83 protein-coding genes and 1 tRNA gene (1 of these 84 cut by a window edge) are annotated in these 92,658 nt (G+C 73.9%); 48 read left to right on the top strand and 36 right to left on the bottom strand.

The window, feature by feature from the left end; genetic code table 11:
- Window positions 1-440: 440 nt before the first annotated feature.
- Complete coding sequence (locus tag G339_RS33075; protein WP_019630711.1) at window positions 441-1,304, bottom strand: DUF1707 SHOCT-like domain-containing protein; 864 nt, start codon at window positions 1,302-1,304, stop codon at window positions 441-443.
- Window positions 1,305-1,584: 280 nt separating this feature from the next.
- Complete coding sequence (ileS, locus tag G339_RS0108840; protein ID WP_019630710.1) at window positions 1,585-4,770, bottom strand: isoleucine--tRNA ligase; 3,186 nt, start codon at window positions 4,768-4,770, stop codon at window positions 1,585-1,587.
- 782 nt (window positions 4,771-5,552) lie between these two features.
- On the opposite strand from ileS, the gene G339_RS40310 reads away from it, so the two are divergent.
- The 3 genes from G339_RS40310 to G339_RS0108825 are packed head-to-tail and all read left to right on the top strand — an operon-like array spanning window position 5,553 to window position 7,467.
- Window positions 5,553-5,933 carry a TraR/DksA family transcriptional regulator gene (locus tag G339_RS40310; protein WP_240489779.1) on the top strand — a complete coding sequence of 127 codons (381 nt, stop codon included), beginning with the start codon at window positions 5,553-5,555 and terminating at the stop codon, window positions 5,931-5,933.
- Entirely contained in the window at window positions 5,906-6,541 is a 636-nt protein-coding gene (locus G339_RS0108830) for a signal peptidase II (protein ID WP_084693179.1), read from the top strand. The genes G339_RS40310 and G339_RS0108830 overlap by 28 nt, the downstream gene beginning before the upstream one ends.
- Complete coding sequence (locus G339_RS0108825) at window positions 6,538-7,467, top strand: RluA family pseudouridine synthase (protein WP_026341276.1); 930 nt, start codon at window positions 6,538-6,540, stop codon at window positions 7,465-7,467. Before G339_RS0108830 ends, G339_RS0108825 begins: the two co-directional genes overlap by 4 nt.
- A gap of 12 nt (window positions 7,468-7,479) precedes the next feature.
- Here G339_RS0108825 and G339_RS0108820 read toward each other — a convergent pair whose 3' ends face one another.
- The 5 genes from G339_RS0108820 to G339_RS0108800 all read right to left on the bottom strand — a co-directional run bounded on the left by G339_RS0108820 (window position 7,480) and on the right by G339_RS0108800 (window position 10,714).
- A complete protein-coding gene (locus G339_RS0108820) occupies window positions 7,480-7,785 on the bottom strand; it encodes an AzlD domain-containing protein (protein ID WP_019630706.1) in 306 nt (101 codons plus the stop codon).
- Complete coding sequence (locus tag G339_RS33070; protein WP_051107798.1) at window positions 7,782-8,525, bottom strand: AzlC family ABC transporter permease; 744 nt, start codon at window positions 8,523-8,525, stop codon at window positions 7,782-7,784. Before G339_RS33070 ends, G339_RS0108820 begins: the two co-directional genes overlap by 4 nt.
- A 456-nt stretch (window positions 8,526-8,981) precedes the next feature.
- Window positions 8,982-9,329, bottom strand: coding sequence for a chorismate mutase (locus G339_RS0108810; protein WP_019630704.1), 348 nt, complete (start codon window positions 9,327-9,329; stop codon window positions 8,982-8,984).
- 222 nt (window positions 9,330-9,551) lie between these two features.
- Window positions 9,552-9,992, bottom strand: a complete 441-nt coding sequence (locus G339_RS0108805) for a GNAT family N-acetyltransferase (RefSeq protein ID WP_019630703.1) — start codon at window positions 9,990-9,992, stop codon at window positions 9,552-9,554.
- A gap of 23 nt (window positions 9,993-10,015) precedes the next feature.
- The gene (locus G339_RS0108800; RefSeq protein ID WP_019630702.1) at window positions 10,016-10,714 is read right to left on the bottom strand and encodes a DUF6882 domain-containing protein; all 699 of its coding nucleotides are present in this window, start codon (window positions 10,712-10,714) and stop codon (window positions 10,016-10,018) included.
- A gap of 146 nt (window positions 10,715-10,860) precedes the next feature.
- Here G339_RS0108800 and G339_RS38660 point away from each other — a divergent pair, with 146 nt between their 5' ends.
- Complete coding sequence (locus G339_RS38660) at window positions 10,861-11,448, top strand: hypothetical protein (RefSeq protein WP_240489768.1); 588 nt, start codon at window positions 10,861-10,863, stop codon at window positions 11,446-11,448.
- Here G339_RS38660 and ybaK read toward each other — a convergent pair.
- Together ybaK and G339_RS0108785 are read right to left on the bottom strand one after the other, a co-directional pair.
- A complete protein-coding gene (ybaK, locus tag G339_RS0108790) occupies window positions 11,332-11,826 on the bottom strand; it encodes a Cys-tRNA(Pro) deacylase (protein ID WP_019630700.1) in 495 nt (164 codons plus the stop codon). The two genes, G339_RS38660 and ybaK, sit on opposite strands and share 117 nt — an antisense overlap.
- A 24-nt stretch (window positions 11,827-11,850) precedes the next feature.
- The gene (locus G339_RS0108785; RefSeq protein WP_019630699.1) at window positions 11,851-12,519 is read right to left on the bottom strand and encodes an LON peptidase substrate-binding domain-containing protein; all 669 of its coding nucleotides are present in this window, start codon (window positions 12,517-12,519) and stop codon (window positions 11,851-11,853) included.
- A gap of 236 nt (window positions 12,520-12,755) precedes the next feature.
- Here G339_RS0108785 and hisD point away from each other — a divergent pair, with 236 nt between their 5' ends.
- Genes hisD through hisF form a run of 7 tightly spaced genes read left to right on the top strand, consistent with a single transcriptional unit; the run spans window position 12,756 to window position 18,101 of the window.
- Entirely contained in the window at window positions 12,756-14,063 is a 1,308-nt protein-coding gene (hisD, locus tag G339_RS0108780; protein ID WP_019630698.1) for a histidinol dehydrogenase, read from the top strand.
- Complete coding sequence (locus G339_RS0108775) at window positions 14,060-15,148, top strand: histidinol-phosphate transaminase (RefSeq protein ID WP_019630697.1); 1,089 nt, start codon at window positions 14,060-14,062, stop codon at window positions 15,146-15,148. The genes hisD and G339_RS0108775 overlap by 4 nt, the downstream gene beginning before the upstream one ends.
- Window positions 15,149-15,739: an imidazoleglycerol-phosphate dehydratase HisB gene (gene hisB, locus G339_RS0108770; protein ID WP_019630696.1), complete on the top strand. Its 591-nt coding sequence runs from the start codon at window positions 15,149-15,151 to the stop codon at window positions 15,737-15,739.
- Window positions 15,740-15,741: 2 nt separating this feature from the next.
- A complete protein-coding gene (locus G339_RS38655; RefSeq protein WP_019630695.1) occupies window positions 15,742-15,912 on the top strand; it encodes a hypothetical protein in 171 nt (56 codons plus the stop codon).
- A complete protein-coding gene (hisH, locus tag G339_RS0108760) occupies window positions 15,909-16,556 on the top strand; it encodes an imidazole glycerol phosphate synthase subunit HisH (RefSeq protein ID WP_019630694.1) in 648 nt (215 codons plus the stop codon). Before G339_RS38655 ends, hisH begins: the two co-directional genes overlap by 4 nt.
- Window positions 16,557-16,611: 55 nt before the next feature.
- Window positions 16,612-17,331 (top strand): bifunctional 1-(5-phosphoribosyl)-5-((5-phosphoribosylamino)methylideneamino)imidazole-4-carboxamide isomerase/phosphoribosylanthranilate isomerase PriA, encoded by a 720-nt coding sequence (gene priA / locus G339_RS0108755; protein WP_019630693.1) that lies wholly within the window; start codon window positions 16,612-16,614, stop codon window positions 17,329-17,331.
- Window positions 17,331-18,101: an imidazole glycerol phosphate synthase subunit HisF gene (hisF, locus tag G339_RS0108750; RefSeq protein ID WP_019630692.1), complete on the top strand. Its 771-nt coding sequence runs from the start codon at window positions 17,331-17,333 to the stop codon at window positions 18,099-18,101. The genes priA and hisF overlap by 1 nt, the downstream gene beginning before the upstream one ends.
- 37 nt (window positions 18,102-18,138) lie before the next feature.
- On the opposite strand, the gene G339_RS0108745 is transcribed toward hisF, so the two are convergent.
- The 5 genes from G339_RS0108745 to G339_RS0108725 are packed head-to-tail and all read right to left on the bottom strand — an operon-like array spanning window position 18,139 to window position 25,381.
- On the bottom strand, window positions 18,139-19,290 hold the full coding sequence (locus G339_RS0108745; protein ID WP_019630691.1) for an acyl-CoA dehydrogenase family protein: 1,152 nt from the start codon (window positions 19,288-19,290) through the stop codon (window positions 18,139-18,141).
- A gap of 17 nt (window positions 19,291-19,307) precedes the next feature.
- The gene (locus G339_RS0108740; protein WP_026341273.1) at window positions 19,308-20,483 is read right to left on the bottom strand and encodes a winged helix DNA-binding domain-containing protein; all 1,176 of its coding nucleotides are present in this window, start codon (window positions 20,481-20,483) and stop codon (window positions 19,308-19,310) included.
- Window positions 20,484-20,527: 44 nt separating this feature from the next.
- The gene (locus tag G339_RS0108735) at window positions 20,528-21,769 is read right to left on the bottom strand and encodes a hypothetical protein (RefSeq protein WP_240489784.1); all 1,242 of its coding nucleotides are present in this window, start codon (window positions 21,767-21,769) and stop codon (window positions 20,528-20,530) included.
- Window positions 21,770-21,818: 49 nt separating this feature from the next.
- A complete protein-coding gene (locus tag G339_RS0108730; protein ID WP_019630688.1) occupies window positions 21,819-23,615 on the bottom strand; it encodes an ABC transporter ATP-binding protein in 1,797 nt (598 codons plus the stop codon).
- Window positions 23,612-25,381 (bottom strand): ABC transporter ATP-binding protein, encoded by a 1,770-nt coding sequence (locus G339_RS0108725; RefSeq protein WP_051107808.1) that lies wholly within the window; start codon window positions 25,379-25,381, stop codon window positions 23,612-23,614. Before G339_RS0108725 ends, G339_RS0108730 begins: the two co-directional genes overlap by 4 nt.
- A gap of 974 nt (window positions 25,382-26,355) precedes the next feature.
- Here G339_RS0108725 and G339_RS0108720 point away from each other — a divergent pair.
- The 17 genes from G339_RS0108720 (at window position 26,356) to G339_RS0108635 (ending at window position 44,471) form a co-directional block, all read left to right on the top strand.
- Window positions 26,356-26,562, top strand: coding sequence for a cold-shock protein (locus tag G339_RS0108720; protein WP_019630686.1), 207 nt, complete (start codon window positions 26,356-26,358; stop codon window positions 26,560-26,562).
- Between the two features lie 124 nt (window positions 26,563-26,686).
- Window positions 26,687-27,070 carry a phosphoribosyl-AMP cyclohydrolase gene (hisI, locus tag G339_RS0108715; RefSeq protein ID WP_157407436.1) on the top strand — a complete coding sequence of 128 codons (384 nt, stop codon included), beginning with the start codon at window positions 26,687-26,689 and terminating at the stop codon, window positions 27,068-27,070.
- Entirely contained in the window at window positions 27,067-27,705 is a 639-nt protein-coding gene (locus G339_RS0108710) for a Trp biosynthesis-associated membrane protein (RefSeq protein WP_019630684.1), read from the top strand. Before hisI ends, G339_RS0108710 begins: the two co-directional genes overlap by 4 nt.
- Window position 27,706: 1 nt before the next feature.
- Window positions 27,707-28,366: a winged helix-turn-helix transcriptional regulator gene (locus tag G339_RS0108705; protein ID WP_019630683.1), complete on the top strand. Its 660-nt coding sequence runs from the start codon at window positions 27,707-27,709 to the stop codon at window positions 28,364-28,366.
- A 26-nt stretch (window positions 28,367-28,392) separates the two neighbouring features.
- Window positions 28,393-28,827, top strand: coding sequence for a DUF2752 domain-containing protein (locus G339_RS0108700; protein ID WP_019630682.1), 435 nt, complete (start codon window positions 28,393-28,395; stop codon window positions 28,825-28,827).
- Between the two features lie 100 nt (window positions 28,828-28,927).
- On the top strand, window positions 28,928-29,734 hold the full coding sequence (gene trpC, locus G339_RS0108695) for an indole-3-glycerol phosphate synthase TrpC (protein ID WP_019630681.1): 807 nt from the start codon (window positions 28,928-28,930) through the stop codon (window positions 29,732-29,734).
- A 117-nt stretch (window positions 29,735-29,851) separates the two neighbouring features.
- Window positions 29,852-31,105, top strand: a complete 1,254-nt coding sequence (gene trpB, locus G339_RS0108690) for a tryptophan synthase subunit beta (RefSeq protein ID WP_019630680.1) — start codon at window positions 29,852-29,854, stop codon at window positions 31,103-31,105.
- Window positions 31,102-31,923 (top strand): tryptophan synthase subunit alpha, encoded by an 822-nt coding sequence (gene trpA / locus G339_RS0108685; RefSeq protein ID WP_019630679.1) that lies wholly within the window; start codon window positions 31,102-31,104, stop codon window positions 31,921-31,923. Before trpB ends, trpA begins: the two co-directional genes overlap by 4 nt.
- 161 nt (window positions 31,924-32,084) lie before the next feature.
- A complete protein-coding gene (locus G339_RS0108680; protein WP_019630678.1) occupies window positions 32,085-32,582 on the top strand; it encodes a vitamin K epoxide reductase family protein in 498 nt (165 codons plus the stop codon).
- Between the two features lie 76 nt (window positions 32,583-32,658).
- A complete protein-coding gene (locus G339_RS0108675) occupies window positions 32,659-33,429 on the top strand; it encodes a DsbA family protein (protein WP_019630677.1) in 771 nt (256 codons plus the stop codon).
- Window positions 33,430-33,542: 113 nt separating this feature from the next.
- A complete protein-coding gene (locus G339_RS0108670; RefSeq protein WP_019630676.1) occupies window positions 33,543-34,319 on the top strand; it encodes a DsbA family protein in 777 nt (258 codons plus the stop codon).
- 49 nt (window positions 34,320-34,368) lie between these two features.
- Complete coding sequence (gene lgt, locus G339_RS0108665) at window positions 34,369-35,463, top strand: prolipoprotein diacylglyceryl transferase (RefSeq protein ID WP_019630675.1); 1,095 nt, start codon at window positions 34,369-34,371, stop codon at window positions 35,461-35,463.
- A gap of 73 nt (window positions 35,464-35,536) precedes the next feature.
- The gene (locus G339_RS0108660) at window positions 35,537-36,331 is read left to right on the top strand and encodes a hypothetical protein (RefSeq protein ID WP_019630674.1); all 795 of its coding nucleotides are present in this window, start codon (window positions 35,537-35,539) and stop codon (window positions 36,329-36,331) included.
- Window positions 36,332-36,360: 29 nt separating this feature from the next.
- A complete protein-coding gene (locus tag G339_RS0108650; protein ID WP_051107797.1) occupies window positions 36,361-37,380 on the top strand; it encodes a hypothetical protein in 1,020 nt (339 codons plus the stop codon).
- Between the two features lie 341 nt (window positions 37,381-37,721).
- Window positions 37,722-42,278 carry a glutamate synthase large subunit gene (gltB, locus tag G339_RS0108645; RefSeq protein WP_026341271.1) on the top strand — a complete coding sequence of 1,519 codons (4,557 nt, stop codon included), beginning with the start codon at window positions 37,722-37,724 and terminating at the stop codon, window positions 42,276-42,278.
- Window positions 42,279-42,294: 16 nt separating this feature from the next.
- Window positions 42,295-43,758, top strand: coding sequence for a glutamate synthase subunit beta (locus G339_RS0108640; RefSeq protein ID WP_019630672.1), 1,464 nt, complete (start codon window positions 42,295-42,297; stop codon window positions 43,756-43,758).
- A 134-nt stretch (window positions 43,759-43,892) separates the two neighbouring features.
- Window positions 43,893-44,471 carry a GNAT family N-acetyltransferase gene (locus tag G339_RS0108635; protein WP_019630671.1) on the top strand — a complete coding sequence of 193 codons (579 nt, stop codon included), beginning with the start codon at window positions 43,893-43,895 and terminating at the stop codon, window positions 44,469-44,471.
- A gap of 12 nt (window positions 44,472-44,483) precedes the next feature.
- Here the strand turns inward: G339_RS0108635 and G339_RS0108630 are convergent, their stop codons facing one another.
- The gene (locus G339_RS0108630; protein ID WP_019630670.1) at window positions 44,484-45,194 is read right to left on the bottom strand and encodes a helix-turn-helix domain-containing protein; all 711 of its coding nucleotides are present in this window, start codon (window positions 45,192-45,194) and stop codon (window positions 44,484-44,486) included.
- A 72-nt stretch (window positions 45,195-45,266) separates the two neighbouring features.
- On the opposite strand from G339_RS0108630, the gene G339_RS0108625 reads away from it, so the two are divergent.
- Together G339_RS0108625 and pyk are read left to right on the top strand one after the other, a co-directional pair.
- Window positions 45,267-45,824, top strand: coding sequence for a type 1 glutamine amidotransferase domain-containing protein (locus G339_RS0108625; protein ID WP_019630669.1), 558 nt, complete (start codon window positions 45,267-45,269; stop codon window positions 45,822-45,824).
- 124 nt (window positions 45,825-45,948) lie between these two features.
- Window positions 45,949-47,379 carry a pyruvate kinase gene (gene pyk / locus G339_RS0108620; protein WP_019630668.1) on the top strand — a complete coding sequence of 477 codons (1,431 nt, stop codon included), beginning with the start codon at window positions 45,949-45,951 and terminating at the stop codon, window positions 47,377-47,379.
- A gap of 175 nt (window positions 47,380-47,554) precedes the next feature.
- On the opposite strand, the gene G339_RS0108615 is transcribed toward pyk, so the two are convergent.
- Entirely contained in the window at window positions 47,555-48,313 is a 759-nt protein-coding gene (locus G339_RS0108615) for a helix-turn-helix domain-containing protein (protein WP_019630667.1), read from the bottom strand.
- A gap of 65 nt (window positions 48,314-48,378) precedes the next feature.
- Window positions 48,379-48,453: transfer RNA gene (locus G339_RS0108610), tRNA-Leu, on the bottom strand.
- 72 nt (window positions 48,454-48,525) lie between these two features.
- Here G339_RS0108610 and G339_RS0108605 point away from each other — a divergent pair.
- From G339_RS0108605 to G339_RS0108580, 6 genes are all read left to right on the top strand, one after another.
- Complete coding sequence (locus G339_RS0108605) at window positions 48,526-49,182, top strand: ANTAR domain-containing response regulator (protein ID WP_051107796.1); 657 nt, start codon at window positions 48,526-48,528, stop codon at window positions 49,180-49,182.
- A 388-nt stretch (window positions 49,183-49,570) separates the two neighbouring features.
- Window positions 49,571-50,731: a branched-chain amino acid ABC transporter substrate-binding protein gene (locus G339_RS0108600; RefSeq protein WP_026341270.1), complete on the top strand. Its 1,161-nt coding sequence runs from the start codon at window positions 49,571-49,573 to the stop codon at window positions 50,729-50,731.
- A gap of 90 nt (window positions 50,732-50,821) precedes the next feature.
- Complete coding sequence (locus G339_RS0108595) at window positions 50,822-51,793, top strand: branched-chain amino acid ABC transporter permease (RefSeq protein WP_026341269.1); 972 nt, start codon at window positions 50,822-50,824, stop codon at window positions 51,791-51,793.
- A 29-nt stretch (window positions 51,794-51,822) separates the two neighbouring features.
- Window positions 51,823-52,989: an ABC transporter permease subunit gene (locus G339_RS0108590; protein WP_019630663.1), complete on the top strand. Its 1,167-nt coding sequence runs from the start codon at window positions 51,823-51,825 to the stop codon at window positions 52,987-52,989.
- A complete protein-coding gene (locus G339_RS0108585; protein ID WP_019630662.1) occupies window positions 52,986-53,801 on the top strand; it encodes an ABC transporter ATP-binding protein in 816 nt (271 codons plus the stop codon). The genes G339_RS0108590 and G339_RS0108585 overlap by 4 nt, the downstream gene beginning before the upstream one ends.
- Window positions 53,791-54,525 carry an ABC transporter ATP-binding protein gene (locus tag G339_RS0108580; RefSeq protein ID WP_019630661.1) on the top strand — a complete coding sequence of 245 codons (735 nt, stop codon included), beginning with the start codon at window positions 53,791-53,793 and terminating at the stop codon, window positions 54,523-54,525. The genes G339_RS0108585 and G339_RS0108580 overlap by 11 nt, the downstream gene beginning before the upstream one ends.
- Window positions 54,526-54,543: 18 nt before the next feature.
- Here the strand turns inward: G339_RS0108580 and G339_RS0108575 are convergent, their stop codons facing one another.
- Together G339_RS0108575 and G339_RS0108570 are read right to left on the bottom strand one after the other, a co-directional pair.
- The gene (locus G339_RS0108575; protein ID WP_019630660.1) at window positions 54,544-55,098 is read right to left on the bottom strand and encodes a DUF4352 domain-containing protein; all 555 of its coding nucleotides are present in this window, start codon (window positions 55,096-55,098) and stop codon (window positions 54,544-54,546) included.
- Between the two features lie 182 nt (window positions 55,099-55,280).
- On the bottom strand, window positions 55,281-55,697 hold the full coding sequence (locus G339_RS0108570) for a PaaI family thioesterase (protein WP_019630659.1): 417 nt from the start codon (window positions 55,695-55,697) through the stop codon (window positions 55,281-55,283).
- A gap of 44 nt (window positions 55,698-55,741) precedes the next feature.
- On the opposite strand from G339_RS0108570, the gene polA reads away from it, so the two are divergent.
- Complete coding sequence (gene polA / locus G339_RS0108565; protein WP_019630658.1) at window positions 55,742-58,432, top strand: DNA polymerase I; 2,691 nt, start codon at window positions 55,742-55,744, stop codon at window positions 58,430-58,432.
- Between the two features lie 122 nt (window positions 58,433-58,554).
- Here polA and G339_RS0108560 read toward each other — a convergent pair whose 3' ends face one another.
- Together G339_RS0108560 and G339_RS0108555 are read right to left on the bottom strand one after the other, a co-directional pair.
- Window positions 58,555-59,430 (bottom strand): polysaccharide deacetylase family protein, encoded by an 876-nt coding sequence (locus G339_RS0108560; protein WP_019630657.1) that lies wholly within the window; start codon window positions 59,428-59,430, stop codon window positions 58,555-58,557.
- 370 nt (window positions 59,431-59,800) lie between these two features.
- Window positions 59,801-60,805 carry an asparaginase gene (locus G339_RS0108555; protein WP_019630656.1) on the bottom strand — a complete coding sequence of 335 codons (1,005 nt, stop codon included), beginning with the start codon at window positions 60,803-60,805 and terminating at the stop codon, window positions 59,801-59,803.
- A gap of 252 nt (window positions 60,806-61,057) precedes the next feature.
- Between G339_RS0108555 and G339_RS0108550 the strand changes: the two genes are divergently transcribed.
- The 5 genes from G339_RS0108550 (at window position 61,058) to coaE (ending at window position 67,218) form a co-directional block, all read left to right on the top strand.
- Window positions 61,058-62,179 (top strand): polysaccharide deacetylase family protein, encoded by a 1,122-nt coding sequence (locus G339_RS0108550; RefSeq protein ID WP_019630655.1) that lies wholly within the window; start codon window positions 61,058-61,060, stop codon window positions 62,177-62,179.
- 243 nt (window positions 62,180-62,422) lie between these two features.
- Entirely contained in the window at window positions 62,423-63,907 is a 1,485-nt protein-coding gene (rpsA, locus tag G339_RS0108545) for a 30S ribosomal protein S1 (protein WP_019630654.1), read from the top strand.
- Window positions 63,908-64,088: 181 nt separating this feature from the next.
- Window positions 64,089-66,083 (top strand): endonuclease/exonuclease/phosphatase family protein, encoded by a 1,995-nt coding sequence (locus tag G339_RS0108540; protein WP_019630653.1) that lies wholly within the window; start codon window positions 64,089-64,091, stop codon window positions 66,081-66,083.
- Window positions 66,080-66,592, top strand: coding sequence for a GNAT family N-acetyltransferase (locus G339_RS0108535; RefSeq protein WP_033322600.1), 513 nt, complete (start codon window positions 66,080-66,082; stop codon window positions 66,590-66,592). The genes G339_RS0108540 and G339_RS0108535 overlap by 4 nt, the downstream gene beginning before the upstream one ends.
- 14 nt (window positions 66,593-66,606) lie before the next feature.
- Window positions 66,607-67,218, top strand: coding sequence for a dephospho-CoA kinase (gene coaE, locus G339_RS0108530; RefSeq protein ID WP_026341267.1), 612 nt, complete (start codon window positions 66,607-66,609; stop codon window positions 67,216-67,218).
- 16 nt (window positions 67,219-67,234) lie between these two features.
- Here the strand turns inward: coaE and G339_RS0108525 are convergent, their stop codons facing one another.
- The gene (locus G339_RS0108525; RefSeq protein ID WP_019630650.1) at window positions 67,235-73,090 is read right to left on the bottom strand and encodes a WD40 domain-containing protein; all 5,856 of its coding nucleotides are present in this window, start codon (window positions 73,088-73,090) and stop codon (window positions 67,235-67,237) included.
- 68 nt (window positions 73,091-73,158) lie between these two features.
- Between G339_RS0108525 and G339_RS0108520 the strand changes: the two genes are divergently transcribed.
- Complete coding sequence (locus tag G339_RS0108520; protein ID WP_019630649.1) at window positions 73,159-74,409, top strand: ArsB/NhaD family transporter; 1,251 nt, start codon at window positions 73,159-73,161, stop codon at window positions 74,407-74,409.
- 9 nt (window positions 74,410-74,418) lie between these two features.
- On the opposite strand, the gene G339_RS33055 is transcribed toward G339_RS0108520, so the two are convergent.
- The gene (locus tag G339_RS33055) at window positions 74,419-75,039 is read right to left on the bottom strand and encodes a hypothetical protein (RefSeq protein WP_019630648.1); all 621 of its coding nucleotides are present in this window, start codon (window positions 75,037-75,039) and stop codon (window positions 74,419-74,421) included.
- Between the two features lie 65 nt (window positions 75,040-75,104).
- Window positions 75,105-76,124, bottom strand: a complete 1,020-nt coding sequence (locus G339_RS0108510; protein ID WP_019630647.1) for a hypothetical protein — start codon at window positions 76,122-76,124, stop codon at window positions 75,105-75,107.
- A gap of 115 nt (window positions 76,125-76,239) precedes the next feature.
- Here G339_RS0108510 and G339_RS0108505 point away from each other — a divergent pair, with 115 nt between their 5' ends.
- The 3 genes from G339_RS0108505 to G339_RS36550 all read left to right on the top strand — a co-directional run bounded on the left by G339_RS0108505 (window position 76,240) and on the right by G339_RS36550 (window position 80,298).
- A complete protein-coding gene (locus G339_RS0108505) occupies window positions 76,240-77,478 on the top strand; it encodes a sensor histidine kinase (protein WP_019630646.1) in 1,239 nt (412 codons plus the stop codon).
- 127 nt (window positions 77,479-77,605) lie between these two features.
- Window positions 77,606-79,723, top strand: coding sequence for an excinuclease ABC subunit UvrB (uvrB, locus tag G339_RS0108500; RefSeq protein WP_019630645.1), 2,118 nt, complete (start codon window positions 77,606-77,608; stop codon window positions 79,721-79,723).
- Between the two features lie 104 nt (window positions 79,724-79,827).
- Window positions 79,828-80,298, top strand: a complete 471-nt coding sequence (locus G339_RS36550) for a hypothetical protein (RefSeq protein WP_019630644.1) — start codon at window positions 79,828-79,830, stop codon at window positions 80,296-80,298.
- 582 nt (window positions 80,299-80,880) lie between these two features.
- Here the strand turns inward: G339_RS36550 and G339_RS0108490 are convergent.
- From G339_RS0108490 to G339_RS0108475, 4 genes are read right to left on the bottom strand one after another with little or no spacing between them, the layout of a single operon-like run.
- On the bottom strand, window positions 80,881-81,507 hold the full coding sequence (locus G339_RS0108490; RefSeq protein ID WP_019630643.1) for a class I SAM-dependent methyltransferase: 627 nt from the start codon (window positions 81,505-81,507) through the stop codon (window positions 80,881-80,883).
- 16 nt (window positions 81,508-81,523) lie between these two features.
- A complete protein-coding gene (locus G339_RS0108485; RefSeq protein WP_019630642.1) occupies window positions 81,524-82,822 on the bottom strand; it encodes a hypothetical protein in 1,299 nt (432 codons plus the stop codon).
- 42 nt (window positions 82,823-82,864) lie between these two features.
- Window positions 82,865-83,521 carry a LuxR C-terminal-related transcriptional regulator gene (locus tag G339_RS0108480; protein ID WP_019630641.1) on the bottom strand — a complete coding sequence of 219 codons (657 nt, stop codon included), beginning with the start codon at window positions 83,519-83,521 and terminating at the stop codon, window positions 82,865-82,867.
- A complete protein-coding gene (locus G339_RS0108475; protein ID WP_157407434.1) occupies window positions 83,518-85,056 on the bottom strand; it encodes an ATP-binding protein in 1,539 nt (512 codons plus the stop codon). Before G339_RS0108475 ends, G339_RS0108480 begins: the two co-directional genes overlap by 4 nt.
- Window positions 85,057-85,175: 119 nt before the next feature.
- On the opposite strand from G339_RS0108475, the gene G339_RS0108470 reads away from it, so the two are divergent.
- Complete coding sequence (locus G339_RS0108470) at window positions 85,176-85,682, top strand: GNAT family N-acetyltransferase (RefSeq protein WP_019630640.1); 507 nt, start codon at window positions 85,176-85,178, stop codon at window positions 85,680-85,682.
- On the opposite strand, the gene G339_RS0108465 is transcribed toward G339_RS0108470, so the two are convergent.
- Window positions 85,660-85,884, bottom strand: coding sequence for a hypothetical protein (locus G339_RS0108465; RefSeq protein WP_019630639.1), 225 nt, complete (start codon window positions 85,882-85,884; stop codon window positions 85,660-85,662). The genes G339_RS0108470 and G339_RS0108465 overlap by 23 nt on opposite strands.
- Window positions 85,885-86,093: 209 nt before the next feature.
- On the opposite strand from G339_RS0108465, the gene G339_RS0108460 reads away from it, so the two are divergent.
- Window positions 86,094-87,143, top strand: a complete 1,050-nt coding sequence (locus tag G339_RS0108460) for an SGNH/GDSL hydrolase family protein (RefSeq protein WP_019630638.1) — start codon at window positions 86,094-86,096, stop codon at window positions 87,141-87,143.
- Window positions 87,144-87,146: 3 nt separating this feature from the next.
- Here G339_RS0108460 and G339_RS0108455 read toward each other — a convergent pair whose 3' ends face one another.
- The 7 genes from G339_RS0108455 to ehuB form a co-directional block, all read right to left on the bottom strand.
- A complete protein-coding gene (locus G339_RS0108455) occupies window positions 87,147-88,295 on the bottom strand; it encodes an NAD(P)H-dependent flavin oxidoreductase (protein ID WP_019630637.1) in 1,149 nt (382 codons plus the stop codon).
- A gap of 41 nt (window positions 88,296-88,336) precedes the next feature.
- Window positions 88,337-88,759, bottom strand: a complete 423-nt coding sequence (locus G339_RS0108450; RefSeq protein ID WP_019630636.1) for a Zn-ribbon domain-containing OB-fold protein — start codon at window positions 88,757-88,759, stop codon at window positions 88,337-88,339.
- A gap of 5 nt (window positions 88,760-88,764) precedes the next feature.
- A complete protein-coding gene (locus tag G339_RS0108445; RefSeq protein ID WP_019630635.1) occupies window positions 88,765-89,925 on the bottom strand; it encodes a thiolase family protein in 1,161 nt (386 codons plus the stop codon).
- Between the two features lie 85 nt (window positions 89,926-90,010).
- Window positions 90,011-90,859: an ectoine/hydroxyectoine ABC transporter ATP-binding protein EhuA gene (ehuA, locus tag G339_RS0108440; protein WP_084693174.1), complete on the bottom strand. Its 849-nt coding sequence runs from the start codon at window positions 90,857-90,859 to the stop codon at window positions 90,011-90,013.
- Complete coding sequence (gene ehuD, locus G339_RS0108435) at window positions 90,846-91,502, bottom strand: ectoine/hydroxyectoine ABC transporter permease subunit EhuD (protein WP_019630633.1); 657 nt, start codon at window positions 91,500-91,502, stop codon at window positions 90,846-90,848. Before ehuD ends, ehuA begins: the two co-directional genes overlap by 14 nt.
- The gene (gene ehuC / locus G339_RS0108430) at window positions 91,502-92,206 is read right to left on the bottom strand and encodes an ectoine/hydroxyectoine ABC transporter permease subunit EhuC (protein ID WP_019630632.1); all 705 of its coding nucleotides are present in this window, start codon (window positions 92,204-92,206) and stop codon (window positions 91,502-91,504) included. Before ehuC ends, ehuD begins: the two co-directional genes overlap by 1 nt.
- A 6-nt stretch (window positions 92,207-92,212) precedes the next feature.
- A protein-coding gene (gene ehuB / locus G339_RS0108425; protein ID WP_019630631.1) for an ectoine/hydroxyectoine ABC transporter substrate-binding protein EhuB crosses the window boundary here: on the bottom strand, window positions 92,213-92,658 show its 3' end. It continues 448 nt past the right edge of the window; the window shows 446 of its 894 coding nt (coding positions 449-894); the start codon falls outside the window, past its right edge; its stop codon occupies window positions 92,213-92,215.

Below are 92,658 nucleotides of genomic sequence, written 5' to 3'. Positions count from 1 at the left end.
CGCCGCGCGGACGGGACGCCGCGCGGACGGGACGCCGCGCGGACGGGACGCCGCGCGGACGGGACATCGCGCGAACCGGACATCGCGCGGATGAGTACCGCGCTTGTGCCGTTACCCTGCCCGGCCCACGCGGCCGGGCACTGCGCTAGTGCCGGTTTCCCTGCCCGGCACCCTGCGGACTGGCACGGCACATCCCGGCGGGCCCCACGTGGACGGGACACGCGCTGCGCGGAGTGGGCCTTGCCTGGGGCCACGCCGGGCAACGCATGGGTGGGTGCCGCACCCGCGTCCGGATGCCCGCGCCGGGCCGGCCGTCGAGCTGCGCACCGCGCCGGCGGGTGCCACGCAGGCCAGGGCCGCGCAGACCTGGGCCGCGCGGGCCGGGTGCCACGGTTGCCGGGCACCGCGCGGGCTGGGTGCCGCGTGGGTCGGGGCGGGGGTCAGGGAGTGCCGTGGTCGCGGCGGTGGTGGTCGCGGCGGGTGGTGCGTTCGGCTCGGCGTTCCGAGCGTTCCTCCAGGTGGCGGGCGCGGCGGTCGTCGATGCGCTCGCGGTGGCGTTCGGCGCGTTCCTCGGCGCGGCGGCGGTGCTCCTCACGGCGTTCGCGGCGGCGCTCGGCGCGGGACGCGCCGAGTTCGCGGCGCTTGACCGAGACGCCGCCGAACAGCGCCATGCCCGTCAGCCGGATCACCGGGGCGTCCGGGGCGCAGCCCTCGTCGTCCACCGAGTCGACGCCGCCGAAGACGGCCGCGACGGAGCTGACCACCCGCACGCCCGGCGGCACGGTGAGCTCCACGCCGCCGAAGACGGCGACGACCTGGACGGTGACCTCGTGCGCGGTGAGGACCGCGCGGCGGAAGTCCAGCTCCGCGCCGCCGAAGACGCAGGTGACGGACGTGTGCGTCCCGACGAGCCAGCGGCCCTTGCGCTCGGTCCCGCCGAAGATCGCGACCATCGTCGGGCTCTGCGCGACCGGCGGCGGCTCGGCCGGGTCGGGCGCGGCCGGGGGAGCGGCGGCGGGGGCGGGGTCCTTGCGCAGCGACACCCGCGGGTCCAGCTCGGGGCCGCCGGGCAGGTCGTGCAGGACCGGTTCGAGGTCCGCGTACGTCCGCGCCCGGTACACGGCGTCGATCCGCTCGGCGTGCTCCTCCGGGGTGATCCGGCCCTCGGCCAGGGCCTCGCGGAGCCGGTCGGCGACGCGGTCGCGGTCGGCGTCCGAGGCGCGCAGCGGGGCGGGACCGGACGGGGCGGGCACGGGCCGCTCCTCGCCGGACGGGTCCGGTTCGGGGTGCTCTGGAAGGTTCACCCCGCGATTATCGCAAACGCGATGTGTCGCGTTGAAGACCCAACGCCGAACCGGGCGGCCGGATCGGGGAAAAGCCCCCCGATCCGGCCGCCCGGCTCGGCCACGCGCCCAGCGCGGCGCGCGGCTTTCGCCGCCCGGATCGGCCGCGCGCGTCCGGTCCGGCCGGTGACGCTCCGCGCGCCAGGTTCGGCCGACGGCGCTCTGCGCGTCCGGTCCGGGCGGTGGCGCTCCACGCGTCCGATCCGAACGGTGGCGCTCCGCGCGGCCGCGCGCGGTGGTGTCAGTCGGCGCGGCGGAGCCAGAAGCCGAGGCCCAGCTCGTCGTCGCGGCGCTGCGTCAGCTCGGCGTCCGGCCGGCCCTCGCTGATCGACGCGGCGAGCACCTCGGCCGCGACCTCGCCGCCGTGCGCGCGCAGCGCCTCGGCCAGGTCGTCCCCGGCGGCCCGCCACCACAGCTCGATCCGGTCGGTGATCTCCAGGCCCTCGGCCTTGCGGGCGTCCTGGACGAGCCGGACGACCTCGCGGACGAGCCCGGCCCGCCGCAGCTCCGGCGTGACCGTCAGGTCCAGCGCGACCGTCTCGCCCGCCGCGCTCTCCACCGCCCAGCCGCTGCGCGGCCGCTCGGTGACGATCACCTCGCCGGGCGCGAGGGACACCGCGCCGACGCCGGGCGCGTCCACGCTCGCGGCCCCGTCGGCGCGCAGCGCGGCGACGAGCGCGGCCGCGTCCGCCGCCTGCACGGCCTTGGCGACCAGCGGCGTGTCCTTGGCGAACCGGCGGCCCAGCTCCCGGAAGTTCGGCTTGACCTCGTACTCGACCAGGTCCCCGCCGACCGCCGACAGCTCCTCGAACGCCTCGACGTTCAGCTCGTCCGCGATCTGCGCGCGCAGCTCGGCGGGCAGGTCCGCCCAGCCCGCCGCGCCGACGAGCGCGCGGCCGAGCGGCTGCCGGGTGCGGACGCCGCTGGCGGCGCGGGCCGCGCGGCCCAGCTCGACCAGCCGCCGCGCGAGCGCCATCCGGGCCGTGAGGTCGGCGTCGAGCAGCGCCTCGTCGACCTCGGGCCAGCTCGCCAGGTGGACGGACTCGGGCGCGTCGTCGGCGCGGAGCACGTCCCACACGTGGTCGGTGACGAACGGGACCATCGGCGCCATGAGCCGCGTCAGCGTCTCCAGGCACTCGTAGAGGGTCGCGAACGCGGCCGAGCCCTCGGGCGTCGCCGGGCCCGCCCAGAACCGGCGGCGGGACCGGCGGACGTACCAGTTGGACAGGTCGTCCACGAACTCGGACAGGCGGCGGCCCGCGCGGGCGGTGTCGAACCGCTCCAGCGCCTCGGTGACCTCGCGGGTCGTGCGGTGCAGCTCGGCCAGCGCCCAGCGGTCCAGCAGCGGCCGGTCGGCGGGCGCGGGGGCCTCGCCGAGCCGGTCGGGGGTCCACGCGCCGCCCGCGCCGGACCCGGCGGCGTTGGCGTACAGGACGAAGAACGACGCGGTGTTCCAGTACGTCAGGAGCACCTTGCGGACGATCTCCTCCAGCACCCCGTGCCCGACCCGTCGCGACGCCCACGGCAGGCCGCTGGCCAGCATGAACCAGCGCAGGGCGTCCGCGCCGTGCTCGTCCATCAGCGGGATCGGGCGCAGCACGTTGCCGAGGTGCTTGCTCATCTTGCGGCCGTCCTCGGCGAGGATCAGCCCGAGGCAGACGACGTTCTCGTACGACGACCGGTCGAACACCAGCGTGCCGACGGCCATCAGCGAGTAGAACCAGCCGCGCGTCTGGTCCTGCGCCTCGCAGATGTACTGCGCGGGGTAGGACGCCTCGAACACGTCCCGGTTGCGGTGCGGCGCGCCCCACTGCGCGAACGGCATGGACCCCGAGTCGTACCAGGCGTCGATGACGTCGGGCACGCGGCGGGCCTCCGCGCCGCAGTCCGGGCAGGGGAACACGACGTCGTCCACGTAGGGGCGGTGCGGCTCCAGCGCCGCCAGGTCGCGCCCGGCCAGCTCGCCCAGCTCCGCGAGGGAGCCGACGCACGTCACGTGGGACTCGTCCGCGCCGCACACCCACAGCGGCAGCGGCGTGCCCCAGTAGCGGCTGCGCGACAGCGACCAGTCGACGTTGTTGCGCAGCCACTCCCCGTACCGGCCCTCCTTGACCGTCTCGGGGAACCAGTTCGTGCGGGCGTTCTCCTCCAGCAGCCGGTCCTTGACGGCCGTGGTGCGGATGTACCAGGCGGGGAGCGCGTAGTACAGCAGCGGGGTGTGGCAGCGCCAGCAGTGCGGGTAGCTGTGCTCGAAGTGGCCGCCGCGGAACAGCAGGCCGCGGCCGCGCAGGTCCTCGGTCAGGGCGTCGTCGGCGTCCTTGAAGAACACGCCGCCGACGAGCGGGACGTCGGCGGTGAACCGGCCGTCCGGCCCGACCGGGTTGACGACCGGCAGCCCGTACGCCTTGCAGACCGCCATGTCGTCCGCGCCGAACGCGGGGGCCTGGTGGACGAGCCCGGTGCCGTCCTCCACGGTGACGTAGTCGCCCAGCACGACGTAGTGCGCGTCGGGGATCTCGACCAGGTCGAACGGCCGCCGGTAGGGCGTGCGCTCCAGCTCGCGGCCGGTGAACTCCGCGATCCGCTCGGCGTCCGCGCCGAGGACCTGCTCCAGCAGCGGCTCGGCGACGACCAGGACCTCGTCGGACCCGGCGGGCCGCGCCGCGACGTAGGCGACGCCCGGGTGGACGGCGACGGCGGTGTTGGACACCAGCGTCCACGGCGTCGTCGTCCAGATCAGCAGCGAGGCGTTCAGCTCGGCGAGGGGGCCGCCGGTGACGGGCATCCGCACGTACACCGACGGGCTCGACACCGTCTCGTAGCCGCCCGGCTGGCCCAGCTCGTGGTCGGACAGGCCGGTGCCGCAGCGCGGGCAGTACGGCGTGATGCGGAAGTCGCGGAACAGCAGCCCCTTGTCGAAGACGACCTTCAGCGACCACCAGACGGCCTCGACGTACGCCGGGTCCATCGTGCGGTAGGCCTGGGACATGTCGACCCAGTAGCCCATCCGCTCGGTCATCTCCTCGAACGCGTCCACGTGCCGCTGCACCGACTCGCGGCAGCGGTCGTTGAACGCGGCGACGCCGTACTCCTCGATGTCCTTCTTGCCGGTGAGGCCCAGCTCCTTCTCCACGGCGACCTCGACGGGCAGGCCGTGGCAGTCCCAGCCCGCCTTGCGGGGCACGTGGTAGCCCTGCATGGTCCTGAACCGGGGGAAGATGTCCTTGAAGACGCGCGCCTCGACGTGGTGGACGCCCGGCATCCCGTTCGCGGTCGGCGGGCCCTCGTAGAAGACCCAGCGGGGGCCGCCCGCGGTGCGCTCCAGCGAGCGCTCGAAGATCTTGCCGTCCTGCCAGCGGCGCAGCGTGTCCCGCTCCAGCGCGGGAAGATCGACCTGCGTGGGCAGGGGCCGGAACTGACGGCTCACGGGAACGGACCTCCGGATCGACGCGGCCTGCGGTAAACACGTGGACCGGAGGGACGAGGCCGGGGCCCCGCGGTACCACCCTCCTTGCCCGCGCCGATGGGACGCGGACCGCTTCGTTCCAGTCGCGGCCGCCGGTTCTACCGCGGCGCGGGGAGACCGCGCCGTTTCTTCCGGCGGCTCGGGGGTGATCAGACCGCCGCGCTCGCCTCCGGGCTCGCACCCGCCCCGGATCGCTCATGGCCGCTCACGGCGGCAGGTGTCCCCGTCAGGGCCTGCCGCGAGACTGCGTGCGCCAACTCTAACGCACGCGGACCGGACTTCCTTCCCGGCGGCGGGGGCGGTCCCGGGCGGCGCTCTCTCGCCGGAACGCCGGGTTTTCCTTTGCCGACGGGACGGGCATATGCGGCGTGTGATCCAGCCAGGTCGTTGCCCGTCCGGTGAGAGGTAGACCCATGCAGCCCGCACTGCCCGTCGAGAACAGCACCGCGAGTCAGGCCGCGACGTCCGGCCGGGCGAAGCCCGCGGCGTCCCGGTCCGCCGCCAAGCCCGCCGCCAAGCCCGCCAAGGCCCCGGCGAAGGCGCCCGCCAAGAGCCCCGCCAAGCGGTCCGGCCCGAGCCGGGCCAAGGCCGCCGGGAAGACCGGGACCAAGGCCGCCAAGGCGGCCGGCCGGACCGCCACCAAGGGCGCGGCGCCCGCCGAGGGCAAGGCCGCCGCGGGCGGCGACGGGTCCGCGACGGCGACCGTCACCACGGCCCGGCCGGGGACGGCCGCCGCCGGGGCGCTGCCCGTCCGCGCGGGCGAGGGCCGCTGGACCGAGGGCGAGCTGGCCGACGTCCGCGCCGCGCTGCAGGAGGAGATCGACGCGCTGCAGGCGCAGATCGTCATGGCCGAGTCGCAGATCGCCGACGGCGACTCCGCGGACGGGGCCGGGGACGACCAGGCCGACGCGGGCGCCAAGACCTACGAGCGCGAGCACGAGCTGGCCCTGTCCTACAATGCGCGTGACCTGCTCGCCCAGAACGAGCGGGCCGTCCAGCGGATGGACGGCGGCACGTACGGCGTCTGCGAGTCGTGCTCCCTCCCGATCGGGAAGGCGCGCATGCAGGCGTTCCCCCGTGCCACCCTGTGTGTGACATGCAAACAACGCGAGGAACGTCGCTGAGCGACTCAACAGACCCCCAGAAGGGCGAGGCCGGGGAGTCCCCCCGGCCGCGCCGTGTCGGCGTGCTGGTCGCGGTCGGGTGCGCCGCGCTGGCCCTGGACATCGTCTCCAAGATCGCGGTCGTGGCCCTGCTGCAGGACCGCGCCCCCGTGCGGCTGCTCGGCGGGCTGCTGACGCTGCGCGAGACGCGCAACAGCGGCGCCGCGTTCTCGATCGGCACCGGGTACACGATCATCTTCACCGTGATCGCGTGCGGCGTCGTCGTCGCCATCGCGCGCACGGCCCGCAACCTGCGCAGCGTCCCGTGGGCGGTGTGCCTCGGGCTGCTGCTCGGCGGCGCGCTCGGCAACCTGGTCGACCGGGTGCTGCGCGCGCCCGCCCCGTTCCAGGGCCACGTGGTCGACTGGATCGAGCTGCCGGACTGGCCCGTCTTCAACCTCGCGGACTCCGCGATCACCTGCGGGGGCGTCCTCGCGGTGCTGCTCGCGGCGCGCGGCCTCCAGGTCGACGGGACGCGGGTGTCCGACGACGAGGACGACGACGGCAGGGACGGCGACGACGACGGAGACCGCGCGCCCGAGCCCGCCCCCGGGGAGCACGGCCGGTGAGCGACGTGCGGAGCATGCCCGTCCCGGACGGGCTGGAGGGCGAGCGCGCCGACGCGGCGCTGTCGCGGCTGTTCGGGCTGTCGCGCGGCCGCGCCGCCGACATCATCGCGGCGGGCGACGTGCTGCTGGACGGCCGCGAGGTCGCCAAGTCCGACCGGCTGCACGCCGGGGCGTGGCTGGAGGTCGTGCTGCCGCCGCCGCCCGCGCCGCCCGCGCCGGTCGCCGAGCCCGTCGCGGGCCTCGGCGTCCTGTACGAGGACGACGACATCGTCGTGGTGGACAAGCCGATCGGCGTCGCCGCGCACCCCACCACGGGGTGGACGGGGCCGACCGTCCTCGGCGGCCTGATCGGCACCGGCCGCACCGTCGCGACCAGCGGCGCGGCCGAGCGGCAGGGCATCGTCCACCGGCTCGACGCGAACACCACGGGCGCGATGGTGGTGGCCAAGAGCGAGGTGGCGTACTCGCGGCTGAAGCGGGCGTTCAAGGAACGCACCGTGAAGAAGCGCTACCAGGCGCTCGTCCAGGGGCATCCGGACCCGTTCCGGGGCACGGTGGACGCGCCGATCGACCGGCATCCGGCGGGGGACGGGCGGTTCGCGGTGGTGGCGGGCGGGCGTCCGTCGGTCACGCACTACGACACCGTGGAGGCGTTCCGGTCCGCGACGCTGCTGGACGTCGACCTGGAGACGGGCCGGACGCACCAGATCCGCGTCCACATGTCGGCGATCCGGCACCCCATCGCGGGGGACCTCGCCTACGGCGCGGACCCGACGCTCGCGGAGCGGCTCGGGCTGCGGCGGCAGTGGCTGCACGCGGTCCGGCTCGGGTTCGAGCACCCGGGGCACGGCGGCTGGGTGGAGTTCGAGAGCCCGTACCCGGACGACCTGGCGCGCGCGCTGGAGACCGTCGCCGAGGAGTCCTGAGAGCGGGCGCGCTCACAGCAGGCGCAGCCCGGCGGCGACGGCCGCGGCGGTGAGCAGCGCGACCAGGAACGGCGCGCGCAGCGCCAGCGCGACCCCGGCCGCGCAGACCCCGGCGAGGCGCGCGCCGTCCAGGCCGAGGCTCGGCCCGGACGTGAACGTCTGCAGCGCCACCAGCGACGCCAGCAGCGCGACGGGGACGAGTTCGGTGAACCGGCGGACGCGCGGGTCCTCCAGGACCCGCTGCGGGGTGATGAGGCCGCCGAGCTTCAGCAGGTAGCAGCCCGCTCCGGTGGCGAGCACCGCGATCCAGACGCTCACGTGGCGCGCTCCCGGCGGAGGTCGGCGCGGGCGTCCGGGCCGGTGCCCGCGCCGCGCAGCCCGAGCAGGGCGGCCAGCGCCGCGACCATGATCGGCACGCCGGTGGGCATGACGGGCGTGGCGACGACGGCGATGAGCGCGCCGGTGAGCGCGACGCGCACCTCGACGGGCCCGGCGGACAGGCGCGGCCACAGCAGGGCGAGGAACATCGCGGGCCCGAGCAGGTCGAGTCCGTACATCTTGGGGTCGCCGAGCCGGGACGCCCCGAGCGCGCCGAGCAGCGTGGTGATGTTCCACAGGGCGTAGATCGGGATGGCGGTGGCGAGGAAGCCGAGGCGGGCGGTCGCGCGGTCCGGCTGGGCGGTCGCGACGGCCGCGGTCTCGTCCACGATGAAGTGCGCGTAGGTCGCCCGCCGCCACCCCCGGACGCGGAGCAGGTCGGCGAGCCGGAGCCCGTAGAGCGCGTTGCGCCCGGCGAGCAGCACCGCGCCGAGCGTCCCGGTGAGCAGGCCGCCGCCGCCCGCGACGACGCCCGCGACGGCGAACTGGGACGCGCCGGAGAACGCCAGGAAGCTCAGCGCGCACGCCTGCTGGACCGACAGCCCGGCCGGGATCGCCGCAGCACCCCAGGCGAGCCCTGATATTCCGGAGGAGAAACCGATGTTCAACCCGTCCCTTACGGCATTGGCCTCGCGGGTCCGCGTTCCGGTCTCACCTGCCGCATACTCCGCAGCACTCATGACACCGAAGGCTAAAACAAGCACGGCAACCCCGGTATTGAACCGCCGTGCGCTCTCGTCCCACGGATGCCTTCAAGTGGCCGAGCGGACAGGTTCTCCGCTGCAATGCGGTCCCCGGCGTGCTGGAAAAAGGGTGTTTTCCGGGTATCGCCGGGGAGGCTCGGGGTGGCGCGGCGGTGATGTTTTCGCAGCTCAGCATGTTCTCGACAGACAACAGGTGTATATCGGTCGAGGATCGGGTGGGTCGCTCGCACCACGCCGGAAGGGCCAGGCCCACGACTTCGAAACTAGTACCGCGCGGAAATTTCCACACGCCCGCGCGGGCTGCCGGAAAATCTTGGAAGGGCTAGGCGAAACAGCCTAGGAAAGCGGCTGTGAGAACGGTCGCGGCCGGTGGAAAAGGACGCGGCGGCCCGTCCCGGAGAGCCGGGTCGGGCCGCCGGAAAAGGCGACGGGTCACCGGGTCTCGGACAGTTCCAGCCCGGTCTCGATGACGGTGTTCATGATCCGCGCGATGCGCTCGCGGCCGAGCGTCGGCGCGCGCTCGGCCATCGCCGCGACGATCTGCTCCTCGCGGCCGGGATTGCGCCCGGCGAACCCGCCGACCGGCTTGAGCCGCTGCACGACGCCCGCGACGGCCGCGCGGTGCTCCAGCAGCGTCGCCAGGGCCGCGTCGATGGCGTCGATGGCCGCGCGGGCCTGCTCGACGGTCGCCAGCCCGGCCGCGTCGGGCAGCGGGACGTGCAGTCCGCCCGCGACGCACGGGTCGGCGTGGGAACGGGGGTCGATCACGTGGTCGTCCACGAAGGTCCCTCTCTCCGGCGGCCGCCGCGGGGGATCGAGGACGCCCGGGGCCGCGCTGGTCATGGAGGCGCGCGCCCGCGCGGGCGCCGCCGTCGGCCGGCTCCGGGGGTCGTCGCTCAGGTCGCGGCGACCGGCTCGTGCGGAGCCGGCTGCGTAAAGCCGCGATGGTGACGTCCCATGCCGCCCATGATACCGGCGCGCCCGAGGCTCGGGACGGGCGTCTCAGGCGGTGAGACGGCGGCGCATCCAGACGTGCGGGATGCCCGCCTCGACGTCCTGCTCCCCGAACGCCGCGTAGCCCAGCCGCTCGTAGAACCCGCGCGCCGGGACCTGCGCGTGCAGCTCGACCGACGCCAGGCCCGCCGCGCGGGCGTGCTCCTCGACCGCGCGGACCAGGGCCGCGCCGAGGCCGGTCCCGCGCGCCTCCGGCAGCACGGCGAGGCGGCCGAGGACGGCCGCGCCGTCGCGGCGCAGCACGCGGACGGTGCCGACCGCGCGGCCGCCCGCCCGCGCCAGGAAGTGCGCGGCGTCGGCGTCGGCGGCGTCCAGCTCGATCTCGGCGGGCACGCCCTGCTCGTCCACGAAGACGCGGAACCGGACGGCGAAGGCCGCGTCGCGGTCGGCGGCGGACACGGCGGGGGAGATGACGGCGTTCACGCCCACCGGGTCTACCAGACGCGGGCGGGTCAGCGGCCCGCCGCCGCCAGCTCGGCCTCCCAGCCCGAGAACCGGCCGCGCGCGTCGAAGTGGGCGCGGAGCGAGCCGCCGCCCGGCGGCCGCGCCTCCACGGCCGCGTCGGTCTCCCGGTAGGGGACGCGGTGGCGGCTCAGCAGCCGCGCCAGCGTCAGCCGCGGGTCGGCGGGGAACAGGCTGACGGCGCTGGTGAGCAGCCGCGGCACCGGCACCGGGTCCCACGCGGCGGGCGGGGCCTGCGGGTCGTCCACGTGCAGGTAGGCCGAGCCGCCGTCGTACCCGGCCCCGATGTACCCGCCGCCGCCCAGCACGCCGCCGGCCGCCATCGCCACGAGCTCGCCGCCGTGCCCGGCCGGGCCGTCGTACCAGCCGAGGTCGACCTCGGGCGTGGTGAACTCCGGGATCGACAGCCGCTCGCCGAGCGCCCGGATGCCGAGCGTCGGGACGACCGCCGGGTGGTCCTCGCCGAACTGCGGGTTCGCCCAGCCCCACAGCCACGTCCGCTCGCGCGCGGCGTAGCTGCCGAGCAGCGCGACCCGCACCGTGACGCCGCCGCTGGTGTAGGCGCGGGCGGTCAGGTCGGCGCTCCAGTCCTCGCGCGGCAGGAACTCCGCGAGCGTCTCCTGCTGCTGCAGGACGACGGCGGCGAGTGCGGCGCCGAGCCGTTCGAAGGCGGGACTGAATCCGGACATGTCGGGCACATTATCCCAGGGGTCGGGCGGTTCTGGGGTCGGAATCGGGCACCTGCCGGTTGTCGTTCGGGTCACCAGGGCGGGCTAGGCTCTCACTGTCGGGAACGGGTCTTCGATGAGGAGCGTACGAGGTGCGGGCACCCGCCGTGAGGGCCTTGCGCACGTGGATCGTGACCTGTGTCCTCATGGTCATCCTCGGGCCGCCCGCCGGGCTGCTCTGGCACGCGGTCTCGCCGCACGTCCGGTACGTGGTGGTCGGCGGCGCGCCGTACCCGGCCGACCCCGAGGGCCCCGGCCCGATCGGCACCGACATGCGCTTCGCGCTGATCACGGCGGGCGCGGGCCTGCTGTGCGGCGCGGTCGCGTACGTCCTCGGCGGGCGGCGCAACGACGTCGCGCTGCTGCTCGGCCTCGCCGCGGGCGGCGCGGCCGCCGCGTACCTGGCCTGGCGGACCGGGCACCACATCGGGCTGGACTCCTACCGGCGCGCCGTGCGGCACGCGCCCGACGGGCGTGTCGTCACCGGCGTCCCCGACCTGCGCGCCACCGGAATCCTGACGTTCTGGCCGATCGTGGCCGTCGCGCTGTACGGCGTCCTGGAGCTGTTCGTGAAGCGGCTAGTCCCGCGCGACGCGGGCGAGCCGGGCGCCGGTGAGCCGGACGAGGTCGTCCGGGGCGAGCTCGATCTGCAGTCCGCGCCGGCCCGCCGAGACGTAGACGGTCGCGAACCCTGACGCCGACGCGTCCACCACGGTCGGCAGCCGCCGCCGCTGCCCGAGCGGGCTGATCCCGCCGACGACGTACCCGGTGGCCCGCTCGGCGTCGCGCGGGTCGGCCAGCCGCGCCCGCTTCCCGCCGAGCGCCGCCGCGAGCGCCTTGAGGTCCAGCGAGCCCGACACCGGCACGACCCCGACCGACAGCGCGCCGTCCACCTCCGCGAGCAGCGTCTTGAACAGGCGCTCGCGCGGGACGCCGAGCGCGTCGGCCGCCGCCTCCCCGTAGGACGCGGCGTCCGGGTCGACCGCGTACTCGTGCAGGGTGAACGCCACCGACGCGCGGGCCGCCGCGACCGTCGCGGGCGTGCCCTTCCCGCCGCTCTTTCCCGATGCCATGCCGCCCAGTGTGCCGGGCGCGGGTCAGTTCGGGTGGAAGGAGCCGTCCAGGAACGGTCCGGCGGGCAGCGTCGGGAACGCGCGCAGCAGGCGGTTCTCCCGGGCGAGCAGGGCGCGCGCCGCCGCCAGCCGCCGCGCGGCGTCCCCGGCGGCGAGCAGCCGCTGCTTGTCGGGTCCGTCCAGGACGACCGCCGCCGCGACGTCGTACGACACCGCGACCGCGTCGCGGCCGTCGGCGAGCCCCGCGACCTCGGGGACGGGCGCGCCGACCGCCGCCATCCGGTGCCGGTACACGCGGAACGCCGCGAGCGCCCGCTCGGCGGCGGCCGCCGCGTCCGCGCCCGCCTCCTCCGGCAGGTGCTCGACCTCCGCGCGCGGGTACGGGCCGGACGAGTCGACGCCCTTCGTCCGGAACCGGTCGCGGCCGACCGTCACCACGTCGTACCGGCCGTCCGGCCGGGCCCGCGCCTCGCGCAGGTCCGCGACGCAGCCCACCTCGGCCAGCCGCCGCGCCGCGCCCGGCCCGACCTCGTGGCCCAGCTCGATCGCGACGACGCCGAAGCGGCGCGGCGCGGGCCGGTCCAGCAGGTCCCGCAGCAGCGCCAGGTACCGCTCCTCGAACAGCCGCAGCGGCAGCACCATGCCGGGGAACAGCACGGTGCCCAGAGGGAACAGCGGCAGCCGCTCGGTCACGGGACCTCCCATCCTCGCGTCGGGACGCCGCCAGCGTACGGCCGCCCCCGGCCCGGAGAACGCCGGAATTCGCCCCCGATGAAACGGCGTGCGCGCGGTGGTGGATTCGGTCGTCCGTGACCGGATAGCGTCGGTCGGATGGGGTTCGCGGGCGGTTCGGCGCGCCCGTCCCCGGCGGGCGTCTCGGCACGTGAGACGTGGCGCGGCGGCCCGCCGCGGCTCCGTAGACTGGGCGCGTGATCTCCCGTATCGACCTGCGCGGCTCGCTCCCCGGCGACCTGCGCTCCGTGCTGCCCCGCGCCGAACTCGACGTCGAGGCCGCCCTGGACAAGGTGCGGCCCATCTGCGAGGACGTCCGCCATCGCGGCTCGGCCGCGGTGCGGGAGCACACCAGGGCGTTCGACGGCGTCGAGCTGGAGCGCACCCGCGTCCCGGTCGCCGAGGTCCACGCGGCGCTCGCCGCGCTGCCCGCGCCCGTCCGCGACGCGCTGGAGGAGGCGATCCGGCGGGCCCGGCTCGTCCACCGCGACCAGCGCCGCGCCGACGTCACCACGCAGGTCGTCCCCGGCGGGACCGTCACCGAGCGGTGGATCCCGGTGGACCGCGTCGGGCTGTACGTGCCGGGCGGCCGCGCGGTGTACCCGTCCAGCGTCGTGATGAACGTCGTGCCCGCGCAGGAGGCCGGGGTCGGCTCGCTCGCCGTCACCTCGCCCGCGCAGCGGGAGCACGGCGGGCTGCCGCACCCGGCGATCCTCGCGGCGTGCGCGCTGCTCGGCGTCGACGAGGTGTACGCGGCGGGCGGCGCGCAGGCGGTCGCGATGTTCGCCTACGGCACCGACGAGTGCCCGCGCGCCGACCTGGTCACCGGCCCCGGCAACGTCTACGTCGCCGCCGCCAAGCGGCTGCTCAAGGGCGTCATCGGCATCGACTCCGAGGCCGGGCCCACCGAGATCGCGATCCTGGCGGACGACACGGCCGATCCCGTCCACGTCGCCGCCGACCTGATCAGCCAGGCCGAGCACGACACGCTCGCCGCGGCCGTGCTCGTCACCGACTCGCCCGCGCTCGCCTCGGCCGTCGAGGCCGAGCTGAAGGCGCAGGTCGCGCGCACCAGGCACCGCGAGCGGATCACCGAGGCCCTGGCGGGCCGCCAGTCGGGCATCGTCCTGGTGGACGACACCGAGGCCGGGCTCGCCGTCGTCAACGCCTACGCCGCCGAGCACCTGGAGATCCAGACCGCCGACGCCGACGCGGTCGCCGCGCGGGTCCGCAACGCGGGCGCGGTCTTCGTCGGACCGCACGCGCCGGTGTCGCTCGGGGACTACCTCGCCGGGTCCAACCACGTCCTGCCGACCGGCGGCTGCGCCTGCCACTCCTCGGGGCTGTCGGTCCAGTCGTTCCTGCGCGGCGTCCACGTCGTCCGCTACGACGAGGCCGCCCTCGCCGCCGCCACCGCCCGCGTCGCGGTGCTGTCGGAGGCCGAGGACCTGCCCGCCCACGGCGCCGCCCTCAAGGCCCGCTTCGACTGGGAGATCCCCACGTGACGTCACTCGCCGACCTCCCGATCCGCGACGACCTGCGCGGCCGGGAGCCCTACGGTGCGCCCCAGCTCGACGTGCCGTACACGCTGAACACCAACGAGAACCCCTACCCGCCGTCCCCGGCGCTGGCCGCCGCGCTCGGCAAGGCCGTCGAGGACGTCGCCGGGAGCCTCAACCGCTACCCCGACCGCGACGCCGTCGCGCTGCGCGCCGACCTCGCGGACTTCCTCAACGCCGACACCCCCGGCGCGGGCCGCACCGCCGCGGGCGTGTGGGCCGCCAACGGGTCCAACGAGATCCTGCAGCAGATCCTCCAGGCGTTCGGCGGCGCGGGCCGCACCGCGCTCGGCTTCGAGCCGTCGTACTCGATGCACCCGATCATCACGCGGGTGTCCGGCACCGCCTGGACCGACGCGCACCGCGCCGACGACTTCGGCCTCGACGCCGACCGGGCCGTCGCCGCCGTCACCGCGCACCGGCCCGACGTCGTGTTCCTGACGTCGCCGAACAACCCGACCGGTACCGCGCTCGGCCTGGAGACCGTCGAGGCCGTCCTGGACGCCGCGCCCGGCATGGTCGTCGTGGACGAGGCGTACGCCGAGTTCCGCCGCGCGGGCACGCCGTCCGCGCTGAGCCTGCTGCCCGGCCGGCCCCGGCTGATCGTCACCCGGACGATGTCGAAGGCGTTCGCGATGGCCGGCACCCGGCTCGGCTACCTCGCCGCCGACCCCGCCGTCGTGGACGCGCTGCTGCTCGTCCGGCTGCCCTACCACCTGTCGGCCGTCACGCAGGCCGTCGCGCGGACCGCGCTGGCGCACCGCGCCGAGCTGCTCGGCACCGTCGACGCGCTGCGCGCCGAACGCGACGCGCTGGTCGGCTGGCTGCGCGGCCGGGGCCTGGCCGTCGCCGACTCCGACGCCAACTTCGTGCTGTTCGGCGCGTTCCCCGACCGGCGCGCCGTGTGGGAGGCGCTGCTGGAGCGCGGCGTCCTGATCCGCGAGGTCGGCCCGCCCGGCTGGCTGCGGGTCAGCGTCGGCACGCCCGAGGAGATGACGGCGTTCCGCGCCGCCCTGAAGGAGGTCCTGTAAGTGCGCAAGGGACGCGTGGAGCGCGCCACCAAGGAGACGTCCGTCCTGGTCGAGATCGACCTGGACGGCACCGGCGCGGTGGACGTCGCGACCGGCGTCGGGTTCTTCGACCACATGCTCGCCCAGCTCGGCAAGCACGGCTCGTTCGACCTGACCGTCAAGACGCGGGGGGACCTGCACATCGACGCGCACCACACGATCGAGGACACCGCCATCGCGCTCGGCCAGGCGTTCCGGCAGGCGCTCGGCGACAAGGCGGGCATCCGCCGGTTCGCGGACGCCTCGATCCCGCTGGACGAGGCGCTGGCGCAGGTCACCGTGGACGTGTCGGGCCGCCCCTACCTGGTCCACTCCGAGCCGGACGGCCTCGCGCCGATGATCGGCCCCGAGTACGACACGACGATGACCCGGCACGTGCTGGAGTCGTTCGTGTCGAACGCGCAGGTCGCGCTGCACGTCCACGTCCCGTACGGGCGCAACGCCCACCACGTCGTCGAGGCGCAGTTCAAGGCGCTGGCGCGGGCGCTGCGCGACGCCGTCGCGTTCGACCCGAAGGTCCACGGCATCCCCTCCACGAAGGGGGCGCTGTAGCGGTGGACGTGGGGGACCTGCACTTCACCTACGCCAACGTGCTGATGTTCGGGCTGGCGGTGTTCCTGCTGATGGGCGTGGTCAGCTTCGTCCGGCAGGGCCTCAGAACGGCGGCGGTCGTCGTCGGGGTGCTCGCGGCGTGCGCCGCGGCCGGGGGAGTGATGTGGCTGTGAGCGGGCGCGCCTCGATCGTCGTCCTGGACTACGGGTCGGGCAACCTGCGGTCCGCCGAGCGGGCCGTGGCGCGGCACGGCGTGGACGTCACCGTCACCGCCGACTGGGACGCGGCGCTCGCCGCAGACGGGCTGGTCGTGCCGGGCGTCGGCGCGTTCGCGGCCTGCATGGCGGGGCTGCGCGCGATCCGCGGCGAGCAGATCATCGGACGGCGGCTCGCGGGCGGGCGGCCCGTCCTCGGCATCTGCGTCGGCATGCAGATCCTGTTCGGCAAGGGCGTCGAGCACGGCGCCACCACCGAGGGCTGCGCCGAGTGGCCCGGCACCGTCGAACGCCTCGACGCGCCCGTCCTGCCGCACATGGGCTGGAACACCGTGGACGCGCCCGCCGGGTCGCGGCTCTTCGCGGGCCTCGGCGCCGACACCCGGTTCTACTTCGTCCACTCCTACGCGGTGCGCCGCTGGGAACTGGCGCCCGATCCGCTCGGCAACCTCGCGCCGCCGCTGGTCACCTGGGCCGAGCACGGCGACCGGTTCGTCGCCGCCGTGGAGAACGGCGCGCTGTGCGCGACGCAGTTCCACCCGGAGAAGTCCGGCGACGCGGGAGCGCAGCTCCTGGAGAACTGGCTCGCGACCCTGCGCTGACCCGCGCCGACCCGCGCCCCCGCAACCCCGATCCACGTCCGGACAAGGAAGACCCATGACACTGACGCTCCTTCCCGCAGTCGACGTCGCCGACGGCCAGGCCGTCCGGCTGGTCCAGGGCGAGGCGGGCACCGAGACCTCCTACGGCGCGCCGCTGGAGGCCGCGCTGGCCTGGCAGCGCGCGGGCGCGGAGTGGATCCACCTGGTGGACCTCGACGCCGCGTTCGGGCGCGGCTCCAACCGCGACCTGCTCGCCGAGGTCACCGGGAAGCTCGACGTGAAGGTGGAGCTGTCCGGCGGCATCCGCGACGACGCGTCGCTGGAGGCCGCGCTCGCCACCGGCTGCGCGCGCGTCAACATCGGCACCGCCGCGCTGGAGAACCCCGAGTGGTGCCGCAGGATCATCGAGTCGCACGGCGACCGGATCGCGGTCGGCCTCGACGTGCGCGGCACGACGCTGGCCGCGCGCGGCTGGACGCGCGAGGGCGGCGACCTGTGGGAGGTCCTGGACCGGCTGGAGGCCGACGGCTGCCCGCGCTACGTCGTCACCGACGTCACCAAGGACGGCACGCTGCGCGGCCCCAACACCGACCTGCTGCGGCAGGTGTGCGCCCGCACCGACAAGCCGGTCGTCGCGTCCGGCGGCGTGTCCTCGCTGGACGACCTGCGCGCCCTGGCCGCCCTCACCGGCGACGGCGTCGAGGGCGCCATCGTCGGCAAGGCCCTGTACGCCGGGGCGTTCACCCTCGAAGAGGCGCTGGCGGCGGTCAAGTAATGGGCGTCGCGGTACGCGTCATCCCGTGCCTGGACGTGGACGCGGGACGCGTGGTGAAGGGCGTCAACTTCCAGAACCTCCGCGACGCGGGCGACCCGGTCGAGCTGGCGCGCCGCTACGACGCCGAGGGCGCCGACGAGCTGACGTTCCTCGACATCACCGCCTCCAGCGGCGACCGCTCCACCACCTACGACGTGGTGCGCCGCACCGCCGAGCAGGTGTTCATCCCGCTGACGGTCGGCGGCGGCGTCCGCACCGTGGAGGACGTGGACCGGCTGCTGCGCGCGGGCGCCGACAAGGTGTCGATCAACACCGCCGCCATCGCGCGGCCGGAGTTCCTGCGCGAGGCCGCGCACCGGTTCGGGTCGCAGTGCGTCGTGCTGTCGGTGGACGCGCGCCGCGTCACCGGCGACACCGTCACCGAGTCCGGCTACGAGGTCACCACGCACGGCGGGCGGCGCGGCACCGGCATCGACGCGGTCGAGTGGACGCGGCGCGGCGCGGAGCTGGGCGTCGGCGAGATCCTGCTGAACTCGATGGACGCAGACGGCACCAAGCACGGCTTCGACCTGGAGATGCTGGAGAGAGTCCGGGCGGCCACGACCGTCCCTGTGATCGCGTCGGGCGGCGCGGGCGCGGTGGACCACTTCGCCCCGGCCGTCGCGGCGGGCGCGGACGCGGTGCTGGCCGCGAGCGTGTTCCACTTCGGGGAGCTGACGATCGGGGACGTCAAGACGGCGCTGCGGGCGGCGGGGCACCCCGTCCGCTGAACGCGGGCCGGGCCGGGGCGACCGGCCCGGCCGCGCGTCAGCCGCGCGCGGCGCGCGCCAGGTGGCGGCCGATGACCATCCGCTGGATCTGGTTCGTCCCCTCGAAGATCTGCATGACCTTCGCCTCCCGCATGTACCGCTCCACCGGGAAGTCGCGCGTGTAGCCGTACCCGCCGAGGACCTGCACGGCGTCGGTCGTGACCCGCATCGCCGCGTCCGTCGCGACGAGCTTGGCGATGGACGCCTGCCGCGCGAACGGCAGGCCGCGGTCCTTGCGGCGCGCCGCGTCCAGGTACGTCGCGCGCGCCGACTCCACGGCCGCCGCCATGTCGGCCAGCAGGAACGCCAGGCCCTGGTTCTCGATGATCGGGCGGCCGAACTGCTCGCGCTCCGCGGCGTACGCCACCGCGCGGTCCAGCGCGCCCTGCGCCAGGCCGACCGCGCACGCGGCGATGCCGAGGCGGCCCGAGTCCAGTGCGGCGAGCGCGATCGGGAAGCCCTCGCCGTCCGCGCCGATGCGGCGGTCCGCGGGGACGGGCGCGTCGTCGAAGTGGAGCTGCGCCGTCGTGGAGCCGGTCAGGCCCATCTTGCGCTCCGGCGCGCCGAACGTCAGGCCCGGCTGGTCGCCGTCCACCAGGAAGCACGAGATGCCGCGGCCGCCGTCGTCGGACGTGCGGGCGAACAGGACGTAGAAGTCCGCCTCGCCGCCGTGCGTGATCCACATCTTCGTCCCGGTGACGCGGTACACGTCGCCGTCGCGGACCGCGCGGGTCGACAGCGCGGCCGCGTCCGACCCGGCCTGCGCCTCCGACAGCGCGTACCCGCCGAGCAGGTCGCCGCCGAGCATGTCCGGGAGCCGCCCGCGCAGCGCGTCCGCCCCGAACGAGTGCGGCGCGAAGCACGACAGCGTGTGGACGCTCACGCCCACCGCGACCGACGCCCACACCGCGCCGATCTCCTCCAGCACCTGGAGGTACACCTCGTACGGCTGCCCGCCGCCGCCCGCGTCCTCCGGGTACGGCAGGCCGAGCAGGCCCGCCCGGCCGAGGACGCGGAACGCCTCGCGGGGGAACGCCGCGTCGCGCTCGGCGCCGGCGGCGCGGGGCGCGAGCTCCTTCGCGGCGATCTCGCGGGTCAGCGCGATCAGGTCCTCGGCTTCGGGCGTGGGCAGCATGCGTTCGACGGCCATGCGGACATCTTGGCGCGTCAGGCCGTCAGCTCGCGCTGCAGGGGGGTCCGGAAGCGGGGGACCGCCCGCACGCCGCCGTAGAACGCCGCGACGCGCTCGGCCTCGGCGGCGACGGCCTTCCGCGCGTCCGCGCCCGCGTCCTCCAGGAACCGGACGGCGATCTCCCCGTCCGCGCGCTGCGCCCAGCCGCCCACGATCCGGCCGTCCCACCAGACGGTGGGGCCGATGTTGCCGTTGCGGTCGAACAGGGCGGGGGCGTGCGGGCCGAGGAACCAGTCGCGGTCCTTCCAGCCCATCGGCGTCGGGTCGAGGGCGGGCAGCACGGCGGCCCACGGTTCCGGGGCCTCGACCGGGTCGGTGTCGTCGGCCAGCAGGAGGCCGGGGCCGCCGTCCAGCGCGACCTCGACCGTGTCGATCCTGTCGAGCGCCGCGCGGACCTGGGCGGCCGTCCAGCCCGTCCACCACCGCAGGTCCGACTCGGGGGCCGGGCCGAACGCGCGCAGCCACTCCCGCGCCAGCGCCGCGCGCGCCGCCGGGGCGGGCATCACCGGGACGCCGCCCGGAATCCACGCCTCGACCGGGGACCACACGTACCGGCTGCTGATCCACGAGCCGTTCGGGCGGCCCCGCACGACGCGGCCCTGCGCGCCCAGCACGACCAGCACCCACGTCGTGATGCTCGTCGGCTTGGAGTACGCCTTGCCCGGCGCCGGATCGACGAGCGTGCGCAGCACCGGAACCCGCGCGCTGAGCTGCGCGCCCGTCGCCGCGCCGAGCTCCAGCAGCGCCGCGTGGGCCTGCTCGGCGGCGTCCGCCAGGAACGCGGACCCGTCCGCCGCGACGCCCTCCCGCTCGACGAACCGCGCGTACGTGCGCAACTGCCTGGCCGCCAGATCGTCCGAGCACGCCGCCTGGAACACCGGCGCGGTCTCCACCGGCACCACGAACATCGTCCGCCGCATCGCCAGCGTCCGCAGCAGGACCCGGTCGTCGTACAGGGCCGCCTCCACCGCGCCGGGCTCCAGCGTCCGGCCGCGCGCCGCCGCCGACAGGTACACCGTCGCCGGGTCCGTGGCGTGCAGCGCCACCAGCGCCCGCGCGACCTCCGCCGGGTCGTCCGTCCGGTGCTCCGCCGCGAGCCGGTGGCGCACCGCGAGCCTCGCGCGCCGCTCGGCCGTACTGATCGTCCGCATGGCGCGCAGCGTAGCCGCCCGCCCCGACAGGACGGGCCGCGCGCTCACAGCAGGCGGGCCGCCGCGGCGGCGCGCACCTCCGCGTCCTCCGCGCCGTCCGACTGCAACCGCAGCAGCCGGACCTCCGTGTCCTCCGTGCGCGGCACCGCCCGCACCGCGACCTCCCGCACGCCCTCCTCGCAGTCCCACAGGCCCTCGACCGTGAACGCCTCCGCCGTGTGCGGGGCCGTCCGCGTCAACGCCGTCAGCACGCGCGGACGCAGATACGAGTACAGCGACTCCGTCCACGCCGCCTTCAGCAGCGGCACCGCCTCACCCGCCCGCAACCGGCCCAGCCCCTCGATCGGATTCACCGCGCCCGACCAGTCGCCCATGTCCAGCGCGCCCCGCAGCACCTCCATCAGCAGCGGGATGTCCTGCCGCGTCCCGTGCCGCGCGACGATGTCCAGCCCCACGTCCCGGCACTCCCGCGACACCGCCCACGACCGCGCCCGCGGCAGCGTCTCCGGCCCGTACTCCCGCACCACCCGCGCCATCGCGCCCCGCCACCGGCTCGGCCGGCTCGGCAGCAGCTCCTCCGCCAGATCCAGCAGCCCCGGCGCGCGCCGCCGCCCCAACTCGAAGATCGCCGCGACCGACTCGTCCGCGCACGCCCGCGCCAGCTCCAGCAGCTCCGCGTCCGACCGGTCCCCGCACGCCGCCCGCCGCTCCGGCCGCCGCCCCACCCGGTCCCGATTACGGGCCAGCGCCGCCGCCATCCGCGGATGCCGCGCCACCCAGCCCGCCAGCACCGGATTCGCCTGGTCCACCACCAGCCAGCCCAGCGCGCCGTCGTCGCACCGCGCCAGCACCAGCTCGTCCAACCCCACCGTCAACGACGGATCACGCAGCTCCGCCAGCGCCTCCACCGCGTCGAACCAGTGCGTGCCCTCCTCCGCGTACCCGCGCAGCACCCACGCCGCCTCCCGGCGGCTCAACCGCACCAGGTCCGCCAGCACCTCCAGCGCCAGCCGCGCCCGCGAACCGTCCTCGTCCGACACGTCCGCCGCGTCGAACAGATGCTCCGCCAGCGGACCCACCGGCATCTCCAGGTCCACCATCAACCGCGCGTAGTACAGCGAACGACGCTCGCACTGCCGATCCCACCGCGGATCGCGCCGCACGCAGTCGTACACCAGCTCCGCCGCGCCCCGACGCTCCGCCGCCCGCCGCGCGGCACGACCCAGGCCCCGCTGCAACTGACCGTGCAGCGTGCTCGCCGCTTCCTTGATGACATCATCGCTCACCTGGCCAGAATGCGCAGAGGACGACATAAGGGCAAGTCCTTTCTGGCGTTCACCTGCTCCAGGACGCGTACAGGTCCGCGTAGGCGCCCGGCGTCCCGGCCAGGGCCGTGTGGGGGCCGCGCTGGACGATGCGGCCGGCGTCGAAGACGATCACCTCGTCCGCGGACTCGGCCGTGGAGAGGCGGTGGGCGATGGAGATCGCGGTCCTGCCCCGGGTCAGGTTGTCGAGCGCCCGCTGGATTCTCGTCTCCGTCGCCGGGTCCACGGCCGACGTCGCCTCGTCCAGGACCAGAAGGTCCGGGTCGGCCAGGTAGGCGCGGGCCAGGGCCACCAGTTGGCGTTCGCCGGCGGACAGCGACTCGCCGCGCTGGCCCACGGGGGTGTCCAGGCCGCGCGGGAGGCCGTCCAGCCAGTCGGCCAGGCCCAGGTCGGTGAGGGCGCGGCGGACGTCCTCGTCGGACGCGCCGGGGCGGCCGAACCGGATGTTGTCGGCCAGCGGCGCGTCGAACAGGAAACCGTCCTGCGGAACCATGACGATCCGCTCCCGCAGCGACGAGAACCGCACCCGGTCGAGCGGCACGCCGTCCACCAGGACGCGGCCCGACGCCGGGTCCATCAGCCGGGTCAGCAGCTTCGCGAACGTCGTCTTGCCCGAACCGGTCTCGCCGACGACGGCGATCCGCGAGCGCGGCGCGATCACCGCGTCGACGTCGTGCAGCACCGTCGGACCGCCCGGGTACGCGAACGAGACGCCCTCGAACCGCACCTCGATCGGCCCCCGCGCGAGCGACGTCCCGGCCTCGCCCGGGTCCGCGACGTCCGGCGCGGTGTCGAGCACGCCGAGCACCCGCCGCCAGCCCGCGATGGCGTTCTGCGCGTCGTTGAGGACCTCGGTGGCCGTCTGCATCGGGCTGACGAACAGCGTCACCAGGAACAGGAACGCCACCAGCTTCCCGGCGCTGAGGTGCCCGCCGACGCCCAGCAGCGTCCCGGCCACCACGACGCCCGCCGTCGCGGCCGCCGCGACCAGCTCGCTCGTCGGGAACGTCAGCGCCACCATCGCCTGCGCGCGCGTCTGCGCGGCGCGGTGCCCGTCGACGGCCGCGTCCACCCGCCGCGACGTGCGCTCCTGCGCGCCGTACGCGCGGATCACCGCCGCGCCGACCACCGACTCGCTGACGGCCGCGAGCAGGTCGCCCATCCGCTCCCGCACCCTCGTGTACGCGGCCGAGATGAGCCGCTGGAACCGCCGCAGCGCGAACGCCAGCGGCACGAACGCCGCCCAGACCAGCAGCGCCAGCGGCCACGAGTAGACGGCCATCAGGATCGTCGCGATGACGAGCTGCCCCGCGGACATGATCATCATCAGTCCGCCGTACTGCATGAAGTTGCTGATCTGGTCCACGTCGCCGGTCACGCGCGACACCAGCGCGCCGCGCCGCTCACCGCTCTGCGTCAGCATCGACAGATCGTGGACGTGCCGGAACGCCCGCACGCGCAGGCTCGTCAGCCCCGACTCCGACGTCCGGTACAGCCGGACGTTCATCGCGTACGCGCACGCCGCCGTCAGCAGCACCGCCACCGCGCACACGAGCACCATCAGCCGGACGAACCCCAGGTCGGGCTCGCCGCCGGACAGGCCCCGGTCGATGGTCTGCTGCACCGCGACGGGCACGACCACCCGGCCCGCCGTCGCCAGCAGCGCCAGCAGCACCGTCACCGCCAGGCCCGCCCGGAACTCCGGGCTGAGCGCCATGCCGCGCCGCAGGGTGCGCAGCGCGCCCTCGGTCTCCGCCGTGTCGTCCAACCCCGTCGCCGGGGCCGCCTTCTCCACCGCCGTCGTCATCGCACGGCCTCCTCGCCGCTCGCGCCGCGCTCCGCCGCCCGCTCCGCCTCGGCCCGCTCGTAGGCGGTGACGAGGTCGCGGTAGCCGGGGGAGCGTTCCAGCAGGTCCGCGTGCGTCCCGCGCGCGCCGACCCGGCCGCGCTCCAGGAACACGACCTCGTCGGCCAGCGCGATCGTCGCCTTCCGGTAGGCGACCACCAGGACGGTCGCGCCCGCGCCGTCCTCGGCGAGGCCGCGCAGGCCCGCCAGGATGCGCGCCTCGACCTGCGGGTCCACGCTGGACGTCGCGTCGTCCAGCACCAGCAGCCGGGGCCGCCGCACCAGCGCCCGCGCCAGCGCGAGCCGCTGCCGCTGGCCGCCCGACAGCGTCGCGCCGCGCTCGCCGACCCGCGTGTCCAGGCCGTCCGGGAGACCGGCGGTGAACCCGTCCGCCTGCGCGAGCCGCAGCGCCTCCCACACCCGCTCGTCGGGGACGTCGAGGCCGAGCGTGACGTTGCCGCGGACCGTGTCGTCGAACAGGAACGCCTGCTGCGGGACGAGCGCGGCGGCGGCCGGGACCGCGTCCGCGCCCAGTTGCCGCACGTCGGCGCCGTCGAGCAGGACCGTGCCCGCCTCCGGGTCCACCAGCCGCACCACCAGCGACGTCAGCGTGGACTTGCCCGACCCGGTCGTCCCGACGACCGCGACGGTCCGGCCGGGCGCGGCGTCGAACGACACGCCCCGCAGCACCTCGCCGTCGCCGTAGCCGAACCGGACGTCGCGGACCTCCAGCGCGAGCGGGCCGTCGCCGGGCAGGCCCGCCGCGCCGTGCGGCATCGCGGCCCGCTCGTCCAGCACCGCCCGGACCCGCCGCCAGCCGACGACGCTGCGCGGCACGTCCGCCAGCACCCAGCCGAGCGCGCGGATCGGCCACGACAGCAGCGTGAACAGGTACGCGACGCTCACCAGGTCGCCCGCCGACATCGCGTGCGACTCCAGCCGCGCGGACCCGACCAGCAGGACGGCCAGCACGCCGAGGTTCGGCAGCGCCTCCAGCATCGGGTCCAGCAGGCCGCGGACGCGCCCGACCGCGATGTTGGCGTCCCGCAGCTCGCGGGCGCTGCGCGCGAACCGCTCGGTCTCGGCGGCCTCCCGGCCGAGCGTCTTGACGACCAGGCCGCCCTCGAAGCTCTCGTGCGCGACCTCGCTGACCTCGCCGCGCAGCCGCTGCGCGCGCGTCGCGGCCGGGGCGAGCCGCCGCTGGTACAGCAGGTTCAGTAGCGCGACGGCCGGGAACACGCAGAACGCCACGATCGCGACGACGGGGTCCACGAGCACGATCGCCACCGCCGCGATGACGAGCATGACGAGCACGCCCACCGCCATCGGCAGCGGCGCGAGCGGCGCCCACGCCGCCTCCACGTCCGCGTTGGCGTTCGACAGGAGCTGCCCCGCCGGGTGCCGCTGGTGCCACGCCGCCGGGAGCTCCAGGTACCGGCGCGTCACGGCCCGCCGGTACGCGGCCTGCATCCGGTACTGCATGAGCCCGGCGTAGAAGCGGCGGCCCGCCACGCCGATCGCCTTGAAGAACGCCACGGCGACGATCGCCAGCGCGGCGGCGGTCAGCGCGCCCGCCGTCGCACGGCCCTCCGCGAACGCGGGCAGCACGACGCGCCCGGTGACGCGGCCGAGGACCTGCGCGGTCCCGACGGTCGTCGCCGCGTACAGCGCGCTCGCCCCGACGGCGAGCGCGAACACGCGGGGCTCGGCCCGGACGGCGACCGCCATCACCCCCAGCCCCTCGCGGAGCACGCGGGGGTTCACGCGTCTGGGCGCGGTCGTATCAGTGGACGGCACGGCGGACTCCTCGTCGTTCCCTGGGGCACGGCACGGACCCCCGCGAGGCGCTTCGCGGGGGTTCGGCCCGGTATTGCCTACCATCCGTCGATCCCAGGTATTCCCGGAGTCAAGGACGGGCCGCCGCGCCGGGCCGCCGCGCGGCCCGCAGCCGGGGGACGGGCGGCGGCGCGGCGGGCGCGCGGGGGGATTCGCCGGAGGGCCTCCCGCGACCGCGCCGGAGGGGCTTCCGGACGGACACGAAATCGCCGTCGCGGTCGACTTCTTTGTTCATCACGGGCAGATCCCGGCCGCCACGTCGTGCGCGCGGCGGAGCATCGCGCCACCGGCCGCGGAGGAAACGTTGTGAGCCGGTATAAAAATTGACCGTTTTGTCCTAAAGAAAGTGAGCAGGCGCGGCGACTCCCGACCGTCCCGCCGCGTCCCGCCGCCGCCGCGCCGGCGCGTCCGGGGCGCCCGAACGCCCCTGACCGGCGCGGGTCGGCGGCCCGTCGCGGCGTGTCGGGACGGGCCGCGTCCCGCCTGCGCGCCCGCCGCGCGTCCGCCGCACCTGTCCCGTGGTCAGGGCCTCGCCGTCAGGTTCGCGACAGGCCGTCCAGCGCGCTGATCACCGGCTCGACCGGCCCCGTCAACGGCCCTGACGGAGAGCGGTTGGGGATTTTGACCGGCCGGTTCGCCGAGGGAAGAATCACGGACCTTGCCGCCCCTCCGTTTTACGCGGAACCGGTGATACGGTGGGGTCGTCGGTTGCAGTCGTGGTTCTCGATCGTTTGTCCAGACGCCCGCGGACTGATGACAGCGGGCGTTTTGGCTTTTCCGGGACCGTACCGGAGGCGAGAGCGTTCCGCGGCGACCGCGCCGGGCCCGCGAGGTGTGGGCCCATGTTTTGCCGCAAGGAGAAAGACATGCCCCAGCAGGGCACCGTGAAGTGGTTCAACGCCGAAAAGGGCTTCGGCTTCATCGCCGTCGACGGCGGCGGACCGGATGTCTTCGTGCACTACTCGGCGATCCAGTCCTCCGGGTACCGGACGCTGGACGAGAACCAGCGCGTCCAGTTCGAGGTGACGCAGGGTAACCGCGGCCCGCAGGCCGACCAGGTGACCCCCCTGTAGCACCACACAGTCGTCAGTTCGAGGCCCGCGCGCCCTTCGGGGAGCGCGGGCCTCGTGCTGTCCCGGGGCGGCCTCCCGCGCGGGATGGACCGCGCAGCCGCCGCCGCGGGGCACAATGGAGGGCATGTCCGTTCGCCCGTCCAATCTGGACCCCACGATCGCCGATCGCCTCAAGCGCGACCCGAACGGCCTGGTCGCGGCCATCGCCCAGCAGTACGACACCGGTGAGGTGCTCATGCTCGGCTGGATGGACGACGAGGCGCTCCACCGCACCCTCACCACCGGCCGCTGCACCTTCTGGTCGCGCAGCCGCCAGGAGTACTGGGTGAAGGGCGAGACCTCCGGCCACCAGCAGTGGGTGAAGTCCGTCGCCCTCGACTGCGACGGCGACGCCCTGCTCGTCAAGGTCGACCAGGTCGGCGGCGCGTGCCACACCGGGGACCGCACCTGCTGGGACGCCGACGTGCTCGACGCCGTGGTGGGGGAGCGTCCCGCCGCGTCCGCATGACCGCGCCCGACGCGCCCGCCGCCCCGCGCACGCCGCCCGCCCGCGAGCGCGGCCTGACCGCGCTGCTGTGCGCGGCGGGCGCGGGGCTGACGCTGCTCGCGGCGGGCCGCCCGTGGGCGACCGTCCACGCGCGCGGCACGATCACCCCGGTCACCCAGCACCTCACCGGCGGCGACCTCGGCGGCGCGGCGGGCGCGCTCGGCTGGGCCGGGCTCGCCGGGCTCGCGGCGCTGTTCGCGGTGCGCGGCCGGGTCCGGTCGGGCGTCGGCGCGCTGCTGGCGGTGTTCGGCGTCGCGATCGTCTACGCGGCGGTCACGGCGGCCGGGCACGGCCACGTCATCGACGTCGCCGCCGACAAGAGCGCGCTGCTGCGGCTCGGCGGCCGCCTCCAGGTGCAGACGACGCGGTGGTGGCTGGTGTCGGCGTCCGGCGGGGTGCTGATGGCGGCCGCGGGGCTCGTCACGCTGGTGCGCGGGGCGCGCTGGCCGGGCCTGTCGGCGCGCTACGAGCGCACCGCCGCCGCGCCCGAGCGCCCGGCGGCGGAGGACGCGCCCGCCGCCGCGCCCGAGGACGCCGCCGCGCTGTGGAAGTCGCTCGACCGCGGCGAGGACCCCACCGCCGCCCGCCGTCCGTGACGTGACGCCGTCCCCTTCCGCGGGGCAGGGCGGGCTCGTCCTGCTCGCCGAGCACGACGCGGGCGTCGCCGAACTCGAGCGCCGCTACCTGGCCCGCGAGGGCTTCGAGGTCGAGATCGAGCGCGACCCCGGGCGCGCGCCCGAGCGGGCCGCCCGCGCCCGCCCCGCCGCCGTCGTCCTGGACGTGTCGACGGCCGCCGACCCCGCCGACCTGTACCGGCGCACCGCCGCCGCCGGGCCGCCGGTGGTGTGCGCCGCCGACCCGGGAACCGCCGCCGACCTCGGCCCGCACCGGCTGACCCGCCCGTTCGGGCCGCGCGCGCTCGTCGCCGCCGTCACCGCCGCGCTGCGCGCCGCCGACGGCCCCGCCCCCGCGCCGCTGCGTGCGGGCGCGCTCGTCTTGGACCCGGCCGCGCGCACCGCCGGGGTGGGGGAGCGGCCGGTTCCGCTCACCGCCACCGAGTTCGACCTGCTGCGGTTCCTGGTCGGGAACCCCGGCCGCGTCTTCACCCGCGACCAGTTGCTCGCGGCCGTGTGGGGCCCGGCGTCGGCGTCGGGCAGCCGGACGGTGGACGTCCACGTCGCGCAGTTGCGCGCCAAGCTCGGCGCGGACGGGCGCATCCGCACGGTGCGCGGCGTCGGGTACGTGCTCGACGCCTGACCGCGGTCCCGTCCTACCCTGGTGGGGTGACCGAAGCGCCGAGCGTCCGCCGTCCCGCCGCGCCGCGCGCCCGCGCGCTGGCCCGCCCCGTCGCCGTCGCCGCCGGCACGGCCGCCGCCGCGACGCTGATCGGCCTGGTCGACCCGCACCAGCCCGGCCACTACCCGGGCTGCCCGTTCCTGGCGCTGACGGGGTTCTACTGCCCCGGCTGCGGCGGGCTGCGGATGGTGAACTCGCTCGTCCACGGCCACGTGGGGACGGCGTTCGGCTCGAACCCGCTGGCGCTGCTGGCCCTGCCGGTCGCGCTGTACCTGTGGGGGCGGTGGACGTGGCTGGCCGCGCGCGGCGAGCGGATGCGGTCGGCGCTGTACCGGCCCGCGGTGGGCTGGGCGGCGGTCGGGCTCGCGCTCGTGTACTGGATCGTCCGCAATCTCCCGTTTGCGCACTTCCTCGCGCCCTAGGCGTTTTCCTGGGTGTTCGAGCGGCGGCCCCGAGGTTCGGGAGCGTCCGACCCTGCGGATACGATCGGGGCACCGATCGACCGGACTTGGGGGACACAGCGTGAGCGTGCTCGACGAGATCATCGAGGGCGTGCGTGCCGATCTCGCCGAAAGGCAGCGGGAGACGTCGCTCGACGACCTCAAGGCCAGGGCCGCCGCGGCCCCCGCCCCCCGCGACGCGCTCGCCGCGCTGCGCGGCCAGGGCGTCGGGGTGATCGCGGAGGTCAAGCGCAGCAGCCCGTCCAAGGGCGCGCTCGCCGCCATCGCCGACCCCGCCGCGCTCGCCCGCGACTACGAGGCCGGCGGCGCCAAGGTCATCAGCGTCCTCACCGAGGGCCGCCGGTTCGGCGGCAGCCTCCAAGACCTCGCCGACGTCCGCGCCAACGTGGACGTCGCGGTCCTGCGCAAGGACTTCATCGTCACCTCCTACCAGCTCTGGGAGGCGCGCGCGTACGGCGCGGACGTCGCCCTGCTCATCGTTGCCGCCCTCGACCAGCAGGCCCTGGTGTCGCTCGTGGAGCGCGCCGAGTCGATCGGGCTGCTGCCGCTCGTCGAGGCGCACACCGAGGAGGAGGTCGCCCGCGCGGTGGACGCGGGCGCGAAGGTCGTCGGGATCAACGCCCGCGACCTGAAGACCCTCCGCGTCGACCGCGAGGTGTTCGCCCGGCTCGCCCCGCTCGTCCCCAAGGACGTCGTGAAGATCGCCGAGTCCGGCGTGCGCGGCCCGCACGACCTGCTCGCCTACGCCTCGGCCGGGGCCGACGCCGTCCTGGTGGGGGAGAGCCTGGTGCGCGGCCGCGATCCGCGCGCCGCCGTCGCGGACCTCGTCGCCGCCGGGGCGCACCCCGCGCTGCGGCAGGGAAGCTGACCGGGAACCGGTAGGGTACGGGGCATGCTGATGGAGCCGCTGCGCGAGCGATGGCGGGCCGTCCCGACGTCGCACTGACCGGACCGCCTTCCATCGCCTGACAGGACGCATTCTCTGATGACCATCCACTCCGAGCGCGGCTCCGCCGTGCCCGCCGACGACGCCGCGGCCGTCCCCGACGCCGCCGGGCGGTTCGGGATCTTCGGCGGGCGCTTCGCCCCCGAGGCCCTGATGGCCGCCCTCGACGAGCTGACGACCGAGTTCCAGGCCGCCCTGCGCGACCCGGTGTTCACCGCCGAGCTGAACGAGCTGCTCGCCACCTACGCCGGCCGCCCCAGCCTGGTCACCGAGGCGCGCCGCTTCGGCGCCGAGGCGGGCGGGGCGCGGGTGCTGCTCAAGCGCGAGGACCTCAACCACACCGGCTCCCACAAGATCAACAACGTGCTCGGGCAGGCGCTGCTCGCCCGCCGCATGGGCAAGACCCGGCTCATCGCCGAGACCGGCGCGGGCCAGCACGGCGTCGCCACCGCGACCGCAGCCGCGCTGCTCGGCCTGCGCTGCACGGTGTTCATGGGCGAGGTCGACACCGAGCGGCAGGCCCTGAACGTCGCGCGGATGCGGATGCTCGGCGCCGAGGTCGTCCCGGTCAAGACCGGGAGCCGCACGCTGAAGGACGCCGTGAACGAGGCGTTCCGCGACTGGGTCGCCACCGTCGAGGACACCCACTACTGCGTGGGCTCCACGATGGGCCCGCACCCCTTCCCGCTGATGGTCCGCGAGTTCCACCGCGTCATCGGCGTCGAGGCCCGCGCGCAGGTCCTGGAGCTGACCGGGCGGCTGCCCGACGCCGTCCTGGCGTGCGTCGGCGGCGGGTCCAACTCCATCGGGGCGTTCCACGCGTTCATCCCCGACGAGTCCGTCCGGCTCATCGGCTTCGAGGCCGCCGGGGACGGCGTCGAGACCGGCCGCCACGCCGCGACCGTGACCGGCGGGTCCGTCGGCGTCATCCACGGGATGCGCACCTACCTCCTCCAGGACGAGGAGGGCCAGACGATCGAGTCCCACTCGATCTCCGCCGGGCTCGACTACCCCGGCGTCGGCCCCGAGCACTCCTGGCTGCACGACACCGGCCGCGCCGAGTACCGGCCGATCACCGACGCGCAGGCGATGGAGGCGTTCGCGCTCCTGTGCCGCACCGAGGGCATCATCCCGGCGATCGAGTCCGCGCACGCGCTGGCCGGGGCGCTCCAGGTCGGCCGCGAGCTCGGCCCGGACGCGGTGCTGCTGGTCTGCCTGTCGGGCCGCGGCGACAAGGACATGCACACGGCCGCCGCGTACTTCGGCCTGATGCCGGAGGACGACGCGCGATGACCGCCACCGTGAAGGCCGCCTACGACCGGGCGCGCGACGAGGGCCGGGCCGCGCTCGTCGGCTACTTGCCCGCCGGGTTCCCCAGCGTGGACGGCGCGATCGACGCCGCCAAGGCGATGGTGGACGCGGGCTGCGACGTCATCGAGGTCGGCCTGCCCTACAGCGACCCGCTGATGGACGGCCCCACCATCCAGGACGCCGTCCACCGCGCCCTGACCGGCGGCGCGCGCGTCGCCGACGTGTTCCGCACGGTCGAGGCCGTCGCGGCGACCGGCGCGGCGACGCTCGTCATGACGTACTGGAACCCCGTCGACCGCTACGGCGTGGACGCGTTCGCCCGCGACCTGGCGTCGGCGGGCGGCGCCGGGCTGATCACGCCGGACCTCACGCCGGAGGAGGCCGGGCCGTGGCTGGCGGCGTCCGACGCCCACGGCCTGGACCGGGTGTTCCTCGTCGCGCTCAGCTCCACCGACGAGCGCATCGACGCGATCACGCAGGTCTCGCGGGGCTTCGTGTACGCCGCGTCGCTGATGGGCGTCACCGGGGCCCGGTCCGCCGTGGACACCGGCGCGCCCCGGCTCGTCGAGCGCACCCGCGCGATCATCGACAAGAACGGCCGCGACCTGCCGGTCGGCCTCGGGCTCGGGGTGAGCGACGGGGCGCAGGCCGCCGAGGTCGCCGGGTTCGCCGACGGCGTCATCGTCGGGTCGGCGTTCATCCGCCGCCTGCTGGACGCGCCCGACGCCCGCGCCGGGGTCGAGGGCGTCCGGGCGCTGGCCGCCGAGCTCGCCGCGGGGGTCCGCGCGGGCCGCGCCTGACCGCTGCTCCGCCGCGCCGCCCGCGGCCCCGGAACCGGGGCCGCGGGCGGCGCGGCGTTCGTACGCGGACCTTATGCGAGGTCCCTTAAGGTGTGTCCGGGCCGCGTCGGCGGTCCCGGCATCGTCCACGTGCGGTCGTGCAGGAACGCGGAGGAGACGGCATGGTGCAGCGCGTCGAGGCGCAGGAGGACGGGACGTCCGGTCGGTCCCGGCCGCCCGCCGCGCCCGGATGGTTCGTGTGGCCCGCGTGGCTGCTCACCCTCGTCGGGCTCGGCATCTCGATCTACCTGACCGTGTCGCACTACCGGCCGGGCGCGCTGGTGTGCTCGGCGACGGGCGCGCTCGACTGCGGCCTGGTCACGACCAGCAAGTACTCCAAGCTGCTCGGCATCCCGATGCCGCTGCTCGGCCTGGCGTTCTTCGTCGGCTTCGCGGTGCTGCTGACCCCGCCGCTGCTGCGGTCGGCGAACCCGCTGTTCCGCTGGGCGCGGCTCGGCGCGGTGTGCGTCGGCGTGCTGTTCGTGGTGTACCTGATCACGGCCGAGGTGATCCTGCGGCATCTGTGCCCGTGGTGTACCGGAGTCCATACCGTCACTATCCTGCTATTCGTCCTTGTCCTGTCCGACGAGTTCCGGCGGATCGGCCAGATCGACGACTGACCGGCGCGCCGCGGTCCCGCGGCGGCCCCGACCCGTCCACCAGGGCGGCGGCCCTGGAATCCCCGAGGAGAACCCCATGAGCAAGGCCGCACGGGAGCGGTCCGCGCGCGAGCGGCTGGCCGTCGAGCGCCAGAAGCAGGCGGCGCGGCAGAAGCAGATCCGGCTGATCTCGGCCGTCGTCGGCGCGGTCGTCGCCATCGCGGCCGTCGTCGCCGTCGTGGTGGTCGTCCTCGACCAGAAGAGCAAGCGGAACCAGGTCGCCGAGCCGTACACCGGTCCGCAGGCGCCGCTCACCCGCGAGTCGGACGGGTCGATCACGATGGCCAAGCCGGGCGTCGCCAAGCCGGTGCTGGAGATCTTCGAGGACTTCCAGTGCCCGGCCTGCCAGCAGTTCGAGAAGACGCTGGGCGGGGACGTCAAGAAGCTCGCGTCCGAGGGCAAGGTCAAGGTCGTCTACCGGCCGTTCCACCTGTTCGGGGGGCAGCCCGACCCGCTGAAGACCCAGTCGCTGCGGTCCGCGGCGGCGGCGCTGTGCGTCCCGGCGGCGCAGTGGCTCTCGTACCACGACGCGCTCTACAAGTTCCAGCCGGTCGAGGGCACCAAGGGCTTCGCGATCAAGGACCTGGTGTCGTGGGGCGAGGACGTCGGCGTCAAGGACGCCAACTTCGCCAAGTGCGTCACCGACCAGCAGAAGGTCCCCGAGGTCACCACCATGACCGACTACGCGCTGAAGACCCGCAAGGTCGAGAGCACTCCGACGCTGTTCCTTGACGGCAAGGAGATCAACGACCAGCAGAAGGCCGACCTCGCCGGCGCCATCGCCGTCGCGGCCGCCGCCGACAAGTAGGCACCCCCGGACGCCCGGGCCGCCGCATCCCGGCGGCCCGGGCGCTCGCGTCCCCGGATGATCACGCACAGTAATGTCTGTAGGAGATCATCCGGCGGGGGAGCGGGGGAGCGATGGGCGGCAGGGACGGACGGCCGGGGCGCGGCACGGCCCGGGATCGGCTCGCGGCGGACCGCGAGCGGGCGCGGGTGCGGCGGCGCAGACGGCGCGGGCTGACGGTCCTGCTGCTCGCGGTCGTCGTCCTGGCCGTCGCGGCGGTCGTCGTCGCGGTCGTCATCGGGAACCGCGCCGACAAGGAGCCCGAGGCGTACCACGGGCCGGTCGCGCCGGTCGCGCGGCAGGACGACGGGTCCACGGTCATGGCCGAGAAGGGCGTGACCAAGCCGGTGCTGGAGATCTTCGAGGACTTCCAGTGCCCCGTCTGCCGGTCCGTCGAGGAGACCAGCGGCCCGACGATCAAACGGCTCGCCGCCGAACGCCGCGTCCGCGTCGTCTACCGGCCGTTCCAGCTCTTCCAGGGCGCGCGGCTGGAGCCGCTGTCGTCCAACAGCCGGCGCGCGGCGAACGCCGCACTGTGCGCGCCCGCCGACCACTGGCTCGCCTACCACGACGCGCTGTACGCCAACCAGCCGCGCGAGGGAACGGACGGCTTCTCCCCGGACGACCTCGTCAAATGGGGCCGCGAGGCCGGGATCACCGACGCCGCGTTCGAGGGGTGCGTCCGCAACCTGGGGCAGGCGGCGAAGCTGGAGCAGATGACCGCGTACGCGCAGCAGCACGGCGTCGAGGCGACGCCCACCGTCCTGCTCGACGGCGCGCAGGTCGGCGTCGGGACGCTGCGCGACCCCGACGCGCTGGCCAAGGCGATCGGGGAGCGCCCCCGCGCCTGATCGGAGGGACGGCCGTGGCGGTGCCCGGAAAGGGGTAACGTCATCGCTCATGCAGCCGCTCGCGTACATCCCGAGCCCCGAACACAACGTCTGGCACCTCGGGCCGTTCCCGCTCCGCGCCTACGCGCTCATGATCATCCTGGGCATCGTCGCCGCCGTGTGGCTCGGCGAGCGACGGTGGGTCGCCAAGGGCGGCCGCCCCGGCGTGATCATCGACGTCGCGGTGTGGGCCGTGCCGTTCGGCCTCGTCGGCGGGCGGCTCTACCACGTCATCACCGACTACCAGCGGTACTTCGGGTCCGGTGGGGACCCGCTGCGGGCGCTGGAGATCTGGAAGGGCGGCCTCGGCGTCTGGGGCGCGATCATGCTCGGCGCGGTCGGCGCGGTGATCGGCTGCCGCCGCCAGGGCATCTCCGCGCTCGCGCTCGCCGACGCGGTCGCGCCCGGCATCGCGCTCGCGCAGGCGATCGGGCGGTGGGGCAACTACTGGAACCAGGAGCTGTACGGGCGTCCATTGCACGCCTGGTGGGCCGTCGAGATCGACCCCGACCACCGCGAGCTGCGCTACGCGGACGTCGCCACGTACCACCCGACGTTCCTGTACGAGTCGCTGTGGTGCCTCGGTGTCACCGTCCTGGTCATCTGGGCGGGCCGCCGGTGGAACCTGACGCACGGGCGGTCGTTCGCGCTGTACGTCGCGGCGTACACGGTCGGGCGGGGCTGGGTCGAGGCGCTGCGGGTGGACGACGCGCACCACATCCTCGGGCTGCGGCTGAACGACTGGACGTCGATCGTGATCTTCCTGGGCGCGGTCGCGTACCTGTACCTGGCGCGCAACCGGACGGGCGTGGAGAACGTCGGCGCGGAGCCCGTCGAGGACGGCACCGGGGACGGGCCCGCCGAGGACGGACCGGCGAAGGTCGATCTGGCGAAGGACGAGTCGCCGAACGACGAGCTTGCGAAGGACGAGCCGGACGCGTCCGGCGAAGCCGAGCCGGCGAAGGACGCCGAGCCGGCCGAGCCCGCGACCAAGGACGCCGAGCAGGACGAACCCGAGGCCGGGGCGCGGGACGACGAGCCCGCAGACGAGCCCGTGCGGGCCGCCGACGCGGGCACGTCCGAGCGGGTCAAGGACGCTCCCTGACCATCTGTCCGGAAATCCGGATGAAACGTCCTTTTGTGAGCGCGCGGTGTTCCGGTGCCGCTAGGCTCCCGGTGTGATCGAGGCGCGCGACTCAGGCTCGGCCCGGACCACGTCCGGCGCCGACGGGAAGGACGACCGGCCCGCGGGGAAGGACCCGCGCGGCGGCCCCCGCCCCCTGCTCCTCTACGGCGCGGCGGCCCTGGTGGTCGTCCTCGCGGCCGTCGGCGCCGGGGCGTTCTTCCTCACCCGGGGCGACGACCCCAAGCCGGTGCCCCGGATCAACCCGACGGCCTACACCCCCGAGTACGACGGCGAGGGGATGGGCGCCATCGCCCAGCGCAGCGCCGACCCGCGCGCGGTGACGCTCGACGAGGTCTTCGGCGCCGACACCAAGGCGGTGCGGGGCAACGGCTTCTCGTTCACCCTCGCCGGAACGGACCTGGCGACGGACTGCGCGTCCGCGACGTGGGGCGACCGGCTCCACCAGGAGCTGGCCAAGGCGGGCTGCCGGGCCGTCGTGCGCGGCGCGTACGTGACGGCCGACCACGCGTTCGTCGGCCAGTTCGCGGCGATCGACCTGGCGAGCGAGGACGGCGTCCGGCAGATCCTGCGGGTCCTCGACCCGGCGACCGCGTCGGGGTTCCTGCTGCCGCTGCGGGCGTCCGGCGCGCCGGACTTCGCGCCCGGGTTCAGCGCGGCGTACGCGCAGACCTACGGGCACTACGCGGTCGTGAGCTGGGTGCAGCGCGCGGGCGGCGGCAACCCCAAGTCGCTCAACGAGATGATCAACGCGAGCCTCCCGGTGGAGAAGCCCGCCGACTTCGTGTGGGCGCGGGTGCAGATGGCCGACGGCAAGGACGGCAAGTGACCGTCCGGTCCGGACGGTAGGGCGCCGGCGTGGAGGACGAGGAACGGGTGCGCGGCGCGGCCCGCCGCCGGACCGCGGGCCAGGCCCGGCCGGTGCGCGGCGGCCGCCCCCGCGACCGGCAGGCGCGGTCCGGTCGCCGTCCGGCGCGGCGTACGACGTCCCGGACGGCCGACGCGCGGGCGGACGCCCGCGCCCAGCGGCCCGCCGAGCCGCCGCGCGAACCCCGCGACGACCGCGCCCCGGCCACCCGGAAGCGGCCCCCGGCCCGCCCGCGCGGCGGGATCACGTTCGGTCCGCGCATGTACTTCGCGGTCGCCGGGGCGCTGGCGCTCATCGCGGTCGTCGCCGTGCTGGTCGTCGTGTCCGGCGGCGGCGACGAGGCGCCGCGCCGCGCCGCCGTCCCGCGCGTCACGAACGTGCCGCAGAGCGGCGGATCGCCCGCGTCCTACTCCAGCTCCCCGAGCGGCCCGGCGTACGCGGGCATCACGGCCCGTTCCGAGGACGCGGCCCCGCTGACGGAGGCCGAGGCGTTCCCCGCGTCGGCCGCGCGCCTCGACTCGGCGGACGGACCGCGGCTGACCCTCCGCGCGAAACGCCTGGACGCCGACTGCTCGGCGGCGGTGTGGGGGACGGGCCTGGCGACCGAGCTGGCCCGGTCCGGTTGCACGCAGGCGGCCCGGACCCTGTACTCGGCGGCGTCCCCGAAACCCGGCTACGCGCTGGCGGTGACGGTGTTCAACCTGGCGGCCTCCGCCGACGCGGACCGCCTGGTCGCGGGCCTGGACGCGGGTCGCGGCGGCGGTTTCGTCCGGCCGCTGGACGGCTCGGGCGGCTCGGGCGGCAGGGACCGCGCGACCGCCGCGGCGGCGGGGGCGTTCGGCGGCGCGTTCAGCATGGCGCGCGGCCTGGCCGTGGGCCACTACGCGGTGGTGGCGTGGTCGGCGCGGCTGGACGGTTCGGGCGACGAGTCCGACACGGCGCTGCTCGGCCTGCTGATCGAGGGCTGCAAGGCCCCGGGCGCGCTGGGCCGCGCGGCGCGCGCCGGATAGCCGTTCCCGGCGCGGCGGGCGGGCAGGCGCGGACCGTCCGCACGACGGCCCCGCCGGAAGCCGTGGATTCCACGGCCCTATCGCGCTTTCCGCGCGTCAAACCTCGGAAGCCGGTGATGATGATCACCCGATCCGTCGCCGGATGCCCGTAATGCGGCTATGTATTCTGGTCTATACCACTGACGGCGCCGATGGATCGGATGCGACGAAGAAGGTTCGCGATCTGGTCCAGTCGGGCATCTTCCCGGCAGTGATGTAAGGTCTTCACACCGCAGCAGGGCCAACGTCGTCCCGGACTGCACTGACCTCGAAGCAGTGACACGACGACGACGGGAGGGTTGATGGCTGCTGCTGCCCTCACACCGGGCCGCCCCCAGGACCAGGGCCTCTACGACCCGGCGAACGAGCACGACGCCTGCGGCGTCGGCATGGTGGCGGATCTGCACGGTCGCAAGAGCCACGACATCGTGCACAACGCCCTGACCGTCCTGAAGAACCTGGACCACCGCGGCGCGGTCGGCGCCGAACCCGACGACGGCGACGGCGTCGGCATCCTCGTCCAGATCCCGGACGCGTTCTTCCGCGAGGTCTGCGACTTCGCGCTCCCGCCGGCGGGCGCCTACGCCGCCGGCATCGCCTTCCTGCCCGCCGACGCGCAGGAGCGCGCCGACGCGGTCGCGCACATCGAGAAGCTGTGCGCCGAGGAGGGCCTGGCCCCCCTCGGCTGGCGCGAGCTGCCGTTCGACCCGAACTTCGCGGGTCCGGCCGCGCGCCGCGTGATGCCGCACTTCGCGCAGTTCTTCGTCACGGCCGCCGCCGACGGCCCGCACGCGGGCAGGACCGGCCTGGAGCTGGACCGCGTCGTGTTCTGCATGCGCGAGCGCGCCGAGCAGGACGTCGCGGTGTACTTCCCGAGCCTGTCGAGCCGCACGATCGTCTACAAGGGGATGCTCACCACCCCGCAGCTCGAACCGTTCTTCCCCGACCTGTCCGACCGGCGCTTCACCAGCGCCATCGCGCTCGTCCACTCGCGGTTCTCCACCAACACGTTCCCGGCGTGGGAGCTGGCGCACCCGTACCGGTTCGTCGCCCACAACGGCGAGATCAACACGGTCAAGGGCAACCGGAACTGGATGCGGGCGCGCGAGGCGCTGCTGAAGTCCGACCTGTTCCCCGGCGACCTGTCCCGCATCAACCCGGTCATCGACATCGAGGCCAGCGACACCGCCTCGTTCGACGAGTGCCTGGAGTTGCTGCACCTCGGCGGCCGGTCCCTCCCGCACGCCGTGCTGATGATGATCCCCGAGGCGTGGGAGAACCACACCGAGATGGACCCGGCGCGCCGGGCCTTCTACGAGTTCCACTCCACCCTCATGGAGGCGTGGGACGGCCCCGCCAGCGTCACCTTCACCGACGGCACCGTCGTCGGCGCGGTCCTGGACCGCAACGGCCTGCGCCCCGGCCGCTACTGGGTGACCGACGAGGGGTTCGTCGTCCTGGCCAGCGAGGCCGGCGTCCTGGACATCCCCGCCGAGAACGTCGTCCGCAAGGGCCGCCTCCAGCCCGGCAAGATCTTCCTCGTCGACACCGCCGCCGGGCGCATCGTCGAGGACGACGAGGTCAAGGCCGAGCTCGCCGCCGAGCACCCCTACGGCGAATGGCTGCACGACGGGCTCGTCCGGTTCGAGGAGCTGCCGCGCCGCGAGCGCGAGATCCCCACCCACGAGACCCTCGTCAAGCGCCAGCAGACGTTCGGGTACACCCTCGAAGAGCAGCGGATCATCCTGTCGCCGATGGCGCGGACCGGCGCCGAGCCGATCGGGTCGATGGGCACCGACACCCCCATCGCCGTGCTGTCGGAGCGCCCCCGCCTGCTGTTCGACTACTTCAAGCAGCTCTTCGCGCAGGTCACCAACCCGCCGCTGGACGCCATCCGCGAGGAGATGGTCACCAGCCTGCAGTCCACCCTCGGCCCCGAGGGCAACCTGCTCGACCCCGGACCGCACTCCTGCCGCCGCCTCGTGCTGCCCACCCCGATCCTGGACAACGACGAACTGTCCAAGATCATCCACATCGACGACGAGGGCTCCCTCCCGCACCTGCGCGCCCACGTCGTCCACGGCCTCTACGAGGTCGCGGGCGGCGGCGAGGCCCTGCAGGCCCGGCTGGAGGAGATCTGCGCCGAGGTGTCCCGCGAGATCGTCGCGGGCGCGCGGCTCATCGTCCTGTCCGACCGCGGGTCGGACTCGGCGTACGCCGCGATCCCCTCGCTGCTGCTCACCGGCGCCGTCCACCACCACCTGATCCGGGAGAAGACCCGCACGCAGGTCGGCCTGGTCGTCGAGACCGCCGACGCCCGCGAGTGCCACCACATGGCGCTGCTCATCGGGTACGGCGCGTCCGCGATCAACCCCTACCTCGCCATCGAGACCGTCGAGGACCTGGTCGCGACCGGCGCGCTCACCGGCGTCGACGCGCCCACCGCCGTCCGCAACCTCGTCAAGGGGTACGGCAAGGGCGTCCTGAAGGTCATGTCGAAGATCGGCGTCTCGACCGTCGCGTCCTACACCGGCGCGCAGATCTTCGAGTCCATCGGCCTCGGCTCCGAGGTCGTCGACCGCTGCTTCACCGGCACCACCTCCCGGCTCGGCGGCGTCGGCTTCGACGTCATCGCCACCGAGGTCGCCGAGCGGCACCGCAGGGCGTACCCGCCGGGCGGCAACGAGGCGTCGCACCGCACCCTGGAGGTCGGCGGCGAGTACCAGTGGCGGCGCGAGGGCGAACTGCACCTGTTCAACCCGGACACGGTGTTCAAGCTCCAGCACGCCACCCGCACCCGCCGGTACGAGATCTTCAAGGAGTACACCGGCCGCGTCGACGAGCAGTCCGAGAAGCTCATGACGCTGCGCGGCCTGTTCCGGCTCAAGGAGGGCGCGCGCCCGCCGGTGCCGATCGACGAGGTCGAGCCCGTATCGGAGATCGTCAAGCGGTTCTCCACCGGCGCGATGTCCTACGGCTCCATCTCCGCCGAGGCCCACGAGACCCTCGCCATCGCGATGAACCGCCTCGGCGGCAAGTCCAACACCGGCGAGGGCGGCGAGGACCCGCGGCGCTTCACCCCCGACGAGAACGGCGACCTGCGCCGCAGCGCGATCAAGCAGGTCGCGTCCGGCCGGTTCGGCGTCACCTCCGAGTACCTCACCAACGCCGACGACATCCAGATCAAGATGGCGCAGGGCGCCAAGCCCGGCGAGGGCGGCCAGCTCCCCGGCCACAAGGTGTACCCGTGGGTCGCCAAGACGCGGCACTCCACGCCCGGCGTCGGCCTCATCTCGCCGCCGCCGCACCACGACATCTACTCGATCGAGGACCTCGCGCAGCTCATCCACGACCTGAAGAACGCCAACCCGGCGGCGCGGGTCCACGTGAAGCTCGTCGCCGAGGTCGGCGTCGGGACCGTCGCGGCCGGGGTCTCCAAGGCCCACGCCGACGTCGTCCTGATCTCCGGCCACGACGGCGGCACCGGCGCGTCCCCCCTCACCTCCCTCAAGCACGCCGGCGCCCCCTGGGAGCTGGGCCTGGCCGAGACGCAGCAGACGCTGCTGCTCAACGGGCTCCGCGACCGCATCGTCGTGCAGGCCGACGGGCAGATGAAGACCGGCCGCGACGTCGTCGTCGCCGCGCTCCTCGGCGCCGAGGAGTTCGGCTTCGCGACCGCGCCCCTGGTGGTGTCCGGCTGCGTCATGATGCGCGTCTGCCACCTCGACACCTGCCCGGTCGGCGTCGCCACCCAGAACCCCGTCCTGCGGCAGCGGTTCTCCGGCAAGCCCGAGTTCGTCGTCAACTTCTTCGAGTTCATCGCCGAGGAGGTCCGCGAGTACCTGGCGGCCCTCGGGTTCCGGTCCCTGGACGAGGCCATCGGCCGCGTCGAGCTGATCGACACCCGCGACGCGGTGGACCACTGGAAGGCGTCCGGCCTCGACCTGTCGCCGATCCTGCACCGCCCCGAGCTGCCCGCGGGCGCGTCCCTGCGCCAGACCACCGTCCAGGACCACGGCCTGGACAAGGCGCTGGACAACACCCTCATCCAGCTCGCCGAGGGCGCCCTGGCGTTCGGCGACAAGGTCAAGCTCGACCTGCCCATCCGCAACGTCAACCGGACCGTCGGCACCATGCTCGGCCACCGGCTGACCGCCAAGTGGGGCGGCGAGGGCCTGCCCGACGACACCATCGACATCTCCTTCACCGGGTCGGCGGGCAACTCCTTCGGCGCGTTCGTCCCCCGCGGCATCACCCTGCGCCTCACCGGCGACGCCAACGACTACGTCGGCAAGGGGCTGTCCGGCGGGCGCATCACCCTGCGGCCCCCGCAGGACGCGCCGTTCGAGGCCGAGCACCAGATCATCGGCGGCAACGTCCTGCTGTACGGCGCGACGTCCGGCGAACTGTTCGCCCGCGGCGTCGTCGGCGAACGGTTCTGCGTCCGCAACTCCGGCGCGACCGCCGTCGTCGAGGGCGTCGGCGACCACGCCCTGGAGTACATGACCGGCGGCCGCGCCGTCATCCTCGGCCCCACCGGGCGCAACGTCGCGGCGGGCATGTCGGGCGGCATCGCCTACGTGCTCGACCTCGCCGCCGCCCGCGTCAACCCCGAGATGGTCGACCTGGAACCGCTCACCGCCGAGGACGACGCGTTCGTCCGCGGCCTGGTCGAACGGCACGCCGCCGAGACCGGCTCCACCGTCGCCGCCGCGCTCCTCGCCGACTGGGAGAGCGCCGCGGCCCGCCTCACCAAGATCATGCCGCGGGACTACCGGCGCGTCCTGCAGGCGGCCGAGGCCGCCCGCGCCGAGGGCCGCGACGTCGACGAGGCCATCATGGCCGCCGCACAGAGCTGAAAGGGGGGATCTCGCAATGGCCGACCCCAAGGGTTTCCTCACCGTCGGGCGGGAGCTCCCGCAGCGCCGCCCGGTGGACGTCCGCATCAAGAGCTGGACCGAGGTGTACGAGAACTTCGGCACCGACCGGCTCGAGAAGCAGGCGAGCCGCTGCATGGACTGCGGCATCCCGTTCTGCCACCAGGGCTGCCCCCTCGGCAACCTGATCCCCGAGTGGAACGACCTCGTCTACCGGAAGGACTGGCAGGAGGCCATCGAGCGCCTCCACGCCACCAACAACTTCCCCGAGTTCACCGGACGCCTGTGCCCCGCGCCCTGTGAGAGCGCCTGCGTCCTCGGCATCAACCAGGACCCCGTCGCCATCAAGCGCGTCGAGGTCGAGATCATCGACCGCGCCTGGGCCGAGGGCTGGGTCCACCCCCGCCCGCCCGCCGTCAAGACCGGCAAGCGCGTCGCCGTCGTCGGCTCCGGCCCCGCCGGGCTCGCCGCCGCCCAGCAGCTCACCCGCGCCGGGCACGACGTCAAGGTGTACGAGCGCGCCGACCGCGTCGGCGGCCTCCTGCGCTACGGCATCCCCGAGTTCAAGATGGAGAAGCGGCACCTCGACCGGCGCATCGCCCAGATGCGCGCCGAGGGCACCGACTTCAAGACCTCCGTCAACGTCGGCGTCGACATCACCGCCGACGAACTCCGCGCCGGCCACGACGCCGTCGTCCTCGCCGGCGGCGCCACCGTCTGGCGGGACCTGCCCATCCCCGGACGCGAACTGCGCGGCGTCCACCAGGCGATGGAGTACCTCCCCCTCGCCAACAAGGTCCAGGAGGGCGACACCGACACCCCCGCCATCACCGCGGCGGGCAAGCACGTCGTCGTCATCGGCGGCGGCGACACCGGCGCCGACTGCATCGGCACCGCGCTCCGCCAGGGCGCCGCCTCGGTCACCCAGCTCGAGATCATGCCCCGGCCGCCGCAGGCCCGCCCCGACACCCAGCCGTGGCCGACCTACCCCATGCTCTTCAAGATGGAGAGCGCCCACGAGGAACTCGCCGACGCCGGCGGCGACCGGCTCTACGCCGTCAACACCGTCGAGTTCCTCGGCGACGACGACGGCAACGTCCGCGCCCTCAAGATCGTCGAGGTCGGCGGCCCCGAGACCGGCTTCAAGCCCGTCGAGGGCACCGAACGCGAACTGCCCGCGCAGCTCGTCACCCTCGCGATGGGCTTCCTCGGACCCCAGAAGGACGGCCTGCTCGACCAGCTCGGCGTCGAACTCGACCAGCGCGGCAACGTCGTCCGCGACCGCGAGTACCACACCACCGTCCCCGGCGTCTTCGCCGCCGGCGACATGGGACGCGGCCAGTCCCTCATCGTCTGGGCCATCGCCGAGGGCCGCGCCGCCGCGCACGGAGTGGACTCCTACCTCGCCGGGCACAGCGCCCTGCCCTACCCGATCCCGCCGACGGCCCGGCCCATCGCCTGACCGCGCCCGACCCCGCGTCCGCCGCGCCCCGCACCCCGGGGCGCGGCGCACGCCCGCGCGCCCGACCGGGGGACGAACCGGGGGACACTGAGGGGCGCCGGGGGACACCGGGGCACAGCACCGAGGGGGAACCGATGCCGACCCGCCGCGTCGAGGTCACCACCTGGTACCTCGAACAGCTCTCCGCCGCCGACCTGCGGCCCGCCGCCGCCCCGCCCGGCGAACCCGTCACCGTCACCCGCGCCGAGATCCCCAGCCCCGAACTCAACCGCTTCCTCTACACCGCCGTCGGCGGCGACTACCACTGGGTCGACCGCCTCGGCTGGACCTACGAGCAGTGGGACAACTGGCTCCGCCGCCCCGGCGCCGAGACCTGGATCGCCCACGTGTCCGGCACCCCCGCCGGATACCTCGAACTCGACCCCGGACCCGGCGGCGACGTCGAGATCGCCTACTTCGGCCTCCTGCCCGCCTTCACCGGACGCGGCATCGGCGGCCACCTCCTCAGCACCGGCACCGCCCGCGCCTGGGACCTCGCCGACCGCTGGCCCGGCCGCGAACCCACCGCTCGCGTCCGCGTCCACACCTGCTCCACCGACGGGCCCACCGCACTGAAGAACTACCAGGCGCGCGGATTCCGCGTCCACGACGTCCGCGTCACCGCCGAAACCCTCGACCACCGGCCGCCCGGCCCCTGGCCCGGAGCCCGCTGACCGCCCCCGCCGTCACAACAGTGACCGGATCGGAACCCCGCCGAGCTGGCGGACGTCATGCGCCATGTGCGGCTGGTCCGAATACCCCGCCGCCCACGCGACCTCCGCCAGCGGCCGCCCCGCCCGCGCCAGCCGCAGCGCCCGCTGGAACCGCAGCACCCGCTGCACCGTCTTCGGCCCGTACCCGAACGCCGCCACCGCCCGCCGCCGCACCTGCCGCTCGCCCAGCCCCAGCGCCGCCGCCGCGTCCCGCACCGAACCCGCCGCCAGCGCCCGCGCCAGCGGCGCCGCCAGCGGATCGGGCGGGGGAGCGGCCGCCGCCCGCGCCGCGATGCCGGCCGCGAGCGCCGCCGCCGGATCGTCCGCCGCCGCGAGCCGCTCCGCCAGCCGGTCCGCCGCGCCGCCCCACACCTCCGTGAGCGGAACGCGCGCGTCCCGCAGCGCCGCGGGCGGCACGCCCAGCACCGGGCCCGCCGCGCCCGGCCGCAGCCGCACCCCGGCCAGCCGGTCGCCCGGCCGCAGCACCGCCGGAGCCGGGCCCGTGTCCGGCCCCGCCACCAGCAGCCCGCCGCCGCCCGGCCACCAGACCACGTCCACGCACGCGTCCGGCACGACCCGCTGGACGGCCGGTCCCGCCGCCGCCGCCGGCAGCCCCGCCGTCCACGCGCACGCCAGCCCCGCCACCGGCGGCGCGGCCGTTTCGCGGTACTCCGTCTGATCCATCACGTCCCTGCATACCAGCCGCCCGGACGGGCAGGGGCACCCGAACCCGACCAGAACAAGGAGGCCACCGCAATGGCACGCGACCTGAACGGCAAGACCATCGCCTTCCTCGCCGCCCCCGAAGGCGTCGAGCAGGCCGAGCTGACCGGCCCCTGGGACGGCCTCAAGGACGCCGGGGCCGACCTCCGCCTCATCTCCACCGACCCCGGCGAGATCCGCGGGTTCAACCACCTCGACAAGGCCGACGCCTTCCCCGTCGACGCCGTCGTCGACGACGTCCAGGCCGCCGACTTCGCGGGGCTCGTCCTGCCCGGCGGCGTCGCCAACCCCGACTACCTGCGCACCGTCCCCGCCGCCGTCGCGTTCGTCCGCGCGTTCTTCGACGCCGGACTGCCCGTCGCCGCGATCTGCCACGCCCCGTGGCTGCTCGCCGAGGCCGACGTCGCGCGCGGCCGGACCCTGACGTCCTGGCCCAGCCTCCGGACCGACCTCCGCAACGCGGGGGCGACCTGGGTGGACGAGGAGGTCCAGGTCTGCGAGGCGGGCCCCAACACGCTCGTCACGAGCCGCAAGCCCGCCGACATCCCGGCGTTCACCAAGACCGCCGCCGACGTCTTCGCGGCCTCCTGACGGCCGTCCCGGCACCCGCGTTCCGCAGTGGTCTAGACCTTTGGGCTGGACCACTGCGTGAATCGCGGATGGCCACATCCTGCACGAATAGGGGTACCGACTGGTAACTAAGTAGTTTTGTGTCGTGACCCGTCGAGCGAAGATCGTCAGCACCATCGGACCCGCCTGCTCCAGCGCCGAGCAGATCCGCGCCCTCGTCGACGCCGGAGTGGACGTCTGCCGCCTCAACATGAGCCACGGCGACCACGCCGGCCACGAAGAGGTCTACCACCGCATCCGCGCCGCCGCCGAGGCCACCGGACGCGGCGTCGGCATCCTCGCCGACCTCCAAGGACCCAAGATCCGCATCGGGCGCTTCCCCGACGGCCCCGTCCGCCTCACCCTCGGCGACGCCTTCACCATCACCACCGACGACGTCCCCGGCACCCGCAAACAGGTCTCCACCACCTACACCGGACTCCCCGGCGACGTCGGCCCCGGCGACACCGTCCTCATCGACGACGGCCGCGTCGCCCTCCAGGTCACCGAGGTCGACGGACCCCGCGTCCACACCACCGTCACCGTCGGCGGCATGGTCTCCGACAACAAGGGCCTCAACCTCCCCGGCGTCCCCGTCAGCGTCCCCGCCCTCACCGACAAGGACGAAGAGGACCTCCGCTGGGCCCTCCGCCTCGGCGTCGACCTCGTCGCCCTCTCCTTCGTCCGCACCCCCGCCGACGCCGACATCTGCTACAAGATCATGGACGAGGAGGGCGTCCGCGTCCCCCTCATCGGCAAGATCGAGAAACCCCAGGCCGTCGACGCCCTCCCCGAGATCGTCGCCGCCTTCGACGGCATCATGGTCGCCCGCGGCGACCTCGGCGTCGAACTCCCCCTCGAACAGGTCCCCATCGTCCAGAAACGCGCCATCGAACTCTGCCGCGAGAAGGCCCGCCCGGTCATCGTCGCCACCCAGATGCTCGAATCCATGATCTCCTCGCCGCGCCCCACCCGCGCCGAGACCTCCGACGTCGCCGGAGCCGTCTTCGAAGGCGCCGACGCCGTCATGCTCTCCGGCGAGACCAGCGTCGGCCAATACCCCATCCTCGCCGTCGAGACCATGAGCCGCATCGTCTCCACCGCCGAGGAATCCGTCCTCCACGCCACCCACACCCTCGACCGCATCCCCGAGACCGTCGGCGGCGCCATCGCCCGCGCCGCCGCCGAAGTCGGCGCCACCGTCGGCGCCCAGGCCCTCGTCGCCTTCACCATGTCCGGCGAGACCGCGCGGCGCCTCTCCCGCTACCGGTCGCCGATCCCGCTGCTGGCGTTCACCTCCGTGCCCGCCGTCCGCGGCCGCCTCGCCCACGTCTGGGGCGTCGAGACGTTCATCGTCCCCCAGGTCGACCACACCGACGACATGGTCCGCCAGGTCGAGCACGCGCTCCTGGAGATCGGCCGCTACCAGAAGGGCGACCGCGTCGTCATCGTCGCCGGCTCCCCGCCCGGAACGCCCGGCTCCACCAACGCGCTGCGCGTCCACCGCATCGGCGACGCCATCGCCGTCCCCACCTGACCCGCGGCCCCGGACGCACCGCGCCACCGGGGCTCGCCCACCAGGCGGCCGGGGCACGACCCGGCCGCCGGGTTTCGGTCCCATTACGGCATTTCGGTCCCTGCTGTGTCCCCGGTTCCGGCCCCCACCGGGGGACGGGGGAGCGCGCCGCAGCCGCTCGCCGGACACGGCGCGATCAGTACTTCGGCCCGACGAACTCGTCCAGCCGCGCCACCGCCTCCCGCCGCGCCACTGAGACGTTCCACCGGTTCATCTGCCGCCAGGCGATCCCGAGCCGATCCAGCGCGTCGGTGAACATCCGCTGGATGTCCATCGAGCGGTTGGAGAAGCTGTAGCGCGGATACTCGTACCAGCGGTCCTCACCGTTCACGGGACGCTTGACGCGGTTCATGCCCCGGTATCCGTCCGAGTGGATGAGGCCCCGGAGAAAATCACCGGTGAACTCGTCGGTGATCTCCTGCTGCCACGGGACGAGTTCGATCTTCCGTGTGTGTTTCAGTCCGGGACCGTGCTGAGGGAACAGACACGGCCAGTGCTTGGAGTACGCGCCGACGTTGGTGCAGCCCGTGGATTTACGGCGACCGATCGCCTGTCCAGGCATGACCTCGGAGAGCGCGCGGGCGGCCTCCTCGATCAACCCGGGCCAACTGTCGGCGCAGGTGATTTCGAGTCGGTACACCTCGGGTTTGCGGGACCGGACGATGTGCCCGTCCCCGAGGTAGAGGCCGAGGACGTAGGAGTAGGGACGGCCGTCCAAGGTTCGGCTGTGGCAGTGCGGGCACGTCGGTACGACCCGGGCGGCCGCTTTCTCCGGGTCTTTCTTCCAGTAGTACAGGGTTTGGCGCGGTATGCCGGTCTGGCGGTGGATCTCGCGGACCGTGAGCCCGGACGCCAGTAGGCGCAGGGCGAGCTTTCGTGCCTCGGGAGGATGCATGCCTCGATCGTCACAGAGGGGTACGACAAAATCGCCACCCGTAATGGGTGGCGATTTATGTCATGTGCCCCGAGTGGGACTCGAACCCACACTTTATGGCTTTTGAGACCATTGCCTGCTGCCTATTGGGCTATCGGGGCATTTATCCAGATTTTTCGGACATCCTTGCCGGGTCGGGGCCTTACAGGGACAAGCCCCACCTGGCTCCGACCATGCTAGCGGCTCCCGGTAGTCTCAGGGGCGTGACGGAGACCGCTCGGCGAGTTGTGATCGCAGAAGACGAGGCCCTCATCCGGCTGGACCTCAAGGAGATGCTGGAGGAGGACGGGTACGAGGTCGTGGGCGAGGCGGGGGACGGCGAGACCGCCGTCCGGCTGGCCGTCGAGCACCGGCCCGACCTGGTGATCCTCGACGTCAAGATGCCCGTCCTGGACGGGATCTCGGCCGCCGAGCGCATCTCGGCCGACCGCATCGCGCCCGTCGTGATCCTCACCGCGTTCTCGCAACGGGAGCTGGTGCAGCGGGCGACGGAGGCCGGGGCGATGGCCTATCTCGTCAAGCCGTTCAGCAAGACGGACCTGGCCCCGGCGATCGAGGTCGCGGTGAGCCGGTACACGGAGCTGCGGGCGTTGGAGGCGGAGGTCGCGGGCCTCTCGGAGCGGTTGGAGACGCGCAAGGTCGTGGACCGTGCGAAGGGGCTGCTGCAGCAGGCGCACGGCTGGAGCGAGCCGGAGGCGTTCCGGTGGATCCAGAAGACGTCGATGGACCGCCGTCTGACGATGCGGGCGGTGGCGGAGGCGGTCGTGGCGGGCGCGTCCGGCGGGTCGGGCGCGGCGGGCGGCGGGGCCGGGGAGTCGGCGGCGGGCTGAGCCCGGCCGACCGCGCGCGGCGTTCCCCGGTATTCGGCTGACCGGAATGCGGCCGATCCGCGTCACGTGTCCGTCGCGCGCCTGAAACGGCGCGGAAACAAAGCGAATTTCGGTCGGACCGAAATCAGCGTTCGATCCACCCCTTCCAAAGATCGGCGGGATTCACTTTCCGTGAACGGCGCTGGCCGGGCCGGGTGCGAATGGCCACGGTGGCGTAACGAACGAATAACCCTTCGAGTGCCGACCTCTGGCGACGTTGTGCCGCCACGGTGTACGACATAGCTGATCCCGGAGTGACCGTTTTCTGATGGGGCGGCGCCGGGATCTGACTCGTACCCGATCCCCTTCCGGATCCGGAAGAAAGGTTGACACCTTGCGGCGCAACTTCATGCGGGCCACGGGTGCCGTGGCTCTGGGCGCGGTGCTCGCGATCGGCGCTTCCGCCTGCGGAGACTCGGGCGGCGGCTCGGGGGACAAGGATTCGGTCACGATCGGGTTCATGGGCGACCTGACCGGTGAGGCGTCCGGGATCGTCATCCCGCCCAGCAAGGGCGCGCAGATGGCGATCGACGAGTACAACGCGACGAACCCCAAGATCAAGATCAAGTTCAAGACCTACGACAGCCAGGGCAAGGGCGAGCAGGCGGTGCCGCTGGCGAAGACGGCGATCCAGAAGGACAAGATCGTCGGTCTGGTCGGCCCGGCGTTCTCGGGTGAGACCCAGCAGGTGGGGCCCGTCATGGAAGAGGGCAAGGTCCCGATGATCTCGGCGTCCGCGACCAACTCGGCGCTGTCGGCGAACGGCTGGAAGTTCTTCCACCGCATCGTCGGGAACGACGACGTGCAGGGCGCGGGCATCGGGACGTTCATCACCAACGGCCTGGGCGCCAAGAAGGTGTTCGTCATCCACGACAACTCCGAGTACGGCAAGCCGCTCGGGACGACCGTGGAGGGCACGGTGAAGGGCAAGGGCGCGACGACGCAGGTCAGCGCGATCGACCCGGAGGCGTCGGACTACTCGGCGACGGTGAACCAGGCGAAGGCGTTCAAGCCGGACGCGATCTTCTTCGGCGGCTACTACGCGGCGGGCGGCAAGCTGATCAAGCAGCTCCGCGAGGCCGGGGTGACGGCGCGGTTCCTGTCGGGCGACGGTTCGCTGGACAAGGGCCTGGCGAAGGGCGCGGGCGGGAAGAACGCGGACGGCTCGGTGATCGGGTGCCCGTGCCTGATCGACCCGACGGGCAAGGCGAGCCCGGCGTCGAAGAAGTTCTCCGAGGCGTACAAGGCCAAGTACAACTCCGACACGGCGATCTACTCGGCCGAGGGCTATGACGCGGCGACGGCGTTCATCACGGCGATCAAGGCGGGCAAGACCAAGCCCGAGGAGATCAACGACTTCCTGAAGACGATCGACGTGCCGGGCGTCTCGAAGCAGATCAAGTTCACCGACAAGGGTGACCCGGCCAGCAGTGCGATCTACGTGTACCAGGTCACGGGCGACACTCTGCCGCTGATCGGCGACGCCAACACGGCGAAGCTCTCCGACTAGCGACCCGCCCGCTCCGCGCGGGCGGTCTGGTGACGCGCGGGGGCGGGGGCGCGTCGGTGTCCCCGCCCTCTCGACGAAGGCGGCCTCATCGTGTTCAACAGTTTCCTTGACCAATTCTGGCCGTCGACGGTGGACGGCCTGTCCCTCGGCGCGATCTACGCGCTGGTGGCCCTCGGCTACACGATGGTCTACGGCGTGCTGCGGCTGATCAACTTCGCGCATTCCGAGATCTTCATGATCGGTACGTTCGCGGCCGTCGGGGCCGTGGAGGCGATGGGCATCACGACGCCGGTGGGGACGGTGGCGCTGATCGGCGTCGTCGTCGTGCTGGCGGTCGTCGCGGGTGTGGCGTCGGGCGGGGCGGCGGTGCTGCTGGAGCTGCTGGCCTACCGTCCGCTGCGCAAGCGGGGGGCGTCGCGGCTGGCGGCGCTGCTGTCGGCGATCGGCGCGTCGATCGCGCTGCAGCAGTTCTTCGCGCTGGTGGTGATCCCCACCGTGTTCGACCGGCCGAAGGAGGGCGGCTACCTCCCGGTTCAGTCGAACGACTTCGCGAATCCGGTCCATCTGTTCTCGATCGGTCCGGTGGACGTCCGCAGCGACAAGCTGATCATCTTCGTGGGCGCGCTGCTGATGATGGTGGCGTTGGACCAGTTCGTGGCGCGGACCCGGCTGGGCCGGGGCATCCGCGCGACGGCGCAGGACCCGGAGACGGCCGTCCTGATGGGTGTGAACATCGACCGGATCGTGATCGCGACGTTCGCGCTCGGCGGCGCGATGGCCGGGGTGGCGGCGGCGCTCTACATGATGCGCTTCGAGGAGACCCAGTACATGGTCGGTTTCCTGCTGGGGATCAAGGCGTTCACGGCGGCGGTGCTCGGCGGCATCGGGAATCTGCGGGGCGCGCTGGTGGGCGGCCTGGTCCTGGGGCTGCTGGAGATGTACGGGTCGTCGTTCTTCGGGCCGGAGTGGCGTGACGTGGTGGCGTTCACGGTGCTGGTGCTGGTGCTGATGTTCCGTCCGACCGGGATTCTCGGCGAGTCGCTGCAGCGGGCGCGCGCATGAGCGGCGCGCGTGCGGACAAGGGGGGTTCGGTGTCCTGGCTCACGAGGGCGCGCGCGGCGCTGCGCGGGGTTCGCGAGTGGTGGGATTCGGCGTCCGGGCCCGTCCGGTGGTCGGTGTACCTGCTGCTGATCGTCGGGGCGGTGCTGCTGCCCGCGGACGCGGTCGGGAACGTCATGTCGCCGGACAGCAACTGGGCGGACCTGCTGTTCTTCCCGATCGGCGGGTACATCCTGCTGGCGATCGGGTTGAACGTGGTGGTGGGGCAGGCCGGTCTGCTGGACCTGGGGTACGTCGCGTTCTTCGCGATCGGCGGGTACACGATGGCGATCCTGGGGGAGAAGGTCGGCTGGAGCTTCTGGGAGATCCTGCCGGTGGGGATCGTCGTCGCGGCGTTGTCGGGCGTGATCCTGGGTGCGCCGACGCTGCGGTTGCGCGGTGACTATCTGGCGATCGTGACGTTGGGGTTCGGGGAGATCATCCGGATCACGGCGCGGAACACGCCCGCGATCGGCGGGCCGAACGGGATCTCGGGGATTCCGCATCCGCCGACGCTGACGGACTGGTCGATTCCGGACGTCGAACCGTTCACGTCGCTCGGGCTGGGCGGGCTGGCGCCGTTCGAGTACGGGGTGCTGGACGCGCGTCCGTACTACTACCTGATGCTCGCGGCGATCATCGTGGCGATCGTGTTCGTCGTCCGGTTGAACCGCAGCCGGGTGGGCCGGGCGTGGGCGGCGATCCGGGAGGACGAGGACGCGGCCGAGCTGATGGGCGTCCCGACGTTCAAGTTCAAGCTGGCGGCGTTCGCGATCGGCGCGGCGATCGGCGGTTCGGCCGGGGTGCTGTACGGCGCGCAGGTGACGTCGCTGAATCCGGCGCACTTCGAGTTCATGGTGTCGGCGCTGATCCTGGCGGCGGTGGTGCTCGGCGGCGCGGGGAACCTGCCCGGAGTGATCCTGGGCGCGTTCATCGTGGCGTGGCTGCCGGAGCGGTTCCGGGAGTTGAAGGACTACCGGATGCTGTTCTTCGGGCTGGCGCTGGTGCTGATGATGGCGCTGCGGCCGGAGGGGCTGCTGCCGTCGCGGCGGCGCAAGGCCGAGCTGGAGGAGGGCACGGGCGGCATGGGCGGCCTGGGGGCCGGTGTCGCGGGCCCGGACGGCGATCCGCACGAGGTGAAGGCTGAGGTGGCCGGATGAGCGAGACGGACGAGCGTCCGGCGGAGACCCCGACTGCGCCCGAGGCGCTGCTGGAGCTGCGGGACCTCACGATGCGGTTCGGCGGCGTCGTCGCGATCAACGGGCTGAACCTGACGGTCCGCAAGGGCGAGATCTTCGCGCTGATCGGCCCGAACGGCGCCGGGAAGACGACGGTGTTCAACGTCATCACCGGCGTGTACCGGCCCACGGAGGGCCGGGTGCTGTTCGGCGGCACGCGGATCGACGGCCGCAAGCGGTTCGCGGTGACCAAGCTCGGTGTGGCGCGGACGTTCCAGAACGTGCGGCTGTTCCACAACATGACGTCGCTGGAGAACGTGATGGTCGGCGCGGACGCCCACCACCGGACGGGCCTGGCGGGCGCGGCGCTGGGCCTGCCGTGGCACCGGCGGGAGGAGCGCGAGGGCCGGGAGCGGGCGCTGGAGCTGCTGCGGTTCGTCGGGGTGGAGCACCGGGCGGAGGAGGCGGCCAAGAACCTGCCGTACGGCGACCAGCGGCGGCTGGAGATCGCGCGTGCGCTGGCGACGGAGCCGGGCCTGCTGCTGCTGGACGAGCCGGCCGCGGGGATGAACCCGGCGGAGAAGCTGGAGCTGCAGGCGCTGATCCGCAAGATCCGCGACTCGGGCCGGACGGTGCTGCTGATCGAGCACGACATGAGCCTGGTGATGGGCATCAGCGACCGCGTCGCCGTGCTGGACTTCGGGCAGAAGATCGCCGACGGGCTGCCGGCGGAGGTGCAGAACGACCCGCGGGTCGTCGAGGCGTATTTGGGGGCTCCGGCCGATGCTTCTTGAACTGGCGGACGTCCACGTCCACTACGGGAAGATCGCGGCGATCCGCGGGCTGTCGCTGGAGGTCGGCGAGGGCGAGATCGTCACGCTGATCGGCGCGAACGGGGCGGGCAAGACCACGACGCTGAAGACGGTCTCGGGGCTGCGTCCGCTGTCGCGGGGCCGGATCGTGTTCGACGGCCGGGACATCAGCCGGATGCCGGGGCACAAGCGGGTGCTGGCGGGGATCGGGCAGTCGCCGGAGGGCCGCGGCGTGTTCCCGGGGATGACGGTGGCCGACAACCTGGCGATGGGCGCGTACGCGCGGCGCGGCGACACGTCCAAGGAGCTGGCGGAGGTTTACGAGCTGTTCCCGCGGCTGGCCGAGCGCAAGGACCAGTTGGGCGGGACGATGTCGGGCGGCGAGCAGCAGATGCTCGCGATCGGGCGGGCGCTGATGGCGAGGCCGAAGGTGCTGCTGCTGGACGAGCCGTCGATGGGGCTCGCGCCGATGCTGGTCCAGCAGATCTTCTCGATCATCGTGGAGATCAATCGGCGGGGCACGACGGTGCTGCTGGTGGAGCAGAACGCGGCGCAGGCGCTGCAGGTGGCGCACCGCGCGTACGTGCTGGAGACGGGCCGGATCGTGAAGTCGGCGCCGGCCGCGGACCTGCTGGACGATCCGCAGGTCCGCGCGGCGTACCTGGGCGGCGCGGCGGACGCGCCGATCACCGCGGACCCGGAGTAGGACCGGACGGCCCCGTCCTCACGGCAGCTTGATGTCGGCGGGCGGGGCCTTGCCGGTGGGGGCCCCGAGCGGCGCGCCGCCGACGACGCGCAGCGCCGCGGGCCGCGCGCCGACCGGGATGTCGTACCAGAGGTCGAGTTCGACGCGCACGCCCGCGCCGATCTCCAGTTCGCCGTCGGGCTGGCGTTTGACGAGGTCGGCCTCCTGGTCGCGGCCGTGGACCGTCCCGTCGGCGGTGACGAGCCGCTGGTCGCGGGCGTCGAAGGTCTGGCCGGTGCGGCCGGTGTTGGCGACGACGATCCGGACGCGGGCGAAGCGGCCGCGCGGCGCCATCTCGGCGTGGCTGCCCGCGAGTTCGGTGAGGCCCGTCGTGAGGCCGATGACGCGGAAGGAGAGTTCGCCGCTGTCGGCCGTCGCGCCGCGGACGGCGGTCTCGCCGGGCCGGGCGGTGCGCGCGGGCACGTCGTAGGCGGCGGGCGGGTCGGGGCGCTCGGCGCGGGCCGAGCAGGCGGCCGGGGCGCAGGCGAGGGCGAGCAGGAGGCCGGCGGCGCGGCGGCGCGTGGTCCGGGGCATGGCCCGACGGTAGGCCGGGGCGGTGCGCCGGGGAAGGGTTTGGCCCGGGGTCACCTTTGGGGCCGTGCGGACCGTCGCCGGACGCGCGCGTTGTCTACTCGGTGACCCCGGGCCGTTCCCATGCACGGTAGCGAGCCGGGGCCGTCCACCGCAAAGGGGGTGGTCCGGACGGGAGGGGCGGATCAGGCGGGGGCGTCGCGGAGCATGCAGGTCAGCCGGGCCGTGCAGACGCGCCGGTCGCGTTCGTCGGTGATGACGATGTCGTAGGTGGCGAGGGTGCGACCGCCGTGGACGCGGGTGGCGACGCCGGTGACGAACCCCTCGGTCGCGGACCGGTGGTGGGTGGCGTTGATCTCGATGCCGACGGCGATGCGGCCCTCCCCGGCGTGCAGCGCGGAGCCTATGGAGCCGAGGGTCTCGGCGAGGACGCAGGAGGCGCCGCCGTGCAGCAGCCCGTACGGCTGGGTGTTGCCCTTGACGGGCATCCGGCCGACGACGCGTTCGGGCGCGGCCTCCAGGAACTCGATGCCCATCGAGCGCGCGAGATCGCCGGACACCTCGCCCATGCTCTCGGCGAGTCGCCGCAGCTCGTCTGTCATGAAGCCTCCCTCGAACTGTCGTACGCGCAGACTAGAGTCCACGTGTGGCCACGACAGCACCGACCCCTGACAAGCCCAGGCTCCTCCTCCTGGACGGGCACTCCCTCGCGTACCGGGCGTTCTTCGCGCTCCCGCTGGAGAACTTCTCCACGACCGACGGCCAGCCGACCAACGCGGTGTACGGCTTCACCTCGATGCTCATCAACGTGCTGCGCGACGAGCAGCCGACGCACATCGCGGTGGCGTTCGACCGGTCGGAGCCGACGTTCCGGCACGAGGCGTACGACGAGTACAAGGCGGGCCGGGCCAAGACGCCCGACGAGTTCCGCAGCCAGGTCAGCCTGATCTTCGAGGTGCTGGACGCGCTGCGCGTCCCCCGGCTGTCGGTCGCGGGGTTCGAGGCGGACGACATCATCGCGACGCTGTCGGTGCGGGCGACCGAGGCGGGCATGGAGACGCTGATCGTCACCGGCGACCGGGACGCGTTCCAGCTCGTGGACGGGAACGTCACGGTGCTGTACCCGATCCGCGGCGTGTCTGAGCTGGCCCGGATGGACCCGGCGGCGGTGGAGGCCAAGTACGGGGTGCCGCCCCAGCGGTACCGGGAGCTGGCGGCGCTGGTCGGGGAGTCCAGCGACAACCTGCCGGGCGTGCCCGGCGTCGGCCCGAAGACGGCCGCCAAGTGGCTGACCAAGTACGGCGACCTCGACACCCTTGTCGCGAAGGTCGAGGAGATCAAGGGCAAGGCGGGCGACAACCTGCGCGAGCACCTGGGCGACGTGCTGCGCAACCAGCAGATCAACAAGCTGGACTGCGACGTCGCGCTGGACTCGGCCCCCACCGAGCTGAAGATCGGCCAGTGGGACCGCGACGAGATCCACACCCTGTTCGACTCGCTGCAGTTCCGGGTGCTGCGCGAGCGGCTGTACGCGTCGCTGTCGGCGGTGGAGCCCGAGGCCGAGGAAGGCTTTGAGGTCGAGCTGGACGAGCTGGAGCCCGGCGCGCTCGGCACGTGGCTGGCGGAGAACACCGCGTCCGGCCGGACGGGCGTCGCGGTCACCGGGTCGTGGGCGCGCGGCACGGGCGAGTTGACGGCCGTCGCGCTGGCGTCGGCGGGCGGCGCGGCCGTCACCCTGGACCCGGTGCAGCTCGTCGCCGACGACGAGCGGGCGCTGGCGGCGTGGCTGGCGGACCCGTCCCGGCCCAAGGCGATGCACGAGGCGAAGGGCCCGATGCTCGCGCTGTACGCGCGGGGCCTGAAGCTCGACGGCCTCACCAGCGACACCGCGCTCGCCGCCTACCTGGCGCTGCCGGGCCAGCGCACGTTCGACCTCGGCGACCTCGCGCTGCGGTACCTGCACCGCGGGCTGACGAACGAGTCGGAGGACTCCGGGCAGCTCACCCTCGACGGGTCCGGTGAGGAGGAGGCCGCGCGGGACCTGGCGCTGCGCGCCCGCGCGGTCGCGGAGCTGGCCGACGCCCTGGACCGAGACCTGGAGCACCGGGGCGCGACGCGGCTGCTGCACGAGGTGGAGCTGCCGCTGGTGCGGGTGCTGGCGGGCATGGAGCGCGCGGGCATCGCCGTCGACGCCGACCACCTGGCGGGGCTGTCGTCGTCGCTGGGCGGGCAGGTGAAGCAGGAGGAGCAGGACGCGCACGCCGCCGTCGGCCACGAGTTCAACCTCGGGTCGCCCAAGCAGGTGCAGCAGGTGCTGTTCGACGAGCTGGGCCTGCCGAAGACCAAGCGCACCAAGACCGGCTACACCACCGACTCCGAGGCGCTGACGAACCTGCTCGCCAAGGACGGGCATCCCGTCCTGGAGCACATCCTGCGCTGGCGCGAGGTCGCCAAGCTCAAGAGCATCGTGGACTCGCTGATCCCGATGGCCGACGACTCGGGCCGCATCCACACGACGTTCAACCAGATGGTCGCGGCGACGGGCCGGCTGTCGTCCACCGACCCGAACCTGCAGAACATCCCGATCCGCACGGCCGAGGGCCGGCAGATCCGGGAGGCGTTCGTCGTCGGCGAGGGCTACGAGTCGCTGATGACGGCCGACTACAGCCAGATCGAGCTGCGGATCATGGCGCACCTGTCGGGCGACGAGGCGCTGCTGGAGGCGTTCGGGTCCGGCGCGGACTTCCACACGATCACCGCCTCGCGGGTGTTCGGGCTGCCACCCGAGCAGATCGACTCCGAGCTGCGCGCGCGGATCAAGGCGATGAACTACGGGCTGGCGTACGGGCTGTCGGCGTACGGGCTGTCGCAGCAGCTCCGGATCTCGCCGGAGGAGGCGCGCGGGCTGATGGAGGAGTACTTCCAGCAGTTCGGCGGCGTCCGCGACTACCTCCAGGACGTCGTCGCGCAGGCCCGCCGCGACGGGTACACCGAGACGATCCTGGGCCGCCGCCGCTACCTGCCGGACCTGACGTCCGACAACCGGCAGCGCCGGGAGATGGCCGAGCGGATGGCGCTGAACGCGCCGATCCAGGGCTCGGCGGCCGACATCGTGAAGGTCGCGAGCCTCAACGTGGACCGGGCGCTGCGCGAGCGCGCGCTGCGGTCGCGCATCCTGCTGCAGGTCCACGACGAACTCGTGCTGGAGGTCGCGCCCGGCGAGGCGAACGCGCTGCGCGAGCTGGTGCGCGGCGAGATGGCGAGCGCGTACGCGCTGCGCGCCCCGCTGGAGGTGTCGATGGGCACCGGCCGCACCTGGCAGGAGGCCGCGCACTGACGCGCCGCTGACCCGCGTGCTCGACCCGCGTGCTCGCGTGCTTGACCCGAGTGCCGGGTCCGCGCGCTTGACCACGCGCCGGGCCCGCGCGCCGGGCCGGGGCCGCACGGCCCCGGCCCGGTTCAGCGCGGGTTGCGGCGCTGGAAGTCGCGGGCGATCTCGTCGAACGTCGCCCAGCGGACGCCGTCGTGGCCGCCGATGTGGTCGATGAGCCGCTCGTGCATGAGCAGCGCGCCCGGCCGCCCCGAAACGTCCGGGTGGACGGTCATGACGAACACCGCGTAGTCGTGCTCGCGGTACGTCCAGTCGAACTGGTCGCGCCACTGCTGTTCGAGGTCGCGCGGGTTGACGTAGCCGTGGCTGTTCGGGTTGGCCTTGACGTACATCATCGGCGGCAGGTCGTCCAGGTCCCAGGACGCGGGGATCTCCACCAGGTCGGTCTCCTCCCCGCGCTGCAGCGGCTTCATCCACGTCTCGGCCGGGCTGTCATAGTCGATCTTCGTCCAGGTGTCGCCCTTGCGGACGTAGTACGGCCGGACGTCGTGGTGCATCAGCGAGTGGTCGTAGCGGAAGCCGCGGTCCAGCAGCAGTTCGTTGGTGATCCGGGAGAACTCCCACCACGGCGCGACGTAGCCGGACGGGCGGCGGCCCGCGCGTGACTCGATCAGCTCGATGGCGCGGTCCAGGACGTCGATCTCCTGCTCGCGGCTCATGTCGATCGGGTTCTCGTGGCTGTAGCCGTGCGCGCCGATCTCGTGCCCGGCCCCCACGCACGCGTCGAACCCGTCCGGGAACGTCTCGATCGAGTGCCCCGGCCAGAACCACGTCACGGTGAGCCCGGCGCGGCGGAACAACTCCAGCATCCGCGGGACGCCGACCTCGCCCGCGAACATGCCGCGCGAGATGTCGCCGGGCGAATCCTCGCCCCCGTACGAGCCGAGCCACCCCCCGACCGCGTCCACGTCGACGCCGTACCCGACCAGAATCTCCTTGCCCATCGTTCCCCCCGCTGATCGTTGCCGTACTGCCGACGCGCGGCCCGTGCCGCCCTCGACATGCCCGTCCGTGTCGCGCACCGCATGCCGCCGGTGTCGCGTTCTCGGCACGCCGCCCGTGCCGCGCCCGGCACGCCGCCTGTGCCGCGTCCGGCCCGCCGCGCGGCCCGCGCCGCGTCCGGAACTCCGTCCGCGCCGTGTCCGGCACGCGGTCCGTGCCGTGTCTGTGCTCGTACCCGCATCGCTTCCTTCCCGTGCTCAGCCCGCGCTGAGTCCGTGCCCGTGCCGTGGTGCGCCCGGCACGCCGCCTGTGCCGTCCCCGGCGCGTGGTTCGTGCCGCGTCCGGCGTCGTCTGCGTCGGGTCTGTGTCGGGTCAGGGTCGGGCGGTCGCTCCCGCCTCGGCGAGCCAGTCGCGGCACTGGGCGGCGACGCCGCGCGCGTCTCCGCCCGCGGCGAGCGCGGTGGCGAGCAGCAGCCGGGTCTGCCAGGGCGACAGGTCGCCCGCGAAGACGGCCCCGGCGCGGGCGAGGTCGGCGCCCGCGCCCGCATAGGCGCCGACGACGGCCCCGGCGCCGGTGCGGCTCGCCACGGCGACGGGCACGCCGTCGGCCAGCAGCGCGCGGGCGGCTTCGACCACGGCGGGCGGCGCGTTCCCCGCACCGGTCCCGGCCAGGACCAGCCCGCGCGCTCCGGCAGCGCGGGCGGCGTCGAGCGCGGCGGCGTCGCAGCCGAGGTAGATGGCCGCGACGTCCACGCGCGGCAGGTCGGCGGGCGGCGAGGGGAGCAGCGGCGCGGGCCGCCGCACGGCGGCGATGTGGGTGCGGACGCCGGTCTCGTCGATGGTCGCGAGCGGCCCGCGGCCGGGGGCAGCGAACGCGGCGAGGCCGAGCGCGTCGACCTTGCGGACGCCGATCGCGGGCCAGGCGCGGCCGTCGAACACGACGCTCGCGCCGGTGTCGCGGGCCTGCGGAGCGGCCGCCCAGGCCAGCGCCGCCGCCAGGTTGCGGCCGCCGTCGCGGCCGGGCGCGTCGGCGGGCCGCTGCGCGCCGGTGACGACGATCGGGGCGGGGCCGTCGTGGAAGAGCGCGAGGAGGAACGCCAGCTCCTCCGTCGTGTCGGTGCCGTAGGTGACGACGACGCCGTCCGAGTCGCGGGCGGCGTCGGTCGCGGCGCGGACGATGTCCAGCGCGCCCGGCACGTCGAGCGCGAAGCTGCTCGCCGCCGGGAGGTCGCGCGCGTCCACCCGGACGGCCGGATCGAGGCCGACCTCGGCGGCGTCGCGCAGCAGGTCGGCGGCGCGCAGCGCCACGGCGCGGCCGCGCGGCGTGGCGCGGGACGCGATCGTTCCGCCGGTCGCGAGCAGGGTGAGCCGCCGCACGCGTCGTCCTCCCAGTTCCGGTCCTGCCGAAAAGTGCGTTCAGTGCAGTGCTACCCAGCGGGCGGCGGAACGACGCGGACCGGGCGCGCCGGTCGCGGGCCGTTTCCTGCGGGCCCGCGCCTCATGGGCGGGTCCGAGTCGTGACATGCGGCGGGAAAGGGGGCGCGGCGCGCCGCGCGATGGCCTGTCGCGGCGGGGCGCCGCGCCGTACCCTGTCCTTGATCATTAACGTTCGGCCCCGACGGGAGGCCCGTGCCGCTCCTCCACAAGCTCGCCGCCGTCCTGGTCGTCGCCGCGGTCGTGCTGGGCCTGACGCTGCCGGGCGACCGGCACCGGTCCGGTCCCGCGCGCACGGCGGCCCGCGCCGGGTCCGACACCGCCGCCGCGCCGCCGTCCGCGGCCGCGCCGTCCGCGACGCCGCGCGCGGCCGTCCCGCCCGCGTCGCGGACACCGACGCCCGATCCGAGCGCCCCGATCCGCGCCGCGTCCGCGCAGGCCGTCGCCGTGAAGGCGAACGAACTGGGCGAAGTCCCGGTGATCATGTACCACCGGATCATGAAGAAGCCGCAGCTCTCGCTGGACCGGTCGGTCGCGGAGTTCCGGACGGAGCTGACGCGGCTGGCCGACGAGGGCTACTCGCCGATCACGGCCGCTGAGTTCGTCTCAGGGCGGATCGACGTCCCGGCGGGCCGCCACCCGGTCGTGCTGACCTTCGACGACAGCAGCCCCGGCCACTTCGGGCTGGACGCGAACGGCGCGCCGCTGCCCGACACGGCCGTCGCGATCATCGAGGAGGTCGCGCGCGCCCACCCGGGGTTCCGGCCGACCGCGACGTTCTACCTCAACGACGACCTGTTCAACATGGGCGACCGCGCCGCCGAGGGCCTGAAGTGGCTCACCTCGCACGGCTTCGAGATCGGCAACCACACGGTGACGCACGCCGACCTGTCGCGACTGCCGGAGAAGGGCGTCCGCAAGGAGATCGGCGGGATGGAGGACCGCATCGTGTCGCTCACCGGGGCGCACACGACGACGTTCGCGTACCCGTTCGGCGCGGTGCCGCGCAAGCGGGCGTGGGCGCAGCGGGACGGGTCGCGGTACGCGTTCCAAGGGGTCTTCCTGGCCGGGTGGAAGCCGTCGGAGTCGCCGTTCAGCACCGGGTTCGACCGGTGGGCGATCACGCGCGTCCGCTCCGAGGGCAAGATCAAGGAGAACGACTGCAAGCGCTTCTGTTCGACGGCGTGGCTGGACTACCTGGACAAGCACCCCGGAGAGCGCTATACATCGGACGGTGATCCCGCGACGGTGACGTTCCCCGCCGCGGCGGTCGAGCACCTCGCGCCCGCGTTCCGTTCCTACGCACGCGACTACTGAAGACCCGCGCCCCCCGGCGCGCCCCCCGATTGACCGGGCGACGTCCCTGTCATATGCTGATCGCTGCGCTGTGGGCTTGCGTGCGCTTCGGACGGAGCAGGCTCGCGCTCGGTCAGGTCGTTGACATCGGTTCGGTGTACGACGCGGTCACCTCCGCGTCCCCTCCGGTCCTCGGCAGGGCGGAAAAAGGCCCTCCGCGCATCGAAGACACCGACTATGTCCGTATCCGGAGCCAGCCGACACATGACGAGCAGCACCGAGGCCACCTCGACCACCCCGCAGGTAGCGGTCAACGACATCGGGTCCGAGGAAGCCTTCCTCGCGGCGATCGACGAGACCATCAAGTACTTCAATGACGGCGACATCGTCGAAGGCACCGTCGTCAAGGTCGATCGAGACGAGGTCCTCCTCGACATCGGCTACAAGACGGAAGGTGTCATCCCCTCCCGTGAGCTCTCCATCAAGCACGACGTCGACCCCAACGAGGTCGTCGCCGTCGGAGACCACGTCGAGGCCCTTGTCCTCCAGAAGGAGGACAAGGAAGGCCGACTGATCCTGTCCAAGAAGCGCGCCCAGTACGAGCGCGCCTGGGGCACGATCGAGAAGATCAAGGACGAGGACGGCATCGTCACCGGCACGGTCATCGAGGTCGTCAAGGGCGGCCTCATCCTCGACATCGGCCTGCGGGGCTTCCTGCCCGCGTCGCTGGTCGAGATGCGCCGCGTCCGCGACCTGCAGCCCTACGTCGGCCGCGAGCTCGAAGCCAAGATCATCGAGCTGGACAAGAACCGCAACAACGTGGTCCTGTCCCGCCGCGCCTGGCTGGAGCAGACGCAGAGCGAGGTCCGCCAGACCTTCCTCAACACGCTGCAGAAGGGCCAGGTCCGCAAGGGCGTCGTGTCCTCCATCGTCAACTTCGGCGCGTTCGTCGACCTCGGCGGGGTCGACGGTCTGGTCCACGTCTCCGAGCTGTCCTGGAAGCACATCGACCACCCGTCCGAGGTCGTCGAGGTCGGCCAGGAGGTCACGGTCGAGGTCCTGGACGTCGACATGGAGCGCGAGCGCGTCTCCCTGTCGCTCAAGGCCACGCAGGAAGACCCCTGGCAGCAGTTCGCCCGCACCCACCAGATCGGCCAGGTCGTGCCGGGCCGCGTCACCAAGCTGGTGCCGTTCGGCGCGTTCGTCCGGGTCGAGGAGGGCATCGAGGGCCTGGTCCACATCTCCGAGCTGGCCGAGCGCCACGTCGAGATCCCCGAGCAGGTCGTCCAGGTCGGCGACGAGATCTTCGTGAAGATCATCGACATCGACCTCGACCGGCGCCGCATCAGCCTGTCGCTCAAGCAGGCCAACGAGAGCGCGGCCGGGATCGACGAGGAGGACTTCGACCCGACCCTCTACGGCATGCCCGCCGAGTACGACGACCAGGGGAACTACAAGTACCCCGAGGGCTTCGACTCCGAGACCGGCGAGTGGCTCGAGGGCTTCGACGAGCAGCGCGAGACCTGGGAGCGGCAGTACGCCGAGGCCCGCGCCCGCTTCGACGCCCACCGGCGCCAGATCGAGGAGGCCCGCAAGGCCGAGGCCGAGGCGGAGACCGGCGGCGCGGCCACCACGGGCGGCGGCGAGACCTCGTACTCGGGCGGCGGTGACGACGAGCAGGTCGGCGGCGCGCTCGCGACCGACGAGGCCCTCGCGGCGCTGCGCGAGAAGCTGTCCGGCGGGCAGTGACCGGTCCCTGACCGGCGCTTCGCGGCGGCCCGGCCGGGCCGCCGCCCCGCGGCCCGCCGCGGGTCCGCGAGCATGGCAGTATGAGTCAGTATGAGCACGGCCGGACGGTGATCCCCAGGGACACCGTCCGGCCGTGAGCTGTTTTCCGCCCTCATCCCCGCCCCCGGGAGCGATCCTTCACGTGGCCAGCACCGACTCCGCCGACCCCCGCACCGGCATCGGTCCCTACCCCGACCCCGAGCCCGGCGTCCGGCCGGGCGGGCCCGGCCCGGCCGGGCCGTCCATCGTCCCGCGCGGCCCGGCGCGGCTGGCGCTGATCGCCGTCACCGTCGCGGTCCTCGCGCAGGTCCTGCGGTTCAGCCTGCCCCAGCTCGACCACGCCGGCGACGCGCTCGGCGCGGGCGCGGCGGCGGGCGTGGTCCTGGTCGTCTACCTCGCCGGGCTGCTCGCCCCGCTCGTCCGCCGCGCCGCCGGACCGCGCGGGCTGCTGGCCGCCGGGATCGGCGGGCTGCTGCTGGTGCGGCTCGTCGCGCAGGCGGCCGGGCCGCAGGCGTGGCTGGCGTTCGTCGGCACCGCCGTGGGGATGCTCGCCGTCGCGGCGCTGTACGAGGGGGCGCGCGGCCTGTCCGGTGTCGGGTTCGCGACCGCGACCGTCGCGGGCCTGGCCGCCGACACGGCCGTGAAGATGGCGTTCGGCACCTGGGACCCCGTCTGGCAGGGCGGCGTCCTGGCGTGGCTGGTGTGCCTGGTGTTCGTCGGGCTCGGGGCCGCCGCGCTGTACCGGGAGCTGTCGTCGGGGCCGGTGCCGCCGCCCGGCGTGTCGTGGCGGGACGCGCTCGGCGCGGCCGCGTTCGGGCCGTTCCTGGCGCTGCAGATCCTCGTGCTGTCCAGCCCCGCGTTCGTCGCGTCGGCGGGCTGGAAGTCGCTGACGACCGCGCACATCGTCATCGTCGTCGGGCAGGGCCTGGCGCTGGCGTTCCTGGCGTCCGGCCTCGCCGTGCGGGCGGTGCCCGGCGGGGTGTGCGTCCTCGGCGGGACGCTGCTGGGCGTCGGCGCGGGCGCGGTCGCGGGCACGTACGCGGTGTCGGGCGTGGAGATCCTGCCCGTCGTGGTCGTCGGGCAGGTCCTGTCGGCCTGGCTGCTGGCCGTCGCGTGCCGCGCGCCGCTGCGCCGCTCGGGGACGGGCGGGGCCGTCTCGCGGATCGACGTCGCCGCCGGGCTCGGCGGGTTCCTCATCGCCGTGGTGCTCGTGCCGTACGCGCTCAGCACGGTCGAGGCGGTGCCGCTGCCCGACAACGTCCTGCCGGGGCTGGCGGGCGTCCTGCTCGGCGCGCTCGCCGCCATCGCGGCGGCGCGCGGCGGGCCGCTGCCCGCGCGCGTCCCGCTGCGCGCCCTCACCGCGGGCGGGTCGGCGGTCGTGCTGCTGGCCGGGACCGGCGCGTACGCGCTGGCCGCCCCGTCCGGCGACCCCGCGCCCGCGCCCGGCGGCGGACGGGTCCGCGTCACGACCTACAACATCCACGACGCCGTCGACCGCGACGGCGGCCTCGACCCCGAGTCCGTCGCGCGCGCGATCGAGCGGCAGCGTCCGCAGGTCGTGCTGCTGCAGGAGGCGGGCCGCGGGTCGCTGCTGTCGGGCGCCACCGACGCGGCGGTGTGGCTGTCGCGGCGGCTCGGCATGAAGCTGCTGTGGGGTCCGGCCGCCGATGGGCAGTTCGGCAACGCGATCCTCACCTCGCTGCCGGTGGAGGACTCCGGCACCGACCGGATGCCCCGCACCGACTGGGCGCAGGTCCGCGGGTACGTGTGGGCGCGGCTGCGCGTCGGTTCCACGACGATGGACGTGTGGTCCACCCACCTGGCGGTCGGGGACGACCACGGCCGCGACCGGCTCGCGGAGGTCTCCTCGCTGCTGCGGGCGTGGAGCCGCGCGCCCCGCACGATCATCGGCGGGGACTTCAACGCCGAGCCCGCCTCCGACGAGATCATGCGGATGGCGAGCGGTACGGGGTTGCGCGCGGCGGGCGTCGGCGACGGCACCCCGACCAGCACCGACGGGGACCGGATCGACTGGATCTTCGGCACCGACGACCTGGCGTTCGACGACTACGCGGTCGCCGCGACCGGGCCGTCCGACCACAGCCCCGTGACCGTCACGGTGCGGATCACCGGATGAACGGGGAACCGGTGGAGTTCGAGATCGCCCCGGCCGTCCCGGCGGACGCGGGCGAGATCCTGACCGTCCAGCGCGCCGCGTACCTCGCCGAGGCGCAGTTGTACGGCGACCCGTTCATCGCGCCGCTGGTCGAATCCCTCGACCAGGTCCGCGCGGCGGTCGGCGGTCCGGACTCGCTGGTGCTGAAGGCGACCGCGGGCCCGCGGATCGCGGGCGCGGTGCGGGGGCGGCTCGCCGGAAGCACCTGCCTGGTCGGGCGGCTCGTCGTCGCGCCCGACCTCCAGGGGCGCGGCCTGGGCCGCGCGCTGCTGGCGGCGCTGGAGGCGGCGGTCGCGGACCGCGCCGACGCGTGCGTGCTGTTCACCGGCCACCTCAGCGAGGCGAACCTGCGGCTGTACCGGCGGACGGGATACGCCGAGACGCACCGCGAGCGCGTCGCGGACCACCTGACGCTCGTCCACCTGCGCAAGTCCCTGGCCGCCCCGGCGGGCGCGCCCGGCGTGCGCTGAGTACGGTGGGTCGCGTGCTGAAAGTGGGACTCACCGGCGGAATCGGGTCGGGCAAGAGCGAGGTGTCGGCGCGGCTCGCCGCGCACGGCGCGGTGGTCATCGACGCGGACCGGATCGCACGGGAGGTCGTGGAGCCGGGCACGCCCGGCCTGGCCGCGGTCGTCGCCGAGTTCGGCGAGGGCGTGCTGCTGCCGGACGGCGGGATGGACCGCGAGAAGGTCGGGGAGATCGTGTTCGCCGACCCCGACCGGCTCGCCGCGCTCAACGCCATCGTGCATCCGCTGGTGGGGGAGCGGATGCAGGAGCTGATGGACGCCGCCCCGGACGACGCGATCGTGGTGTACGACGTCCCGCTGCTCGTCGAGAACGACCTCGCGGCGCTCTACGACGTCGTCGTGGTCGTGGACGCCCCGGTGGAGACGCAGGTCGCGCGGCTCACCGGGCGGCGCGGGATGACCGAGGACGCCGCCCGCGCCCGGATCGCCGCGCAGGCGACCCGGGAGCGCCGCCGCGCCGCCGCCGACCTCGTCCTGGACAACTCCGGCTCGCTCGCGGACCTGCGCGCGGCCGTGGACGCCCTCTGGACGGACCTGCGCCGCCGCGCCGGGCAGATCACCACCACCTGACGCGCCGCCGGGCTGGTCAGAGCGGTGCTTCCAGCGGGACGCGGCGGACTTCCGGCAGGTAGGCGTCCAGTTCGCCCGGTTCGAAGCGGACCATGCCGATCGAGTACCAGAACTCGGTGCCCGCGCCGCCCTCGGACTTGTAGCGGCCGTCCGGGGTGAGCGCCGCCCAGCCCTCGGGCAGGCCGAGCAGGGTGGCGCGGCGGGCGGGCGCGTCGCGGTCGGCGACGTCCCAGAGGATGACCGAGCCGTCGTCACCCGCGCTGGCGAGCGTCGTGCCGTCCGGGGAGAACGCCACCGACCAGATCCGGCGCGTGTGGCCGGTGAGAGTCCGCAGATGGCGGCCGGTGCGGGCGTCCCACAGGCGGACGACCAGGTCGTCGCCCGCGGTGGCCAGCAGCGATCCCGAGGGCGCGAACGCCGCCGTCCACAGCCGTCCGGTGTGCCGGGTCAGAACGTGCCGCAGGCGGCGCGCGCCGATGTCCCAGACGCGGACGGTGCCGTCGTTGCTCGCACTGGCCAGGATCTCGCCGGTCGCGTCGTGGACGACGCGGTACACGCGGTCGGTGTGCCCGGCGAGGGTGGCCAGCAGCCCGCCCCCCTCCGGGTCGAAGATCCGGACCTGCCCGTCGTCGCAGCCGGTGGCGAGCGTCGCGCCGTCCGGCGCGAAGTCGATCGAGCGGACCCGGCCCCGGTGCTCGGCGAGGTTGGACACCTCGCGGCCCGTCGTCCAGTACCAGACGCGGACGGTGTCGTCGTCGTTGGCGGTGGCCAGCAGCTCCCCGGCCGGGCTGAACGCCTGCGCCCACACGTGGTCGGTCTCGACGTTCAGCTCCCGCTCGAACACCCCGGCCGCCGCCTGCCACAGGTGGACGCCGCCGTCGTTGGTGGCCGTGGCGAGCTGGACGCCCGCCGGATTGAACGCCGCCGAGGTGAGGTTGTCGGCCGGGCCGTGCAGCTCCCGGACCATCCGGCCGGTGCGGGGCTCCCACAGCCGGACGACGCCGTCGTTGCCGCTGGAGGCCAGCAGCCCGCCGTCCGGGCTGAACGACACGCCGGTGAGCCGCCTCCCGTGGCCGCGCAGGAGGGTGCGGCACTGGCCGGTTTCGGCGTCCCAGAGCCGGGCGGTGCCGTCGTTGCTGGTGGTGGCGAGCTGCGCGCCGTCCGGGCGGAACGCGAACGGCCACACCGCGCCCCGGTGCCCGGCGAGGGTGAGGCGCTGCGCGCCGGTCGCGGGGTCCCAGAGGCGCACCGAGCCGTCGCTGTCGGAGGTGGCCAGGCGGGAGCCGTCCGGGCTGAACGTCGCCTGGTAGATCGCGGCGGTGTGGCCGGTGAGGGTGCGGCGGTACTCGCCGTCCTCCCACAACCGCAGAGCGCCGTCGGTGTCGCCGGTGACCATGAGGCGGCCGCCGGGGTGGAACGCGATGGCGTAGATGCGGCCGGTGTGGCCGAGGAGTTCCCCGACGATCTCGCCGGTGCCGATGTTCCACAGCCGGATCACGCCGGCCTCGTCCCCGGCGGCCAGGACGGTCCCGTCCGGGTGGAACACGACGCGGAACACCGACCCGCGGTGGCCCGTCAGAGTCCGGCGCAGCTCTCCGGTCGCGACGTCCCACACCCGCAGGACACCGCCCGCGTCGCCGGTGACCAGCAGCGACAGGGTCGGGTCGAACACGGCGGTGTAGACCGGCGCGGTGTGGCCCGGCAGTTCCTGCAGCGTGGCGCCGGTCGCGGCGTCGAAGATCCGCAGGACGCCGTCCGCGGCGCCCGCCGCGATCAGCGCGCCGGGACGCCCCGAGGCGGACCCGCCGACGACGACGGGCCACACGCCCTCCGGATGGACGGTCAGGGTGTGCGCGCACGCGCCGGTCGCCAGGTCCCAGACGCGGACCGCGCCATCGGCCGCGCCCGTCACCAGGATCTTCCCGGCCTCGTCGAACGCGACGGCGTACGCGCGGTCCCGGTGGCCGAGCAGCGTCCGCAGCGGCGCGCCGGTCACCGCGTCGCAGACCAGCACGCCGCCGTCCTCCGCGCCGATCGCGACGACCGCGCCGCCCGGGCTGTAGGCGAGCGGCTGCGGGAGGCGGCTGAGGCGGAAGTGGAAACCGTACGGGACGCCGACCGCCGCCGGGGCGAGCTGCACGTCGACCGGGCTGCCCGGCGCGACCGCCGCCTCGTGCAGCTCGGGGGCGCGGGCGACGCGGTCGGGGAGGGTCGCGCCGATCAGCGCGGCGCGCGTCCACCGGCCGCCCTCGACGGCGACGTCGCGCAGGTCGGCGCGGGCCAGCCGGGCGCGCGACAGGTCCGCGCCGCGCAGGTCCGCGCCGGTCAGGCGCGCCTCGTCCAGCCGCGCCCCGGCCAGCGTCGCGTCGCGCAGCACCGCGCGCGACAGGTTCGCGCCGACGAGCTGCGCGTCGGTGAGGTCCGCGCCCGTCAGGTCGACGTCCTGCAGATCCCGGTAGGACAGGTCCTCGCCCGCCAGGTTCGCGCCGCGCAGGTCGGCGCGGGCCGGGGTCCGCAGCCGCGTCGTCACCTTGATCGCGTTCGCGCGGGCCGCGTCGCCCGCGCCCGGGTCGGCCAGGACGCCCACCGCCCACTCCTGGCAGGCGCGCGTGTCGGCGAGGTCGCACAGGAAGTCCACGGTGAGCTGGGTCAGCGCGCCGCGCTCCAGTTCGGGCGGCGCGCCCTCGGCGAACCCGGCGGCGACGTGCCGCGCGACGAGCCATTCGGCGACGGACGCGTGGATGAACCCGAACAGGCCCTCGTCGGTGCGGACCAGCAGGCTGCCCGCGCCGACCGCGTGCGCGGCCTGCTGCGCCGACATCCGGTCGCGGCTGAGGCCCGCCAGCGTCTCGGCGACGTCCGACAGCTCGCTCAGCCGCAGGAACTGCTCGTTGTTCTCCCACAGCCGGATGGCCAGCGTCGTCACCGCGCGCCACATGTCGTCGATGTCCAGGCCGGGCGCGCCGCCCGCCGGGCGCACCCGCGACGCCTCGTAGCGCAGCCACGTCGTGAGGATCTCGCGGTACAGGTCGGCGGGGCTGACGGTGTGCCGGGCCTGCGCGACGGCGCGCAGCCGGTCCTCGGGGAGGTCGGCGATGAAGCTCAGCATGCGCGGGTTCGCGGTCAGGCCGAGCAGTTCCTCGATGCCCTGTAGCAGCCGCAGCCGTTCGTCGGCGACCTGCTCGTCGGCGTACCGGTTGACGAGGTACGCGCGGACCTGCGCGGGCGAGAAGTCCTCCAGGCCGAGGACGCGGCGGTGCGGCAGCACCCCGACCCGCTCGCCGAGGGCGGTGAGGACCTGCGCCTGCGACTTGAAGTGCTGCGTGCGGCCCGCGACGATGATCTTGGCGTTGTCGGTCGCGGCGCGCAGCAGCGTGTCCAGGTGGTCGGCGGCCCGGTCGTAGGAGACGCGGGTCACCAGCTCGTCGAACCCGTCGAACAGCAGCGCGATGCGGCCCTGCCGCAGCATGTAGTGGAACGCCTTGAGGTCGATCAGCTCCTCGCCCTGGCTCGCCAGGTGCGCGGCGACCAGCGCGTCCACCGACTGCGCCTTGTCCAGGGCGCGCAGCTCGATGAGGATCGGGACGACGTGCGGCAGCTCGGCGGGGATGCGGCGGGCCAGCTCCCGCAGCGCGAACGTCTTACCGCGCCCGAAGTCGCCGAGCAGCAGCAGGAACCGGCCGTGGTCGGCCGACAGCAGCCGCAGCATCTCCCCGACGACGTCGGCGCCGACCGCGTCCGGCGCGCCGCCGGGCCGGTCCAGCTCGCGGAACCGCTGCGGGACGTACAGCGACGGCGGGTACACCCCGCCGGTGGTGAGCCGCGCGGTCTGGCCCGCCACGTACTCCGACAGGTCCAGCAGGCCCTGGAACTCGGTGAAGCTGCGCAGCCGGATGCCGCGCCGCAGCGCGTCGTCGCGCATCGAGCGGGGCGGCGGCGGGCCGAGGTAGACCAGCTCGGAGCCGTGGTCGGCGCCGTCGGCGTGGACGTGGCGGACGAACGCGTCCACGTCGTCCTCGGTGAGCGGGCCGACGTGCGCGCCGATCCGGTACTGCCGGACGAACCCCGACTCCAGGTGGGTGAGCAGCAGGTGCGGCGGGTCGGCGTCCACGCGGCGGATCGTCGCGCGCTCGAACCGCGTCTCGCACGCCTCGGAGATGCGGTCCAGCAGCCGCGCGGTCGGGTCCGGGCCGGGCAGTTCGCGGTTCTCCGGGTCGGGCTCGGGGGCGGGCTCGCCGGTCGGGAGCGCCCGCGCCGGTTCGGCCTCGCGGGGCGCGGGGAACGCGCCGCCCGCGTCCGCCCAGACCCGGTCGATGACGGTCGGGCCGGGCGGCTCGGCGGACGGCACCCAACGGCGCAGGCCCGTCCGGTCCACGACGACGACCTGGTGGCGGCCCGTGCCCGGCGACGGCACCGCGGGCGCGCCCGACCGCAGCTCGGGGACCGCCCCGAACTCGGCCGTCGCGTCCTGCAGCAGCAGGTTCAGATGGCGGCCGAGGACGGCGTCCAGGTCGCCGGCGTCGCGGACCGCGGCCGGCTCCCCGGCGGCGGGCGAGTGCGCGACCGCGCCGATCCGCAGCCACCCCTCGGCCTCGAAGCGGCGCAGCCGCTCGGTGAACCAGGCGGCCTGCGCGCGGCCGACGTGGCCGTAGCGGTCCTCCTCGCGGTGGGTCTGGGCGAGCGTGGAGTTCAGGCCCGCCACGACGACCTTCAGGTCGGGGACGGGGAACAGCGTCCACGGCTGCGCGCTGTCGAAGATCAGCTCGTCCAGGCCCTGGTAGAACTCGGTGAACAGGCCCGCGAAGTGCCGCCACTTCGGCCAGTACGGCGGCTGCGGCTCGATGTCGTCGGCCTCGCAACTGGAGAAGTACGCCTGGCTCGCCGCGCGGGTGACGTCGTGCTCGCCCGGCACGATCGCGACCCGGTGCGCCTCCAGCCCGAGCAGCGCCCGCAGGCTCGTCAGGAACGACAGCGCTTCGGTGAACTCGCGGCGGCTCCCCGAATGGGTGAGGTTCCCGGTGACGACGATCAGTTCCGGACGCGGTACGCCCTGGTCGGCGAGGCGCGTGACGTCGCTCCAGATCCGGTCCTGCAGATCCGTCGCCGTCGCAGGGTCGCCCGGACCGCCGAACGTGCGGCCGAACCGGGGCCCCGGCACGTGCAGGACGCTCAGCCGCTCGCGCGGGCCGGGCGCGTTGTCCTCGGCGGCGGGGAAGTGCGGGGCGCGTACCGGGATGCGGCGCACCGCGCGCTCCCCGGTGATCGGCGGACGGCCGCCCGCCGCGCCGACCGGCGATCCGGTGCCCGTCTCGGCCTCCGCGAGGCCCGTCGGCGACCGCACGATGCGCGGCGCGGGCGCGTCCTGCGGGGGCGGCGGCGCGGCCGGGACCGGGCCGCCGGGGAAACCCGGGCCCTCGAACGGCCGCGCGTGCCCGGCCAGCGCCTCCTCGATCCGCCGCATGAGCAGCGCCCGCGCCCGCGCCGGATCGTCCACGCCCACCAGGTCCACGTAGGTGATCGTGGACAGCAGCCCGTCGATCGGGCAGTCCTCGATGCGGACCGTGATGAGTTTACGGGCCGGGTCGTCGGGGTCGGCGCGCAGCGCCGTCATCCACTCCCACCGGCCGTACCGGGACCGCAGGTAGTTGCGCGACAGCACCGCGATGACGACCTTGGCCTCCGACAGGCCCCGGTCCATGAAGTCGATGAAGTTCGTGCCGGGCACGAAGTCCCACGCCTGCATCATCGTCCGGTGCCCGGCCGTTTCGAGCTGCCAGGCGATCCACGCCGCCCAGCGCTCGTCGGCGGGGGAGTAGCTGATGAAGAAGTCGGTGTGGCGGTCCTGGCCGAGGCTGTCACCGGGGGGACTCATGCCGCCAGTATTCCGCGCGCGAGGGCCGTCGCGCAGGCCCCGGCGGCGCTCCGGCCCGTCGTGGGATCATGGCGCGCGTGGCCCTCCGCGAAGCCCTCCCGCGCCTCGTCCGGCGGCCGGTCGCCTGGACCGCCGCCCGGCTCGGCGTCCTCGACCTGGTCCGGATCGGCGTCCTGCTCGCGGGACTGGCCTGCGTCGCGACCGGCCTGCTGCCCGCCGCCGACGCGCGCGCCAGCCTCGACCGGATCGCGCCGATCCTGCTGTTCCTGTTCAGCGTCATCGTGCTGGCCGAGCTGACCAAGGAGGCCGGGGTCTTCGACGTCATCGCGGGCGCGATGGCGCGCGCCGGGCGCGGCCGGTATCCGGCGCTGTTCCTGCTGTGCATCGCGTTCGCGGGGTTCACGACGGCGTTCCTCAACCTCGACACCACCGCCGTGCTGCTCACCCCCGTCATGCTGGCGCTCGCCGCGCGCGCCGGGATCGCGGCGCTCCCGCTCGCCATGACGACGGTGTGGCTCGCCAACACTGCGAGCCTGCTGCTGCCGGTGTCCAACCTGACGAACCTGCTCGCCGCCGACCGCGTCGCGCTGGAGACGCCCGCCTTCGCCGCGCGGATGTGGGCGCCGCAGCTCGCCGTCCTCGTCCTGACCACGGCGCTGTTGTGGGTGTTCTTCTGGCGGCGCGGCGCGCGCGGCGACGACCGGTACGTCCCGCCGCCGCCCGCGCCGGTCGGCGACCGCGTCCTGTTCGGCTCGACCGCCGCCGCGTGCCTGATGTTCATCGGCGCGATCGTCGCGGGCGTTCATACCGGCTTCCAGCTCGGCGTCGCCGCCGCCGTCGCCGCGCTCGTCGCGGTCGCCGCGTTCGCCGTCCGGAACCGGTCCGCGCTACGGCTCGCTCTGATTCCCTGGCAGCTCCTGGTGTTCGTGACGGGGCTGTTCCTCGTCGTCCCCACGCTGGAGCGGTTCGGCCTCGACGACGCGATGGCCGCGCTCGTCGGCGGCGACGACGGCCCGGCCGGGGCGCTGCGCGCCGCGTTCTCCGGGGCGGGGCTCTCCAACGTCCTCAACAACCTGCCCGCCTACGTCGCCGGCGAGGCCGCCGTCCCCGCCGCCAACCACGACCAACTGCTGTCCCTGCTGATCGGCACGAACGTCGGGCCCGTTATCACGCCGTGGGGGTCGCTGGCCACACTGCTGTGGTTCGAGTGGTGCCGCCGCTGGGACGTGCGGGTGCCGATGCGCCGCTTCCTGATCGCCGGGACGACCCTCGCCGTCACGGGCACCGGCGCCGCCGTCGCGGTGCTGCTCGCGACCTGAACGCGCGGGTCAGCCGCCCATTCCCGCCAGCGCGCCGCGCGCGACCGTCCGCAGCGCCTCGCCCCCGCACGGCCGCCGCGCCACCCGGTGCGCCGCGCCGCCCAGCGGTCCCAGCGACAGGTTCGGCAGGCCCGGCCGCTCCGCGCCGAGCGCGATCGTCGCCGCGTCGCCCGCGCCGCCCACCACGCTCTCGTGGAACATCCCCGCGGGCAGCCGGTACACCGCGCCCGCCCCGAACCGCTCCGCCGAGCCCGCGCCGTGCCGGACGGTCCGGTCCGTCGGCAGCAGCTCGTCGCCGCCCGGCCCGCTCACCACCTGGAACAGCCGGTGCGTCGGCCGCCCCTCCGGCGCGGCCACCTCCGGCAGCCGGTTCCCGACCTCGCCGAACAGCACGTAGCTGACAAGGTCCCAACTGTGGCAGTGGATCGAGGACGTCGTCGGCACCGCGCCCGGCAGCCGCGACGACCACACGTGCAGGCACACGCCCGCGCCGCCGTCCCGCTCCACCGGTAGGCAGACGAAGCCCAGCGGATGATGCACCGCCGGGACCGGCTCGCCGTCCGCCGCCCGGAGCAGGAGCCCGCGCGCCCATCCGCGCAGTAAACCGTGGTCGGGGGACGCTCCCGACATTCGCGCCGACAACTCCTCGCGGTTCACCGGGGGCTCACCTCCAGGGGGTCGAGGCGGGGCGGACTCTAGACCGGCGCCACCGCGCCCGGCCGCAGCGCCTTGCGGACGATCTCCACCACGTCGCGGTCGGCGTAGGAGCGCGGCAGCGGCAGGTCGAGCACCTCGAACAGGCGGCGGACCTCCGCCAGCGTCGGCTCGTCGCCGAGCGGCGCCGTCCGCGCCCGCTCCACCGGGACCCGCCGCGCCTGGTCGAGGCTGGTCTGCAGCTCCGCGCCACACCAGCCGTAGTAGAACTTGTCGCTGTCCACGACCAGCACGTCGCCCGCCGGGTCGTCGCGCGTCACGATCACCCGCGACGCCGACAGGTCGTAGCGCAGCGTCGTCATCGACCGAGACAGCCCGAGGTCGATGTCGAGCATCCCGAACCGCTGCCGGTGCCAGCACGCCGCCAGGATCGTCGCGAGGACCTCCTTGCGGACCCGCTCGGCCGTCCACGGGCCGCCCGTGTCGCCCGGCCGCCGCTCCGGCAGCGACGCGCGGTGCCGGGCCAGGGTCTCGCACACCGCGTCGTCGGTCGGGTCCACCAGCTCCACGCGGAACAGCAGCGTGCGGCGCTCCCGGCGGGCCTCGGCGACGCAGTCGGGCAGCGTCCGCTCCCGCAGGTACGCGCCCGTCCCGCCCTTGTAGACCCAGCGGTCCGTGCCGCGCCGCGCCGCCACGAGCAACTGGTCCAACTGCGCGCGGCTCACCACCCGCACCACCGAGGACTCGTCGAGCGCCCGCCGCGCCCCGTCCACGACGCCCTCCAGCCGCTCGACGCGCTCCATCCGCGACGACAGCTCCCCGATCGTCTCGGTGGACTCGCGCAGCGCGTCGCGGACCTCCGCCTCCACCGGCGCGCGGCGTGCTCGGTCCCGCAGGATCGAGGTGGCCATCAGGCCGACGACCGCGAGGATCGCGCTGTTGGTGATCTCCGTCTCGTTCGGCAGGTCCGCGCCGAGGCCCAGCACGGCGACCACGACGGCGATGACCAACGCGATGAAGGCGTCGGCGTTCTTCCCGAGCCACACGGCGAATCGGGTCATGTGAGAGGCTTCCCCGTCCTTGTCGGCGCCGACATCGTAACCAGGGGGCCGCCGGGCGGGCCACCGCCGCCGAGCCCGGAACCCCTGCCGGGACGGGGCTATAGGGTTTCGTCCCATGAAGGGGCGGGGGCCGCGTTCATCGTCCCGCGCGGCAGCGTCGCCGCCGGGACGTCCGTCCGCGCGCGCCCGCCTGGCCCGCCGCGCTGGTGACGCCGCGCGGTTCCTGCGCTGGCCCGCGCCCCGCTCGGCCGTCCTAGACCTGCTGCTGGCGTTCGGGTTCGCCGTGCTCGACGGAGTCTTCCTGTACTTCGCCTACGAGCACTTCTGGCTGCCCGCCTCGGTCGTCGGCGCGTCCGGGGCCGTGACGGCGCTGGCGACCGTCGTGCGGCGGCGGTTCCCGGTCGGTCTCACGGTGTTCCTCATCGTGTTCGGCGGGATCACCGGCGGCGCCGGATTCGCCACGCTGATCATCCTGTACTCGCTCGGCGCGTACGGGCGGTCCCGGACGGCCGTCCTGGGCCTGGTCGCCGTCGGGTACGTGACGGCGCTGGTGTTTCCCGGCCCGACCAACGACGACACCGGTTTCACCGCGCAAGCTGTGTTCGCGTTGGCATATACCGGCCTGCCCGTCGTCCTCGGCCTCTATATGGGGGCGCGCAAACAGCTCATGGCGTCGCTCCAGGAGCGCGCGGCGCGGCTGGAGCGCGAGCAGGGGCTGCTGGCCGAGCGCGCCCGCGCTGAGGAACGCACCCGTATCGCCCGCGAGATGCACGATGTCGTCGCCAACCGGGTCAGCGTCATGGTCGTCCATGCGGGCGCGCTGCGCGCCGTCGCCCGCCGCGACCCCGAGCGCGCCGCCGAGACCGCCGCCGTCATCGGCGAGATGGGGCGGCAGGCGCTGGAGGAACTGCGGCAGGTCGTCGGGGTGCTGCGGCAGGGCGAAGAGGCCGTCGCGGCTGGTGCGCCCGGCGTCTCCGAACTGCGGGATCTCGTGGGGCAGTCCGGCGCGGCGGGACTGCGGGTCGAGCTGGACGTGGCCGGGCCCGAGCGCCCGATGCCGCCCGCCGTCGGCCGCACCGTGTACCGGATCGTCCAGGAGGCGCTGACCAACGTCCACAAGCACGCCGGGGACGCCGCGACCAGCGTCGCCCTGCGAATCCTGCCCGAGGCCGTGGAAGTGGAGATCGTCAACGGGCCCGCGGCCGCCGCGCCCCGGCACGGGCTGCCGAGCGGCGGCAACGGGCTCGTCGGGCTCCGCGAGCGGGTCACGGCGCTCGGCGGGCGGTTCGCCGCCGGACCGGGCGAGCGCGGCGGGTTCCGGGTGACCGCGCGGCTGCCGTTGCCCGCGGCGTGACCCGGGCGAGAAATCGGCCGCTGACGTGCGGAAATAAACCGCCGCGCCGGATTGTCCTAGCTGCCGCATAGAGTGACGGGAGTCAGGCGCCGGGCCGTCCGGCGGCGGCCCGCACGGGAGGGTGGCAATGCGGCCGATCACCGATCTGCAGCGGCGCGTCGCGCCGATCGAGGTCGTCACGGAGATGACGCCCTCGGGCGACCAGCCGCAGGCGATCGAGCAGCTCACCGAGCGCGTCCGGCGGGGCGACAAGGACACGGTGCTGCTCGGCGCGACCGGCACCGGCAAGACCGCCACGGTCGCGTGGCTCGCCGAGCGGCTCCAGCGGCCGCTGCTGGTCATGCAGCCCAACAAGACGCTCGCGGCCCAGTTCGCCAACGAGCTGCGCGAGATGCTGCCGAACAACGCCGTCGAGTACTTCGTGTCGTACTACGACTACTACCAGCCCGAGGCGTACATCCCGCAGACGGACACCTACATCGAGAAGGACTCCTCGATCAACGACGAGGTGGACCGGCTGCGCCACTCGGCCACCAACTCGCTGCTGACCCGCCGCGACACGATCGTCGTCGCGTCGGTGTCGTGCATCTACGGTCTCGGCACCCCGCAGGAGTACGTCGACCGGATGGTCAAGCTGCGGGTCGGGCAGGAGATCGAGCGCGACGAGCTGCTGCGCGGCCTGGTCGCGATGCAGTACAGCCGCAACGACCTGGCGTTCACGCGCGGCACGTTCCGCGTCCGGGGCGACACCATCGAGATCATCCCGCAGTACGAGGAACTCGCCGTCCGCATCGAGATGTTCGGCGACGAGATCGAGAAGCTGGCGACCCTCCACCCGCTCACCGGGGAGGTGCTGTCGGAGGACGAGGAGCTGTATGTCTTCCCGGCCTCCCACTACGTCGCCGGACCCGAGCGGATGGAGCGGGCCATCCGCGACATCGAGGCGGAGCTCGAAGAGACGCTCGCCGTCATGGAGGCGCAGAACAAGCTGCTGGAGGCCCAGCGGCTGCGGATGCGCACCACCTACGACATCGAGATGATGCGGCAGGTCGGCACGGCGTCGGGCATCGAGAACTACTCGCGGCACATCGACGGCCGGCCCGCCGGGTCCGCGCCGAACACGCTGCTGGACTACTTCCCGGAGGACTTCCTCCTGGTCATCGACGAGTCGCACCAGACCGTCCCGCAGATCGGCGCGATGTACGAGGGCGACGCGTCCCGCAAGCGGATGCTCGTCGAGCACGGGTTCCGGCTGCCGTCGGCGATGGACAACCGCCCGCTGAAGTGGGAGGAGTTCCTCGAGCGCGTCGGGCAGACGGTGTACCTGTCGGCGACGCCGGGCCCGTACGAGCTGAACCGGGTCAAGGGCGACGTCGTGGAGCAGGTGATCCGGCCGACCGGGCTGGTGGACCCGGAGATCGTCGTCAAGCCCACCAAGGGCCAGATCGACGACCTCGTCCACGAGATCCGCGAGCGCACCGAGCGCGACGAGCGGGTGCTGGTCACCACGCTGACCAAGAAGATGGCCGAGGATCTCACGGACTACCTGCTGGAGCTCGGCATCCAGGTCCGCTACCTGCACAGCGAGGTCGACACGCTGCGCCGGATCGAGCTGCTGCGGGAGCTGCGCACCGGTGACTTCGACGTCCTGGTCGGCATCAACCTGCTCCGCGAGGGACTGGACCTGCCCGAGGTGTCGCTGGTCGCGATCCTCGACGCCGACAAGGAGGGCTTCCTGCGGTCGGAGACGTCGCTGATCCAGACGATCGGCCGTGCGGCGCGGAACGTGTCCGGACAAGTCCATATGTATGCGGACACGGTGACGCCGTCGATGCAGCGGGCCATCGAGGAGACCGACCGGCGGCGCGCCAAGCAGCGGGCCTACAACGCCGAGCACGGCATCGAGCCGCGCGCGTTGCGCAAGCGCATCGCCGACATCCTCGACTCCCTCGCCCGCGAGGACGCCGACACCGAGACGCTGATCGGTGGTGCCGGTCGTCAGCAGAGCCGGGGCAAGGCACCGGTGCCGGGGCTGGCGTCGCGAGCCCGCGAGGCGGGACGGCACGCCGCCGACCTCGTCGGCGAGCGGCCCCGTGCCGAGCTGGAGTCGTTGATCGAGCAGATGACCGAGCAGATGCACCAGGCGGCCGCCGACCTGCAGTTCGAGCTGGCGGCCCGGCTCCGCGACGAGGTCAAGGAGCTGAAGCGGGAGTTGCGCGAGATGAAGGAGGCGGGCGTCAGCTAGCGCCCGCCCTCCGGGGTTATCCACAGGGTCGGATTCGGTTGGCGAGCGGGTCGTGCGCTGGGTTGTGCTGGACGTCGGTTGACCCGACGGAAGGAGAACAGCCCATGCGAGGCGACACGATCGAGATGACGGTCGACAACGGGACGGGGGTTCCGGCGATCTACCGGGTGACGGCCACCCGGTCGGGCCGCCGCGTCGAACTCGACACCGACCGCACGATGGTCACCATGCGCGAGGTCAGGCGCGACGGCACGGCGGTCGACACGATGCGGTTCCCGCTGGACCGCATCATCGCCATCCACGAGTACCGCATGACGAATCCCGTTCCGCCGCCCCGGCCCTCCACGGGTGGCACCGCACCGCTGGACGGCGCGGTGCCGCCCACCGCGAAGCCGTCAGACAGACCGAGGGCCGGGGGCCTCGCTCCGGGAAGCAGCCGCACCGCCGTCCCGAATAGCGTCTCGATCTCGCCGGTCGCTGGCGAGGCGGGGACTCACGAAGCCGACTCCACTGAACCCCCGAGCCAGCCGAACCGCAGAGGCAAGCCCAGGAAACCCGGAAAGCGCAAACGCTGAGCGCGTTGCATCGGGCACACGCCGCGTCGACCAAGCGCCGCGTCGAGCACGCGCCGCGTTGAGCACGCGCCGCGTTGAGCACGCGCCGCGTTGAGCACGCGCCGCGTTGAGCACGCGCCGCGTTGAGCACGCGCCGCGTTGAGCACGCGCCGCGTTGAGCGCGTGCGGCGTCGGGCACGTGTTTGAGCACGGCCGCTTTGGGCGCATGCCGCGTCGGGCGCGCGCCGCGTTGGGCAGCGTCCCGCAGCAGACAGTGCGCCATGTCAGGTTGTGTGCCACGTCGGGCTGTGCGCCGTGTCGGGCTGTGCGCCACGTCGGGCAATGGGCGACGTCAGGCAACGCGCTGCTTCTAGCATGCTGCGCCGCGAACGCGTCGCGTCAGGCCACAGTGCTGGGCGGGCGGGTTAGCGCGATCGACAGCACAGTGAACGTGGTTACCTGCCCGATGGCGGAGCGAGTGGAGGTCCTTGGCTGATCAGCAGTGTTGCGGCTCGTCCGGAGCTCGCGCCAATGGCTACGAGACGCGTCCACCTGGCTTCTCAGCTCTTGGGAACCGGATCATCGGACACGCGAGCCCTGGTTTCAGGGGACTTCGGTGAGTGGTGGTTTGTGCCAGACGAGCGAGTAACGCCACAGGAGGTGGCGGCGGAACCGGCAGCCCGGCAGCAGGCGGTGCGCCTCCCGGCGGACCTGCGCCCAGGTCTCGATGGGATCGCGCACCGGCATGCCCGGCGGGTCGGTCTTGCCGCCGTTGCGGCGGGCTAGCAGTCGTGCGGCCGGGACGCCGGCGGCGGCGACGGCCCAGTCGAGCGGCGTCTCGTTCCTGGCCAGGCCGACGATCGCGAGCCGGCCGCCGGGGGCGACGAGCCGTGCCATCTCCCGCAGCCCGGCGGCGAGTTCGAGATGGTGCAGCACCGCGACCGCGCACACGAAGTCGTAGGAGCCGGGCGCGAACAACTCGACGTCGCCCCCGGGGAAGTCAGCCTCGGCGAACCGGACGCCCGGCGTGTCCGCGCAGCGCGCCCGCGCGGCGGCGATCATCTCCGGCGAGCGGTCCACGCCCGTCACCTCGCCCGCGACCCCCGCGAGTTTGCGGGCGAGCGTCCCGTCACCACAGCCGAGATCCAGCGCCCGCGCACAGCCGTCCGGTACCAGCCCGAGCAGGAGCGGGTGGTAGTGGACGTTGTGGTTCCAGCCGTCGTCCCCCATTCGGCGGACTCTATCGTCAGGGCCTGACCAGGAAGGAGATGAACGCGACCGTGATCACGGCGGACATGACGGCGACGATGAAGTACACCATCAGAGCGAGGGCGGCGAGCGCGACGATGGCGAAGAGGACGATGCCGATGACCGCGACGGCGGCGCTCCCCGCGACGAGCGCCGCGATGTTCGCGATGGCGCCCTGCGCCAGCGACCCGGCGCTCGCGCCGTCCGGCGCGGGCAGCACGACCGAGATGGCGGCGAGGACCGCGAACACCAAGATGCCCTGGCCGGTCGCGAAGAACTTCAGCGACTCCCAGAGCACGGTGACCGGCCACTGGAGCGCCCAGGTGTGCAGAGCGTCGTGAAGCCACGCGGTTCGGATGGCGAACGGGCCGGCGGCGATGCCCGACGAGTGCTCGTAGACCGCGCGCCAGCCGAACAGCAGGCCGAGGACCGCCGCGTACGCCGTGAGCCGGACCGGACGCGACGTCGGCACCGCACCGGAGAACATCAACCCGCCCGCCAGCAGCGGGTACCCGATCATGAGCGCGAGGCCGAACACGAGGATCAGCAGGTAGCCGGGATAGACGAAGAGCGCGCCGATCGCGTTGACCTCCATCCCGATGCGCGGGATCGCGTAGCCGAACGCCAGGTCGTTGAACGCCACCGCCCAGCCGATGAGTCCGGCGACGGCGGCGATCGTTCCAACGGGCTGCGGAAGCTTCAGGCAGCCCATGACGAGCAGCACCGCGATCCCGATGAAGGACACCGCGAGGATGAACGACAGCCACAGCGGTCCGGTATGGCCCGAGTTGTTGCTGGTGCAGTCGGGGTTGTCGCCGAAGCAGTCCAGCAGCGCGGCGCGGTTCGCCGCCGCGTCGCCGCGTTTCCAGCGGTGGTCCACCGACAGGTAGGAGACCTCGACCTTCAGCTCTTTCGTCAGGGCGGTCCGCTTTCCGCTGCGCGAGTAGAGGCCCGCGCGGAACACCTCGTTGGAGTCCATCCGCTGGAACAGGACGGAGAACGATCCGTCCCGATCGGTGTACGTGGTGGCCGCCGTCTCCCATTCGCCGCCGAACATTCCGGCCCGGCGTTCGAGCCGGACGGTCCGCTCCGACCCGACACCGGGGAACCGGCCCTCGACGCGCACCGGCTCACGGTTGTTCGGCCGCGCGGGCGAGGTGTGGAGGGACGGCCCGTCGGCGTGAGCCGGCAGGGGGCCGCCGAGCATGACGGCCAGGCCCGCGAGCAGGCCGATGATCAAAGCGAGCGCCGCGAGGGGACGGCGGACCGCGACCCTCCGCGTGGCGGACGGTGGCATACCTGGACTCCTTCAGCGGGGGCGGGGGAGCACCGCCCCGGTTCATGCGGGGGGACGGTCGGTGATGTCCAGTGGTTCGAGTCCGAGGGCGCGCTCCAGGTCGGCGGGGGAGTGGTCGCGCAGGTAGGCGGCGAACTTCGCCTTGACGCCGTCCATGTATCCGGCGGCGGTCCGCTCGGTGACGAACAGGCGAGCGGCGATGCTGCGGAACGACTCGCCGCGCGCCCGCCCGGCGAGAACCTGCCGTTCACGCGGTGACAGGGACGGCAGCGCGCCGCGCCGCCCGGCGAGTTCGGCAAGCCCGGTGAGCGCCTGGGTGATGACGACCCGCCCGGCGGCGACTTCCGCGGCCGCGACGCCGAGCGCGTCGAGCGGCTCGGACTTGTGGACGATCCCGCTCGCGCCCGCGTGCAGGCAGGCGACGAGCACGGCACGCCGCCGCTCGCCGGTGTAGACCAGCACGCGGTACCCGGCCCGGACGACGGCGGCCACAGCGTCCGGTCCGCGCGGACCGGGACGCGCCGCCGCGCCCCCGAGCGTGAGATCGAGCAGTACGACCTCGACCTGCGGCCCGGCCGCGAGGAATGCGGGGACATCGGCGAACGCCCCGACGACGTCGAGCCCGGGAACGAGCCGCGCGAGCCCGTCGCGGATCAGGGTGTCGTCGTCGATCGCGGCAACACGAACCAACGCCGTCACCCTGCGCCGCCCGCGTTCGGTTCGCCGCCCGAGTTCTCCGCGCCGCCTGCACTCCCCGCGTCGCCTGCACCCGCCGTGCTGTCCGCACTGCCCGCGTCACCTGTACTCCCCGTGTCGTCCGCACTTCGCGCGTCGCCTGCGCTCCCCGCGCTGCCCACACTTCCCGCGCCGTCCGTACTCCCCGCGCTGTCAGTACTTCCCGCACTGTCCGCATCTGGCAGGCAGTCCGCGTTCCGTGTGTCGCTCGTGTTCTGTGCGCCGCCTGTGACGCGTGCGTTCAGGGGGCTGTTGTTGGTCGCGTTCTGTGTGTTGTTGGCGGTGTTCGTGTTGAGGGGGCCGCGGAGGGTTATACGGACGCCGTCGTCAGGGGCGGAGCGGATGTGGGTGGTTATGTCGTGGGCGGCCAGGGCCGAGCCGGCCTGGACGCGTAGGCCGAAGCCGGTTCCGGTCGTGGCGGGGTCGAAGCCGCGGCCATCGTCGGTGACCGTGACCTCCCACTCGCCCTCGGCAGGGTCGGCGTCGGCGTGGACGACGACGGAGGTCGCCGCGGCGTGCAGGCGGACGTTGGCGAGCAGCGTCGCGACCGCGTCCCGCACGGCGCGCGCCGTCGCGGGCGGCACCTCGACGCCGTCGGCGAGGTCCAGAACGGTCTCCAGCGGCAGGTCGGCGTACTCGTCGGCGGCGGCCCGCACCGCGCCGACCAGAGAACCGGTCGCCGCGCCGGGCGCGTCGGCGGCGTCGTCGAGGAACGCGCGGACCCGGTTGGCCAGCGCCTCGGCCCGCGCGCGCAGCGGCCCGTCCAGCCCGCTGGGGACGGCGCCCGCCGCGAACATCCGCAGGACGCCGACGTTGTCGTGGAGCAGGACCCGCTGGCGTTCCAGCTCGCGCAGCCGCGCGGTCTCGGCGGCGGCGCGCGCGGCGTCGGACCGCGCCCGCTCGGCGTCGGCGGCGAGTCGCCGCAGGTATCCGGCCAGGAGCCGACCGAGCGCCGCGAATCCGGCGTAGGCGACCGCGTTGCCGAGGACGGTGGAGCGGTGCGCGACGGGCGCGGCGGCCAGTGACGTCGCCAGGTAGCAGCCCGCGAGGACGGTGACGGCGGCAAGAATCTCGCGGCGGCGCGTGAACGCGACGGACGCGCCGACGGCGGTGCTGAGCGTGCAGGCGAACCCCCACGCCGTCCAGCTCCCGGTGCGGTCGGCGGCCGACGCGAACGCGGGCTGAAGCAACAGGACGAGCCCGGCCACAGCGGTATCCGCCCAGGCCAGCCGCCGATTCCGGTACACACCGGCGGCCAGGACGACAACGCTGACCGCGACCGACTCGACAAGGTAGCCGCCGAGCACGACGGCGAACACCGCAGGCCGGGTGGCGCGCTCGGCCGCCTCGGGCAGCGCGACCGCGAGCTGTGCGAGGTTGACCGCCCGCACGCCGACGAAGACGGTGACCGCGCACCGCTCCACGCCCGCCGGGGTGGTGGGCAGCGCGCCCTGCCCGCGCCACCACCGCCGCAGCGCGCGGCCCGGTGCCGTTCGCACCGTTCCAGCGGATTCGTCGCCCGGTTCCATGACGCCGAATCCTCGCTCACACCGCAGGTCCGCCGCTACCCGGGAAAACCCGGTGGTCGCGCCGAACGAACCGCGCCTACGATCGCGGCATGGCCACCGACGACGTCCGCGTGCGCGCCGCCGAACCGCGCGATCTGGCGGGGCTCGCCGCGATCGAGGCGTCCGGCGACGCGATGTTCCGGCGGCTGGGGATCGAGTTCCCGCCCGGCCCGATGGTCGTGGAGCGGATGATCCAGGAGAGGGCGCGCATCCTGGTGGCGGGTGATCCGCCGGTGGGCTTCGCGGCGGTGGAGCCGCTGGACGGGGCCGTCCACCTGGAGCAGATCTCGGTCGACGCGGCCGAGACTGGTCGGGGGATCGGCACTGCACTGCTGCGTGCGGTGATCGAGGAAGCGAGCAACGCGAGCGCGCCGGGAGTGAGTCTGATCACCTTCCGCGAGGTTCCGTGGAACGGTCCCTGGTACGCGCGGCACGGATTCGCCGAGCTGCCGATCGCGGACTGGGGCCCGGGACTGCGGCGCTATTGGGCGGCGGAGATCGCCGCCGGACTGCACGGTCTGGGGCCGCGCACGGTCATGTGGCGGCCGACCGGGTGACCGGGCGCGCGGCCTGCTCGACGGCGGGGGCGTCGTCGGCGCACGCGTACACGGCCTCCCCGCCGGGGATACGGCCGACCCGGACGGGGGGCGCGGGCCAGCGTTTGCCGCACACCACGCAGGCGCGTCCGGCGCGCTGCGCGGCGGTGAGCCCGTCGGGGTCGAAGAGGACCTCGCCGGGCGTCTCGTCGTGGAACGTCAACGTCGATCCCTTCGGGAGCGGGAGCCAGCCGAGTCGGGCGAAAGACCACAATCGGCCTTGATCGCCCATTCCCGGCTAGTCGGCATTCAACCATTTCGTCGGCCAAAGCGCGCGGGTTCCGTCGATCGGAAAATAATCTACAATGTAAAGGACGGGAACCTTTCGGGCACCGAGAGCGTCTGGGTTCACGGACCACGGGAGGAGGCGGCATGACCGGACCGGGCTCCTGGCTGCGGCAGGCACGGGAGCGCTTCGGCGAACGCGCGGTCACGGCCGTCATCCTGCTGGCTCTGGTGCTCGTCGCCGTCGTGCCGCTGGCCGCGTTCCCGGCCGCCCGCTGCGAGGTGTTCGGCGCGGGCTGCCGCGTGCCCCTCGCCGAGGTGCGCGGCGACGCGCCGCGCGCCCCCGACGCGCTCGACCCCGCGACGGCCGCCGCGGCCGGGTCCTACGTGGCGCTCGGCGACTCCTACTCGGCGGGCGTGGGGGCGGAGGCGACCGTCGCCGACCAGAACCCGCTGGCCCGCTGCCACCGCACGTCCAAGGCGTACTACCACGCGGTCGCCGCCGCGTTCCCGTTCAAGGGCGGCGGGTTCTACGCGTGCTCGGGCGCGACGGTGAACGACGTCCTGCACGGCCGGTTCGGTGAGCCGCCGCAGATCGGCCGGGTCGACGCGAACACCACGCTGGTCACGCTCAGCATCGGCGGCAACGACATCGGCTTCTCCAAGATCATCGCCGGTTGCGTCGTCAAGCTCCCGTGGAGCGGGAGCTGCACCAAGCAGGGTGGCGACATCGCGCGGCGGATGGCGGCGCTGCGCACGGCGCTGCCCGACCTGCTCGACCAGATCACCGACCGGGCGCCGCGCGCGCGGGTGCTCGTCATGGGCTATCCGCACGCGTTCTCCGAGGTCAACGGGGCGGCGGGCGACAATATCAGCGTGGCCGAGCAGCGCTGGCTGAACGCCCAGACCCACGACCTCAACGAGATCATCAAGCAGGCCGCCGTCGAGGCCGACGACCGGGTGGACGCGGCGGGCGGCGCGGGCAGCGTCGAGTTCGTGGACGCCTACGGCGCGTTCGCGGGCCACGAGGCGGGCAGCGGCGACCCGTACATGAACGGGCTCGCGGTGAACCTGTCCGCGCTGGAGGCCGAGCCGCGCAGCTTCCATCCGACGGCGAGGGGCCAGCAGGCCCTGGCCGCCCTCTTCATCGAGCAGGTGAAGAAGGGGCCGGGCCGGCCGCTGCACCAGTACCGCTGACATCTAGTCGGCGGCGAGCGCGCCGAGCCGGTCCAGGGCCTCGGCGAACTCCCGCATCATGTCGTAGACGACCTGGCGGGCGGGCTTGACGGCGTTCATCTGGCCGACGCACTGCCCGACGAAGTAGTTCGCGAGCGCCCGCGCGCCGGGGTTGCCCGATTCGGCGACCTTGGTGATCTGCCGCATCGCGCCCTCCGCGATGATCATCTGGAGGGGCATGCCGAGCGCGCCGGGGCTGTCGGGGCCCTCCCACTCGTCGGTCCAGGCGGAGCGGAGCTGCCGGGCGGGCTTGCCGGTCCGGGACCGGGAGCGGACCGTGTCGCGGGACGTGGCCGCGAGCATCTTCTCCTTCACGGCTGGGGGTGTCTCGGCCTCCTCGGTCGTGAGCCACACCGAGCCGCACCAGGCGCCGGACGCGCCGAGCGCGAGCGCGGCGGCGAGCTGCCGGCCGGTGGCGATGCCGCCCGCGGCGAGGACGGGGACGGGCGCGACGGTGTCCACGACCTCGGGCACCAGCACCATCGTGGAGATCTCGCCGGTGTGCCCGCCCGCCTCGCCGCCCTGCGCGACGATCAGGTCCACGCCCGCCGCGACCTGGCGGCGGGCGTGCTCGGCGGTGCCGACGAGCGCGGCGACGGGCACGTCCGCGCCGTGCGCGCGCTCGACCATGACGGCGGGTGGTGTGCCGAGCGCGCTGGCGATCAGCGCGATGGGGTGGGCGAGGGAGACGTCGATCAGCGCGGTCGCGCCCTCGGGGGTGACCTGCGTGCCCGCGCCGCGGGCGTTGCCGCGGCGGGCGCGTTCGAAGTCGGGGAGCGGGACGTCGTACCTGGCGAACAGGCCCTGGAGGAACGACCAGTGTTCGGCGGGGACGGCGGCGAGCATGGTGTCCAGGCCGCCCTCGCCGCGGCCCGCCCGCCGTGCGGACTCGTCGATCTTGGCGGGGACGAGGACGTCGACGCCGTAGGGGCGGCCGCCGACGTGCTCGTCGATCCACCGCAGCTCCTCGTCGAGCCGGTCGGGGGTGTAGGCGACGGCGCCGAGGACGCCGAGGCCGCCGGCGTTGGTGACGGCGGCGACGACGTCGCGGCAGTGGCTGAAGGCGAACAGCGGGAACTCGATCCCGAACGTCTCACATACCTCGGTGCGCATGCCGGAGACGCTAACGGGCCGAATCCCGTTCGGTCCAGGGGTCAGGCGGGACGGAACAGAAGGTACGACTCGCCTTCGCCGGGGTGCTCGAACACGGCGGTCAGCGGCAGCCCCTCGCGCAGCGCGGCGCGCTCCACGCCGACGAGCCGGGTGTGCAGCCACGGCCCCTCGGTCAGTTCGACCAGCGCGAGGACCGCGGGCGGCGGGACGGTCCCGTCCTCCGCCGGGCGGCCGTGGACGACGGTCCACGTCACGAGCGTCGCGTCGCCGGCCGCGTCCGCCCAGCCCGGTTCCTCCGAGCCGCAACCGGGGCAGCAGGTGGCGTCCGGCGCGAGCCACAGGTCGCAGTCCGCGCAGCGGCGGATGACGAGCCGGTCGGCGGCGGCCCCGTCGAAGAACGGGTCGGTGCGGAAGTCGCGGCGCAGCACGCCGATTCCGGTCGGCGCGGGGGTGTCGGTCGCCATCGCGGTCAGGCTCCCTTCCGGTGCGGGCTGACGATCAGCGTCGAGTGGTGGTCGAGGATGCCGCCGTTGCCGCTGACCAGGATGACGTCGTTGGCGGGGGCCTGCCGCTCGCCGCCGTCGCCGCGCGCCTGGATCACGGCCTCCGACAGCGGCGTCATGCCCCACATGTAGTAGCCGGAGAGCTGGCCGCCGCCGGTGTTGGTCGGCAGCGCGCCGCCGGGGGCGAGCGCGCCGGACTCGGCGAACGCCCCGCCCTCGCCCTTGGCGCAGAAGCCGTAGTCCTCCAGCGAGACCAGGACGGTGTAGGTGTAGCAGTCGTAGAGCTGGCAGACGTCCACGTCGGCGGGCGTGATCCCCGCCATCTTCATCGCGACGGGCCCGGAGACGGCCGCGCCGGTCGTCAGCCCGAACTCGCTGCCGCGCTCCTTGCGGTGCCCGGGGTGGCCCTGCCCCCATCCCCACACGTGGACGGGCGGCCGGGCGAGGTCGGCGGCGCGGTCGGCGCTCGTGACGATGACGGCGATGGCGCCGTTGGAGACCAGACAGCAGTCGAGGAGGTGCAGTGGTTCGGCGACCCACCGCGACGCCTGGTGGTCGGCGAGGGTGATCGGTTCGCGCATCTGCGCGAGCGGGTTGCGCGCGGCCCACTGCCGGGTGCTGACGGCGATGGCCCCGAGCTGTTCGCTGGTGGTGCCGTAGCGGGCCATGTGGCGCTGCGCGGCGAGCGCGTAGAACGCGTTGACGCTGCGCAGGCCGAGGGCGGCGGTCATCCCGCCGAAGCCGTACCATTCGCGGGCGTCGCGGTGGTAGGCCGAGCCCGCGGACTGCTCGGGCTTGAGCGGCGCGTCGGAGAAGACGCACGCGACGGTGGTCGCCGCGCCGCTGAGGACGGACGCGGCGGCGTAGGAGACCATCGCCCCGGCCGTCGCGCCGAAGGAGTTCATCTGGGTGAGCAGGCGCAGGTCGCGCAGCCCGAGGGTGTCGGCCAGCTCGATGCCGGGCGACCCGCCGAGGCCGTGGCTGACCAGCAGTCCGTCGAGTTCGGTGAGCGCCAGTCCGGCGTCGGCGGCGGCGAGCCGGACGGCGTCGGCGGCGAGCCGGCGCGGACTGCGCCCGTAGACCTTGCCCAGCTCGGTCATTCCGAGCCCTGCGATGGCGGCGTTCACGACCTGCCTCCCTGTGCGCGGCACTGACCGGCGTCACGCTACCGAATCGTGTTCGGCGGCGGGACGCCGGGTCGCGCGGCCGCGCTCAGCTCGCGCGGACGGCCCGCAGGAACTCGCGGGTGCGCGGTTCGGACGGGTCGTCGAAGATCGCCTCGGGCGTCCCCTCCTCGACGATCCGGCCCTGGTCGAACATCAGGACCCGGTTGGAGATGTCGCGCGCGAAGTTCATCTCGTGCGTGACGCACAGCAGCGTCAGGTCCGACTCGCGCGCGATGTCGCGCAGCAGGTCCTGCACGCCGACGACCAGCTCGGGGTCGAGCGCGGAGGTGACCTCGTCCAGCAGCAGCACCCTCGGCCGCATCGCCAGCGCCCGCGCGATGGCGACGCGCTGCTGCTGGCCGCCGGACAGCCGCGACGGATGCGCGTCGATCTTGTCCGCGAGGCCGACGAGGTCGAGGAGCTGCCGGGCGCGCTCGACGGCCTCGTCCCGCGACAGCCCGAGCACCCGCACCGGGCCCTCGGTCAGGTTCCGCAGGACGTTCATGTTGGGGAAGAGGTTGAACTGCTGGAACACCATCCCGATCTGCTTGCGCATCTCGTGCAGGTGCTTCTGGTCGGCGGGGACGCGCTTGCCCTTCTTCTCCCGGTGCCAGAGCGTGTCGTCACCGACCCAGATCAGGCCGCCGTCAGGGCGCTCCAGCGTCATCAGCAGCCGCAGGATCGTCGTCTTGCCCGACCCGGACGGCCCGATCAGCGTGACGCGCTCGCCGGGCGCGACGGTGAAGTCCAGGTCGCGCAGCACCGTGGTGTCCCCGAAGCGCTTCACGACCTTCTCGAACCGCAGGCCGGGCGCGTCGCCCGCGGGCAGCGGCGCAGCGGCGGCCTTCTTCGGCAGCTCGGGGACGTCCCCGGGCACGGTCTCAGTCGGTGGCATGGGTGCGCGTCTCCAGGAGTCGGACGAGGATCGAGGACACCACGCTGACGAGCACGAACAGGACGCCGACCAGCGTGATCGGCTCCAGGAACCGCAGCGAGTGGCTGCCCGCCTTGTAGGCGGCGGCCAGCAGCTCCGTGACGTTGATGGCGAGCAGGAGCGGCGAGTCCTTGAACATGGCGATGAGGTAGTTGCCGAGCGTCGGCAGCACACGGCGGACGGCCTGCGGCAGGATCACGTCGAACCACACGCGCGGGCGCGGGAGGTTCAGTGCGACGGCCGCCTCCCACTGGCCGCGCGGGACGTCCGCGATGCCGCCCCGGTACACCTCGGCGGTGTACGTCGAGTAGTGCAGGCCGAGGCCGATGATCCCGGCGGTGAGCGCGCCGAGCGTGATGCCCCACGTCGGGAGCACGTAGTAGATGAAGAAGAGCTGCACCAGCAGCGGCGTGCTGCGGATGAACTCGGTGATCCACCGGACGGCGCCGTTGACGACGCGGCTCGGCGTGCGGCGCAGCAGCGTCCACACCAGCCCGAGGACGACCGCGATGAGGTAGCCGAGCACCGTCGCGGTGACGGTCAGGCGCAGCCCGTCGAGCAGGTCGGGCAGGATGTCGCCGGTGTAGGTCCAGTCCCAGTCCATCAGCCGCCCACCTCCGCGGCGACGGCGCGCGCCCGGCGGCGCGCGCGGCCGGGGCGGCGGCCGAGTATCCGGTCGACGCGCCGCTCCGCGAGCCGGACGAGCAGTTGCAGCACCTGCGCGATGACGAAGTAGAGGACGAGGATCGCCACGTACGTCCACAGCGTCTCGCCGGTGGAGTTCTGGATCTGCTTGGCGCGGAACGTCAGGTCGCCGATGGTGATCAGCGAGACGATCGCGGACCCCTTCATCAGCTCGATGACGAGGTTCCCGAACGGCGGCAGCATCAGCGCGACCGCCTGCGGCAGGATCACGCGCCGCATCCGCTGCGCGGGCGTCAGGTTCAGCGCGACGGCGGCCTCGTACTGCGCCCGGGGGACGGCGCGGACGGACCCGCGCACGACCTCCGCGCCGTACGCGCCGATGTTGAGGCCGAGCGACAGCACCGCCGCGAACATCGGCGTGAACCGCAGCCCGACCAGCGGCAGCGCGTAGAAGAACCAGTACATGAGCACGAGCGTCGCGGTGCCGCGGAAGAACTCCACGTACACGCGGTTGAGGGCGCGCACCCACGCGCTGCGCGCGGTGCCCGCCAGCCCGAAGGCCAGGGCGAGCACCAGCGCGAGCGCGCTGCCGAGCAGCGTGAGCTGGACGGTGATCCACGCGCCCTTCAGCAGTTGCGGGTAGGCGTCGAGGACGTCGGTCACGGTGGATCAGCCCGCGCAGAACTTGGCGGCGGTGTCGCCCGCGCCCGGCATCTCGGCCTGGGTGAACCCGAACGGCTGGAGGATCGGCAGCAGCCGGTTCGACGACTTGAGCTCGGCGAGCTTGCCGTTGAACGCGGCGACCAGGTCCTTGTCGGCGGGCCGGAACGCGAACGCGCCCGCACCGAACTGCTCCTTGCCGTCGATGACCGGGCTGAACGCGTCGGTGACCTCGAACGGCTCGCCCTTGTGCTTGGACAGGACGTCGGCCAGGGAGATGCGCGTCAGCCAGATGCAGTCGATGCGCCCGGCCTTGAGGCCGTTGTAGGCGCTGGCCTGGCTGTCGAACGTGGTGATGTCGCCCTTCTTCACGCCGAGCTTGGTGGCGTAGCCCTCCTCGACGGCTCCCTGCAGCACGCCGACCTTCACGCCCTTCGCGCCGGGGTCGGTCGGCT

Origin of the sequence: Actinomadura atramentaria DSM 43919, from assembly GCF_000381885.1 — a bacterium.
Taxonomy (GTDB): Bacteria; Actinomycetota; Actinomycetes; order Streptosporangiales; family Streptosporangiaceae; genus Spirillospora; species Spirillospora atramentaria.
Note: the sequence above shows the minus strand (reverse complement) of the source record. Positions and strands in the feature narration are given on the sequence as shown.

Excerpts from the sequence above, each read along its gene's own strand:
- G339_RS36550 (WP_019630644.1), top strand. The coding sequence starts at position 79,828 with ATGCGAGGCGACACGATCGAGATGACGGTCGACAACGGGACGGGGGTT.
- G339_RS0108710 (WP_019630684.1), top strand. The coding sequence starts at position 27,067 with ATGACCGCGCCCGACGCGCCCGCCGCCCCGCGCACGCCGCCCGCCCGC.
- G339_RS0108600 (WP_026341270.1), top strand. The coding sequence starts at position 49,571 with ATGCGGGCCACGGGTGCCGTGGCTCTGGGCGCGGTGCTCGCGATCGGC.
- G339_RS0108740 (WP_026341273.1), bottom strand. The coding sequence starts at position 20,483 with ATGCGGACGATCAGTACGGCCGAGCGGCGCGCGAGGCTCGCGGTGCGC.
- G339_RS0108580 (WP_019630661.1), top strand. The coding sequence starts at position 53,791 with ATGCTTCTTGAACTGGCGGACGTCCACGTCCACTACGGGAAGATCGCG.
- hisI (WP_157407436.1), top strand. The coding sequence starts at position 26,687 with ATGTCCGTTCGCCCGTCCAATCTGGACCCCACGATCGCCGATCGCCTC.
- G339_RS0108625 (WP_019630669.1), top strand. The coding sequence starts at position 45,267 with ATGGCACGCGACCTGAACGGCAAGACCATCGCCTTCCTCGCCGCCCCC.
- G339_RS0108525 (WP_019630650.1), bottom strand. The coding sequence starts at position 73,090 with ATGAGTCCCCCCGGTGACAGCCTCGGCCAGGACCGCCACACCGACTTC.
- G339_RS0108585 (WP_019630662.1), top strand. The coding sequence starts at position 52,986 with ATGAGCGAGACGGACGAGCGTCCGGCGGAGACCCCGACTGCGCCCGAG.
- G339_RS0108725 (WP_051107808.1), bottom strand. The coding sequence starts at position 25,381 with ATGGCGGTCGCCGTCCGGGCCGAGCCCCGCGTGTTCGCGCTCGCCGTC.
- G339_RS0108520 (WP_019630649.1), top strand. The coding sequence starts at position 73,159 with ATGGCGCGCGTGGCCCTCCGCGAAGCCCTCCCGCGCCTCGTCCGGCGG.
- G339_RS0108640 (WP_019630672.1), top strand. The coding sequence starts at position 42,295 with ATGGCCGACCCCAAGGGTTTCCTCACCGTCGGGCGGGAGCTCCCGCAG.
- G339_RS0108720 (WP_019630686.1), top strand. The coding sequence starts at position 26,356 with ATGCCCCAGCAGGGCACCGTGAAGTGGTTCAACGCCGAAAAGGGCTTC.
- G339_RS0108635 (WP_019630671.1), top strand. The coding sequence starts at position 43,893 with ATGCCGACCCGCCGCGTCGAGGTCACCACCTGGTACCTCGAACAGCTC.
- G339_RS0108490 (WP_019630643.1), bottom strand. The coding sequence starts at position 81,507 with ATGGGGGACGACGGCTGGAACCACAACGTCCACTACCACCCGCTCCTG.
- G339_RS0108455 (WP_019630637.1), bottom strand. The coding sequence starts at position 88,295 with ATGCGCACCGAGGTATGTGAGACGTTCGGGATCGAGTTCCCGCTGTTC.
- G339_RS0108730 (WP_019630688.1), bottom strand. The coding sequence starts at position 23,615 with ATGACGACGGCGGTGGAGAAGGCGGCCCCGGCGACGGGGTTGGACGAC.
- G339_RS0108560 (WP_019630657.1), bottom strand. The coding sequence starts at position 59,430 with ATGGGCAAGGAGATTCTGGTCGGGTACGGCGTCGACGTGGACGCGGTC.
- trpB (WP_019630680.1), top strand. The coding sequence starts at position 29,852 with ATGACCATCCACTCCGAGCGCGGCTCCGCCGTGCCCGCCGACGACGCC.
- hisF (WP_019630692.1), top strand. The coding sequence starts at position 17,331 with ATGGGCGTCGCGGTACGCGTCATCCCGTGCCTGGACGTGGACGCGGGA.
- G339_RS0108800 (WP_019630702.1), bottom strand. The coding sequence starts at position 10,714 with ATGTCCGGATTCAGTCCCGCCTTCGAACGGCTCGGCGCCGCACTCGCC.
- G339_RS0108535 (WP_033322600.1), top strand. The coding sequence starts at position 66,080 with ATGAACGGGGAACCGGTGGAGTTCGAGATCGCCCCGGCCGTCCCGGCG.
- G339_RS0108675 (WP_019630677.1), top strand. The coding sequence starts at position 32,659 with ATGAGCAAGGCCGCACGGGAGCGGTCCGCGCGCGAGCGGCTGGCCGTC.
- G339_RS0108615 (WP_019630667.1), bottom strand. The coding sequence starts at position 48,313 with ATGCATCCTCCCGAGGCACGAAAGCTCGCCCTGCGCCTACTGGCGTCC.
- G339_RS0108830 (WP_084693179.1), top strand. The coding sequence starts at position 5,906 with ATGCAAACAACGCGAGGAACGTCGCTGAGCGACTCAACAGACCCCCAG.
- rpsA (WP_019630654.1), top strand. The coding sequence starts at position 62,423 with ATGACGAGCAGCACCGAGGCCACCTCGACCACCCCGCAGGTAGCGGTC.
- G339_RS0108630 (WP_019630670.1), bottom strand. The coding sequence starts at position 45,194 with ATGGATCAGACGGAGTACCGCGAAACGGCCGCGCCGCCGGTGGCGGGG.
- ehuA (WP_084693174.1), bottom strand. The coding sequence starts at position 90,859 with ATGCCACCGACTGAGACCGTGCCCGGGGACGTCCCCGAGCTGCCGAAG.
- G339_RS0108485 (WP_019630642.1), bottom strand. The coding sequence starts at position 82,822 with ATGCCACCGTCCGCCACGCGGAGGGTCGCGGTCCGCCGTCCCCTCGCG.
- gltB (WP_026341271.1), top strand. The coding sequence starts at position 37,722 with ATGGCTGCTGCTGCCCTCACACCGGGCCGCCCCCAGGACCAGGGCCTC.
- G339_RS0108510 (WP_019630647.1), bottom strand. The coding sequence starts at position 76,124 with ATGACCCGATTCGCCGTGTGGCTCGGGAAGAACGCCGACGCCTTCATC.
- G339_RS0108470 (WP_019630640.1), top strand. The coding sequence starts at position 85,176 with ATGGCCACCGACGACGTCCGCGTGCGCGCCGCCGAACCGCGCGATCTG.
- G339_RS0108505 (WP_019630646.1), top strand. The coding sequence starts at position 76,240 with ATGAAGGGGCGGGGGCCGCGTTCATCGTCCCGCGCGGCAGCGTCGCCG.
- priA (WP_019630693.1), top strand. The coding sequence starts at position 16,612 with ATGACACTGACGCTCCTTCCCGCAGTCGACGTCGCCGACGGCCAGGCC.
- G339_RS0108450 (WP_019630636.1), bottom strand. The coding sequence starts at position 88,759 with ATGGCGACCGACACCCCCGCGCCGACCGGAATCGGCGTGCTGCGCCGC.
- G339_RS0108680 (WP_019630678.1), top strand. The coding sequence starts at position 32,085 with ATGGTGCAGCGCGTCGAGGCGCAGGAGGACGGGACGTCCGGTCGGTCC.
- G339_RS0108745 (WP_019630691.1), bottom strand. The coding sequence starts at position 19,290 with ATGGCCGTCGAACGCATGCTGCCCACGCCCGAAGCCGAGGACCTGATC.
- lgt (WP_019630675.1), top strand. The coding sequence starts at position 34,369 with ATGCAGCCGCTCGCGTACATCCCGAGCCCCGAACACAACGTCTGGCAC.
- G339_RS0108570 (WP_019630659.1), bottom strand. The coding sequence starts at position 55,697 with ATGACAGACGAGCTGCGGCGACTCGCCGAGAGCATGGGCGAGGTGTCC.
- G339_RS0108670 (WP_019630676.1), top strand. The coding sequence starts at position 33,543 with ATGGGCGGCAGGGACGGACGGCCGGGGCGCGGCACGGCCCGGGATCGG.
- trpA (WP_019630679.1), top strand. The coding sequence starts at position 31,102 with ATGACCGCCACCGTGAAGGCCGCCTACGACCGGGCGCGCGACGAGGGC.
- G339_RS0108605 (WP_051107796.1), top strand. The coding sequence starts at position 48,526 with ATGCTAGCGGCTCCCGGTAGTCTCAGGGGCGTGACGGAGACCGCTCGG.
- ybaK (WP_019630700.1), bottom strand. The coding sequence starts at position 11,826 with ATGGCATCGGGAAAGAGCGGCGGGAAGGGCACGCCCGCGACGGTCGCG.
- G339_RS33070 (WP_051107798.1), bottom strand. The coding sequence starts at position 8,525 with ATGAGTGCTGCGGAGTATGCGGCAGGTGAGACCGGAACGCGGACCCGC.
- G339_RS33055 (WP_019630648.1), bottom strand. The coding sequence starts at position 75,039 with ATGTCGGGAGCGTCCCCCGACCACGGTTTACTGCGCGGATGGGCGCGC.
- G339_RS0108575 (WP_019630660.1), bottom strand. The coding sequence starts at position 55,098 with ATGCCCCGGACCACGCGCCGCCGCGCCGCCGGCCTCCTGCTCGCCCTC.
- uvrB (WP_019630645.1), top strand. The coding sequence starts at position 77,606 with ATGCGGCCGATCACCGATCTGCAGCGGCGCGTCGCGCCGATCGAGGTC.
- ehuD (WP_019630633.1), bottom strand. The coding sequence starts at position 91,502 with ATGGACTGGGACTGGACCTACACCGGCGACATCCTGCCCGACCTGCTC.
- G339_RS0108460 (WP_019630638.1), top strand. The coding sequence starts at position 86,094 with ATGACCGGACCGGGCTCCTGGCTGCGGCAGGCACGGGAGCGCTTCGGC.